Origin of the sequence: Paenibacillus sp. Y412MC10 (assembly GCF_000024685.1) — a bacterium.
Classification (GTDB): Bacteria; Bacillota; Bacilli; order Paenibacillales; family Paenibacillaceae; genus Paenibacillus_AQ; species Paenibacillus_AQ lautus_A.
This window is the reverse complement of the sequence record NC_013406.1, coordinates 1,190,343-1,305,685: the sequence shown is the minus strand read 5'-3', so window position 1 is coordinate 1,305,685 and position 115,343 is coordinate 1,190,343. Positions and strand designations below refer to the sequence as shown.

Sequence of the window (115,343 nt, the reverse complement as noted above, 5' to 3'; positions counted from 1 at the left end):
TTCACATGCAGATAAATGTAACTCGTGTGCGGCTTGATCTCATCCAATCTTCTCGCAAAGTCCTCCACTTTAATGAAGTTGGCCTTGCGCTCCGTCGGCGGACAGAACGTGCAGGCCAAATTACAAATGCTCGTGATTTCTATGTAAACTTTCTTAAACTGCTTCAAGATGTTATCCCCAATCCCATGTCTATGATCGTATGACGATTTGCCAGCTTGCTCGCTTGCCAATCCTTCACATCGTACCATAGGCTGGCATTTACAGCTACAGCTATAAATGCGATCTGAGGCCATTCCATATAAAGCGAAAGAAGAGGGAGAACCCTCTTCTTTCGTTTTTGCTCTAATTAACGTTCATCGTTTATGTTTGAATGCATCACTTATCAGCATCAATCACACTCAGCAAGTTCTTCAAGCGTCGTGATCTTATCGTAATGGAAGTAGTCGGGGGGTCTCCTTTGGATGAGACTTATAACCCTGATCGACAGGACGAGCTTCTGCTAGAGGAGCTACAACTGGGTTTCCTTCACTCTCAACGACCATCTCCGAAGGGGCAGCTTCCGTTGGAGGAGCTATAACATTGCTTCCTTCATTCTTAACTTCAGCCACAGGACGAGCTTCTGTTGGATAATCCACAACATCGCTTCCTTCTTTCTCAACTACAGCTGCAGGACGAGCCTCTGTTGGATAATCCACGACATTGCTTCCTTCAGCGACAGCAACAAGACGAGCTTCTTCTGGATAAGCTACAACCTCGTTTTCTTCATTCTCAGCGGCAGCTTCAGGTTGAGCTTCTTTGGGATAATCTACAACATGGTTTCCTTTATTCTCAACTACGACTTTAGAAGGTACCGCTCTAGGGGCCGCTTCTGTTGGTTGAGCTTCTGCATGACCAGCCTCTTTTTCAATGACTTTAGGCGTATTGCTAGAAGCCCATGCCGCTGCTGATGTGCTAATTACAGCAACCAAAAACACCGCTGTTAACGTGAGATACATTGTTTTCTTTTTTTGTTTCTTTACATTCAGCATCATCATTAATCTCCTTTTCAATTGTTTGCCGTCACCGGATAAGGAGGCAATAAATTGCACGGGTAAATTCCTTGACCCTGCCATGACGCTTAAAATCGTCTCCCCATAGCGTTTCCGCTCGGCATAGGACATCTCTTTTACGACTTCTTCATCGCAAGACAACTCGCTCCATACATGAAGGTCCTTGCGAAGAATATGCACCAAAGGGTTAAACCAATGCAGGGCGCTTGCTCCGAGCGTGAACGCTTTGACCCATAAATCTTTCCGTTTCAGATGGATCAACTCATGACGGATTACCATGTCCATGTTAACGGTATTCTCTATAGGGAAATAAATGGTTGGTTTCCACAGGCCGACAAGTACAGGGCTCCGAATGATGGAGCTGTGGGCAAGCCCGACGCTGCTTTTCACACCAAGAGCTTCCTTGATGAAGGAAAGCTGTTTCGCTGCTTCGCTGCTTATCGGAACGGTGACACGCGAATGTTCTAGTTTCTTTAAAAATCTGCGATAACAATACATCTGCCATGCAGCAAAAGCTATAGCGCCGATTGCCCATAAGACAATAAGGGGCAGGGCTACGTTTACTGAAATGGTCTTTGCCGGAATAAGCGGCTCCAAACCAGTCCCTGAATATGGACCGGGCATCGCATGTTGCACAGTCGAAGGCAACTCGTTCACAATGGGAACGGTTGCTGTTGCACTAAATGTAAAAAGCGGTGAGATCCACCGAATACCAAGGACGACGGGTAAAAGATAAAAGACTACTGCCATTTTGCCAATTCCATAGCGCCACTTTGTGGGAAAGGTATTGACGAATACGATCCTCAGTACAAGAATGCAGGCTACAACAGCACTTCCAGCAACGGTAAGGGTTAACAGCAATTCAAGAATAGTATTCATAAGCACCCCCTACTTTTGCGAGAACCATTGCTTCAGCTCTGCAATATCTTCATCTGAAAGCTTTTCGCCGTCATACAAAGCCGAAATTAGGTTTTTAACCGAGCCTTGATATAATCCGTCCAAGACGTGCTGCGCTTCCATCAGCTTATAATCTTCAGGCGAAATGCGCGGCGTATATTTATTGGTCCGTCCATCCCTCGCAGCCGTAAGTGCCCCTTTGTCCACCAAACGCGACAGGAAGGTGGACATGGTCTGTGCCTTCCATTCTCTTCCTCTCTGGGCGAACAGTGCGAGCAATTCGGTGGATGTGACAGGCGGCGTACACTCCCAAATCACCTCCATAAGCTCCATTTCAGTATCCGATAATTTTTGAACCTGGTTCACGGTGAACACCTCTTTACGTCGTTATGCGTCCATAACGAACTAATTACTACACGATGTAGTAACTATAACCTACTACATCACGTAGTGGTATGTCAAGCGAAGGGAAATGAAGTTTACTGCTGCATAGAACTTATATGTAAAATGAAAGAACCGCGCAGGAGCGCGGTTCTTTGCCCAACCATACAGCTACAAATAATTAAGGGCACACCGGATTCACCAGGCCCCCTTATTTTTACTCGTGCAGATGGTAGTTTAACGCCGTTTATTTTGAATCGTTGTCGTCATTTTCTGCAGCCTCGCCAGCTTTGTTACCCAATGCTGCGCCTGCGATACCACCGGCAATCGTGCCGATCGGACCCAGTATGGAACCTACAGCAGCACCTACGACGCCGCCGCCCGCGGTTCCGATAGCTTCTCCAGCGTCAACGCCCATGTTGGTCGTGTCGCGGTCAGCATCAGCCTTATGATTACGATCGTTTTTATTAGCCATCCATCTCACTCCTTCGAAATTTGTGACAGGAACATCTCCATCTTGCCGGACGTTGTTCCAAACCATATCTTGCCCTAACGGATCTAAAAGAATTCTTTAGAATATGCCGGTTCGGATTCCTTTCTAATCGAAAATAGGTTGCGAATTTTAGACGATGTTTGCGGATTATGGGATTATGTAAACGGTACCAAGCTTGCTACAATGAACATGCAATTACGAAACGAACATTTGCTCAAGGGGGATTATTCATGAAAAAGCTGTCGATTTTACTGTTAACCTGCGTGCTCATTATAGGGGCGCTGAGCGGTTGTGCAAGCAGCGAGTCCGATTCGGGTTCGTCGAATAAGCTCGTGATCTACAGTCCAAACAGCGAGGAGATCATCAAAACCATCATTCCGATGTTCGAGAAGCAGACCGGGATCACGGTTGAGCTTGTAACGGCTGGCACCGGAGAAATTATTAAGCGCTTACAGTCCGAGAAGCAGAACCCATACGCTGACGTGATGTTCGGCGGTTCCATGGCCGGCTTCCGCGAAAACGAAGCTTTATACGAGCCTTACGTATCGCCTGAAGACAAGAATTTAATGGAAGGACACCGCAATACGTCGGGCTTCGCTACCCCTTATATCTCGGATGGCAGCGTGCTGCTCGTGAACAAAAACCTGATCGGCGATATCAAAATCGAAGGTTATGCGGATTTGCTGAACCCGCAGCTTAAAGGGAAAATTGCTTCCGCCGACCCGGCAAGCTCCAGCTCCGCTTTCGCACAGTTAACGAACATGCTGAAAGCCATGGGCGGCGATTATGAGAGTGAGCAGGGCTGGAATTACGTCGGTCAACTGATCGAGAACCTGGACGGCAAAATCGCCAGCGGTTCCGGCGCCGTTCACAAAAGCGTGGCGGACGGAGAATACGTAGTCGGCCTTACTTACGAAGACCCTTCCAGCACCTATGTAAAGAACGGCGCACCGGTAGAAATCGTGTATCCGAAAGAAGGCGCCGTATTCCTGGATGCGGGATCCGCCATCATCAAAGATGCGCCGCATATGGACAACGCCAAGAAATTCATCGACTTCATCCTGTCCCAAGAAGCGCAGGATGCGTTCGGCACGCAATTAACGAACCGCCCGCTTCGCCAGGATACCAAGCTTGGCGACCACATGAAGCCTTATGAAGAGATCCACATGATCGATGAAGACACGGACTATGTCAGCGCGCATAAATCCGAGATCGTTGAGCGTTATGTCGATTTGTTCACTAGCGTTAAATAAACTATAGAATCAGGTGACAACCATGAGCGTAACCATAACCATTCAAGACTTAATCAAAAAATACGGCGACACAACCGTCATTCCCGAGCTGTCCCTGGAGATCAAGAAGGGTGAATTTTTCACCCTTCTCGGGCCCTCCGGGTGCGGCAAGACGACACTGCTGCGCATGATTGCCGGCTTCAACAGCATTGAAGGCGGAACCATACATTTTAACGAGCGCGTCATTAACCAGGTGGAACCGGGCAAGCGGAATATCGGGATGGTTTTTCAGAGCTATGCGATCTTCCCTCACCTAACCGTCAAAGGAAACATCGCGTTCGGGCTGGAGAATCGGAAATTATCGAAGGCAGAGATTAACGCCAAGGTCGATGACATCCTTAAGGTCGTTCAGATCGAGCCCTATAAAGACCGCATGCCGAAGAACCTGTCCGGCGGCCAGCAGCAGCGCGTTGCGCTAGCCAGAGCCATCGTCATCCGGCCGGACGTCCTGCTGATGGATGAGCCTCTGTCCAATCTCGATGCCAAGCTTCGGGTCGACATGCGTAACGCGATTAAAGACATTCAGCGGGAAGTCGGAATTACCACCGTCTACGTCACGCATGATCAGGAGGAAGCCATGGCGGTTTCCGACCGCATCGCGGTCATGAAATCCGGGGTGATTCAGCATCTGGGAACGCCGCAGGAGATTTACCAGCGTCCTGCAAACGTATTCGTTGCAACCTTTATCGGTCGGACCAACATTCTTGATGGCAATATAACGAAATCCGGAGGCAGCTATGCCCTGCAATTCGGCTCCGGCTATTCGGAAGAGATGACGAACATCGAGGTGCCGAAGTTAGATGCCAAGGCTGATACGCTAAACGTTCAAATCTCGGTTCGGCCGGAAGAGTTCATACTGACCGAGGACCAGACCGGCATGAAAGCAACGATCGTACACAGCGTATTTTTGGGGCAGAACACCCATTATTTTGTGGATTTGGCATCCGGTCAACGCGTGGAGATCACGCAGGAATCGAAAACGTCACAGATCCTCGAGCCGGGTCAAGACATCTATCTCAAGGTGAAAAAAGATAAAATTAATGTCTATGATGCATCCGGCGAACTGAACTATACAAGGGGCGCCCGGCTATGAGAGAGACTCGCAAACGATTTGATGTCTGGACCAACATTTCGTTACTGATCTTTGTGTTCTATATTCTGTTTCTGGCCCTGCCATTGTTTACGATGCTGTTCAAGAGTGTGTACAATGGCACGACAGGCGATTTTTCCCTTGCCTATTTCACGAAGTTTTTCAGTAAGCCCTACTATTTGAATGCCCTGTTCAACAGCGTTAAGGTGACCGTCAGCGTAACCTTGCTTGCGGCCATTATTGCAACGCCACTAGCCTACATCATGGCGACGGTGAAGATAAAGGGCAGCTCGGCCATTCGCGTACTGATTCTGATCTCGTCGATGTCGGCTCCGTTCATTGGCGCTTACTCCTGGATCCTGCTGCTCGGAAGAAGCGGCGTCATTACGAAATTCGTCAGCAGCACATTCGGCATCACGATGCCGGATATCTATGGATTTACGGGGATCTTAGTCGTCTTGACCTTGCAGATGGTCCCTCTGATTTTCATGTATGTATCAGGCGCACTTAAGAATATGGACCAATCGCTGATGGAAGCTGCCGAGAGCATGGGCTATACAGGCTTAGCCAAAATGCGCAAAGTGCTCCTTCCGCTCATTACGCCTACCTTGCTGGCAGGCGGACTGCTCGTCTTCATGCGCGCGCTTGCCGATTTTGGTACGCCGATGCTGATCGGCGAGGGATATAAGACCGTGCCCGTGCTGATCTTTAACGAGTTCATCAGTGAGGTCGGCGGCGATGACGGCTTTGCGGCGGCGATTAGCGTCATTGTCGTTCTGTTCGCCACCACGATATTCCTGCTGCAAAAATTCGTAGCCAATCGCAAATCCTTTACGATGAGCGCACTGCATCCGATCGAAGCCAAGAAGAAGAAGGGCATCGGCAATATCGCGGCTCATGCGGTTATCTATCTGTATACGTTAATCGCGCTGCTGCCGCAGCTCTATGTCATCTATACTTCGTTCCTGAAATCCAACGGCAGAATTTTCGTGGAAGGGTTCTCGCTCCAAAGCTACCGTGATGCCTTCAGTAATATTGGCGGCGTCATTCTGAACACGTTCTTCCTGGCTATCGTGTCGCTGGTCGTCATCATTCTGTTAGCGATACTGATTGCTTACGTAACCGTTCGAAGAAAGAATGCATTGACGAATACGCTGGATATCTTCACCATGTTCCCGTATATCGTTCCCGGCTCCATACTGGGGATCGCCCTATTGATCACGTTCAACAATAAACCGCTGGCGTTAAGCGGGACGGCCGTCATTATGATCATTTCGTTTGTCATCCGGCGCCTGCCCTATACGATACGATCCAGCGCAGCCATCCTGCATCAGATTAACGACGGGATCGAAGAAGCGGCGATCAGCCTGGGCGCTTCCCAGATGAAGACGTTCTTCAGGATTACGCTTCCGATGATGCTGGCAGGCGTCGTCTCCGGCGCGATCCTGAGCTGGATTACCATCATTACCGAATTAAGCACTTCGATCATTCTGTATACAGGCAAAACCAAGACCGTCACGGTCGCCATCTATACCGAGGTCATTCGCGGAAACTACGGCGTGGCGGCAGCACTCTCCACGATTCTTACCGTCATTACGGTCGTGTCGCTGCTCGTCTTCCTGAAGCTATCCGGACAAAAGGAAGTTTCCATGTAAATGTAATGTCATCATATCGTAGACCTACATCCAAGCCGGCGCCTGCAGCATGAAGGGCCGCTTGGTTGTATTTGGATTATCTGCGGTTAACCGCGAGTCGGTATAATAGGATCGAGGTTCTTATCGCAGATGGAGGGCAGCATGAAACCAACACCTTATCGTAATTTCAAGGAATCCACCCGTCATTTGTTTCGCGTCTATGCGATGATCCCCTTCTCCATCTTAATCGTATTGTTCTTGGCGTTCACGATTATGAACGGCCGTTTGAACTTAACCCAAAAAACGACCGAAGCCGCCCAGTCCATCAGCCAGTCCATATCCGGCGTATATCGGCAGTATGAGGAGGAGATTCAGCGGATGGCCGAATCTCCCACCGTGATCAACTATGTAAGCTCCCATCTGGGCAGCGAACAAGTATATTCCGAGTTCTATGATTTCAACAACCGGCAGAAGATCAAGAGTATTTTTCACATCGTCAATACGGATGGCGTCTTTCTGGCCAGTTCCGCCCCTGCGGATGCGCTGTATTCCAATTTTGCCTTCGGCAACCTCATTCACCGGATTGAACAGCGGCCCGGCGACACGCTAACCGAAATGAACAGCTTCCGCTATTCGCATGACCGCGATACGAGCTACACGTTCGGCAAAGCCATCGTGAAGGACCAGCAGACGATAGGCTATATCATCTATCAGCTGTACGAATCGGACATCCAGAAGGTGATTTTCGAGCAAAATAATGAAATCGCCCTGATCACCGATGAACACAACACCATTATTGCCACGACAAGCAATGTGACCAAAGGCGTGCTCAACAAATTCAACCCCAAGGTCGATAACAAGGGACATGTTCTGCTGAACGGGGGCAAGTACTACAAATATTCCAAACGAATTCCTGGCACGCCGATTCAAGTCATTACGCTGAATTCCTACAAATCGGAGCAGTACACCTATTATACGGTTTCTTTCTTTGTCCTTGCGGCCAGCCTGCTGCTCTGGGTCTTGATCCAGTTCCTGGCGAACAAAATGTCGGCGCGCAATTCCGAATCGATCGATAAACTCATACACGCTTTGGCCCAGCTGCGCGAAGGGAACTTCAACGGCTATGTCGACATTCAGACGAATGACGAGTTTCAAATACTCGGCAATGAGTACAACGTGATGCTGGATCGGCTGAAGGAATTGATCGAGAAAAATAAAGAGCTGTCGGAGCTCCGCACGATTATCGAGGTGAAGCAGCTGCAATCGCAGTTCCATCCGCATTTTATTTTTAATGTGCTCGAAACGCTGCGCTATGCCATTAAGATTGACGCGAATCAAGCCCAGGAGATCGTGCTGATTCTATCCCGTTTGCTTCGTTACAGCATCGGACATGACCGCAGCGTCCAGTTGAAGAATGACATGAATTATGTCCAGGATTACCTGAAGCTGCAGCAAATCCGGTTCAATGACCGGCTGGACTATCGGATTACCGTAGCCGAGGAAACGCTGGATGTATACGTCCCCAAGCTTCTGCTGCAGCCGATTATCGAAAACGCTATCAAATATGGGTATGAGAATCAAAGTGATGTGCTGATCGAGATTAACATCCACACCTCCGCCGGCAAGCTCATTCTCGAGGTTCGCGACAACGGGCAAGGCATGAGTAAAGAGAGACTGCAGGAAGTGAATCGGATCTTGCAAAGCCAGACAAACACGACGCAGCATATCGGGCTGTACAACGTTCATCGCCGTTTAGTGCTTCTATATGGCGAAGCGTCCGGCATCCATATTGACAGCAACCAAGGAAAAGGCACCTGTGTCGTCCTTACGATTCCTTACGAATGGAGTGAATATCATGTTTAAAGTACTGCTGGTCGAAGATGAGGATATGATCCGCCGCGGCATCCGGTTCAGCATCGATTGGGTTCAATACGATTGCATCGTCATTGAAGAAGGACTGAACGGACAGGACGGCTACGAGAAGATCTGCGAGCTGAAGCCGGATATCGTCATAACCGACATCACCATGCCGATCATGGACGGCATCTCGATGATTCGGGAAGGACTGCGCCAGCATACCTTCAGCAGCATCATTATCTCCGGTTATAATGAATTCCACCTGGCGCAGCAGGCACTTCAGCTAGGCGTCACCGAATTCCTGGTGAAGCCCTTAGAGGATGATCAGCTGGTAGCGGCACTCGAATCAGCCAAAGCCAAAGTGGATTTAATCCGCAAATATGAAGTAATTTCGAATCATCCGCAGGAAAAAGAAGAGATTTTGAACAGCAAATTTCTGGAGAAGGAAACCAAAACCTCGAAATACGTGTCCAAAATGATCGCCTATGTTCAGGAGAACTATGCCAAGAAGATCAGCATTCATGACCTCGTGGAAGAGCTCGGCTTAAGCGCCTATTACCTGAACCAGAAATTCAAGGCAGAGACAAGCTATACCTTCAATGAATTTCTTAACCGTTACCGTATCCAGAAATCGATCGAGTTACTGAAGTCAGGCGACAACAAGGTCTATACCATCGCGCAGGATATCGGATTCAGTGATTACAAGTATTTTATCAGCATCTTCAAGAAGTACGCCCACGTCACGCCGAGCCAGTATCAGGAATATTTCGAGGAGAAGAATGGATAGAACGGGGAATCTAGTTACTAGAGGTACTCTATCGTACTTATATTTGCACACACACCCCTGCTAGGCATGAGCAGGGGTGTAGAATCTTTATCTATGATTCCTGTCGTTCATACAGCCGGTACATGGATAGCTCACTACTCATCGCCACCGCTTGCGCAAAGGCTTCCCTCACGTCCCGTCCTTGCTGAACGATCTCATAGAACAGCCGGAGAACGAACATCAGCGCATCGTTGCCGTCCGGATAGTCATCCGGCCCGATATACATCCTGCAGCCCCGATCCAGGAAAGCGTCGGCCAGGGCTGGATCCCCCAGCGAGCAGCCGTTCGCGATGACCGTCTTCCCGTCCAGCCTCGCATATCGCATAATCTCGCTTGGCCCGAAGCCGTCCCTCGGCTCATCCTCATCGTATACCTCTTCGCCAAGCTCCGGCATGATCATGCTGCCCTCATCCCCGTGAAAGTTCAACAACATCATATCGGTGCCTTCATATAGATCATCGCCTGACAAGACGGAGATCAGATCATTCGGCCTCCCGATCCAGTATGTAAAGACGCGCACCCCGAAATACTCCAGAGCCGCCCTTACGGCTTGGCTCTCCATATCGCAATCCGGTCCGACGACCAGAGCGACCTGCATAACCGGCTTACTCACTACTAAATCCCTCCTGACAATGACTTCGATAAGGAGCTCATACTTTTCTCCATATCATCCACCATTGTTTATCATACGAATCGACTTCGATCTCTTCCAGACCTAGATTCGCTTCGCTGATCCAACTTCTAGCCAGTTGTATATAGTCGTTGTGAAATTCGGAGGAATAACCCATTTCATCATATCCGGCATAGGTAATGTTATCGAATATCATGTATCCTCCGCTTTTTAACTGCTTACAGCTTGTGTCCATGATTTGGATAAACGCCTGATACGCTGCATCTTTTAGCGTACCTTTGCGGTGATAATCCATCACAGCTTGCAGCATTAGAGGTTCGATCGTCCACCAATCTTGATTTACTGTATCCATGCCCTCACGTTCAGCAATAATGGTCTGGATGATATCGTTAATAGCGTGATGATAAGCGACAACGTCAAAAGAGGACTCCGGATAATATAAACCGATATTGGCGGCATCGTCCTCAACCACCCGTATGCTGACGTCCATTCCTTTTGTTTTCTCCCGAAAATGTTGTGTCAGCTCCCTGTTGAGATTGGCCGTCACGTAGGACCCCGCTTCATGGGAATAGGCGTCTACAGCCTTGGGAATGTAAATGACATCGCCTGCACCGACTTCCAAAAGACTTAAAGCACGGGGCACATTCAGCTCCGTGAAGAGATTCTGCCAGGATGCTGAATAATACAGTTGAAGATATTCGAATACTCTCTCCTTGGATATATCTATTGGTACTGCTAATATGTCTTTCAATTTGTTTTCCAATTGGACTGCGTTCATCTGTTCCAATTCCGAAATCATGTCCTGCGAAAAGTCACGTTGTAGGATATCGTTAAACACGCCGGCACTCGTTTTCTCTGCTAGCGTCTGCATATTCATCAGCGTATCCCTCTCTTCTTATGGTTTCTAGAGTATATTCGAATATATGATGTTTTTTCCTCTTTTTATCGGCACAAACGCAGTTCTTAATTGGCATCGACAGCAAGCATAAAACTTCTCATGTTTTGCATCGGTTACTCTTCGAGGACCAGGCACAGCTCTATCAGCTGCCTAATAAAGGATAGTCCACGCAAAAAGACGTGATGGGAAGGATCGCCGTGCGGTCATTTCCATGTCACGTCTTTTTTGGGGGAGACCTGTTCATTCTCAAATAAGCGCTCAACTATTTCCTTTACCCCTGATAACTCGAGGCAACTTCCGAGATAAAATAGAACCAAATATGTATCTTGTCTCCTTTTTTCAGGGCTTCAATCTAGTTACCTTACAATCTTTTTCAACTTCAAGAAAGTCTACCAAAACAAAAAAATGAACGATACAGGGAGCAGTCTTGGATTTTCACTTGGTAAAAATGTTGCCTGTGTTGTCATCCATTTCGGGATTATCACGACGATTACCAAATTGATCAGATTAAAATAAAGAATGTGTTATCATTTTTACTAACTTACAAAAAAAAAGCTTATTCCTAACTCATCGTCAAGTTGGAATAAGCTTTTTGAACTTTCACGTATTTCTCAAGTTTTATTACAGATTAATCTTATTCAAAAAATTGGTTAACAACTCATTGAACTCTATCTGATCCTCTTCACTACTCCAATCTAAATTAGAAAGATTGTTATTAATCTTCTGTAGAAGAAGTTTAAGCTGGGACAAATCTTTAAAGTCATCTAAATCGACAGCACTAAGTAACTCCAGCAATTGACCATCATAAAATACGCCAGCAATCGGATCCTCCGATAAGATTTCCATCGCTTTTTTTATGCCAAGGTCAATAAATACATTCTGAGTTAACATCCTCGATACATCTTCCAAATCAATCTCGTCCGCTGTTTTATTAATTAGTCTAGCATACCATGTATCCAATGCATACTCAGGTTCAGCATTCTGATTGTTTTGATTCAATGAATAAATCTCTTTAATGGTTTGACTCATTTATTTCAATCCTCCAAACGGTTCAAATAAATCCTCAATTTTTCTCAGATTTAAGTTTGCTTTGTTTAAAGCATCTTGCAGTGTTTTTCTAGTGGAGTCTGATAAATTCGGGTTTTGTAAAGACCCTTCAAGCCCGCGTTTTATTTTACTAAGACCCTTATAAGAATCTTGCATTTCCTGAAGATGGTTCCAATACCCTCCGTCTCTTTTGGGAACAGGATTCCCTTGCAAATCTCTTAAGGTTCCCGAAAAGTCCATTTCAGTAAGATGCTTATCAACTATGTTATCTAAAGTTTCAAGGTTTCTATTTTGAGCCCTTGATAGCTCTTCCACAATAGGAGCCTTCGGTGTCCCCTCAACCTTCCCCCCATCCCCACCCGAATCATGCTTCAGGTGCGGGTGGGTCTTCACGCCGATCCGGCGGGTGGCCAAGCCAGCCAGGATCATGGCAGCCTGCTGCCCCATATAATTGGACGCGCCGCCCGAATCCTCGATGTCTGAGGCAAATTTCTCCCGGGTATCGGCATCAAAAATCATTTTGCCTCCCCAAACCGCCGTGTCGATGATCTCTTCCGCCGTCCCGATAGTTGCATTATAGGCCATGTCCTTGGCAGTGCCAAGCGGGTCTTCCACCAAGGATGTAGCCGTATCCTTTACCGAATTTGCCACGGATTTCGCCCCGGTCTGCAGCCCCTGCCAGAAGTCCCCCGCATGGTCCCAGAACGTTTTGGGCTCGTTCGCAGCGCCCGCTGCCGATGCCGCAATCATGATATCTTCACGCATATCCGCTGAGATGAACCGGAAAGCAATGGCCTTCAATTCCTGGCCGATGATCCGTAAATGCTCAATCGTTTTATTCATTTCGCCATGAGCACGCTGAAAATCTTCGAAAAACCTCGAACGTGTCGTTCCTTCCCACGAAGACATCATATACGTAATCTGCTGGTCCAGCCGATTCTTGGTCGTTTCCAGTTCTTCCGCTGCCCTGGCTGCTTCCTCCGATACCCGAATCAGTACCTCGGGCGGGACAAGTATTCTAGGCATTTGCATCCTCTCCAACGTTTCATTGGACCTTATTGTATCTATCTTCTAGGATATGGAAAAGGTTCCAGAGTCCTTCATATTGAAGGCATGGGAGTATGCCAGTTGGATGGAGCCAAGCCTTCATGCTCTCATATGGTACAGAAGCCCCAGTATATGCGTGCTCAGAATCCGGACCTCATCAAATCGCTTAGCACAAAAGCCAGATGTTTTTCGGCCAAACGCATATGGCGGTAAAAGGTGGCTCTGCTCATATGGAAGGATGCTGCGAGCTGGCTTTTGTTCCGGTCCTTGCGCAGATAACTTGCGATGAGAATTTCCTTCTCCAACAGCGTCAAAGGTTCCATCGGACGTCCGTCGGCCAGAATCCCTTGAATGATGTCCCTCACCTGCATCCCGTCTAAACCCAAACGCCGAATTACAGGGAGTTCCTCCAGCTTGTCCGGGTCGAACAGCCGTTCCAGCATTTGCTTCATTACGCTTCTATCAATAGCCAGGGGATACTCATCCTCCCGCTGATATGCCGGTTGTCCTGCTGCTGTCTCCGTTTGCCGGATGATCCGCTGAATCCACTGATCAAAGCTCGTTTGCCTAAAATCTAGCTCCCATGTCGTCAATTCGATGCCCGCATATCCCGTCGCTTTCCCGCACGCTTTGAATCCCAGGATCGACAATAAGGAATTCAACTGCGGATCCCCCGCCGCCAAAATCCCCCGCAGACCACCGGTCATGCGAACCAGCCATTGCTGCATCAGCAAAGCTCCCAGCTCTTCGGGACGATACAGGGACTGTTCGGCATTTACCGCAGATAACAGCACAAATATCGTATCGGCCGCCTCCGGAGGAAGCCGATGCAGCGAGGAAGCCTCCTCTCCCAGCATCCCCCTGCACCCAGGCGCATATCGTTCCAACAAGGGCATACTTAAGGCATGCAGCCATACGCCTGCGCAAAACGCCAGCGGCATCCCTTTTTCGTCCCGCACGATAAAGATTCCCTCAGGAAAATGAGCTGCAATCTCCTCCAGCAAAATCGGGTAATCGGCAGAGTCGACCAGTTCAGACTGCCAGTCGGAACCCCGAATAGACGCCTTCAAAAAACGCTGCAAATACGGCATATCCTCCTGCCGGAACGGCTTCTGTTCGCCTGGTTTCAGGCTTGACGAGAAATTGGCATATGCATGGGCCGAGGGCAAAAATTCGCGGTACAGCTCCAAGATGTGGGCGCTCAGACGCATCTGCATCCGTTGATCGACCGAATGGAATCGTTCCGCCAGCAGAACGAACGCCTGATGGCGAACCGCTTCGAATTGTGCGGGGTTTCTGCGCGCAAAGTCATCCCGTAACATCCGAGCAACGACCTGGTGCAGCGTTATCCCATCCGCCGTATTCCGTACGAACGAAAGTGCCCTCAGATGGTAATAGTCCGTCCCTTCCAAGGGTGTATCCAACATCCGGTTCAGCATGTTCTCGTCGGCTGCAGGCAGAAGCGATAAAACCGTCAGCCCGCGGTACACGCCAGGAGAAGCCGCTTCCCGTAAAAATTCGGCGCTCAATACAGCCGGAACCTCTCGCCATACATCCCACTGCGCCACAGACTCGGAAAGCAGCATATCCACGGTCAAGGCAAGCGACAACGGATGGCCTTCCGTCTTCTCGGCAATAGCCCTTTGCCATTCCGCAGACAAGCCGCTGCCTTCTAAATAATCGTAGACCTCTTCTCGCGTAAACAGCCGCAAAGGGAACCTTTGGATTTGGGACTTCCATTCCGGATTCGTCTGCCACTTGAGCGGCAGTCCATTGCGCGAGGCACATACGATCAACACGCGGGCGGACTTCAACTCAGGAAGAAAGCTGGAGAACAGCCACCCTTCCAGCTTTTCGATCTCCTCGCCATTGTCTATGAACAACACGGTACGCTGCAGCTGAAGCTCGTTAACGATGTATGGCAGCAGCGCGGATTCCGGAGCCCTGGTTCTGCCGTATTCCGTTGCAAGACTCATCTCCAGACTCGCCAAAAAAGCGCCCGACGTCGTTAAGCCTCCTTGCCCGTCCAGCCAAAGGGAACGCACGGAGGACTGCCTTGCCATTCGGGCCATTTGCAGCAGCAGCGTTGTTTTGCCAATGCCGCCAATTCCAGATATTGAAAAAATGGATGTCTGCGCCCGGGGATCCGCCAGCCAATCCGTGAAACTCATCATTTCCCGATCCAAACCGATGATGCGATGTTTTGCAATCTTCTCCATTCGTTACATCCTCACTCCATCCGCTTTTCGCCCGTTGAATCTTACAACTAGTAAACCTGCTATTTTTTTATACTATACTATGTTACGAGTCTACGAATAGGCTCCCTTACGGAATAAACGCAAAAAAACGCGCACATTCTCGGTTGGAATGTGCGCGCCAGCTATTCGGCTGCAATCAGTTCATGAAATTCAAGTAGAGCAGCATTCGGTTTAAGAGAACGGTGCTTTGGGCGCGCGTGGCAAACGCCTGCGGAGCGAACGCAGCCTTCCCGACCCCTTCGATCATGCCCGCGGCCAACAGGTCGGCAGCCGATCTCTTGGCCCACTCGGATACCTGGGCATGGTCCGAGAAGCGTTCCAACGCAGAGGCATCCTGCGACGGAAGCTCACCGGCATATCGGATGGCTCTGCCCAGCATCACCGCCACCTGCTCTCTCGTGACCACAGCGTCCGGTCGGAACGAACCGTCGGCGTAGCCTTCAATCAAACCAGCCGCGGATGCGGCCCCTATCGCACCGGCATACCAAACTTCGTTCGGCCCCACGTCCGAATAGGAAGCTAGCTGCGGTTTCTCGGCCAGTCCGAGCGCACGCACGAGCATCGCGACGAACTCGGCGCGGGTCACCGTACGGTTAGGATCAAACGTGCCGTCAGCCGATCCGTTCACGATCAGCTTGTTCGCCATCCGCTCGATGTCGCTTTGCGCCCAATGTCCCTGGATATCCCCGAAGGTTCGGTTGGAGCGAACCGCGGTGAACACGCCGTTATAAACGTCATAAAAAGTCGCTGTCTCTCCTTCAAAAACGGAAGGGACGAAGCGCGGCTTCCCTGCGCCATCCACCCGCACGACGGTGGAATGGTCGGGTTCTGTCGCACCGTCCATTAAGAATGTGCGCTCCAAATACGTACCTTCCGCTTCGATTTTTACATTGCCGTCGCTGTATAGCTCAAAAATCGTCGGCCTAGCCAGCATGTCATAACCTTGACGGGTCAATTCCTCTTCCAGCTCACGGCTTGCAGAATCCGTCATTCTCGCAATGACAACCGTTACGGTCGCTCGGTTCGGGAGGTCGCTTAGCACGTGCAGCGGAACGCTGTAGCTTGCCCCGTTCACCCCAATCCGAATGGCTGCATTCGGCTTCGCCGCAAGGAGAACCTGCAGCGCTTCAGCCGGAAGATCGACCTTCACCACCGGATCCTCATTGTCGATGTCGATGACGATATCCTCCCCGCCAGCGGCCCATGACCGAACCAGATCGGAGTCCGGTATCAGTCTCAGAACGGTGCGCCCGTCATGCTCCTGCTCTTTTTTGGCGGTTACCCGAACTTGTTTGCCGTTGATCGTTACGATCTTTCTTGGGTCCGGCGCAGGGGAAGGGGCAGGAACCGGAACCCAGCTATAGGATGGGGATTCCGGTTCTGGGGTATAGGCAGCTCTCAGATCGATGCGCCCTACGTCGACCGTCTCCCCAGCTAAGACATTTACGGTTGTCGCATAATCGTTATACGTCGCTGCTGTCACTGTGAGTTCATGGCGGCCTGCCGCTACGTTATTCAGCGCAAATCTCCCCTCGGCGTCGGTCATATCCTTCATTCCGCCCACCGATACCGCTGCACCGGCCAGCGGTGTATTCCCTGTACCGTAGACTGCGCCGGTCACCGTCCCCGTATCCGTTGGAGCCGGATGTACCGTCACTGCTGCGGTGGCCGTGAACCCGCCGTCGATTGTCGTCACCGTAACGACCGCCGTACCTTCAGCGACCGGCGTCACCTCACCGCTCTGATCCACCTGGGCGACGCTTGAATCGCTGGAACTCCAGGATACCGCCTGATTCGTCGCATTCGCCGGCAAAAGGACGGATGTCAGCTTCTGTGAAGCACCTCCTGCCGTAAGGGTCAGAGTCGTCTGATCCAGACTCACCCCCGTAACGGGGATTGTGTTACGAATATGGCTCGCTTCCACTTGGATAACGCTCCACGCTTGGATGCGCTGCTGTGCATCCAGTTCAAATACCTGGAGATATTGACCCGGGATTGGATCCACAATGTCCGTACCTAACGAATACAAGGCTGCTTCGCCAGGCAGAGCATCTCCCAATAGGGGACGCTCACCGGCATCTGGCCCGAGCAAATAAGCAAACGTATGCCCCGAATTACCCGGAACCGCCGTCACGCTCGTCGAACCGTTCGCGCTGCCTGGACGAATAGCAAGCCCGTCGATGTCCGGTGCCGGTTCATCCACATACAGAGTTAAGACTGCGCTAACGGTGTTCTGGCCCGCATCGGTCACAGAAACTGTAACCGGGAACGTACCGCTCACCGTAGGTCTGCCTTTGAGCATGCCGTGATCCGTCAACGCTAGGCCGTCAGGAAGTCCGGAGGCGTTCCAAGTCAAGCCCCCCCTTGCGCCGTCGAAAGCTTCAAGGACCAAGGAATAAGGGGTGTCCTTGTCCGCCCGCGGTAAATCGGTTGACAAAATGTCCGGACGAAAATAAGGATATCCGCCATTAATACCGGCATCGACGGTCCAGATATCGGTGAAATCCCAGCCTTGGTAATTGGATGCTTCCCTCATTTCGTTGGTCGTAAGGCCCGTGAGATGAGGTGAGACTATGATATCCCCAACCCCCACGCCAATGGTTTGGCCCGATGCTGTGTTATTGTAATATGAGGCGTCGATGGATGAATACGTCACGATTCCGATAAAACCGCCCACCGTGTAATAGGTGACGCTTCCGGATTGCATGATTGCAGTTGAAGAATAACTATTGGTGATCGTTCCGTATATCATTTGTCCGGCCAATCCGCCCCCAAAGAAAAAGTGATCGCCACCCGAATTGGTCACCGTTCCTGTGGCATAAGAGTCACTAATGGAGCCTGCACCTTGGGAACCGACAAGCCCTCCGGCATACTGATTAGAAGCATCGCCGCTCTTTACGGCAGTAGATGAAGATGAGCGAAGAATGGTCGAATCGCCATTGGCCGCCCCGGCCAAGCCGCCTGCTACGCTCACGCCTCCGTAACCAGTAATATTGCCGCTCGCAACAGAGCCCTGCGAATGTGAGTTGATGATGTTACCGCCCAACAGATGGCCCACCAATCCGCCGGCATAGCTGCCGCCATTGACTTGTGCGGAAATGCTTAGATTACGAACGGTCCCCGATACGCGGCCGAAAAAGCCGACATATTGCAGAGCTCCTCCATCGATGGTGAGACCTTCGATCCTGTGTCCCCTTCCGTCAAAAATACCGCTGAAGACGGTCGCTTCATCGGCTATGGGCACCCAATCGTATCCGGACATATCGATGTCGCCGGTCAATCGGATATTCCGATCCAGGTAAGACGCTTGATTCCGATTGATATAAGCCAGTTCTTCAGTGGTCCCGACCCACACCCAACCGTCCGCTTCAACCGGAACCGAGTTGTTACCAGCCCGGACCACCGGCTGAGCGGAAGCCAAGGGAGCAAGCACCATCGAAAAAATGAGCGTTACTGCCAGCATAATGGACATTTTTTTCATAAACAGGTTTCTCCTTTGCATCAGTACAATCATCGATGAGTCATAGAAACACGACGTGATCTGATAAATTTCAACATCTTTAATTAAGTGTAATATAACAATGGAACAGAGACTGTCTCAATTTTGTTTCAAGTTCATAGGAAGGGGCTGTCATAACGAAAAACCGAGCGAATACAGGGAACGGCCCTGCGTTTTCGCTCGGTTAAGATATATGTGTGAGGGACCATCACTTTTGTGAAGAATTCCGCTAATCGATCAACTTAAAATAAAGGAATATGTAATCATTCCTACTACTAGTGATCCCTTACTATCTAAAACGGGTGATGCCATAGTTTGGACTTTGTTTCATTCTTTCATGAATCACTCTTAAAGTAAGTCCTTGTAAAAATGAACTATATCATATTTACCCAACTTAAACTCTCCAAAAGTCTTCTATCAATGCATGACTCTTCTATCACTGAAAAATCGTCTGAATTGTTGTGAAGTCCATGCGATAGTATAATTTTCTTCCCATTATCCATAATCATCTCAACACCAACCTCATTAGGTAATTCAGCTAGAATTGCATTTTGTGGATCACGCTTAATAATATTAACCTGCATTAATTTCTGTCCTACGATTTGGCTCCAATAAGAAGTGCTATATTGTTTATCCAAGGCATTAATAGGATAGAGTTCGGCATCACTTTCAATAGAGTCAACAGTTATGTAGCCTGTATCATCTTTTTCAACCCATATAATAACGGAGTTTTGAGATGGGTCACTTGCTACTCCTATTACCAACCCTGATTGAAAATACATAAGCAATGGTCCTGCGGTTAATGAGAATACATCTTCTTGTTCAATCTCACATTGCTCCATTGCAGCACTACTCTCCCACCAGCTAAATCTAAAAAAACGATCCTGTTACGGATCGTTTTTTATCATGTACTTGGCTAAGAATGCAGTCAGGCTAAACGCCAAATCTCTGTGGAAATTGCGTTTTCTGCATAACTCCTCTTCAGCTTCCCGGCGTGAGAATCCATCCACGAGGTTGTTCGCCCGCTCATCGTCAACGATATCCGAGAACGACTTCGGATATTGCCCGAATTAATGACTCCTTCCCCATCCAGACAACACGGCAGGACCGTTCCCTCCACCAATACTATTTCATGTACAATCAGAATGTAACGGAACCAGCCGCTCAATAAAGGGGGATCTATGTCAAAAAAGATGTGATTGGAGGGGCCGCTGGTTAGCGGTTAATTGCCGACTCACATCTTTTTTGGTGGTAGTTGTATTAAAGAGTTTCTTCTTTCGGAGGGCCATTGATGCGTTATACTGTTGCCTCGTATATGCATAGAATCGTAAATTATTTCTATTTAATTTTTATCCAATTTCAAGAAAATCATGTATTTATTACTGCCCAGCCATTGCTCCGGCTAAAATTATTATTTTATTGATTTTCTTAAATTTAGTAATTTAACAACCAGAGCAATAAGATAAAGGAATATAATGATACTAATAAATGAACTTAATGTATTAATTACAGTATATTTTTCAAATAATAATAATAATAATTTTTCTCCAATATCACCACGTGTTGTTATAGAGATACCATAACTAATCTCCTTTATCTTGAAATTACTCCAAAAGGAAACTCCAATTGACAAAATATTCAACAAAAATACAAATCCCACCATATAACAAACATTTCTAGAAACCGAAATAAAATCTGATATTCTATTTTTATTTACCCAAAAAAGAATCAATAATGATATTAGTATCAAGAACTTTATAAAAGGAAAAATGTTCAATAGAGAGAGAAAATAAATTAAAGAAAATGAGGAAAGCAATATTAAAAATCCATTTTGTTTCATTGATAATCCTCTCCTTCATTAATAATTCTAATAGAACTTGCTGCAATTGCCAGTTTAATTAAATTTTCATTTGATTCTTCATTAAGAAAAGAAATTAAAAAGTTGTATGTTTTTTCTGGATAATTCATCTTGAGGAACTTGGAAAGCTTTATAAAGTAATAAGTATCTGCAATAGGTTCTCCATTCGTGTTTATTATAGCACCTTTGCTGTCTAGAAAAGAATTAATTAACTTATTTAACTGTTCCTGATCTATAGGTTCCCAATTTCCGGATATTTTTTTTAGTGAATAAAGATAATATATATCAAGAAATGTCTTGTTTTTTTGCTGAGACAGTTCATTAATAATTCTCTCGGATTCATTTTTAATTTTGTTAGGGAGATTAATATATTCTAATTCAGTAGCTATAGTTATTGTTATTATAGCATCGATTACCATGGGGTTAATTTCGTGTTGTTCAAAATTATTAATTTTATTAATGATAATACCTTTTATAGTATTGAGAGCTTCTTTATTTCCTATCACTTTGTAGCTCAATGCTAAGGTCCTTAAATTATTTATATCAGGAAGATGTAATTTATCCTTTTCTAGTAACATTGTTAATTTCCGGTTTAGAAATTCATTTATACTTTCCAGATCTAATTCATCTAACTGATCATAATACGCCAATATTTCAAGCGAAAAATAAGTATTATCTAAGCTTAGTACATTTGATATTTCACCCCAAGCCTTATTCTGTATCAATAAAGAATTGAATCTCTTTGAGAATTTATTTTTTTGTTCATCGCTTATTGCATCAACATCTAAAGTAATTAAATAATACATTATTTGGGGGTCTATTGTTGAATCTAAGTTTATTAGTTGGTTGAAACTTTCTGATACAAATCCTCTATTTATGCTTACTTCTCCCCAGATCTCTCCCATATTATTAATATAGTATGCGTCAACTATACTTTTATAATCTAAATTATTTATTGTTAAGGTGTAATTATTTTTATTAAAAATTTCTTTATCTATATCCACATAGGAATATAAATAGTATTTATTAAATAATGATAATTTATCAACATTCTCTACTAAATACGAAAAATATGATTTAAACCACTTTTCGTCAGTAGGCTGATCCATTAATTGGTATATGCCAAACAACTTGCTGTATATAGTAATATTCTTATCATTTATTGCACCATTTTCCCTCTCCAGATCATCTAATGCTGATAATATTTTTGTTTTATAAGTTCCTTCAAGTGGGTATTTTAAAACTCTTAAAGCGTCTAAGTACATAATTATGCTTTCCTCAAGAGGCAAACCCGTTAGACCTATCCTATCTCGTTCAGATTCATTTGTAATATCTATATTTGAAATCCATCTTCCTATATGATCTTGGTGCTTTATTGGTAATGAAAGTTTGTCATAAATTTTTATTATCCAATAAGTATGATAGAAACTAATATTATTGTCATTTTTAAATGCGGAAATACCATCCAGTTCTACATATTGTTCCTCTAATAAATTATATATATACTTTGGAAAGTTCTCTGATTTTGAACAGCCAACGAAAATAAATGAAAATAATATAACTAATATAAGGCATTTTTTCATGGTTCACCTCGGTAATTGCTTATGTAATATGACATACTAGTTTAAGTACAGCTATACATTTGGTTTACACTACCCAGTGGAAACTTTAGACTTTCTTTTCCTAGCTATTGTAGTTTAGTCGTGTTTCAGTTGCTTACATATAAATTTATGGTCAATAACTCATAATCTACATCGCATAAATGGTCTGACCACAAACATAATATTTTACGGAATTTCAATACCCCCACCAAATATTACTATAAAAGCTACACAACTTTTTTTCTAAATGATGGCCTATTACCATCTTACATTCTACCGAATAAGATTGCGCTAATCGATTGTTTGATGATCTCTAATACAAAAAGAGGGCAAACAGGTTTAGTAACACATGTCGGTGTTATATGATCAGGTAAAAAATATAAGATGATCAAAGATCCTATTATTTACTTTTATGGCTTAAATGATTCATAGGATTCATACTGGCTCCAAAAAATGTAACCTGGTCTCATATTGATTAGTACTTTAGGATTTTTGGAGTCTTCTTCGATTTTCTTTCTTAGTCTACTAATATAAACATATAAATTTTGATCACTATAGCATATGTATTTATCTTGCATATAATCAATAATCTCTTCGACGAAAATACGTCTATTGTAATTATTAATAAAAAATAATAATAACTTATTTTCTGTTAAGGTTAGGCTAATCATCTTGTTATTCCTAACTATGTAATGGCCATTCAAATTGTAACTTAAATCCTTATTAATTCTGATAACAGCATTAGTGAAAGAAATACTTGATGTGTAGTTCAACACTACATCAGCCCCTTTATCTTGTTTTAGATTTCTTTCTGGAAATTACGACAATTACCTATTAAATTTTCCTTAGTTTAACATTTATAAATAAAAATTGAAACCTTACTATTTTGATATATTACAGATATTTACTTAAATCCCTATATTTTTTATAGTTAATTCGAATAAACTTAAGGAGGAGAAATAATGTTAAAAAAAATCAAGGTTTCTATTGTATTATTGTCATTAGTTTCAGCATTTACCTTTGTCTCTAGTTCATTTGCATCTAGTTCCCTTGACTACAGTTCCTCAGAGCCCAGTCCACTAATTTTAGATTCGGACTTGCCTGTTTCCACTCCGACAGAACCTAACTCGGAGGATCCCACTTTAACGGAGCCTAGCTCAGATCAGATCGATGAGAACAAGGCGGCACTTGCAGCCAATGGAAGTTGGAATTTGTATGGTACCCCTACACCTTCCTGCAACTGTATGTATGTAACTTCCCAAGGTGATATAACTCTTGAACCAACACGTCAAACAGTTAGATTTAGTGGATATGCTTCAACTGTGTGGTCAGGTGGGTACTCAGGTGATGTTACTATGAAGATTTGGGCGAAAACTTTAGTCACTTACGTAAATAGTAGCTCGACCAGCAGCACTCCTCATGAGTCTACGCAAACTAAAAATGGATCGAACCAAACCCTTGTCTCAGTAAATATTAGTGATACTTATAGCTCCTATTATTTATGGACAGCATCCGTACAAACCTCTGGTTGGGTTGATTTTGACGGGAAATATTTCCAAGCGACTGGTGTAGGAAACAGCGGAATCTAGTAATAGACTTAATAAAAAGATATACGAGAAAGTCAACTCGTATATCTTTTTTCATAACAGAAGCAGATTAATAAGTAAGTATTTCTATAATTTTCCAATAAATTAAATAATAAACATGAGACTCCTTATCTACGAATGGAGGAAAAACCTATGAAAAATAAATTTAGATACTGGGCCGTTATCTTGCTAAGTTGCATTGCAACGTTTACTTTTACCGTTATCGTGAGTGCTGAAACACATTCCTGGAAATGGGCCAATCTCAATTCCGACGGGGAAGCATATCTCTTAACCAACGGGGATAATTTGAACAGTAGCTACAGTGGTACTGCCTATACTAATGGTGTAAACTTGTGGAATAATAGCTCTGGAAATATTAGTATAGCATTGTCGAGTTTTAGTTACTCCAACGTGGATATATACTCTGTTACTGAAAGCACATGGAAACAAAACGGATGGGGAAGTGGCCTATTTGGCTGGGCACAAGTATATAATGAGGGATCTCCTTGTTTTACAGATCCCAATGCTACCGGGAATAAATGCTTTGGTAAGGTGAATTATGCCGGTATCTTCTTAAATGATGGAACAATGCCTGGGACTGCAGCGAGACGAAGCGCAATTATTGCTCATGAAATTGGCCATGTTGTTGGGCTAGCCCATACTCTTGCTAGTCCGGTGGTTACTCCATCCATTATGAATGCAGGTGTAACAAGCAACACGCCAACGAGTTATGATATTACTAACTTAAATGCGATTTATCGTTAAAGGGGGTTGAACGAATGTTCCGAAAACTTTCGATTACAATTTTAGCGTTAGGATTGAGTGTTTTTTTGGGCAACTGGGTGGGTTCAAACATTTTTACCGATTCCCAAATGGACGAGCATGCTACCGCACGAGTCATGACAAAGAGTCTGGAAGAAGAAATGTATTTCGTTGATTTGATTGTTAAAGGTACTATTATAGAGCAAAAAGAACCGTTCAGCAGAAACGCTGGATTACCTGAGAAAACAAATTTCAACTACGACGTCACACCTTCTATCGTTAAAGTTAAAGAAGTGATCTATGGCGAGTTAGATGAAGATATAATCACTTTTTTGCAGCACGGAACACAAAAAGAGAATAAAGAAACAAGATATCTATTACCGGATGAAGAAGTTATATTATTGCTAGTGAAGACTGATGATAATTATTATTGGTCTTATCAATTTGAAGATGGAATTTGGAGAGTCGAAAACGGTACGGTGGTATCTCAACAAAATAATGTGAATAGCTTCCTTAATGCTGATTCTACCATCAAACAACAACAAAATTACGACGTTGAGACTTTTATTGATAATATTAGACAAGCTGCTTTAAATAAAAAGCGTCCCGCAGATTTTTAACCTTTGTTTAATAACAATTAATACAAAACCATTGTCCTCTACTCTATGGATTGTGGTCAAGCCCCAATTTAGTAGACATTGAAAAAGCCCCTAGACTGCAAGCTGACGTCTGTATCTACCGGAGTCAGCTTGTTTAGCTTTCTCTGTGCCTCCACTTCGTTATAGTAGTGAATATATTACCGCAATACACCATGTACTGAGAAAAGATCAACATTCATGATCTCGTGGAAGAGCTTGGCTTAAGCGCATACTAGCTGAACCAGAAGTTCAAGGCTGAGACAAGCTATATCTTCAATGAATTTCTCAATCGCTACCCGATCCAGAAATCGATAGATTTACTGAAGTCAGGCGATAACAAAGTCTACACCATCGCGAAGGATATCGGATTTAGTGACTACAAGTATTTTATTAGCATCTTCAAAAAGTACGCCCACGTCACGCCAAGTCAGTATTAGGAGTATTTCGAGGACCATTGACTGCACACACCCTGCTGGGAATGAGAAGGGGTGTAAAATTTTTATCTATGATTGCTATCATTTATACAGCCGGTACATGAATAGCTCACCACTCATCGCCACCGCTTGCGCAAAGGCTTCCTTCACGTCTCGTCCCTGCTGAACGATCTCATAGAACAGCCGGAGAACGAACATCAGCGCATCGTTGCCGTCCGGATAGTCATCCGGCCCGATATACATCTTGCAGCCCCGCTCCAGGAAAGCGTTAGCCAGTGCTGGATCCCCCAGCGAGCAGCCGTTCCGATCACCGTCTTCCGTTCAGCTTCGCGTAACGCTGAATCTCGCTTGGCCCGAAGCCGCCCTGACGGCTTGGCTCTCCATATCGCAATCAGGTCCGACGACCTGAGCGACCTGCATAACTGGCTTACTCACTACCAAATCAACTCCTGACGACCATACTTGGATTTGGATTTAAAGCCTTATTATTGCTGGTGACATTTTCTTTTTCAAACAAGAGCATTTAAAACAACGACGACCTCTCCCCGATCGACCAAGAACTCAAACTATAATTACACTTTCTCCATATCATCCGCCATTGTTTATCATCCGACTCGACTTCAATCTCTTCCAGGTCCAGATTTGCTTCGCTAACCCAGCTTCTACCCAGTTGTATATAGTTGCTGTGAAGTTCAGAGGAATAACCCATTTCATCATATCCAGCATAAGTAATGGTATCGAATATCATGTATCCTCCTCTTTTTAACTGCTTTTGGCTTGTGTCCATGATTTGGATAAACTCATAATACGCTGCATTTTTCAACATGTCTTTTCTGTGATAATCCATAACAGCTTGCAACATTAGAGGTTCGATTGACTACCAATCATTATTTACTGTATCTATGCCATCACGGTCGGCGGTAATGGTCTGGATGATATCGTTAATAGCATAATGAAAAGCGACAATATCAAAAGAAGACTCAGGATAATATAAACCAATATTGGCGGCATCGTCCTCCACAACCTGTATGTTTATGTCCATTTCATTCGTTTTCTCCTGAAAATTTTGTGTCAGCTCCTTGTTGAGATTGGCCGTCACACCGGGGCAAGTTTAGCTCCATGAAGAGGTTCTGCCAAGATGCTGAATAATACAATTGAAGATATTCGAATACTTTCTCCTTGGATATGCTTATCGGCACTGCTAGTGTAAACGTGAATATAGCGCCTCTTTAACCAACGCTTGCGTCATTAGCTCACAAGGCCTTCGCGAATGAGCTGGTCGAGCTATTGACCCGAGAAATGAATTAAATGCAGTTTCTTATCAGCATCGGCAGCCAATATAAAACATTCTCTTCCCTGCATCCAAGCTTCTTCGAAGCCTAGGAAGCCATGCGATTAATGCAGCGATTCAAAGACATACGGATCATCGTGATTGGAACGATCGCCGGGCGGACATTTCCATGTCACGTCATTTTTTTGGGGGTGTTTTGGTGAGCAGAGGGTTTCGCTGCAGCTCTGCGAACAGTGAAAAGATGGAAGTACATCTCGAAAGGCATTCAAAATCTTCGTCTATACCTTCTCAACTGAAATTGATTTACAGACAATTTCAGCATTAAGAGGAGGCATTGTAATTTTACAATTTAGTAATTGATAACCTTCACTTTGAACATCTGTAACTTCGATATCTTGTAGAAAATAAGGAATTTGTGGTCTAGTCAACTCTCTTAAAGGTTTTGTCCTATCATCTACATTTGTAATAAAGGAAAATTTAGAACATCCCGTAAAGGACAATTTGACGTCACACTCTGTGTCCTCAAAAATAAGTATTAATTCGTCGCCAAAAAAACTCGAATCAAATTTTAGTACTCTAGCATCCCAGTAATGCATTGCTTCAATCTTACCCAGGATTTCTTCAGCTTTCACTGTATCACCTCATTTTTTATATGGAATATGAGCATCAGGACTTTTTCTGTCAACCACATTCAGACTAACATCGATTGAGTTACCACTTTCATCAAACAAATGAACATGGTCATATTTGGTGACTTTATCAGGTGGGTCGATTCTCATGCGTATATTTCCGTTTACATCTCGAATATGAACAAAACCGTTATTATCAGTATACTCCCAGTCCTTTGGTAAGCTATCCAAGATTTCCTTCTTGGACATATTAGGAATGCTTTCAGCATTAATGTTTCCTGCGAAGTTGCGGATAGAGTTACCCTTACCCTCAATCTTCCCCCCATCCCCACCCGAATCATGCTTCAAATGCGGGTGAGTCTTCACGCCGATCCGGCGTGTGGCTAAACCGGCCAGGATCATGGCAGCCTGCTGCCCCATATAATTGGACGCGCCGCCCGAATCCTCGATGTCTGCGGCAAATTTTTCCCGGGTATCGGCATCAAAAATCATTTTGCCTCCCCAGGCCGCCGTGTCGATGATCTCTTCCGCCGTCCCGATAGTTGCATTATAGGCCATGTCCTTGGCAGTGCCAAGCGGGTCTTCTACCAAGGACGTAGCCGTATCCTTTACCGAATTTGCTACGGATTTCGCCCCGGTCTGCAGCCCCTGCCAGAAGTCCCCTGCATGGTCCCAGAACGTTTTGGGCTCGTTCGCAGCGCTCGCTGCCGATGCTGCCATCATGAGGTCTTCATGCATATCAGCTGAGATGAACCGGAAAGCAATGGCCTTCAATTCCTGGCCGATGATTCGTAGATGCTCAATCGTTTTATTCATTTCGCCATGGGCACGCTGAAAATCTTCGAAAAACCGCGAACGTGTCGTTCCTTCCCACGAAGACATCATATATGTAATCTGCTGGTCCAGCCGATTCTTGGTCGTTTCCAGTTCTTCCGCAGCCCTGGCGGCTTCCTCTGACACTCGAATCAATACCTCGGGCGGGACAAGTATTCTAGGCATTCGCATCCTCTCCAACGTTTCATTGGACCTTATTGTATCCATCTTCCAGGATATGGAAAAGGTTCCAGAGTCCTTCATATTGAAAGTATTGGAGTATGCCAGTTGGATGAAGCGAAGCCTTCATGCTTCCATATGGTACAGAAGCCCCAATATGCCTCTATTCTCTCTAGTATAGTGACAGGCTTGGTTGGCATCATGGTGTATCCCTAATAAAACAGCCATAAAAGGGTTACCTTCTATGACTGTTTATACTTGCTCTTATTCATTTTTCCGTTAGCGCTCGACTACTTCTTAATAAACACAATTTTCACGCCAACCACCTGATCCTGCTCATTCACGGCCTTATACACACCGTATGCACCATCACCGATGCCGGTACGAGATACGACGCCCCCATCCAGGACACCTGCTTCTTCCCCGCTCTCGGTGATGTCGCAGCAGGCATAATACCAGTCCGTATCCGTGTCCGAGCTATCCGATGAATTCGCATCCGGAATTCGGTACTTTTGAATATCAAAAATCCCCGCCTGTCCGCTATCCACTCCAGCCACAAAAGGACACTTGATCCACTCCAGGAATGCCCCCTGTTCTGCTACCGAGTGATGGTAAGCCGTTAGCTTGGCGTTGGCTTCGCCCCAATCCGGGATCTCCACCTTCTCCACTTCCCCTACCCACGTTCCATTCAATACGGCTTCCAACACGCCCATGATAATTATGTTCGTATCCAATTCATAACAAGGATCGGCCACAACCAATCGTCCGGAACTCACTTCAAAATGGCCCAGTTGAATGTTCAATGAAGATACCTCCAATAACAGCGTATGATGGTTCTATTTTAGCACGTATCAAGAATCAGACTCTATTTTCAACCTAGCCCCTCATGATTTCACAACGACATCTCCTCAATCCTAGCAGTCACCTTATTTGTTCCATGCTCTATCTATTCGCCTTTAAACTATGGACATCTCTTTTTTAACGGACTATAATGACAAAAGCGTTCCAAAAAACGAACATTAAGGCGGTAAACATGAGTAAATATATGTTATTATTTCAAGGGACTTCTTTTTCAAGCAAATCTCCCAAAGAAATTCAAGTATTGAGAGACTATCTTTACTGCGTCAACACGGACGGCATGATTGAGCGAGTCGTGGCACCGGAAGACGCCGACTATCAATCCTTGCTGGATACGTATCAAGGCACGGACAGCTTTCACCGACTAGAGGAAGGGCAGTATTTCCTGCCTGGCTTTGTCGATTTGCATGTTCACGCCCCGCAATGGGCTCAATCCGGAACCGCATTGGACATTCCGCTCTACGATTGGCTGAATACCTATACGTTCCCGCTGGAATCCAAATTCTCCGATCTGGAGTTTGCGCAAAAGGTTTACGACGATGTGGTAAGCACCCTGTTGGCCAACGGAACAACGACAGCCCTTTATTTTGCCACGGTGCATAAAGAAGCCAGCTTGTTGTTAGCCCAAATCTGTGCGAGCAAGGGCCAGCGCGGACTTGTCGGAAAGGTTGTCATGGACGACCCCGAGCAGAATCCGGATTACTACCGCGATGCGGACACATCCACGGCACTGGCGGATACGGAGGAATTTATTATCGCTGTACAGGAACTCGCCAAAACCACAAAACAAGGCGTGTATCCCGTCGTCACCCCACGCTTCATTCCAAGCTGTACGGATGAGGGGCTGAAGGGGCTAGGCGAGTTGGCAGCCAAATACGACACGTATGTGCAGTCCCATTGCAGCGAAAGCGATTGGGCGCATGGGTATGTGAAAGATCGATTCCAGAAAAACGATGCGTTTGCCTTGCATGATTTTGGCCTGCTGCGCGATAAATCGGTCATGGCTCATTGTAATTTCCTTGATGATCAGGATGCCGAATTGTTCGCTGACACCGGCACCGCGATCGCGCACTGCCCGATATCCAACGCGTATTTCGCCAATAGCGTCATCCCGGTTGCCCGCTTCCATGCCAAACATGTCGAAATCGGTTTAGGCTCGGATTTATCCGGCGGCTTCTCGCCCAGCCTCTTCGATAATATAAGGCAAGCCGTGATGTCTTCGCGGATGCTGGAAGATGGCGTGAACACCTCTCTTCCTGCGGAAGCTCGCGGGGTACCCGACTCGCGGATTACGGTCCATGAGGCATTCTATCTGGCTACGGCCGGGGGCGGTGAAAGTCTGAGCCTGCCAATCGGTCGCATTCAAGAAAACTACGCGTGGGATGTGCAGGTGATCGATACGAGACTTCCATCTGCGAAGCTGCCGATTTTTGACGAGTTTGAAGACATACAAGATATTTTTCAGAAGATCATGTATCTGGCACGGCCTGAGCATATCCGCGAGGTGTGGGTGCAAGGGGAAAAGGTTCATACGCGTTAAGAAAATAGAGGTTGTTCAACAAGCAATTCATCCTAACATTCGAGGTGTCCAGCGGAGTGAAAACACAAGCAGAAGAGCTAAATGACACGCAAACAAAATCACAGCATTTAACGGTTCCGCCCGACGGCAAAATATCTTTCGGAAAATCCGCCATTCTCGGTTTACAGCATGTCGTCGCGATGGACGTCTATGTTGTCCCTTTCCTGATTGCCATGCTTATCGGCTTAGCGCCCAATCAATCTAGCGCATTGATTCAATCCACGTTTATTGCGGCCGGGCTTGCCACGATCGTGCAAACGTATTTCTGTATGAAGCTGCCGATGGCGCAAGGCCCTTCCTATGTTCCGCTCGGCGCGATTGTCGCGATATATGCCGCCAGCGGCGGCGGAGAGATGGGTTGGAGTTCGGTGCTGGGCGCGAGCTTAATTGGCGCGATCCTCGTGATTATTTTGGGGTATACAGGAATCTTCAATAAAATCGTTACTTCCTTCATCCCGCCTATTGTCGGGGGCACGATCATCTTCATCGTCGGTCTGTCGTTATTGCCGGTTGCCATCCGAGACAATATCTATGGCGCCACGGACGCTACCATCAATCAGAACGTGCTGCTGGCCCTGATCTCAGCGGCTGCGCTTATTCTGTTCGTGATCCTGGGTTCTTTGTTCCGCACGAGAGGCGCGATATTCCGCGTTACGTCTGTAATGGTCGCACTGATTATCGGGTGTATCTCGGCCAACTTTATGGGAGTGCTGGATTTCAGCGCTGTCGCAAACGCCAAGTGGTTCAGCATGCCGCAGATTCCGTTTAAGGATTTTGGCTTCTCGTTCGACTTCTCGGCGATCATCACCATGATCATTATTTATCTCGTCCTGCTGGCAGAAACGACGGGGACATGGTTTGCCATCAGCAATGTCATTGATAAACCATTAACGGATAAGAACATTAACCGTGGGGTGATTGGTGAAGGGATTAGCTGCCTGATTGCTTCGGGACTTGGCTCCACGCCGGTTACCGGCTATTCCACGAATGCAGGCATTATCTCCATCACGGGTGTGGCCAGTCGTCGGGTCTTCCTTGCTGTAGGCGGATGGTTTGTCCTCTTCGGCTGTTCCGGCAAATTGGCTGCGCTGATCTCCTCGATTCCAACCGCGGTCATCGGCGGCGTATTCGCCATCGTCTGCGGCATCATCTCGATTAACGGGATCCAGGTCATGAAGAACGTAAAAATCGGGGAAAAAGAAATGTACATTATCGCCATCCCGATGATTTTGACGTTGGCGTTAGTGCTCATTCCTAAAGATTTCTTGTACACGTTGCCTACGTTTGTGCAATATTTACTCGGATCACCGATTCTGGCTGCTTCGCTTGCAGCGATCTTGTTAAATAAATTGCTGCCAAGTGCGAAGTAGGTTGTAGAGCGAGGCAATTGGACTTGTAAGTAAGGTTAAATGGGGCTGCCCTCAAAGTGACTGCATTTGTCGTAGGCTTTGGGGGTGGTTTTTTTGTATGGGGGACACTGATCAAATCAAACATGTGTTACTGAACCTGTGGTCGCACTCACCTCCTCTTGTTTCTCATCGCGGCTAGCAGCTTCACATTCCCATAGGCTCCTTCCACGAAGCGCCGATAATCAGGGGATTCCACCGGAACGATCGCGATTTGCCCCTTTGCATTGAAATGAATACCCCACCCGTATTTCTTCGGCAGCATCGATGCTCTCAAGCATGGTTGCGGCTTCATAAAAAATTCGTCTCGAATCTGGTTCCCTCTCTCGGCTAACTCTGCCTCCGGAATGTTTTTGTGCCGGATATGCACTTCGTACAAAAGCTCCTCCTGGGTATAGCCATACGGATGATTCGTGATTAACTCAAACTCGATGCCCGGCTTGGTTTTTCCGTTTTTCTTGTCCGGCGGCTGCGTTCCAGTCTCAACGGGGCAATCTGCGGCAATGGTAATAAACGTATCATAGTAATTCCAATTCATTTTCGTTCCTCCTAATCCAATATATAGCACCACCCATAACACATCGACTTATTTATAACCAATTATATCCCTCTATCCCTGACAGAATCGGTCAGTCATTCTGAAGAAAAGCAGGTAATTCTATACAAATAATGAAAAGTGTCTGTTTAATAATTCGCGGGTGGCAAATTGCCTTCTAGCGGTATAACGCGTGTGGTATACTTAGCACAAAAATTAGAGCGGGTGACGAAGGGAGTTAGTATGAACCATCATAGGATAATAGAGCAAGCATTGATTCATATTGAGGAGAATTTAGAACAGCCTTTATCCGTGTCATCCGTTGCTCTTACTTTCAATATGTCTAAATATTATTTTCATAGGCTTTTCTCTGCCATGATGGGCTGTTCGTTAAATCAGTACATCCTATCTAGAAGATTGAATGCCGCTTTATCACTCATTCATAACAACAACTTGTCGCTAACCGATATTGCTTATCAGTTAGCCTTTGGTACGCAAGCCTCATTCACCCGGGCATTCAAACAACATTACGGAGTAGCTCCGAGTTCGCTAAGAGCAGGGTTCAATAAAATCTCTCCGACTCCAATACCTACTGTGGTTAAAAGACCATTTAAAAATATGAATGGTGATGTCGTCACGGATTTCACACTGACAGAGTTCAAAGAGACCCGAATAAGCGGGATTGCCTTTGAAGTAGACCTAGCCACTGATGATTACAAGAAGAAGATTCACTCTCATTCCAAAATGCTGTTGAATCATATTGATGACAACATAAATGGTTCTTGTTTTGTCATTTATTCAAACTGTCAACCCAATTCAACCCGGTTCAAAGTTCTGTTCGGAATCCCAAGTGACATTCAAATTCATAAACCCTTTTATTTCACGGTTGACGTACCGACTATTTTTTGTGCGAGGTTCAACTATTTTGGTGACCTGCTTGATATTGGAGAAGTGCTCAAAACAGACTATGCAAGATTCTTAAAGATTTCCAAGCAAGAGTCTGATCAATCGGATATTGAGCTTATCCAGGTTTTTAATGACGTCCACAATCTGGATTCAACCTACCATATCTATGCACCAATCAAGAAACTCCCTGACGATCTGGAAATTTAAGGTTGCACCGAGGAGCCAAACCGTCAGAGGAACTATTTATTTCATTCAAATAGGGAAGATCGAAGACATCTCTAATTCGATGCTTACTTACGTTCCGACCAAACAGCATATCCCATCCATATAAGAGCTAATCCCATAGGTATCGCCAATGCCCGATCAAACGGATGGGGGATGATTGCAGCAGCAATGGTCACTACAGAAGCGAAGGCCAGCAGATTTGCTGCTGGGCGAGGGAAGACTCTGGCACGTAATGTGGCGATGCCTAGCAGCAGACCTCCTAGCATATACAATACTCCCGCGAGCGGTGCTAATATTGGGAAGATCCCCAGATCAACCTCGCTAACCGTTCCTCCAAAGAGTCCAGCCATTCCTTCCACAAACTTCTCAGCATCACTTGTCAACAACGGCAAAACAAATGCTTCGATGAAACTAAAAATGATTGACATTAACCAGAACAGATTGAACAAAAGGAAACCGACCAAGCCAAGCCACCCCGCTTCTTTCGCTTGGCTTATATAGAATCCCGTAATTCCGATCAGGTTAAAGAGCGACATAGCCATAGTCAGGCATGCAACCACTACCCAAGAGTTTGTGTGCACAGAAGAGATATCATCTGTCGGGTGGATAAACTGAATGACGATATATAGAATACCTGCTATTACTGCCATAAATCCTGACCACCGTTTGAGAACATGTGGTGTTATTATTGATTTACTTTCCTCTTTATTGTGCTCTATATTCATTATGATTCCTCCACTTCTAGGTACTAATAACATGATCGCCAAGTCTTTTCTCGACATGACAGGTTTTCGACTCCAACCATCCATTGAGGTTATTTTGATTTTTTTGCTACGGCCCCTTCCTTATTATGTTTGTCGAATATAACTTAACAAATATAGCCAGCCCTTACTTTTCAAATCTTGCTGTAATTGGTGAAGGGATCGTAAGGAATCTTTAAACGAAAAAAAAGCACCTCTCTCGAGATGCAAACGAATTTATAATATATTTCCCCAAAGGTCCGGGAAGCGCTTATGATAGGCATTCTTGAAGAAGAGCCATAAGGCCTCAAAATCTTTTTCAGAAGTCAGCGTTCGAGGCTGTGCAAACGAGAATCTTACTTCAATAATATGCAAATGGTTTACGCCATCCCTCCACTTCCTACCGTCCACCTGAACCCTCACTGAGCTGACAGATTCGTTCGAAACGCAGGCAAATTGTTTGCCTGCCCCATCTCGCTCAATAGTTTTTCCATGGTCGCTCTCTGAAAAGACGCCAGGTAAACAGCCAACAGTTCATCCGTCTCCTCTTCGGATACGTCAAGTTCAAACACGATCAGCACATCGTCCTTCAGATAGATTTTCCATGCATTCAGTTCTGATCCTTCCTCCATCTCATGCTCCGGTTCCTTCAGACGCATATATCTGCGATAGTCGGACAAGCTCCACATGCTTTCATCGAAAATAGCCCAATACGGCAGCCGATCCTCAACGCCCAACTGAACGAGTCCCTTGCCAGCGAGAAAACGTTGAAGTGATCGATTTTCCAGCTGCCAGTCGGGAGAGTTCCACGCGCACAAATAGACCGGTGGATCTTCCTGCTCCAAATCCTGAAGTCGGATCCCGCAATATATTACGGACTCCTCTACTTGATAGAAGATCAGAAATGCCTTATCTGTCGTAAAAAATGTATCATCAGGAATAAATACATCCTGCAGAGGGAGCGGTTCATATTGGTTATTGCACCCTTGAGTGATATATGGGGATTGCCCTAAAATCTTATAATATTCCCGCAGTGACGTCGGCAACGGAAAACCCAAGCTCTGTTCCTTTGCTTGAATGTCCGCCTCCGGAATGCCGTGGGCCTCCTTGTGATGCTCTCCTAATACGCGGAGAAGTCCTTCGATTGTCGCTTTCATTTAGTTGGGTCAACCTCCTCGATGTATATCGTTCAACAAGCTTCTACTAGTCCTTCTAGTGAACATTGACACGCTTCAATCTAACAATCATGAATTGAATAAGTCTGATTCTGGAACCCTTTTCCAACCTTCAAGTCCTATTAAATTTAGTATCCGTTCTTTTTCTGAAGCATCAAATTTGTCCGTATCTTTTTTAAGACTCCCTTCAAATTCCTTCATGTACTGCTCATTACTCGTGTCGGTAACATACATATAATAGACATCTTGGATCGTATCTCCGTTGCGAAATTGAAACTGAAAGACATACATTTGTTTAATTTCTTGAATATTGGGCAGTTGTTCGGGTTCTCCACTCTGTGGCCATTGTGCGGCATTACTTAGCAAATCAGGGTCACTTTGAACATTGATCAGTTCGGGCTGAACACGATGGGAATCGTTACGGTACAAATAAATATTTACCATCTCCAACGAGCCGGATTCTTCTATTCGATCCGGGTTTCTTGGCGAACAGGAGGTTATAAGCGACGCAACAAGAACAACATACAACAAAACTATTTTTGGGTTAATAGGAAACACCCCTATATATCAAACTTCAATCAAGTACGTTATTTTCCCTATGAATTTTCATCACACCATATTTTAACATAACCTCTTCCATAGACTATAGACTCGCACATTTCCGGTTGACGAAACCAAAATCGGGAAGTATAATCAAATCCATATTAAACTTATAGGAATTATTAAACATTAAATGATACCGACCATTCAAATGGAGGTCACAACCTCAGCAGATATTGTGCTGGCGTTGTGGCCTTTTTCTTTTGATCCTATTTTTGAAGGCTAGGTGAGTTGAAGTGATGAGAAAGCTCATGTCCAATCCCATCATCGGAAAATGTTTGCCTTGGGTTCTCCCCATCTTACTAATCGTTGTGTGGGCTATATTATCCAATCTTAACGTGATTTCGAGGAAAATCCTCCCCCTGCCTCAGGACGTTTTATTTTCTTTCCGGGATTTGCTGTTGTCAGGAGAGTTAATCGAACATATCGCCATCAGTTTCCAAAGAGCGTTCATTGGTTTCTTAATCGGCGGAGGGATCGGTCTTGTACTGGGCTTTATCAACGGCTTATCGTCCATCGCCGAAAAATTGTTGGATACCACGATTCAAATGGTACGCAATGTTCCTCATCTGGCGATGATTCCCCTAGTCGTTCTATGGTTTGGTATTGGCGAAGAGTCGAAAATATTCTTGGTCGCGGTTGGCGTGTTATTTCCGGTCTACATCAATACCTTGCACGGCATCCGCTCCGTGGACAACGGATTGATCGAAATGGGCAGCGTATACGGACTGCGCACCGCTTCGCTCTTCTGGAAAGTTGTTCTGCCTGGTGCGCTTCCTTCCATTCTGGTCGGACTTCGCTACGCTTTAGGCATCATGTGGTTGACCCTGATCGTATCCGAAACGATTGCTACGAATTCGGGCATCGGCTTTCTGGCCATGAATGCAAGAGAATACATGCAAACCGATATCATTCTGCTGACCATTGTGCTGTATGCCTTATTTGGAAAGCTGGCCGATTCCATCGCGAAGCTCTTAGAGAGGCGGTTCTTACGATGGAACCCGAATTATCACAACTAAGCCCTGAAAGGATGTGTCGACCCTGAAATCCTCTACCCACGGTGTACATCTTCGTATAACCCAATTACAGAAAAGCTTTGGCGAACAGCCTGTACTTCGAGGCATTGAGCTGGACGTGAAGCCGGGAGAGTTCATAGCCATCATCGGGCGAAGCGGCTGTGGGAAAAGCACGCTATTGCGCGTGATCGCCGGATTGGAGCCCGCCACGTCGGGAGGCATATGGATCAATGACCATCCGGTCCACCATGTGCAAACCGAGACCCGGATGATGTTTCAAGACGCCAGGCTGCTGCCCTGGAATAAGGTCATCGATAACGTAGCGATCGGACTTCGAAAAGAAGACCGTCATAAAGCGGAAGCCGCTTTAGATCAGGTTGGGCTCGGTGCCCGGGCCAATGAATGGCCGTCCGTGCTCTCCGGCGGTCAGAAACAACGAGTCGCCTTAGCAAGAGCATTAGCCAGCCATCCCAAATTATTGCTGCTCGATGAACCTTTAGGAGCATTGGACGCATTGACCCGTATTGAAATGCAGCAATTAATCGAATCGCTGTGGCAGCAGCAGCCATTTACGACCGTCTTGATTACGCACGATGTCGAAGAGGCTGTCGTCTTGGCTGATCGCGTGGTGCTCATTGAGGAAGGCCGGATTGCGATGGATCGAACCGTTCCTTTCTCACGCCCCCGTCAACGGGGAAATGCCGAAGTGGCAGCATTCATCGATCACATCCTGAAACGGGTCATGGGCATAACCGAAGTGGCAAGCCCGCATGAAGCAGAAGACCTCCCCTATCCATTAAAGAAAGGTTCATAGGTTTCGAATACCCTCCCGCTTGGGAGGAGAATTCCATAACTATTTCTTGAAGGAGGTGGATCACAAGCGAGCGTTTCACTGGACGTGAAAAAATCGTAAGAAAAACGTTTATCGACGTACTTTCAAAGAAGACAGACCGCGTTTAGCGGTAGTTTTTCTTACGATATCAGGCAGCAGATTCTCCGAAGTTTATACTTTCTGATATCTAGAAAAAGAAAGGAGCCCAGAAGCATGCCTAACGTGGATAACCCGCAAGAAACCGTTAAGGAAATTATCATTACCCGCTGCCCGGTTCCGACAGCAGCCAGCTTGGCCCTTGATCTCGGGCTTCTTCATCAGGAGCTTGAAAAGTCCGGATGTACGGCAGCGGAACTAACGAGAGACACCCGTCAAGCTTTGCCTGATGCGCATTTTAACCACACCTTGCCTTTCCTGGTGCGGGAAGGAGGAAACATTCCGGCTTTATGGGCGCGTTCAACCGGGAGCGATACGCGGCTTATCGGACTAAGCTGGGTCGATGAATATCAAGCCATCCTCACCCTTCTCGACTCGGATATTCAGGGGCCTGGCGATTTGCGTGGAAAACGAATCGGGATTCCTCGTCATCGATATTTAGAGATTGATTTTCGGGCGGCCCAAGCGCTTCGCGGTTTTCATAATGCGCTCTCGCTGGCGAATCTTACGCTGGATGACGTCAACATCACCCATCTTGAAGCGGCTCGTGAAGGTAGAAGGGATTCGTGGAATACCGAAATCGAGGCGCTGCAGCGGCGTGAGATTGATGCCGTTTTTGTCAAAGGAGCTACCGGGCTGGAGGCCGCCCGTACGGTTGGCCTAAAGGAAGTGATCGAGCTCGGGTTCCATCCTGACCCGCTGGTGCGAGTCAACAATGGCGTGCCCCGAACCGTGACCGTCGATACGGCCTTGACGGAACAGGAGCATATCGTGGAACAGATTCTCACTTCTCTGCTTCGTGCCGCCGATTGGTCCAAAGATCATCCCGAGGATTTCATTCGGGTCGTTACAAAGGAAACCGGCGCTTCCTCCGAATATGTAGCCTCCGCTTATCGTAATATTTCCCTTCGACCGGCACTGCGCGAAGACTATTTAACGGCGCTTGATGCCCAGAGCAGGTTCCTGTTCGAGCATGGTTTCCTCCCGCATCCCGTGAACGTATGGGACTGGATTCTTCCAGAACCGTTAGCCGCAGCTGAACAAAACATTGCCAAAGGAGTGTCTCTCACATGACTCAAACGAAAGCAGACGTAACCATCGGCGTTCATCCCAATAATCATTCGTTATTCGTATTGCGCCGCTTAGGCTTTTTGGAAGGGATTCTTAATGACCACAACGCATCCGTTGCCTGGGTTGATTACACCGACGGAGCGAGGACGCCTCTGCGTATCGCTTCCGGCGAAATCGACTTCGGAGGTACAGGGTCTACCCCGCCGTTAACCGCGCAGGCTTCGGATATCGATATTGTATACGTTGCGGTATCGAATCCTCGTACAGCTAGCGGCGCCTTAGTCGTGCGCAAGGAATCGCCGGTGCAATCCGTTGCCGATTTGAAAGGCTTGCGCATTGCGCTGTCCGAAGGGTCCTGGCATACGAGTTTTCTGGCAACCGCGCTCGATAAGGCAGGCCTTCTATATGATGATGTCGCCCGTGCGGATATAGGTAATGCGGGGGCAAAGGCACTGCTGGCCGGCGAAGTGGAGGCTTGGGTCGGTAACGATCCGCAGCTGACGGAGCTGCACAACAAAGGTCTCATTCGCACGCTCGTGCCACTTGAGTCCCATATCTCTCACCGTTCCGTATGGTTTGCCAGCCGGGATTTCGCGACGAATCAGCCGCAGCTGCTCCAGGCCGTAGTTGAAGCGCTGCAGCAAGCAGATCAATGGATTCAAGACAACACGCGCGAAGCGGCAGAGCTGTTTGCACGGGACTTGCCCGATTGGCCTTCCGTGGATTCATGGGAAGCCGCGCTTCAGCGGAGACCTTGGGGGCTGCAGCCGATTACCGAGGAATTCATAACCGAACAGCAGCGGGTTGCCGATCTGTTAGCAAGGCAGCACATTTTGCCTAAAGCCATTATCGTTTCAGATGCCGTGTTACCTGCACCCGTAGAAATTGGAGGAGAATAGATGGCTGCACATAAAGAGAACATTGAAGTGTATTGGTATTTAACCGCGCCGGATGGCCGCAGTCCATGGTCAACGGAGGGTGCGCGCAAAATCGATTTGCCTTACCTGGGGCAGATTGCCTCGGCTGTCGACCAATTGGGATTTACCGGCGCATTGCTGGCAACGGGCCCACATGATACGTGGGTGCTGGGCTCCTCCCTCATTTCCAGCACGAACAATATGCGTTTTCTCATCGCTGTGCATCCGCCGCTGATTTCCCCCGTGCTCGCCGCGAAAATGACACAAACCTTCGATGATTTTTCCGGTGGACGCGTATTATTAAATATCGTGAACGGGAACACGGCACAAATGCGTGCCTATGGTTCAACGCTTGGGCATGATGAACGTTATGCCTACACGGATGAATGGATTCAGGTGTGGAAACAAGCGGTGGCCGGAGAAAGCCTGGATTTCCATGGCAAGTATATTACCGCCGAAGGCAAAGCCCTGCAGCTCTCTTCCACGCAGAAGCCAACGCCGCCCCTGTGGTTCGGCGGATCGTCGCAAGCGGCCCACCTCGCGGCAGCCAAGCATATCGATACGTACCTGAGCTGGGGCGAAACGCCTCCGCAGGTCGCCGAGAAGATCAAAGATCTTCAAGCTTTAGCTGCTGAACAAGGGCGTACTATGCGGTATGGCATCCGGCTGTATCTAATCGTGCGCGATACGGACGAAGAAGCATGGCAAGAAGCGGATCGGCTGCTTAAGACGATGGATCCGCAAACCGTGGAACATATGCAAAACGTTCTGCGAAACAGCGATTCGGTGGGGCAGCAGCGCATGCTACGCAATCACAACGGCCAAATTCCTAAAGACGCGAGGGAGCTCGAAATTTATCCGGATTTATGGGCCGGGATGAGTCTGGTACGACCAGGTCCGGGCACAACGATCGTTGGCAGTCCGGCAACCGTTCTGGCGCGCATAAGAGAGTATCAGGATGCGGGCATTTCAACGTTTATTTTCTCCGGCGTTCCGCTGCTTGAAGAAGCTTACCGTGTAGGAGAATACATCCTGCCCCACCTGCGTGTTGACCGTCAGGCCGTGACCACACCTAAGCAAGAAGAACAGGAGAAGGTCTTCACGTGGGCTCATAACATCCACTAAATGATCCGGCAAAAAGGGAAGTGTCCTATGCGAAAAATAAGCTTACATTTACTATTAGTAATTCTGTTAGTTACGTTATCGGCTTGCGGTAACGCCGGCCAAGCGAAACAAGCTAGTGCCAAGGATGACGCCGTACCCGTTCGTCTTGGCATACTGCGCAGTGCCCAGCCATTAAGTTTATCCGAGGAAGGCGGGCCCCTGTATAAGAGACTGGAAGCAGCCGGAGCGAGCATTGAAAAAACCGGCGGTTTCGCAGCCATGTCGCCAGCGATCGAGGCGTTAAACGCCGGTTCGATCGATATTACGATCGGCTCCATTACGGCAGCCATCAGCGCCCTTGTCGGGGGCTCCTCGGAATTTACGATTTTTACGAAGCAGCCTGGCGATCAAGATAATCAAGGCATTGTAGCCAAGCCGGAAGCCGACATCAAGGGGCCATCCGATCTCCGAGGCAAGAAGATCGCCGTCAACCGCGGCGGCACGGGCGAATACTTACTATACAAAGCACTGGAGAAAGGCGGACTCGATGCAAGCGAAGTCGAGATTGTCTATCTTCCGCCAACGGAAGCGGGACCTGCTTTTGAAAGCGGGCAAGTCGATGCTTGGGCGACATGGGGTTCGTTCACGGCCGTGGCGCTCGTCGACTTCGGTGCAGAGCTGGTCATTTCCGCAGGCGACATCGAATCCGAGAATGATACGGTGTATATTGTGCGAAACGGATTCCTGAAGGAGCATCCTGAGCTCGTCCATGAAGTGTTCGAAGGCTTGAATGAAGAGTCCGCCCTTCTATCCGACGACGTCGATCACACCGTCCAATTAATTCAGGACATCCAAGGCGTCTCCGAACCCGTCGCGCGTCAGCAGCTGGAAGGCTCTTTATACCCGTTTGACCCGATTGATGACACCGTCCGCCAACGTTGGCAAGCGGTCGCCGATTATATGTTTGAGAAAGGGATTATTCCGAATGAAGTGGATGTCCTATCCAATACGGTGGATGTGAGGACGTTGAAGTGAAGCTGCTTGAGGAAGCTTAGAGGAGCGATGAGCATCAGGCATTGTTCGGTAAAAATTCCAGTATGCAACTCTTCGAGGGCACGAGGTCTGCTTAGGACTTGGTGTCCTTTTTTTGCTTAAACGATTGACCTAGCATTGAACCACAAAAGAAGTAGGTCGCCCGTAATCGGATAACGACCCCTATCTACACGCTACGTTGTTCCATCTTAGTTGTCATTTAAATTATTTAAATTCCGTTAACTCTTCATAGTTCGTAATTTTAAGTTTAATTTTTCCTTCTTGATGAATGTTATTTTGATAATAAATTTCTGTAATCAGCTCAGAAATCTTTCTTGAATCTTGGACCATTTGATTGAATACTTCCTGATCAGCTTCAGTTATTTCCTCTGTTTCATTATAGTTAGAAGATATTGCGCTAATTTTTGTATTCATTTTATTGGCAATAGGAACTAATAACTCTGTCGATACTCCCGAATCTATAACTTTAGAATAGCCCTCTACACGATATAGCTGATTATTTATCTCCTGAATGCTTTTACCATCCAAATCTTGAAAGTTGCCAAGATTATGATAAAAATTCCAGACTTCAAATACGGAATTACCTATTATAGATTCCAGTTTCATTTTTAAATCTCTATCGTTTTTGATGTTTTGATTAATCAAAAGTATAGAAAAGATAATCAATGTTATTACAGAGAAAGAAATCAGAATATTCTTAGTTCTTTTTCTCAATCCGCTTGCCCCCTTTCGCCTTCCCGAATACTAATTATAAATTTCCCCTTTCCCATACTTTCTTTCCGTCGATTAAATTTACTGAACTTGGTGGATCTTCATAGAGAGAAATCTCAACCAATGAACTTTTTCCTTCTTTCAACCAATTATATACACTGCCTTCGTTAATAGAAGGATAGGATAAAATTTGATTTACTTGAAATGCAGTTGCATAATATTCTGCGTACTCGGGATCATCATCATCTAATCCATTGTCTGTCTCAAAAAATGTGTCTGTTTTGCCTACAATTCTTAATCCACTGTCCCACTCTAATACGATTTCTACACCTTCATACTCTCTTAATGTTTTAAATAAAGAATCTGCTTCCATAGACATCCTCTTTCTTATTTTTTATTCTGATGGTTTAGCTGGTACTATATGAGCACCATCTTTTCCATAGTGTATCATCCCTCTATGAGTCTCTATACTTCCGTGACTCATTCGCCTCTATAAACGTTATGATGCAGCCTTATTTAAAGTTGATAAAGAATTAATTAAACAAACCCCCACCATTTTCAAATAACAATGATAGGGGTCTGTTCATTAAAATGTACAACCTAATTGCTTACTAGTCCGCTATATTGATGACGTTATCTTTAACCTGATAAATGATATATTTATGATTCCATTGTTGCACGGTAACAATCGTTTCTTCATTTCCCTTTTCAAAAAAATAATTAGAGCCTTCTTGCTGGACATAGCTCCATCCTTCACTGCTCATTCGCTCTTTTAGAAGCTCAACGGAACGATCCTCTCTTGCATGAAAGATGAATTTGCTTGGCTTCGTTATCTCCCGGCCGATTAACGGGCGATGCGTGGTGCACGGCGGGCAGAATATTTCCGAAATAGGCACGGCTGTTTAATAGCCACTAATCAACCCCTGGTAGGTTAGCCAAACATAGGTATAATGTTTTATTCGGCACTGGGTAGCCCCACCAGTACTTATTGAAACCTAGCCAATAAACACTACTGCCCCTTCTCTTCGAAAAGCGATAGGAAGTTCAGCTTCAAGTAATTCAATTCTTTCAATTATCTTATCTTGTTTTTCGCTGGGTAAATTTGTTTTTGCCCACTCCTTTATCTGGGATAGCTCCTTCATCACAAAAGGCAAGTCTTCCTTCTCCATATCTAATCCAACGGAAAAAACATTAATCCATTCTAAGTTCAGTTCTTCAATAGCAGGTATCCAACATTCTTCGAAAAAAGCTTCTGATGCTACAGGAATATAAAATTTTTCCTCGAACTCGTTTTCTGAGTTTAATATCATAGCTGCAATAGACATTAATCTTTCCCTCCAAATATTGCTTCAAATGTGTGGTCAGGAAATTCTTTTCTTAGTTGATTTAGGCTGTTCTCGACTGCCTGCCTTAGTTCAGGTGTATCTCCGTCTAATCTAAAGACGAACTTACGGATATTTTGGATTTGGTCTAGTGAAGGTACATCCGGTGTACCATTTTTTGTCGGTCTAGTTGCAATAGCTTCTTCCAGGTTAACTATCCTTTTTCTAGTCTTATCTAGTATTTGCTTATCAGCAAACTGCTGAGGAGTTTGGGCAGGTAACCCTGTCTTAGGATTTACTATATTTAATCCTTTAGCTGTTTTATCTTCATAAAAAACACCGTTCTTCAAATCGATTTCGTCTAACTCACCGATTGGTCTTCCATTCTTATCAACAATTTCTACTTCTTTTACCGGTTTAACATTACCGGCACCCTCATCCCCCGACTTCCTACCGTCACCACTAGCGCCACTATCACCGCCACCAAGATCATCATGCTTATTATTCAGCGGGCCTCTACCCCTAATTCCAGCACGGTTGAGAATAGCGCCTCCAAGGATCATAGCCGACTGTTGACCCAAGTAATTGGACCAGCCGCCTGCTGAATCGACTTCTTTCATGGTGTCTGCCACGATTTTTTCACGATATTCGTTACTAAAAACCATTCGGCCAGCCCATACCGCTGTGTCCCAAATATCCTCGACCGTCCCGATGGTTGCATTATAGAGCATCTCTTGCCCGGTTCCAAGCGGATCTTCGTACAAGGACATCGCCGTATCCTTTAACGAGTTCCCGAACTGGGCGGCTCCGATCTTTACGCCCTCCCATAGTTCCCCTGCTTCTTGCTTCACTGTGTCCCATACGTTTCCGGCTTCCTGCTGCACCGAATTCCAGGCTTCCTCCGCTTTTCTCCCGGCATCCTCTACGGCACTATCGCCTGCGCGGCCCCTCATCATAGGGAATGCTCCCAGCACATGCCCGGCAACTTGGATCGGTTGTCCCCGCTCATCTGCTGACTTAAATCGTTGGGCAATCCCTCTCAGCTCCAGGCTTATCCGCTGGATATGCTCCGTGGTCTGCGTCATCTCCCGATGCGCCTGCTGAAAATCCGCATAAAAAAGGGATCTCGTCGTACCTTCCCAGGCAGACTCCAGCGTATGGATGTTCTGATTCAGCATGTGTATCATCGCTTCCAGCTGTTCATGCGCCCTGGAGCATTGCTCTGCAACGCGCAGCAACATCTCCGGTGTGACCAAAATTCTACTCATAACAACCTCTCCATCTTGCTTTCGGGATTGAACCTGATCTCCGATCATAGTTAACTTAAATATTTTACTCTACTTGAATTATATGGAAAAGGTTCTCGAGGCCTTGCTATGTCACTTAAAACTAGGATCTTTTTCTCAGTAGATACAGGACTTTATTACGAGCGAGGTTTTCAGTAATATGACCGTTATTATAGGTGGGGATGAAGAGAGTCACGGACATGACATTCCTTAAAAAAGGGGGCGAATAGATGGGTTAATTTATCCTTTATTATTCTCGCCCTGCTTGCTTGCACTGAATATCTGTTTAGAAAAAAATAATTTGTACTTGTCCTTAGGTATCAATGGAACACCGGAAAAACTGCTGTATTCCTACCGACGATGATCGGTGAATCCCTTTCAACCAATTCCTTAAAGTTTACACCCTTATAACCATACTCATGTAATAATGACTTGGTAACCTTTTCCCCCAATGTTACAACAACTTTAGGTTGAATAATCCCCTCAATGAGAGGTTTAAGAAATAAGGACACGCAATTACGAAACCACGATCCTCTCACTTTACCAGCTAGCCCACCTTCTGTTTTCACACACAAGATAGCGTTGAAAAAAATAAATCGTCATGTTTGTTTTTAGCGTTACTTTCATTAATATCCACACCAGCAATATTTAACTATCATGGACAATCCATCTGTAAAATCCATTCCCTAACGTTTTACTAAACAAATATAAACAAGCAAATAGTAAATTAAAAACAGTAAAAGCCCAGTGTATCCCCATTCATCTCGTCCCATGTCTCGAAAGCTGAAATCCAGATTTCATCCACCTGTTCGTCTAGAAACTGCATCGTTTCCCAATTAGGCTACTTATCACCGCCTGTTAATAGATTAGAGTCATATAGGGCAGCAAGATCGTAAAAAAGTGCTGCATTAAACCTTCTTTCCTATCCTTCAAAGTTAAGTGTAACAACGCTAACAGAAACATTCCTAAATCAAATCCCAATAAAGTTATTGACCAATGGTGTATTTATGCATTAAATTACTTATATACGTCATTTTCCTGAATATGGAATATAAATCTGGAGGGGGATATCTTTGTTACCTACAGACACAACGATAAGTACGGAACTATTACGATACCTGAAGAAGGAAAACCTCAGCATTTCCTCGTTTGCAAATAAATCAAGGATTAATTCAGGAACACTGAGCCGATTCATCAAAGGGCAACAGCCCCTTTCCGTCTCCAACCTTGATTTAGTAACTGAAGCTATGAATTTGGAAGAGGGATATTTTTATTCCTTTTATGCGTATGAATGCATGATTCAGTCATCCCCTAATTGGAGACGACTTGGCCCATTTATCATGCGCTGTGCCGAACTAAATAAACTCAAATGCTTAGATCAGCTTGTTGGAATGATGATGGATAATTTAACGTATTCATCTTTGCTCTTTGATACCGCAGAAGCACTATACCATAAGGGAAATCGAGAAGCGGCCCTGATCATTTACAAAAAAGTTGCCGAAAGTGAAAAATACCAACATGCCGAGCGATTGGGTATGTGTCAATACAGAATATTTACTTGCTCCTTAAACTCGGATCAGGAACATAACCTGGACTGCACAATACAGTTTGAAAACTATGTCAAACGGCTCCCTGATGCAGTACAATTAGATGCACTAAAAGATTTAGCTAACACGTTATTATCTTTACGTAAATGGAATAAGGCGAAATACTATATTCAGGAGATGGGACGTATCTCCAGAGTACTATATTCTCAAAAACATAAACAAGCCAGACCTAGCAGTAGACTTAAACGACCAGCCAAGCCTTTGTTCGGCTATATTTTGTACTCTGATTTGCTGTTAGGTTCGATAGCAGCTGAAAACGATGACTATGATCAAGCACTTTATTATGTATCCTGTTACGAGGATCAAAGCTGGGTTAAAGAATCAGATGAAGCTGCCGAAATAACCAAAGAACAATTTCGGGAATGGGCAAAAGGCAACCGTTATTTATATGAACTAATGAAAGGTAATACAGATGTGCTAGAACCGTATATCGATTATCTCTCCTCCCGTGAAAACGAAATACTAAAAGCTTTGTTTAAAATCATTCAGGCTGCTAATATGTATCATTTTGAAATCGATCAATATCTCGATAAATTCGAAAAATTGATCTTAAACCATCTCAAACGCGGGGGAGGAGTCGGAAGTTATACAGAATATATAATAGATGACCGTTTTGCCAATTTTCTTACCGATCTCGGAAAGTATTACATATGGAAGGATAACATTCAAAAAGGATCGAAATATATATTGGAGAGTTTGGAAATCTCATATAAAATTAATAGTACAGCTAACATCGTGAGATGCTGCACGACGATTGAGCATATCCGACATAAGTTAAGTTATTCAGATCTCCAAAAATACGCCGCCATAATGAAGGAGGTTTATTATCAAAATGAAAAAAAAGTTAGTGGTGTTTTCACTCATCCTTAGCTTCACTGGAACTTTGGTATTACCGGGTAGCCTAACTATAACCGATCCATCAAAGCCGATTCCTACCATCCCGATGTCTACCACAAACAGCCACGGTGAGGGTGGCTGGTGATTAGTTAAAAGTGTTCGCTTACCGCCTTCGGCAAAGCGACTCGCACGGAATAGCTCATACAAGATGACCTAAGCAATCAATTCCCGTGATCGACCGATTGAAATATAAGTGATGATGAAGAGCCGAGGCTAATGATTTTTGTCTAGCCTTGGCTCTCTATGTTAAGTCGTCGATTTAGATGGAGGTATCAATATACCTCACGAACTCCTAGATGAATATACCCTACTATTCTTCATCTATTTGAAAATGGTGCGTGAGACGTTCAATAGTAAACTGGTTTCTCAATTTACATGCTGAGTTCTGATTTGCGAACATCCCTTTTTCCCAGATTGCTTCATGCTTCGGAAGCGTCTTAATCCAATCCACGCGCACCACGTACTCGCAGAGATCAGGATCATCGACATCCTTATCCATGTTGACATGCAAGCCCGCTTCGAGAAGCGGTATATTCTTCCCATCAACCACCACCTGAAAATCCTTGATTGACACCACTTCATCTTCAACAACACCCACACCGACATACCCTACTTTAGGAATACACGCAAAGATCCGAGCACCAGGCTTAAGGAGATTCAGCGTATTGCTGTACCACCTTCCTTGCCCAGCCGAAATGAAGCCGTATCGTCTGCAATCCTCCCAGTTCCGATGAATCCCGTCTCCCAAGGAAACGTAATAGTCTTTTCCGTTCCAAGGAGCCTTTCCCGTCTTTTTTGGATGTCACGCTTAAGGCTTTAGCTTCCACTTGATTGGGGTCAATGAGCCAGTTCCTTGCTAAATACTCGTTATCTCCATCTTTGAAATAATGGAAGAAGAGGGCATTCACAGGTACACCGAAGGTCGTCAAATAATTGATAATCCGTTCAGTGGACGGATCCAGCTCGGCCGACACGATAATTAATTCGTGCAGCTCATTTAAGGCATCAGGAAAATCAGTCTTGAAATGATCTACAAACTCTTGCTCCAGCTGCTTTCCTGGATTTTTATCACTATAAATACGTATGATATCCGTGTAATCTAGCTGTTGGACCCAGGAGGCATAATCCAGTGTCTGCGCAACAACTTCACGAGGAGTCTTGTTGCGTTTAAGCTCAATCACAACCAAATTACCTTCGGCATTCATTGCTAAGATATCAATGAATTTACCGAACGCCGTACTGATCTGCCTGCCGATAAGCATCAAGGAAGGGTCAATAATGCTAATATCATCGGCAATAACATCCTCAAGCTTGCGCTCGGTTTCTATATTTGAAAAATGGATTTTCTCCACCTTTTCATTGATTTTCCACACTCCTAATTCGATGGGCATATGAGCTGGCTCCTTTCCCTATCAGTATTAAATGATTACATCACTAAAGACCATTTGCGGTACAAGATAAATAAAATACTTTCCAAATATTATCGATTAAATATAATAGATAATATTGCCAATCTCAGTTGGATAATAATACCTACATGTTATCAGAAAGGACTAAATCAAGAAATGAAAAAACTAGCAATACGAATCGCATTTATTTTTATCCTTGCAGTGACATCTGCCTGTGGGAAAACAAGTGACAAATTAAATACGTCCCAAGCAGTACAGAGCAACGAAGAACATCCTCAGGGACAAAAGAACAAGGGGGATGATAGCTTAAACATTCCATCTGACAACGAGGAAACTACAACTACTTCAAATAATAGTCAGCAAGAAGCTACACCGAATCATGTTGAGACACAGCCAGAACATGCAGCCTTAGATATTCCGACGTCCGACTCATTAATTCGTTCTCCTGAAGAAAAGAATTTATCTCAAGTAGAGTGGAAGCCTGGTGAGCCTGATGTAACTTTGCCTTTAAGATTTGGCACAACAGAGGCGGAATTAGTTTTAGGACTAGATCACCCTAACGGGACTAAGGCTGTGATGATCTTCCCTTCTACTTCCGTGGGTTGGCAGCTTGACTTGTCTGGTGATACGGGAGTATTCGACGAATACGGGGAATTACAGGAGGGTTATAAAATACAAGCCGCTCTCCATGATTTTGATCAAGATGGCATTAGCGAATTAATCGTCACAGCTGGCAATTCAATAATTGACTTAAGCATTTGGGTTTATTCCTTTACAACCGTTGGGGACTTGCAGAAAATCAATCCAATCAAGCAGGAATTATCAATTACTGGCCAGAGGTACATAGAGATTGATGGTGATGAAATCATTGCCCCTTATGGATCTCAAGGATTATTCGATTATTATAAATATGTGGATAAGGTGTTTATGCAACCCGTTTACTAAGTTCACTGTCTATTTTAAGTTTACCCCTTTATTAAAATTGCCGCTCTCCACTTCCATAAGTGGTCAGCGGCAATTATTTATTGGCTATTTTTTCACCTTCCTCACACTCTCCGCCTTATCCACATGCTCAGCCCGAATCTTCGGATCAGTGATGTTGGCTTCTTTCAGAGATTGATAGATCTTCTGAATATCCGATTCCGTTAGAGCGGGCTCCGACTTTTCGGCCTGAATCCGGTTCATTTTGCGCTGGATATATTCGGACAGTTCTACATCGTACACGATCAACTCATCCGACTGGATTTTTCTCAACTCAGGGTCAACGCTAAATCGGCAACGCATCGTGAATGAAACGAGTGATATATATCGGCTCTCTTGGTAGTCGGGTAGTAAGCTTTTAATCGCTTGTATATGGCCGTAATTCTGCATAAACGGGTTATACATCTTAAACCGGTTGCTCACCGTCCAAGACTTATTGTCTCTTGTCCCTTTTATCTCTCCGTTGTAGTTCTTCGTCTCGATGACAAACAAGCCATGCGGAGTGATCACAACGTGATCGATCTGCGAATACCCGGTACGTGACTTCGGATTTGCCACCATTAAATCACTCACATACTTACACCCTTTAGGGAGTTGATCCAGTTGAATATTAATCTTATGCTCTCCCAGCTCTCCAATTCGAGTCGGCTGAACTTTAGGTTTAGGTTTGCTGCTGTATGTTTTGGTCCTACTAGGTTGGGTAGACTTCTTATCTGGAGTATTGGACTTGAATAACGACATTAACTTTTTTAACATAAGAGGGCTCCGTTCTATAGGTTTAGATGGTTCAGCCGATCCGCTTTTTCTTTCTCCAGTCATTCAACTTGTTCTCAAGCGAGATCCCGTTTATCAATTGAATGTTTAATCTTTTCGGTGCCTCTTCTGGCGTCCTTGGTAGTATTACTGGTCGTCATAATCCAGGCATCATAACCGTGATTTTGTATTTCTTGATGTTGTGCTGGATGTAGCGCTAGTTGCATTACGTGTCCCTGCCTTCTTTTTCGCCCTTCTTTTTCGAGTCCAGAAAGCCCCAGCCACTTCTGCAATAATTAGACCAACGAAAAACACGCCTACAAATATACCCCAATGTAACTTAGGGTTAATGAAATACAAGGAGAGAGCCAGGATTGTAAACAACCCTCTCAGCACATATGCGATTTGTCGCCCTTCGGCTTTATATGTTCTCGCCATAACGGTTTAACCTTCCCTTTGATTAAAATTGTCCGAACCGTGAACCCCCAACACCCGCTTCGCTAAATCCACCTGATCATGATCCAGCTCCACCTTGACCGTACCTATACGTCTCTGTTCACGCCACTTTATCAGATCCTCTTCCGTCTCAAGTTTCAGTTCCGCAATTTCCAAAGCCCGGTCAAACATGTACTTCGATGTATACAAAGCCGTATAGATACCTCTCCCGCCGGAAACAATCGGTTTATCCCGTTTGATCCACAGATCGATTATAAATTTGACATATAACTTCTCTTCCGAGCCGCGTCTTGCCGGACGTTCGGTAATTTCTTTGCGACGTAGAACCTTCCAATCCACAACACGTCCGTACCAATGGATCCCCGTCTCTCCCGTAGACGCGAACTTCCCCTTCGACTGATACAAAGCAATGTATTCAATCTGCGTGAGAATCTTGTGATCTGTCACGTTCTCTAGTGGCATATGATAAAAGTTCAGTTTGAGCGACAATTCTAGCTGGGAAGGCTCCCTTAACGATCCGACAAACATATTTTTGCCAGTCAATTTATCCTGGTAGTAGTTCTTCGTGCCTCGAGGTCTTATCGAACGTTCGTAAGCTTTTTCCGGGCTGTCCCTAATGATCTCATCTAAGAAGGCCTCCATCAGTTCGGTCGAGTTCGGAAGAAATGGAAAAGCGCCCACATTAACAAGCTCGATACTCTTATAAAAGCGGTGCTCCCGGAACTTCTCCTCATCATGATACGGAAACAGCACATAAGCGCCAAACATGCTACGTTCATACTCTTGTCCATGCCCATCCGCATACACAATCGCGTCCCGGTACCGGTGCATCGTATTAATATCCTCTTCCTCAGGACCTGGCTGCTTATATCTCTCATAATAAGGGGTTCCCTCATATGCCGAATTCAGCCGATACTTGGCATCGAAAATATACTTATACTCCACTGCAGCCTCGTTCTTCTTCAGTGTAAGCACATTATCCGGCTTCTGGCCGAGTGTAGCGCTCCGATCGCCTTTCGGAAGTGCGTTGTAATAGAGCGTAAACACTTCCCCGTTACTCGGGTTGCGGTACACCATTCTGGCCTTGGCCGACTTATCCAATGTCACAAAAATCCCCGTACGCTGCACCTTAATAATATCTTGCTTAAGAAGCTCGTATTTCCGGCTGAGAAGATCATGGATTTTCAAGAAACACCAATACTCATACAGCTGCGCCAAGTCTTTCATCGAAAGCCGGAACAAGTCGCTTTGAATGGATAGCCCTTTCATAAGCATCAGATAATTCCGATACACTTCCCGGTATCCAGGTGCCATTTGCAATACTAGGGACACTGATAGCTGCTTCATCCCACCAACATTCAGAAAGTCGAGACTTAGCAATCGCTGTAACTGGTTCTGCATGGAACCTATTCGCTTTATGAGGAGTGGATCTTGCAAACGAGATTTTCCTGATAGTCTGAGCTTCAATTCTTTTAATTTGCTTGATATGCGTTCAATCACCCACCGCACAAACCGGTTCTCCATCGTGTCATATTGGATTTGCCTCTTCGTCTCCAAGGCATGACTAGGATATAAAGAATGCCCGTTAATCGGTACAAACCCGATCCGGTCATCCTGCCGAAGTAAATGCGGGTGTTTCGTCAGGTAAGCTATGTTTTCTTTACCACTCTTCTTGACCCTATCTGCCTCCACCTTTCGCATCTCTTTCACCAACTTATAGTTAGGCGAAGTTTGGATTCGTTCTACGGCCTGGACAAGCTGTTCAAACACATGCTGTAAAATCGTAAAAAACTCCGTCAGACTCTGGTTCTTCGTTTCCTTTAAACCGGTGAGATGGTACGTTTTACGAAGGAAATCGAATGACAAATTATAAATCTGCCGGTTCACGTCGCTAAGGATCGCTTGATAATCCTCTTTGTAATCCATTTTCGACGGAAAAATCTCTAGTTGAAGTTGAAAAATAGCCTGACCACCCAGACGAAGCTCCAAATCCGTTAGACCAACCTCATTCTGAAAGTTCAGGATCCCCGACAGGATCGACTGGCCTAGTGGCTTAATTGCCTGCCTGACGCTGACATTCTCATGGTGGAAGGAAAAAGCCAGCGGTTGCTTCTTCTCCACGACAAGCTCATACGACTGGGTTTCGAAAAATATTGGCCAGCTCTTCTTCCCCATCTGCCATGAAATAAGCTTCCCTGTCTCCGGCGAGAACATTGAAATCTGTTCGATCTTTAATTCACTCGAAAGAGAATGGACCTGGAGGCTTGTATCGATCCATTCCCCATCGTGGTGTCGATGAAGCTGCATAGACTCCACCGTTGGATGATACGGCTTGCCTTGAATGTAGAGGTTGAACAGATTGGTCTCAACTCGCAGTAGTTCCACGCTCTGATTAAGAGAGCCAGTAAGAGGTGAATCCATCTTCTTCTAACCTCCGTAGCATAAAGGCGATTTTCCGAGCGCTTAGCGGATGCTTCGCCTTGTTCTCCTCTTGGTTGTCGTTCCACTTCAGATATATCTCCGATGCATCATCCATTAGATCCGACACGGGTAAGGTTCTTCCTAATGCCCCTTGCAGGAGTTTGAGGAGCACCCGCTTCACCGATAAACTACTGCCTTGGACGCGTGGTAAGATTTTCTGCAGAAGCTGCAAATCAAAAGCCTCATCATCCGATAGCAGTTCAAAGCGCTGATTGTAAACCATATAAAAGCAAATCGAATCCCGAATCCGGAACCCAACATGGGAATGGATCTCTTCTAAGATTTGATTGATCTTCACCAGCTTCTCCGTTGTGGCATGTACTAGTTCTGTATGTTCGGAATACACATCGATCAATTGCAAATACTCGCTTCGTAAAAATGAGTTATGGACCGGTAGATCTGTTGCTTCCCTCTCATGAAGCGCTAAGCTCGGGTATTGCTGCAAATTAATATAGTTAAACTCAATAGTGTTCGCGCGATCGAGCACCTTTTTGCTGAAAGGATGTGTCGTCTCATCCATGTTCACCGTGCCAATCAAATAAACATTATCCGGCATGGATACGTCCCCATACAGCAATTGATCCTCCGGCAATAAGGACTCCCGGTTGATGAGCTTGGAAGTAACAATCCGGTCTCGTCTCCATTCCTGCGTCTCAATGATACTGAGCACATCGCTAAAGTAATACTCCACCCGTGCCAAGTTCATCTCATCCAGGCAGATAAAATAAGGCTTATGTTGATTCTCTGGTTGAGACGCCTCTACAAGCACCTCTGCCAAGCGACCAGGACGGAACACCCCCGACAAGTCTTTGTACCCCAGCAAATCCGAAGGATCGCTCCAGTCTGGCCGTACCGGAATCAACGTAAACTGCCCATTGTCCGCGGTGGCCCCTAGCGCTTCGGCAAATAGCTTCACGAGCTTGGTTTTGCCAGTACCAGATACCCCTGCCAGGATGACAAAAGGTTTCGTTTTTAGGGAGAGGTATAGGTTCTCGATGAGGCCTTGGGGATAGTGGAAACCCCGGTTGGAAATGAATGATTTGACCTGCTCTAACTGTTCTGAAACGGTTAATGAACTCAAGATTGGGCTCTCCTTAACTTCGGGCGCTGGCACTTCTTCGTCTGCGTTCTTGTTCTGCAAAACATGCTCAACATACATTTTATAGTTAGAAACCACATTCTCTAGATCGGACTGCAACTGATCATCCTCTGGAATAGCCTCACGATCATAGCGGCTATACGCAATCGTAGAGACTTGGTAATCGCGACCGAGGCCGCTTTTTGACGTTAGATTAATCCCATCGTCTTTATGCATCCCCTCCAGAGGGATAATCTCTCGTATCTCAGTAGCTTTGTTCTCAAGGTACTGGTACCCTTCTTTTTTACCAAGTTCATCTTTCGGTACAGTAACCCCTTGGGCTAAAGTAAGATAGACAGACTCCATATCCTCCGAAAACAGATAAACGATATATTCGCCATGCTGCGTCGTATCCGTTATGCGCTTATCCATCACCGCGATCCAAGGAATGTTGGCCCAATTCCCTTTACCAACGGAACCATCAATTTTATAATTTGGATTCATAAAAGAAAGTGACCTTAAATACTCTGGTATCTCCTGTCTGAAACGAGCACCTAACGGATGACCCGCAAATGCCTGGCTTTTAGCCGATATATAACTATTCATGATTTCAAACAGAGCATTTTGAAGAGAAAATGCTGGCGTCCCTAGCTTATCGTTATAATTCTGTAACTCTTTCATAGCGTACTCTTTTAACTCTTGAATAACGTTGTCATCTAATTTGTCGGCTATAGCATGACGAAACGTTACAGTTTGCTGATCTTGATCAACTTCTAGGATTGTCGATAGCGCCTCCAGTGGTGTCTTAAGCAAAGATATAGTTTGGGACAAGGTGAACTCGTCCCAGTGGTTTGCCCTTCCAGGGGGAGGTGAATCCACTCTGTTGCCTATCCTGCTATTTTCTTGGAAGTATGCCAAAAACCGCTCAGCGATTGTGCTGAGCGGAAAAGATAAAGATTTGGATTGTTCATAATACTCGATGAGTGATAGGATCAAAACCATTTTATAGGATTTTTGTTTAGCACGAAATATGGATGAGAGTTGTTCTGGTAGCATTGAGACCTCCGATAAATTTGCTCAGTTATTACTTTTATACTTAATTACGGGAATTGCTTTTAAGCAGTTAAATATTTACATTTACGATAGGCTAATATCGGTTAACGAAAATTGGTTTGGTAACTCATAGACTATTTTTAGGGAATCGATGTAAAATCTAATGCTAAAGTGATTACGAATAAAATATCCTACTATCTTTCCATCATCTCCTGACTTAATCGTCTAACTGGTCCAATTTGCTTTTCAAACATTAAATCCCAGATATCAAGACATTCATTTGCTATTTTTCTTAGTTCATATCGCGTGGACCCAGAGACCTCATCATATAGTCCAATTACTAATTTAGATATTTCATCTTGTATTCCCCAGGCCCCTTCATATTTCCCAATTTCAGTTTTGGTTAAATGATAACCTATTGACAGTATAATATCTTTGTAATCAATTACTGACTTTGATTCCTCTTCGAGGTAATGTACAAAAGCGTGCAACGTTCTACGACTTATGTCTGAGCTCATAATTTCAATTAAAAAGTCTTTATCCCTCTCCAAGTCAATATGATTGTCATAAAATAATCTTGAAATTGGAATCTCTAAATCTAATGTACTAGTTTTAAATTGTAGTATAATGTTTTTTACTAACTCGTTATATTCCGGTTTATTAAAATATAAAATAGCCATTTGGAGAACTGCTTCTGCTTGCCTTTGACTCATAGAATTCACATTTTTCATTTCTTCAATGAATTCACTTTTAAGGATAAACATTTCTGATAAACAGTAAGCCCCCATTTTTATTAAATCCTCATCTTCGGACTCATAGCATTTTTTAATAATTTCTAATATACGTTGACGATACAGAGGATACAATATAAAAAATATATTTTTAGAACCATGGAAGCCCGCTAGTCTATAATCTTGTTCATAAAGATAAATAATCCTCTCAGATGTCCAATCTTTATCAATATTATATGAAGGCCATAATGCAAATAAACTTGCCAATCTGACTGCCGGATTTTCATCCAGTACCAGTTTTTCAATCGTATCTTTAAACTGTTCATAGAAACCAGTGTCTTTACTTAGCAAATGAGCAATTGCTTGTGCAGCTTTTCCTCTAACACAATTTATCGAATTACTTTGTAGTAGATCAAAGCTACGCATTTCTTTGTCCTCACTACTAGTCACATTTGGCTTGCCAATTTCCGGATTTTTATGATTAATCGCAATATCGTTAATAATATCTAGTACCTCTTGAGACCATCCCTTCTCTTCTCTTTTCTCAATTAGACTACAAATATAACCTGCCCTGTGAGAGTTATAGTTGTATAAGTATCTTAAAATCATTGCTTCCAATAATTCCATTGGTACATAACTCAAATTTTCACTATATACCACTCCACTAAATAACGAGTCAATGTATACATTCAATATGTTATTATGCGAAAGCACCAACTTTATCATTCTTGCTGGCTCTTTAGAAGCGGCATCTCTAAAACTACTTGAAAATTCTTCAATAGAACTTTCAACAAACCCACCGGGGACCTCTTTCCAACGGGACCGAGTTTTGTTTCTGATATTATTATTCGTTAATATATCTAACCAGTTTTTATTACTTAAATTTTTCCCTGCTATGGGGGAACTTACCCATCCACTATGTCCATTTGAGTACTTGTATAAAGTAGGCTCTTCAGAAAATTTTCTTCTCAAAATACATAGCAGTTCTTTAGCCTCATCACTCAATCTATTATATGGAAGTTCTTCTAGAATTTCCTTTTGCAGGTCCCCCCAAAAACTCCAATACACTGTGTAACCCTTTTTTTCTTTGTTTATATCAATTCTTCGCCGATATAAATCTTTAGCTTGCGGCGATACGTAGTTAATAACCGTTTTCTCTAATAAATCAAATGCATATTGGCTGCAATATTCAGAATGCTTTGCTAGAACTTGTTTGGCAAGTAACAATTCATCGCCATTACCACTTGTTTTTTCAAATAGGTTACTATTAAAGTTCGCACATAAATACTCAACTACTGCATCGCTGTATAAAGTCGGCAACTTATGCATAGAGTCCAATATGATCTCGTTAAATAATTCACTTCCTGTTCCCATATACTTCTTATATCGTTCCCAAAATATATTTGGATCGGATACGATCAACGCTGCATTCGCTTTTTTGATAATTTGGATGCATGTTCTTTCAAGACCTCTTTTGTGAAAGTACCTTCCAGACCACTCACTAAAGGACAACATCTCATCATTTTCAGTTGGAATATATGGTAATAACAGATTGACGACTTCCATACCTTTCTTAATAAATATTTCTGAATCTTCTTGCAAGAATTCCTCTTCATATCTGTAGATACTGTTAGAATTTCTTTTTAGTTTATTTTCTAATAGGAACGCAAAGACTCGTATGGTTCTTATTTCACAATTTTTAAGCATTGCCCTAAAGTCAAGATATGTATCAGTCATCTGTGGATACTTATGGTAAAATTTCATCCGTAATTCGAACATCGCATCAGTATCTTGATTTATATCATGTAAAAAGCATCGAGCAAATTTATTATCATCCTCTTGTGATTTAAATGCATGCTTTTCAATAAATGCCTCATCTATACTATCAAATTTTGGAGCTATGCTTATCATCAGATTAAATACGATATCTTTCTTCTCTGGTATCTTGAACCATTTGTCTAAAACACCACAATCTCTGAGTAGTCTAATATATTGCGGTCTGGAGTACACAACATTATTAATGATATGAGTTCCATATGGTTCCTTCTCACAATTTTCAACCACATAGTTCTGTATATGCTCGTCTAAAACTTCCAACTGATTTAATATTTCAAAAAAGACAAATTTTATACTATATCTGATTTTGTCTGAGTCAAGTATTTTTTGACCTGCATTTATAAAATCTTCGCTATCAAACTCAACTAAATTTTGCAGAAGCATTTGCACCTGATATCTTTTTCCTGGGGTTTGCCGTTCTTTATTTCCTATAACCTCAATTATTGCTCCTCTTTCAAAGTATTTTTTTAGCATCTTTTCAGCTAAAAAACAATCTAATATAGATTGATGAGCAAAAGATACCCTATTGTTCTGAATTACTAAAAAACCATTGGACGATAAAAAATCAAGGCATGACCTATTGACGCTCAATATATTCAAAGGGACACATATTCGACCTAATTCATCAAAACAACTAATTATTTTTTCTTTTGTTTCAATTATATCTCCCTCATTCAATCCAAACTCAAAACTCTTTCTTGCCAATTGCCCCCACCATTCAGATACCAAATGATTGGCAGTCGAGCATTCATTATATTCTTTATTATTTTCTAATCGATCCCAAATATAAAGATTACTTGGAATTCGGAGTATTTCCTTCAATTTACCTGTTAAGTTTTCATAACGAGTTCCAACAAGAACTCTCACTGTTTTATCATTCAATTCCCTTATATGGACCTTTTCCCACTGAATATCACTTCTATTATTATCACTTTTAAACAACGATTTAATATTATTATCATTTTCTAAGTCATACGTTCTACTTACAAAAACCACAGAAATTTTAAATTCTCTTTCAGAATTTAATCTTTCAACTTGGTTAATAATCTGAGCGCATACCAATAATGCATCTCTAGAATGTGCTTGGGTCCACCGTAACGCATCTAATTGATCTAAAATAATTACTGCTTTTTCAAATTTGGATATGCTGTGAATGCAATGAACTATAGATGCCGGTAGTCCTAAATCTCTACCCCATTTATCAGCAGTTCCACTCGGAATGCGCTTATCTAATTTGATAGCTAAGTATGGTATCGTTTTTTCTTTACAATAATTAACAATATCCTCAGTACAGCCGCTCTTTCCCCTTCCAGCTTTTCCATGAATTATTAAAGATGCCCCTGTATCAATTGCTTTTCTACAAATAGAAAATTCTTCTCTGTTAATCAACCCATTGTTTAATGGAATAAATACTGAACTGTATTCTAAATTCAATTCCTCCAACCTTGGAAGAATACGGTTATCAGAAGCAAGATTCTTTAATCTAATACCTCTTTCGCTAAGCAATTTATACAATACTGATTGGTTAATTGGTTTCCCTAAAATATCCCCATCCACTATCCAAGCAACCAATGTTTCATAAATATCTTCCTCTTTACCAATTAATAGATAACTTATTTTTGCTAAAATTATTTCTTTAAGTTCACTATCAGGAAACTGACGATAGAAAATTCTTCTTAAATAGGAAATACACTTTGATAACTCGGTATCTACCTCTGGATTAATATCCATCGATTTACAAAAGTTTCTGAAAAAAACTATGAATTCTTTGCTAGCATTAAGTATTTGATTATGATAAAACTCATTAGCATTGTCACTACTAGTCTTTGCTCTATTAATCAAATCTTCTAATAATGTAAAAGCTAGAGGAGATACAAGCGACACTGTAGTCGATTCATCTCTATCTAAATGAAATTTCCAATTCGAAAAGATTCCTCTTGCATTTGCTGTACCAAAATCCCAATACTCCTTACTCGAATTTCTCCCTTTACATTGCTGTCCCTCTCTACTACTGTCTTTGCCAATCCAGATGTCCACACCCCGCTCATCATCACCAAGAGCTTCTAAAGTAATATAGTCTAGTTTCTCATCCAATATTTCAAGGATTTTATATATGGCCCATCTAATTTCAAATCTATTGCCACTTTTATCAGCTCTTCCTCCTAATTCATATGGCATAATTAAAAACCTCCTGAGTTCATTCTATCCATCTTTTTGCTTTATTTTTAATACCAGATATAATAAGAACCTTAAATTCTAATTGCTTTACAAATGAATAAAGGGAGTCCTGCGTTTCTAAAGAGAAACGCAGGACGTATCTAAATTTTTTAGATTGTTGTGGAATTAGATGACTCAGGATTCGGCATTAGGCGAAACCTCGAATTCTTTCTAAATCACATAAAATAGCGTATTCTTGGGCAAGCACATTTAGAAAAGGAACAAGTTCTAGTACTAGCCTCTCTTCATTTACGATAGTACCTTCACGAAGCATCACACATAGTGGTCTTAGTGTGTACTCATGTTACTTCCATTAATACTACTTATATTTCTTCTGTCACTCAGTTTTTGCTCAACACTTTTAATTATGGATTCTAAGGAACCATTTCCATCAAGCTTTATATTTATATATTCCAGCGTCCCTTGATTTAATTTAATGCAATTTAAACAAAACAGTATAGCTTTATATACACCATCAATACTTTCAACACTCAAATAATGACGTGAATGAGTAGCAAAAAAATTTTGGGCTCCATCTATCCAATTTCTCATAATTTCGAAATTTTTAATGTCTGTCAAAATAATGTCGGAGATCTCTGACAAAGTAAAATCTGAAGTTTCAAACGCAGGCATTAAAGGCTTTTTTCTTTTGAATAAATTTTGAAAAAATGATTTTTGTTTTAATTTCTTATGTTCAAGTACCACAGGTATTAACCTGTTTTTAATCCATTGATATGAATATTCAGCATTCCATACAATGTTGTTTTTAAACTTTATACTATCTTCTTTATTATCAATTAAAAAAATGCTATATTTTCATCATATTTTTCTTCTAAATCCAGCTTTTCTTTAATCTCTAAAATCTTTGGAATCTGATTTTCTGTGATTAATAGTGTTCCAGCAATATTAATTGGTTTGGGTACGAGTTTTCCTTTCCTTCCAGTGTTACATGAAGAATGGGATGGTACCAAGTTTTTTAGACTGTTAAATTCGAAATCAACATCAAGCTTCAAGTCAGAAAGAATTTCTTTCTTTAAATCACTATCTAAATGACGCGGTATAAAATGATCAATGTGAAGCTCTCTCCAAGATACATCCTCATCACAGTAAAAGCATTTCTTTTGATACGCCTTCCAAATCCTTAAATTTGCTTCTATTATCATCGATCTCCTTTCTTTCCTTTTAGAGTAAAAATGTTTTGATCCAAGTTTAGAAGACGCCTACGCATTTTATAACACTAGATTTCTATTCTCATTACTATAAATTGTCTGTTAAGTTTTCTGTACATCAGTTTGACATTAAGCGTTGTCGTCGACATCGATTAAATACACCCGCTCCTGAAATCCGCCTCGAGCTTCCGCTTTCTTCTCTCTCAAGACCTCGAGCTCTTCCCATGTCGCCCCATGTACGACCGCCAACGCCCGGATAACCTCAAGCATATCTGCAAGTTCTTCCAACGACTCCTTTGAACTTTGAGCGGTAAAGTATTCCTCCGACTCTTCTTTGAGCTTTATGATCAATTCTTTCTTATACTCTTCCTCATCCAAGATCCGTGTGCGAAACGCTTTGCCTGTAGCTTCAATGACTTGGGGAATCAGATCCCGAACTAGCTTATTGTAAACCGGCATAGCTTCACATCCTTTACATGGTTAATGATGTATTCCTATTGTATCTTTCATCATAATTAAGAACTATCCCAATATCTATAGAAAAGAAAAAGGATGCCTCCAATAAATATGAGCCCTGCGAGCCCACGGGAAGCATCCTCAAATACTATAGCCATTGTATCACTCTAAGATCCATTAGGCCCCAGTTATTCGAACTGCATTCTCTTTGATCGAATTCACCGTATCCACCAGCTTCTTCTGTTTGGCTCCATCAAAAAGCTTGATGAAGCTTTGCGGCTTATCAAACGGCGGCTTCAGCAGCTCACTGACATGATCGATATATCCGTTTTGAGCGATGTAATCAATCACCTTCTTCACAAAGACGATCTGCATCTGATTCAGCGACTGATCATTGATAAAGTCCGAGAAAGCGTTCATCGCCGCTTCATGATCCAACTTGGCAACCTTTCGGACGAGGAGGCCGAAAGGCGTGTCTTGAAATTCACGCTTATAATCCTCGGCTGTTCCGAGTTCTCCTGTAAATATTTTTTCCAGACTCTCATAGTCAAGTGAAGTCAGCGGTATGTTGTTTCTCAGCTTGTGAATTGCTATGCTGTCTCTATTTTGCTCTATGTACCGGTTTACCTTCAGCTTATAGTTATCGAAATTATACGCCTGGTACATCTCCTTGCCTTCGCTGATCTCCACTACTTCATCTTTTAGATTCGTATATATGATCCCCTGTCCTGTGCTTTCATCCACCAGGAACTTCATCAAGGATCGTAATTCAACCCTCAGCTGTTCATAGGTGATCAGGTCTGCAGTTTCCCAAAATTCTTCAGCCGCGATTCGTTGAATGAAGGCAAGCTTGTCCTTGATCTGTGGAATGGTGGCACGCTTGGAAAGTCGAAAGCTAATATCCGTTAGCTGGTTTTTAAGCTTCTTCAACTGAGCGGTTTGTTCAATATGAGCAATCATCAGACCGTACATCAGGTTATCAAAGCGTTTTTCATGCTCATCCGTCTCGTTCATGTACACGAGTGGCGCCAAATGCTGGTTTAGCTCCTGCTTATTCGCATCCGAGAGGTACACAAACGCTTCTGCCTGCTTGTACTTCTCGACGTATTGCAGCTTCAGCTTGACGGACACCAGCTCGGTATTCAGCATTTGAATTTGCTCGGCCACCGTGTCAACCATCTCTGTACGAATAGCTTGAATTTCCTCTTCAGCAAATGAAGCATCCTGCATATGGTGAATGAGACTTATTCTTTTGGTGAAAATCGACTCACTCAAGCTCTTAGCCTCGTTACCAGCAAGGCCTTCCTGATGCTGACGGAAAAATTCGAAGTTCCCCAGATAATCAAAAATAACAAACCCGGTCTTATCTAGTCCCTCTCCAAATAGGTTCTTACGTAGTCTTGTTCCCCGGCCAATCATTTGCCAGAACTTCGTTTTAGACCGAATCCTCTTGAAAAATACAAGATTGAGGATTTCCGGAACGTCGATACCGGTATCCAGCATATCCACGGAAACGGCAATATATGGTTCTTTCTCCGGCGCTTTGAACTCGTCAATGATGGACTGGGCATAGGCATCCTCGGACACGATTCGTTTGGCAAAGCTGCCTCTGTACTGCGGGTACAGGGCGTTAAAGCGGTCCACAATATATTGCGCATGACGTTTGTTTTGGGCAAAGATAATCGTCTTGCCGAGACGGTCCCCACCTGCAACCTTCAGCCCCTTGGTCATCAGATCCTCAAGCACCATGTCGACGGTGAACTGGTTAAAAATGAACTCGTTCACCGCAGGTGAAGGAACATGTTCGGGCATTTCCCCATCTTCATCCGTGAAGTCTTCCTCATAGCGCTGTTTATCCTGATCCGAAAGCTCGTCGTAGGCAATGCCTTCCTCCAGAAACTTCGTTGTCACCTCAATATTTTGATACGGAACAAGCACATGATCGACTTCCACGGCCGTTTCGTAAGGATAGGCATAGGTTGGAACTCCGCTTTCCAGCTCAAAGAAATCATACGTATTCCGGTCCACATCCATTTTCGGCGTGGCGGTAAGTCCGACAACCATTGCGTCAAAGTATTCAAAGATCACCCGATATTTTTTGAAAATACTCCGGTGCGCTTCATCCACGATAATGAGATCAAAATGAGCGGGTGTAAACAACCGTTTGCCATCCTCGTTTTTCACGTCGTCGATGGCATTCAGCATCGTAGGATATGTGGAAAACACAATCCGTGCCGACTTGTTGTCTTTGTTACTAAGCAGATTGCAGAGCGACAGATCCGGCAAGTAATTTTTGAAGTCATTCTTGGCCTGCGTCACAAGCGCCGTCCGATCCGCTAGAAACAGTACATTGGTCACATACCCACCCCGGGACAGCACATCCGTCAAGCTGGAAGCCGTTCGGGTTTTACCTGTTCCGGTTGCCATCACAAGTAATGCTTTGCGGTGTCCCGTCTGAATACTATCGCAGATCGCCCGGATCGCTTCCTTCTGGTAATAACGATCGGTAATGCGATCATCAATCAGAACCTGGTCAAGCGGCTTGCGCTCCGTCCTCCGGTTCATCAGTTTCTCCAGATCGGCCTTGGAGAATATTCCGCTAACTTTACGCTGTGGCGCTGATAAGTCATCCCACAAATGCGTCTCGAACCCATTTGTCGTAAACATCATCGGCCGACGTCCGGTAGAACGCTCCAGACAATCCGCATACAGCTTCGCCTGCTGAGCACCAATTTTGGGGTCCCTGGATGTGCGTTTGGCCTCAATAATAGCTAGCGGCAGTCCGTCTTTTCCGTACAAGACATAGTCGGCGTAACCCTTTTGCTCCGGGTTCGGCATGCCTTGCAGTTCAACTTCCTCCTTCACATCTTCACCAAAGACCCATCCGAGAAGTTTTAGATCGACGTCGATATACTTCTTCCGGGTCTTGAACTCGCTAATATCCTCAGGTGTAAACTGCCGTTCTTCTTTATGAACCGACTTTTCTGCGGTTAGACGGTCGCTCATAGCAGCAATTTGAGCCCGCAGCGCTTCGATTTCGGAATCTTTCTGCTCGATCAGACTGTCTTTCTCTTTAATCCTTGCTTCATCCAGTATGACCTTCTTATCCGGAATCCGTTCCTCATGGAAAGTCCGCTCCTCATAGTTCGTGCCATAACAGTAATCAAGCCACTGGATGAATTCAAATAGAGAAGCTAAAGACAAAATGGCATCGCTTCGCTGAATCGCACGATCTGTATGTACTGCCAGATTACCAAGCTTGATGATATACGGTAGTTTCCCCCACGTCTGCGGCTCCATTGCGAATCGGAAGGAGGGTTCGTGAATAAGCGATTGTAGATTATCCTTATATGGCATAACAATGGTGTTATCCGCAGAATAAACCCATTTCACCGCAAGTTCAAAAGCCTTGCGGCTGCCCACCGCCGCCATAGCGGGAGAGGTGGACAGCACGCGTTCAGCTTCGATACAAGCACTCGCAAACAGTTTATATTCCGGTTGATCTTGCAGAAACTCAAAATTAGCAGGCATGTTGCTCACCTCTCATCTATGAGAAAATGTTTTAGTCATCGAAATACTGACTCATCAAGCTATCAAACAGCTGTTGTGTTTCGTCGATAGCTTGCTTGACCAGGGTTTTCTGCTCCTCGATTTTAGTAACGATGTCGGCGAACTGAATTTGGAGATCGAGGGGTGGGAGAGGAATTTCCAAATTTTTAATCATTCCAAGATTTAGATTTTTTTGACGAACCCCCCGTCTATTACTAAGAAAATGTGGCCGCATAATCCTAGCACAATCGTAGAGCCACTCAATATTAACAAGTTGCTCATTAATTTGAATATTTGCACATGCTTGGTTCGAGGCTGCATCATATGCTAATATTCCAAGTTTAAACGCTGCTGTATCATACATTCCTATAAGCAAACTTCCGGCCTTAAAGATTTTCGCTGAGCTCTGTTCTATTGCTAGTTGTGTTATTTTTTCATTCGAGTTTAATAGATATCGTTGATTTAACTCTCCCGCAGAAAACCAATTAATACTTCCTTTAAAGTACGAATTGTTACTCCGAGAGGGAGTTCCTCCACTATTTAACACTCCAATATTTCCAAATGTTGATAAGATCCATCCCTTCTCATTCGTTACCGGATCCCCAAACATTTCATAAAAAACAGACTTAATCAATTCATCTAGCTCGGATAACTGCTGTTTACGCATAGTTAGCAGCTCAGAGGCAGCATCCAAGGTTGCAGCAATTTGTTTTTGTACTTCTAATGGGGGAAGGGGGAACACAATATTCTCTACAATACTTTTCGAAATTTCTTTAAAAGTTGCTCCTCTACCAAGGCTATTAAGAAATTCTCCTTTCCCCTTTAAAAACCAAAAAAGATATTTGTTAAATACACTTTCTGAGCAAACTAAATTTTTAAAACCTTGGTTGCAATACATTTCTTTTCCAGTGATTGCAACCTTACCGATAGGAGCTCTTGAAGAAAGTAACACTGTACCAACAGGTAGTTTTTTCAAGCTCAATTCACTTATAGCCTTGTCAGTAATCTTTCTTTGGGTATCTCTAATAATTATTGTCGTGTCATTAAGTTCAGCGGGGGTTATCCATAGAATTTCTCCATCCCAGTATTCTTTAACTGAGGTTTTTGGTGTAGAGCCACCGATCACTTCACATACATCCCCCAACCTAACCTTCTCCCACTTATTCACCGATAAGCCCCCTTAACTCCTCCATTTTAGAGGCGATGCTAAGGTTCAACTCATCGAGACGATTCATAATAACGTCAGGCGCGTCATACTCCACCTTTTCATACACAACTTCTTTATAGCGATTAATTGATAGATCATAATCTTTCGCTACAATCACCGACTTCTCCACCAAGAAACTTTGCTCCGTTGGTTTGCGATCGGCTTCAGCATCAATGTTATGGAATCGGTTCAGGATGTCCGGAATGTCGTTCGCTTCGATTGGCGAACGCTTATCATCCAGGGAATATCCGTCCGCCTGCATGTCGTAGAACCATACTTTGTCTGTACCGCCTGCGTCGGTTTTCGTAAAAATAAGAATAGCAGTACTAACACCCGCATAAGGCTTGAACACGCCGCTCGGCATCGAAATGACCGCTTGAAGCTGATGGTTCTCAACGAGCTCTTTACGGAGAGATTTATGTGCTTTAGTCGTTCCGAACAAGACACCATCCGGTACGATACAAGCACAGCGGCCACCTTTCTGCAGAATTCTCAAGAACAGGGCAACAAATAAAAGCTCCGTCTTTTTCGTGTTGCAGATCGTCTTTAAGTTATCGTGAATACTCTCCGCATCTACGGTACCTGTAAACGGAGGATTCGCTAGAACAATATCGTATTCGGAAGCCGTTTCGTTCTGTTTCGATACACTGTCCACATAATCGATATTCGGCTGATTGATCGAATGCAACATGAGGTTCATAGCAGACAAGCGGAGCATCGTACGGTCGGTATCAAAACCTGAAAACATCTCTCCGGCAAAATGTTCCCACTGCTCACTGGTCATCTCGGCTTCATATTTCTCGCGAATGTATTCCGCTGAGGAGATGAGGAAACCTGCTGTTCCACAGGCAGGGTCGCATATTTTATCATCTGGGGTTGGGGCTAGAAGCCGAACCATCATATCCCGAATATGCTTTGGTGTTCTGAACTGACCGTTTTGACCCGACGTGGCCAGTTTGCCAAGCATATACTCGTACAGGTCACCCTGCATGTCCAAATCCTTGATATCATGCTCATAGAGTTCATCCAGACCTGTGATGATCTTTTGCAGCACTTGGGGTGTCGGAATAAGGAACATCGCGTCCTGCATATATCGTGAAAACGCGGTTTCATTAGTTCCGTTCAGATTTTTGATGTAAGGAAACACTTTGGTGCCCACGATATTAAAAATTTCGCGCGGATCCTTATTCTTAAACTTGCTCCAACGCATGCTCTGTCCTTCTTCATCTAATGGAAACACTTTAGGCATGGTTTCTCCGGTAAGTGCTTCCGTCATTTCACTCTCCAAATCCTTTTCATCCAGAGAGCGGATAAACATCAGGTAAGTAAGCTGCTCTATTACAGTGAGCGGGTTGCTGATTCCCCCTGCCCACATATCGGACCATATTTTATCGATTTTATTGCGTATTTCTCCTGTTAGCATAAGTTAGCTCCTCTTATATGTGTAGTTCATTGATACTAGTATCTCTAATTTACATTATAACTTAAATTTCACCGCATACAGACAACGAAACTATGCTTTTTTAGTCTTCATAGTTTCAAGTACCTTGTTACTACTCATGAGGCGATAGTATGCTTCCGGTAACGCTCTGTTGATCAATCGATCGGAGAGAGCAACTGCATCCTCAGGTATTTCTTTATAGTTATTGGGCCACATGGCAGGATAAACATACACCCGTTTTGAAATATCTCCGCTTTTTATTACGATGGTATTTTGTAATATTTCCGCTTTTGAACCATTCAGCTCTATCAATTCTTTTAGTGGTTTAAAAATATCAATCTGTTTCATTATCGAGTATCCGTTTTCTACTTTACCAAACTCACCATAACGAAGTAGCTGCAATGCAACCTGTCGATCAAGTCTGTTCTGTATTCGTTGATTCCAGAAATGATTTAAGCATTGATGACATGAAGAATTACATGAACATTCAAGAATTCCTTCCGCATAATTTAGTAGATCATTTACATTGTTCGCAAGTTCAGAACTGTAACCTGCTCCACTTGACAAGCTGTCAAACAAATAGATATCAACGTAAGTAGTTTCAGGCGAATAGCGTAGGCGGTAACCACTTTTAATTTCATTAAACTCTACATCTAATAACCTTCCTGCTGCAAGTACCAAGGCTTCAGCCAGTGTCATTGCAGCTGTCTTAATCCAAAGGTCATCAATGTTTGTATTAATCTTTCTGTTATCTAATGTAAACTCAAAAACAACCATATCTGTGTTGAAATTGTGACCTAGGACTACTTGTTCTATGTCATTGTGGTAGCATCTTTTTCTGGATCTTGGATGCTGATACGGCCTTGAAATTTGTTTCATATCCTCTTCACCTGAAACAGCCGCGCCACAATCCTTACATACCCTAAAGCCTTTTCCCTTTGGCCCTTTGTTCAAGACAATAAGTGTCTGATCTGCACGTCTGGCGACTTTTATATACCGATTATCGGTTGTATGCATATCATCTTGAGTAGGGGTTGCCGAATAACATGGAGCTTCTGCATAGGACACTTCATTTTCAGCTTCTGACTCCGGTATGCTTCTGGCATTAACAGGAGCAAACCCCCATGGCTTCAACATATGTTGGACGTCTATCTCATGCTGTCTGCAAAATGGACATTCGTTTCCTTCTGGTCTATTTATTCCGAACCACCCGCATGATTCATTCTTGCAATAGTACAAATGTTTGAAGTACTCTGCATTTTCGAAATAAGACCTGGCAGGTTTATCGTACTTACCCACTTGAAACTTAGAGTGAAAATTATATATGCCTCCAGACTTATACGTTTTTTTATTCACTACAAGCGTGCGTCCTGGAGCATATTCGCTGATTGCCATATCTAAGGCTCTCTCAGGCTTCTGATCAATATTCTTTCCTTCTTTATCCTCAATGTAAAACCCAACAACGTTTTTGGGAAAGGAATAAGTTGGAAGAACACTTTCTTCATACATTACATCTAATAAAGATTTCTGATCGCCCTTTTCATTAACATAATCTACTACTTTATGCTGTACTTTTATATAAATCGCATCCATATGTTGTTTTAAGGAACTCTTAATATCAACTAAATTTATTAATTTGCGATCAGGTAAGATAACATTCACTTCATTTTCTTTCTTATTATATCCCTCTAAAAACATGCAGAAATCTGAGTAGTATTGATTATAAAACGTCTCAATTCCGACCTTATCCATGCTTTCATGAATTTGTGAAGTATACTCAGTCAATATAATCATGTTGATATGTCTAAATATAAGCTTTGGATTCTTGACATCAATCCATGGTTTCCTTACTTCACCAGCTATGATTTCCTCTGGATGATTAAAATAAAAAGTATCGTGTGGCCCATTATCGGTATAAGTCACTATTGTGGATATCGCTGAACTTCTTCTCCCGGCTCGCCCTGCGCGTTGTTGATAATTTTCTCTCATAGGGGGAATATTTCTGAGTCCAACCGCTGTTAAAGATCCAATATCGATACCAACCTCCATGGTCGTTGTACAACTGAGTATATCAACCGGTGTATCATCATTGACTTGAACATCTTGAAATCTCATTTCGTAATCTTCTGTAGTAGACCACATTTTTTGACGTTGATCCTTGTGCGATAACTGAGCCGTATGTTCCTCAGTATTAATACTTGTTATCGGTTGAGGAGTTGATGATTCTATTATTTCAATTACGGGTTTTCTCCAAAAATCAAAGCGCCGGAAGTCTTCTTTTGTCATTTGAGCGACTTGCGAATCACCACAATGTGCACATTTCCCCCACAATGTACGAGCAAAAACCCCTGCACACTTTTTACAGTGGTACCATTCATGGCTATTGTTATAAGTGAGTGTTAGCATATTCATATTTAAATAACTGTTTTCGCTACCTTGTGGAGTAGCTGTATATTTAAGCAAACATTTATAAATAGTGTTTATTTCTTCAGGAGAATAGCCCTGTTCGATTAATACCCTAAGAATTCCTCCTGAAAGCTTCCCGTTCGCGGGAATTCCAAATCTTCCATAGCTAGTTGGCCTAGCATTTTCCCTGACTTCATCACTGATGGTATCACCTAATGCATAACTATCCTTCATAACAAAATTAGCCCAGGAAGCAAATATACTTTCGAATTCATCTACTGACAGATTAATATTATTATCGTCCAGTTCATCTAGAACCTCATCGATTTTATCTTCACTACAAGGTTTAATGTAACATAATCCAATATCACTTAATGAACGATAGCTACTACACATCAACTTTAATAATTGTTCATCATACAAACCTGGTGTAGTATTGAAATCAGCCTTTAAGGTTTCATAGTTCATTGCCTTATTTCTTCGTTCATTCCTACGCAGCTGTTCTCTTACTTTGTTCATATCGTTCACAAGACTCTTCTTCTGATCACCATAAAATAGATGTAAATTATGAGTAACAGCAACTTCCAAAAAAGCTACATACAATATGTTCATTGTAGGTTGCCGATTTTGAGCAGCGGCCCATTTTTCAAGATTCTGAACTGCGATTACCATTGCTTTTCTTGCCGCAACATCATCTGCAGCTCTAGTTAAATCTTTCGCCAGTCCCGCCGCTCTTTGCCTACTATCTGAAAACAATAAAACTTTTCGTCCAGCATTAGGCAGTTTCCTTATTAGATCATTGTCAAAAATGGTAGGTGGTTGAATACTTAGTTGTTCAGAGACCAAATTATAAAAAGATTCGTTCCCCTTCGTTACAAAATCCGAAGGGTTCAATTTTGCCTTACTGCACTTTGGACATGAATCGAAAGTGAGTTTCCCTGGTTTTCCCTTTAATTCCTTCGGATTATAGGCCACATGCAGAAACCCTTGTTTATTCGCATAAGAATCATCAATAAAGAGTCTTCCTGTAGGTGCGTGTAACCAACCCACTTTTGTTTCCTTTGTGGTTTTCTTATAATTTTCCTCCGAAATAATATAGAAATGAACCTCTTTGCAATTTTCATCATAAAGTTCTCCAATTGAGTTCCACACAAACTCTCTTGCATTAAAAGGTTCTTGATACATATAACCTTTAAGAAACAATGCTCCGCATCTTCGATCATTCAATAACTCATATACCTTACTTCCGCAGCTATCACACGTATCTCTTACACTACCGAAATATAGTTTTCCAATTCTAAATTCATCATTAGGATGAGCTCCAGAACAATCAGGATTACTACATGCATAGATTCCTTGTAGTCCTCTAAACATCATGTGTAATCGAGCCGGAAATAAGACTTGCCCCTCTTTGTTCTTAGCCAAAGGAGCAACTGCGAGCAATGTTTCAGTACACTTCCTAGCCGTTTCTTCGTTGATTCCTGGATAAGTAATTTTAGATAATTCCTCATAAGATATTGCTTTACCTCTGGAAGCATCTAAAATCGAAATCATTGGTCTGCATCTTCCTAGAAAAGTGTATAACCATTGCTGTGCGTCTTCATAACTGTTTATTTTTACTCGCCCGGTTTTAGCAAATGCTTCGGCAAATTGATTGACGGCCAGTTGCTTACTGTCCTGATCCCCAAGGAATGGAGCTGTATCGATTTGGGCAAGTTTTTCAGGATCCAAGTCTATGGTGCCAAATCTATCCACTTCCTGTTGCTCTCCATAAATAATATCAAATGTGGAGTTTGCAGTATCCTGAGCAGTCAAGCTATTTGAGAATTCTAATATAAACTTTTCTCCTTCAGAAGGAACGCTTGCACTTGTAAGAATAAATCGAACTTTATTTCTTGTAACCCCCAGCTTATGTAATAATCTTCGAATTAGTAATGCGACCTCTCCACCAGATGCTCCTCTGTACATATGTGCTTCATCGATTACAATAAGTAATTGATTATCATCCGCTTCGTTAAGCCAATTGCTCGTCTGAGTCCAAATAGACTGTTCAATGGGTCTAATAAGCATATACTCCAACATAGAATAGTTTGTGATGAGGATATCCGGACATAATTGTTGCATCTCTTGTCTGGTTATTAATTCAGCATCGTAATCATGTGTTATATGTTTTCCTTGTCTAAGACCATTGATATATTCTTCAAGGTTGTATTTCGCAGGATATTTTCCGATTTTACTTAGTTTTTGTTTAGTCTCTTCATCCTTATTCAACAAACTCTGAAATAATGTACTAGCTAATTCTTTATCTTCATCTTCGTTTATATTTCCGGGGTAGGGGGTTCGACCTGTATACATGCCAAATTGAGGAATACGTAGCCCCCTATTTCCCGTCTCCTGATAGAATACTTCACGAAAGCAACCTCGCTCATCACCAATCATCCTACGCAGACGCCCAACCTGATCTGATACTAGCGCATTCATAGGATACAACATAAGAGCCCTTACCCCTCTGTGCTGCCATGTTTCAGGGGATGTAGCAGCTTCGTTTACAATCTTGCTAATCATAGGCCACATAAAACATTCGGTTTTACCTGAACCTGTTCCTGTTGTTATAAATAGGTCTCGTCCATTATAAAAACTTTCGAGTGCTTTGACTTGATGAAGAAATGGATGGGGGAATACACCCAGCTTTTTTTTAGACATTTCATCCAAAAAGTGCTTAACCTTATCCGGGATGACTTTACTATTTTTGATTCCATTCTCAACCACTTTATAGGCAGGATTCGCCTCAATATATGGCTTTTGAAATAACACCCCTTCCTTTTCTATAATTTCATTGCATGCTTGCAGCAAGAATTTGTTTTCCCCTAAGTATTGAGCCCGAATATAATCAATAAATTTCTTTTTCAACGCATTATGGGTTTCATATACGCTATATTTATCCATGAATCTTTTCCTCCAGTTTGATATTCAGATTTCTCAATACCTGAGCAATAAATCCCCAAACTGAACCATGAAATAACAGTCTGTATTTATCATGTATATGACGAACCGGCCATCCTAACAACATCAACAAGTTTTCTTCCTGAGAAGGTAATGCATTATACAAATGAAGCTCCACAAAGTTTTCTTGCCTATATCGAATAAATGCGGCCTTAACTGGATTACTAGCTTCATATCTTAATGCGTACATATATCTCCTAACTTCAAACCCATCTACCAGATATTCGCTAACTTGGCTTATATACATTTCTCCATCTACGCATTTGATAAACCCAAAATTCTTATTACCTTTCGAATACATTGGGTGTCGGTATAAAGAAAGCTCTAATCCATTTCCTATGAATTTATAATCCCAGCTATTCGAAAAACTCATAGAGCTATGTTTATTATAGATTTGAAAGGGGGACTCATCATTCCACTTTGTCCATTTCAATGCACTTATTATTTCATTCATAATGACACTCGCTGTGCTGCTTTGTAATCCATAGAATTGAAATAAATCTTGATTTGACAAAGCTCCTCTACTGTAAGAAGTTTTCATTTGGGCAAGCCCTATAGCTGTCAGCAGTTCTTGATTTTGAATCCCTCTAATGAGGCTATTATTCTTATTAATTGGACAAATTTCGAAATGAGGAAGTGATAGATCCGTATTATATCCAACTTCCACCAGCTCACCACTCATACATAATCTGTCCCGAACTGTTTCAACAGGATGAGATTCTGTGTCCGAAGGATAGAACCAAGTGCGGGCAGCTGGATAAATTCCCAACATTTCATCAAGAAAAGGTCGACATCTGTTCAGTATATGAATTTTACTAACACCAATTTTACTTTTGTCGGGATTTAAGATGTTTTCATCTACTGTCGAATACCTAACCCATATTCCTAAACCCGAGTAGATAATCCGTGATATAAACTGATAATCCGGTTCATTGTTAAACCTAATTATCTTGAGATCCCTGGCTATATGGTTTATGATCGGATAACTACTCACTATAATTCTCCTCAATATGGGAGCATAAGATTTTATAAGTCTCAGCGCTGAACCCTTGTTGTTCTACATACTGATTTAATTCAGTAGTTCTACCAGTCCTACTACACAACATAGATAATGAAAATACCAGCATATTGTACAGAGCTTGAGGTGACTCAAGAGAGTCAATCACACTCATTATCTCTGCCCATTTTATTCTGGTTGATAGCGGCAAACTATACACAGAATTGAATTTTTTTAATGTTTTTAAGTTAGCTTCTACCGAGCTTTCTTCGAAAGATTTCTTGAAAACGGCTTCAACTACATTTGTTCTAATGAGTTCCCCAGGTTTTTTTACATATTGGATAATTGAATCCACATCAATTGGGACCAAATAATTCAAAATACTACTAGGTAATAATGTGATAGGCTCCGATGATTCCATAGAGAATAAGATCAGCCGATCGTTATTTTGTTTTAATAATGGTAAATAGACTAACTCTGATACGTTATCTATTACATTCTCAATTAAAATCACTCTATTGCTTGAACTCTTAACTAGATGAATTAACTCATTACTATCAACATATCCAGGAGGGAGGGATATAATATCTGGAGTTGCCCCTGCTAAAAGCTGAGATAAAGCATTCGCTATTTTTCTACCATTAAATCCAATAAATAATGGACTCATACCGCAAACAACAATTGCATATAAATATCTTGAAAAATCTTTAGCATATAAATTTTGGACACCAGAAATGCTTAAATTATCAGATAAATCCTCGATAAAATCGAGACGCTCCACTGTTTCTTCGTCTGCATCCATTTGATTTCCAAATAAATAGTAAACACTTTGATTAGATGGAACTGCTTCTACCGATTGAACTCCAATTTTATATAACAGATCCTTAAAATCGGAAAACAATGTGCCACCCTTCATCTGTAAAGACTCTATAATTTTCTCCAAGTCATTTTTTTGAAGTATAAATTTTTCAATTTCTAATCTCAAAATCTCCCTATCCCGGATTAAACTATCAATTGAGTGTTGAATTGCTACCTTTTTTTCGAAAAGAGCCGCATTTGAAGCATTCCATTTCGACTCTATTAATGGTAAAAATTCTTCTTCCTTCTGATTTACTAAAAGTGTCAATTCAGAAACTTTTCTTTTATCTGATTTATTTTGCACTTCCATTTGTGTGATTTTGGATTCCAGTTCGCTTATGAAGTTGGTAAGATTCTTTTTTTCCTTTATCATATCCTCCATATGTCTCTTGTATTTAAACTCCATTGCATCAACCTGAACGGAGTTAACATATAGAATTTCATCATATTCCTTTTTGTTATGCTCTATCTGTTCTACAAGTTCCTTTATTTTCATCTCTTTCTCTTTTAACTCACCTTTAAAACTACTTTTCAATTCCTTTATTTCTTGTTCATATCTTTCAACCGATTCATTTTCAATTTCAATTCTCAATTCTTTGCGCTGTACTAGGAATTGTAATTCATTATCCACATATTGGAGCTGCTCCCTTGTCAAGGTTATATTAAAAAACTTAAAATACACTATAATATGTTCAACTTTTTCGTAATTATTATTAACTAAAATATCAACTAGATTTATAAAACCATCTATATCATTATTTTGTATTTTCTCTCTAAGCGATTTAGCAGGCTCTATTCTCCTTGAAATTATTCTATCCATTTTGAGCATATAATTTTTCAATAAGCTATTAAGATGAAGAGCCAAGGCCAGATTATTCTCAATAAATATACTTTTATAATAGATCTCCTGAAATCGTTTTAGCGGTAGTTTATCAGGACGAAACCCCTTCAAGTATTTTCTGAATTTTTTCTCATTGCTTCTTATTTCTTCCGATAGCTTACTAGTAGGGAATAATGAAACAATAAAATCAAACTCTTCCTTTGAATATTTACTTTTTAATTCATTTACTACCTCGAGTTGATCATTAGCTGATAAACTCATCATCAATCCCATCTTTCATTTGATTTGACATTACTTTTAATACCCTTAGCCCTTCAACTGGAATTCGATTTAACATTAAATAATATTTCAGCAAACCTCTTAGCTTGGAGTTTGGTTGAAGTTGAATTGTTAATTTTTTAATCCAATATGGCGGACTTACATAAGGCCCATTGAGTCTTGTCAACATATTGTGGATAATTCTCTCATCAACTAAAGTCTTATTACTATCCGAAGTTTTATTGAATCTAAGTAATTTGTGATGCCGGCCCCCACTTATCTCAATAATTTCATCATTCTGTGCCAGATTATTAATAACAAGCGGGGTGGAGTCATTTAATTTATACTGTGTAAATATGCCACCGTGGCTATGTAAAATACTACATCTACTCTCTGAGAAGATTCTAATTGTTTTTTCTACAGGAAGAATTCTGTTTTTTTGAACATCTAAATCCTTATTATTATGGTCATGAACCCTAATGGAATTACGGTAAGATTTGATATTTCCCGAATTCTTCTGCAACATTGTGTAATTTTCATGAATAGCTAATGCTAACCCAGATGAAGGAACATGTATTTCTAATAATTGTGTATTTTCATAGATTACCTTGCTTGATAACCTCGTAGAAGTAGCACCAAAGTAAGAAGACACAACAGTATCATTTTTAGAATCTTTTAGTAAGAAAAAATTGTTGTAATTTCGTAAACAGCCAATATGATTATCATTTAGTACTGTTGGTGGCCATATTGGCACTATAGAAGCGGATTTAGAAACCAAACTAACTTTAAAACGAACTCGACATAATTTAATTAATCTCCAAAATTGTTGATCATTCTGGGGGGTGAAGTTTATTTTATAAATATTGAGTTCTTCTAGCTTTGCACCGTTAAATATTATAATCGTCCCGCAAAAAAAGTGGCTAATTGATTCATTACCAAGAAGTAGATGCTCATTCTTACATAAATATAAATACTCTGTTCCTGTTGTAATTTCGTCATTGACCCTAATTTTTCTTCCACCGTATTCGTTATAAGTAAATAGAGCTCCATCGCTTAAAATACCTTCTACGAAACCGCCCCATTGTTCTTTCAATTGGGATTCATATTTTAAATTAGAACACTGAATTGTATATTTAGTAGCAATAAAATCCACTTTTAATAGTGTAGTAGATTCAGGAAGGAAATTAGATTGATCAATTAAGTAATTATTTTCTCTTTTTATGCCATGCACCATTTCAAATTGCCTTATATTTATTTTCGCATGCTCCTTCTCAATATTATGTAGTAATGTATAACCCAGCTTATAAAAACCAATACAAAGCTCATACTGATTCTCACTATAGGTCCGGAGATACATAGGAAGGCCCAGCTTCTCGTGAATAGAAGTATAAGATGATTGTGAATTAACTCTTCTTTCACAATCTTTTGTTGTTTCGTTTTGCTTAGCATGCTTAAAGTGAGGCTTTACATTGTTACCTCTTACAAATGCTACGTACTCTCCACATTCTGGACAAACGAATCTTTCAGTCCCTGTACCTATAGATGTGTGGAATAAAATCTTTGCATAACTCGCAGTAATTGTACGGACTTTGCCTATTTCATAATAATCTATTGCAGTTTCCATTAACTCACCTCCTAAGACGAAGATTGATATCAGAACGAATGAAACTTATGCTCCGGTAATTCGTATATTTTTTTCTTAAATCACCAACCAACTATTCCGTCCCCGCCAATATCCATGCCCTTTTTAAAGGAACCACAGCCTTAATTCAAGAGCATCATAAATTTTCTAGCAACTCATGAATAATTGCTTTCTGATCCCACAGCCCTACATTAAAAAACTGTGATGCGATTTCCTTGTCCACTGAGGTTTTAAAACCGCTCCAAGAAACCAAAAGCCCATGACTGGCCTTAAAGTTGTGCACGTCCCAATTAGCTGTAGTGTCGGTAACGACAGAGAATCCGATGTCTTACCTGATCGCAAATTTTAGGTTCATTGAACCCCAAATGTTCAGGTGGGGCCCTAATACCCAATTTATCGGAGGGCGCATCGAGCAAAAGGCCTCGCTTGTATGGCATAAATAATTTTAAACCCATCTGAACAATTTATCGGCCATAGTTCAATTCTCCTGTATATATAATCACTATGCTATTTACACACTTCGACAATATTTACCTATATCCTTCCATAGAACTAAAAAACTTTCATAAAAAGGCATCGACCTATCATGTCTATGCTATTACTCCTCCCTCTTGATTCTATATGCCCTATTTCGTCTGGCAAATTCTCCTCACTTAAGAGGAAATGATTGATTTTCTTGCAGAAACATATCGAATACCGCTATCCCTTCTATAAGTTCAACAATGATCAAGTCCTTTACAATAAATCGAATCACTCCGTAGATTTGCTCATCAAATGAACAGAGATCCAACCCGCGCTCTGACATCCTTTGGGCAAGTATGTGTGCTGTTCGCAACGTAACCGATCTTTCCAATCGGAGCAATAACCGCTTGGTTCGCCTCCTCGTCATGCGGATTGTCAGGATCTTTAACGAGCCGTACGACCATTCCCGGCTTCAAGAAACTTGAGCCGAAATAATGCGAGGTACCGGTAATCTGTTCCATGCACACCATCTCTCCACCTCTAACTGAAATTCATATTTTGTGAACTCCGAAATTCTTGCCACATATCGTTTATAATCTTATTCTATATCTCTGAATGAACAGATGTTGTCGGCGAATGCATGTTCTAATATAAATAACCTTCACACGTCAGTCGTGTGAAGGTCTGATTTAGGGTTCGCGCTCTATCAGGAGCATATTTTAGTCATCGAAATACTGACTCATCAAGCCGCCAAATAGCTGCTGCGTTTCGTCAATAGCTTGTTTGACAAGGGCTTTCTGCTCCTCTATTTTCGTGACGATGTCGGCAATTGGTTTTGCGTTTCTAATAAGGGATTCAATATATCGAAATTTTTAATATGATTCATATTCAGAAAAGCTTGAACGCCTGTTGATGCTATTTCCAGCATCTTTGGCTTGTAGAAATGCAAATAGTATAGGAGAAATTTAGTGTTTATAATTTCATTATCTACCCTTATTGCTCCGGCATCATTCCCTCCCTTGTATAGTAAATGACTACATTTATTTATTTTCACAAAATCTGCTCCCCCCCTCTCCTACACGCAACAAAAAAGACCACGAATTCCAACCAAGGTTGAAATTCAAGGCCCTTCCCCCTACGAATAGATCATGCGATTATGCTCATCTTTTATCCCCGATTTTCGATAAAAATACGTATTGATGACATCGCGCCATTCCTTTGCGCTCTCCAGTTGTTCCAGCAAGCGCTGTTTAACATGCAGGAAGCGTTGCTGATCAAGCTTATGCTCCAAGGCATTCCAGCGTGCGAGCCACTGCTCCACCTGCTCGACCCCTGCAAAATGAGTGTCATAAATATGCTGAATGACGGTCTTGCCGGACTTTAACACATGGGTATATGGAACATGGTGGAAAAACAGCAGCAATTCATCCGGGCAAGTCTCCAATCGTTCATACATCGACGCATTGGCGCCAATATATTGGCCGGCGTACCCCGTTCCCGTCGCCTGCGTCCTGTCAACGCCGATCCCGTCGCGGTCCGCGAAATGATATGTTCCCCATTTGGAGTATTCATAGCCGTCCACGTCAGGGCCGTAGTGAACATGCGGCACGACCATCCAGCCCACGCCAAGCGGGGAAGTATAATTCTCGTAGGCGGGCCACGATTCCATCAGCATGTCCATCACGGTCCTCGTCACATCCGGATCGGTTCCAAAGGTCATCCGGGTCCATTCCTCGCCGATTTTCTCCGCCGTCAGCTCCGGATTCCACAGCAAGCGGCCATAGCCGTAAAGATTGGACTGGGCAAGGTAGTGACCGGTCCAGTTGAAGTCATCTCCAATATTGGACACGGCTGTTATGCCGTTGTACTGATAAGGATACACTTGTCCGGCTACAATATCTTTTACCTTGCTGCCCTCTCCTTGGCACAGCGTATCGAATTCCAGCACCTCTTTCCATTGCGGAATCAAATAACATATGTGTCTCTGCTGACCCGTGTACTCCTGCGTAATCTGGAATTCCAGCAGCTGATTCGTCCGCTCCATCGCTCCAAACAATGGTGATACCGGCTCTCTGACCTGAAAATCCATCGGACCGTTCTTGATCTGCAGGATCACATTATCCTTGAATTTGCCGTCCAGCGGCTTGAAATGGTCATATGCTGCGCGGGCCCGGTCCGTCTGGCGATCCCGCCAATCCTGATGGCAATCGTACACGAAGCATCTCCATAAGACGAGTCCGCCGTAAGGCTCCAGCGCTTCTGCCAGCATATTGGCTCCATCCGCATGATGGCGTCCATAGGTAAACGGGCCGGGACGGTTCTCCGAGTCTGCCTTGACCAGAAATCCGCCAAAGTCAGGAATGGTTCGGTAAATATCGGTCGCTGTCTGCTTCCACCAATTCTGAACGGCCGGTTCTAACGGGTCAGCCGTGGACATATCCCCCAGTTCGATCGGTGCAGCAAAGTTCACGCTGAGATAGAGGACGATGCCGTAATCGCGGAACACATCCGCTACGCGTGCCACATCCGGTAGCAATTGCGGCGTGATCAGCTTCGTCTCGGTCTGATGCACATTCACATTATTAATGGTGATTCCGTTAATCCCAACAGAGGCGAGCATTCTGGCGTACGCCCGGACACGAGTCAGATCGGAGACGATGGTATGGTCCTTATAAAATATCGATCGGCCCGCATATCCGCGCTCAATGGTTCCGTCCATATTGTCCCACTGATTCACCATGCGAAGCCGGTACTTCGGATGTTCGATCAGATCAAGCGCTTCGTTCGCTTGGCCCGTCTGCAGGAGACGCATAAAATGAAAGACCCCGTACAGAAGTCCCCTGTCCGATCCTCCTGCAATGAATATGTAATCCTGGTCTCCTCTTACGACGCGGCGTATGATGTAGCCATCATCTCCCACACGTCCGGCTTCCTCGGCTTCCGGCGAGCCGTCAAGCAAAGTCCTTTCAATGCTCCCCAGCGTCCCTGCGACCAAGCAGCGGCCGGCATCCATCTCTTCACGAAGTAAGGGCTGCTCACCTGTCAGCAGAGCAATGCCCGTGGTCAATTCTTCAATCGCTGTACGAAATACTTGCGAAGAAACCGCCTGCGCGGTCACGATCTTGCCCAAATAGCTTTCCAGCGGCTTTATTGCCGCAGCTTGCTTCAGCGAGCTCCCATTAACCTGCAACCACGCTTGATCATAACTGCTGTTCATAATGCCTCCTCATGATCATTTCACGAGCTCCGTTGGGTTCATGCCCGTGAATTTCTTAAATACCGTGCTGAAATATGGAACGTTTTTATATCCGACCTGTTCTGCCACTTGGTAAACCAATGCATTTTTCTCCATCAGCAGCTCCCGGGCCTTCTCGACCCGTACTCTGGTCAAGTAATTGTTGAACGTTTCTCCCGTCATATTCTTAAAAATCATCGACAAGTAGTTTCTCGAAATATACACCTTATCCGCCAGTCCCCCAAGCGTGAGATCCTCGGCATAGTGCTCGTGAATGTACTCGATCATAAAGTCGACAGCCTGGCGATGCTTTCCGTTCCCGCCCCACTCGCGGCTGCCGAACACGAGCCCGATCTTGGTGATCAGCCATTCCGCAAGCTCGTATGGACGCTGCAGCTTTGCCATTTCGTGCGTAATGCTGTCATTCGGGAAGAAATCGTCAACGACGGTCCCCGTCTCATAGAAAGCGAAGGCGATAATTCCCCACAGCTCGCCTGCCAGCATACTGACGTATGGTTTGGTGATGCCCTCTTGCTGTTCCAATCGCTTCATATAATCCCTGATGATTGTTTGTGCCTGATGTTCTTGCGAGGTTCGAATCGAACCGGCCAGCTCCAGGTAAAGCTTAACAGGACGCACGGGAGACTTGGCCTCCGCATTGCCCGGCTCCTGTGCACAGTAAAAATACAGCTCATACTCCGGAACCGCCGGCTGCGTATTCACATCGATCGCACGAAAGGCTTCTTCTGTCGAGATACCGATTTCCCTTATACTGCTCTTGCGATCACCGATGCCGATTCGGAGCTTCAGCTTCAAGTAGTTCTGCACACAGTCGATTAATCGGACACCCAGCTGCTCCAGCTGCTGCCGCACTCGCTCGGCAGACTCCGTTCGATCATGATGAATAATGACCACGGAGCGGTTGGTGTGGAGATCCGTATGGTCGAAGCGGGGGAATGCCGCCTGCGTAATTTCGCACACCATATTGCTGATTGCAAATCGAAGGAGGCTCCAGTCCGGCAAGCTTAGATTAGCTGCCCGTTGATCGTAGATGAGCTCGATGCCAACGACCGTATGATCGAAATCGGACCAATACCGGTAAGGCTCCGGGATTTCTGTTTGGAGACCTGAGTGCAGCAGTGCGCCGGCTGCGGCCGATTTGACCCACTCCTTCTCCACGAAAGGTTCGTAAAGCTGCAGCTTTTGGAGCAGCTCATCCTGCTTCATGCGCTGCTCTTCCTGCTCCTCCAAATCGGATATGGCTTCATTTAAAACAGACTTCAGCGTCGGAAGGCTGATCGGCTTGGATAAGTAATCGCTCACGTTCAGACGCAAGGCTTGACGGGCATACTCGAAGTCCGAGTAACCGCTCAGAATGATCACTTTTCCCGAATAGCCAGTGTTCTTCCGAAGCTGCTCGATCATATCCAGACCATTCATGACAGGCATATATAAATCGGTAATCACGATGTCGGGGTTGGCCGATTCAATCATTTCAAGCCCTTCTTCCCCGTTCAAGGCTTCTCCCGCCCACTCTGCATTCAGTTCATCCCAAGGGATGGCTTTTCGGATTCCCTGCAGCACGGCGCGGTCGTCATCAACGATTCCTATCTTCCACATCTGAAGATCCTCCTTCTTATTTGCAAAAAGGCAATGCCTCACATTAACGGTAATACGTCATGCCCAATCGGCGATAAAACCGCTTAGGCATGACGTAAACCGAGAGTTGACCGGAATATATAAGCTGAATTATTAATTTGGATGCGGGGGGCAAGTACGTATAATGTTCCTACGATCGCTGTTGCTCCCGGATTTTTGGATTTTATATTAAGCGGTAAAGATCCGGTCACAAAGGCGACCACTTCCGTTTCTTCGGAATCATTTTACTCCCTTGCTTGCATCCATCTAGTTCTCATCTCATTTTATATGATCTATTCATATTCCTGCGCGGCCTTCTTCAACGATTCATAGGCCTTTTCCGGTGTTGTTCTGCCGAAGCTCAGCTCATCCCGGACAAGCGGGAAGTCTTTATCGATGAAGTTCACCCATCCTTCCGGCCCTGTCGTAAATATCTGTCCGTCCGGCGTCGTTGCGTCGATCAGCTTCATCCCAACCTTTTCGCCCTCCGGAAGATTCGGAATGAGCGACTCGGCGATCTTGGCATTGGCAGGCACACCACGAGCGGTTCCAAGAATAGCCCCTGCCTCCGGATCATTGATGAACCAGTCGATGAACTTTGCCGCTTCTTCCTTGTGCTTGGAATTAGGCGAAAGACTGAAGTACATGGACGGCTTCAGCCAGCCCCCTGCTTCCTCGGCCCGCGGCATCGTAACCAGATCGTACGCCCCTTCCTTCATGCTGTCCCATGTGGTGTAGTTATTGGAGAAGGAGTAGCGGAATAAGATTTTGCCGTTGACCAGCAGGTCTGCCGTCGGATCCATTTCCTTGTCGGATGCGTTCAAATCGGCTGGAGGTATAAGTCCGTCCTTGCGCAGCTGTTCAAACTTCTTAGTCCATTCCAGGAAAGTCGCTTCATCAATATTGAATTTGCCGTCTTCCGTAATCAAGGTACCTTTACCCTTGGCATAGTGATAAGCGCTGAACATAAAGTAGTTGCCGGCATAATCCAGCGTGAAATATTGGCCTTCCGCCAGTTTAGGCTTTACCTCTTCCGCCAATGCGAAGAAATCATCCCATGTCCAGCCGTCTGTCGGCATTGTTGCGCCCAGCTTCTCAAGAGCCGCCTTGTCGTAGATCATCCCAAAAGCAACCGATCCCAACGGCACGCCGTATTGCTTGCCGTCTCTCTGCCCAATTGGCAGCAGGCTCGGCGTCAATTCATCCAGTCTAACCTTGGTGTCGAGCTCTTCGAGCTGGTTGCGGGATGTCCAGTCCGAAACCCAGCCCGGGTCCATTTGGAAAATATCCGGCTCGTTATGCGCCGCTGCCTGAGTGGAGAGTTTATCCAGGTAACCGTCCATCCCGGAATATTCGGGCTCGAAGGTAACGTGCGGATTTTTCTGCGTATAGGTCTCCAATGCCTTCAGTGTAGCTTCGTGACGCGGCTGCGAACCCCACCACATAATCCGCAGCTTGACATTTTCCGCCGCCGAACCGCTTTCGGCCTGTGTATTGTTCTTGGTTGAGGTTGTGCTTCCCGTGCTTGAGTTGGTGCTTCCGTTACCGCCGCATGCCGCTACCAGCAAGGAGAACACCATCCATAACGCGACGATCTGCAATCGCTTCCATTTGTTCATGCCGACTTCCCCCTAATAACAAAAGATTATGGTCAATATGTATCCTATCAATTCAGAGATGACTGGAGTATAAGAGAGATGCACAATTTATTATAAAATCGTCTGATTATGCTTTACCGCTGTGCTTCCTCAAGCCTTGGGAAGGAGATCGATACAACCACCCCTCCTTTCTCGCCATCCTTAACGATGATCTCATAATCATCGTTGAAGAACGCCGAGAACCGCTCTCTCACATTCCGGATCCCGTAACCTCCTTTGCGGCGATGGTTCCCTTTGCTCAGAGGAGCAAGCCCGCTCCCGTCATCGATAATCGTCAATCGGATCCGGCCGCCCTCTTCCTCTGCCTTAATATGAATTCGGCCGTTTTGCCTTGAATTAAATCCGTGTATGATTGAATTTTCGACGAAAGGCTGGAGCGTCATTTTGGGAATGAATAAGTTGCGGATTTCCTGGGAGGCATGCACCTCGTATTCCAGACCGTCTTCCCACCTGATCTGCTGGATTTCCAAATAGCATGCGACGTGAGTCAGCTCTTCTTCAATCGTAATAAAGCTTTCTCCATGCGATAATCCGATGCGGAACATGCGGCCCATCAGCTCCAAAATGCGACTCATCTTCTCCTGTCCCTCCGCAATCGCCATCCAGTTCAGCTGGTCCAAGGTGTTATATAGAAAATGTGGGTTAATATTGGCTTGTAGCGCTTCGATTTCGGCCTTGCGCTGCTGCTCGTAACGCTGCGCAAGGGATGCGTACAATGCCTGGATTCTCTCATTCAGTCTGCGAAACCCTGCAAACAGAATGCCGAATTCATTCGTGTAATCGCCGGCCAGCTCCGCTTGCTTCCCTCCAACATCGTAATTCTTCATCGCTCTCACTAACTGGGCGATCGGCTTCAACAATTGCCTGCTTAACCAGAGCGTTAACAAGAAAGCCAGCAATAAAGCTCCGATGCCGATGGTAATAATGGCTCCAGCCAGCTTGACGCTGCCTGACGTAATTCTCTCCCAAGGGGTAATCTCAACCAGCATCCAGTTGGAGTCGGCGACTTTGGAATAGACGATCAGAGACTCGACGCCATGCGGCTGTGTATGCAGCCGTGACACACCGGATTGGTCCGCGAACCGCAAATCCTGCTCCTGTAATCCGGCATCCCTCATTGATTTCCCGACGCTCAGCAGCTCCCTGCCGTTCAGATCCAGCAGCATCCGGTTCGAATCTTTAGAGTATCCTTCGAGAATCCCGCGGATCCAATCCGCTTTCACATGCACGACAAGAATACCCAAGTACCGGGAGTTGTTGTACACCTTGCGGGAAAAGCTGAGCACAGGCACGTTCCCATTATAGGTCGTTAAATCATGCTCCTCTGACCAGGAGAAGTCATTGTTCTGCAGCAAAGGATACCATGGCTTTGTCTCAGCCTCCGTTAATCCATGGAACTGAATATAGCTCTGCCGATCCCCCCACTCCGGCTGTTCCATATATAAATCGATGGCCTGAATTTGCGGAATCGAATAGGTTAGATGAGCCAGCGCTTCCTGTATGCCCTTGGACCTCCTGTAGTGGTTGAACTCATCTTCTTTTCCCGACAGAAACGTAAGTAAATCATTGTCCCTGGACGTGGTCAGCGATATCTGCTCGATCGACGTCAGGCGGCCCGTAATTTCGTTGTTCAGCTCCTCAAGCAGTCTTTTTTGATAATAAGACGTGTTTTCAGCCAATTCCCGCGAAGTCATGACATAACTGGTCCATACCGTGATCGCCAGCACAATCGTGATCAGCCCTGCAAAGCAAATAATAAACAGGGAATCGATCCGGTATTTTTTGAAGGGATTGATCATAATTCTCATCCTCCATGCTTTACATTCCTATCAGAAAAAAACATTGAAGCTGTGCGGCGTACCGCTGCCTCAATGTTTCCTAATTTTATAATATAACGGTAGGGCTAGCTACTACCCTTTTAGTCCTGTGGTAGCCACACCCTCTACAAAATATTTCTGGGCAAATATAAACAGCAATGTAGCCGGCAGAATGGATACGAGCGACATCGCCAGCAATTGTCCCCATTCCGCGCCTCCTTGTGAATCGTTAATCATCCGCAAAGCCAAGCCTACCGTGTATTTGTCGACGGAATTAATGTACAGGAGATGGCCAAGGAAATCATCCCAGTTCCATAAGAAGCAGAAGATGATTACCGTTACGATGGAAGGCTTCATCAAGGGCATCACAATTCTCCAGTAAATCCCGAACCAGCTGCATCCGTCGATCTTGGCCGATTCATCCAATTCCCGCGGGATTCCGCGTATGAATTGAACGAGCAGGAAGACGAAGAAGGTTCCTCCCGCTCCTCCCGCTAATGCATGGGGCACGATAAACGGCAGGTAGGTGTTGACCCAACCGAACTGATGGAACATCGCATACTGCGGTATGATGAGCACTTGGCCCGGCAGCATCAGGGTGAGCATGAGCAGCGAAAACCAGAAGCCTCGAAGCGGAAAGTCCAGTCTTGCAAATCCGAAGGCAACCAGCGTACAGGAAATCACCGTTACAATGATCACCGCAGTAATTAAATAAAAAGTATTCAAATAGAAATCGGTAAAGGTGAATCCCGGAACAGAGTTCCATCCGTTGGTGTAATTGGACCACTGAGGCACAGACGGGAAGATGGACGGAGAACTGAGCTCCTGGTTCGTTTTCAGCGAAGCGCCAATCCACCAAATGACCGGATAAACCATAATCAAGCTGAACATAATGAGGACCGAATGGCGGATCACGGGGTTCCATTTGCGTCTGGTCATTTTCCTTTCCCTCCTTGACTCTCGGATTCGTAGAATACCCAGTATTTCGAAGTCAGGTTAATGATCACGGCCGCAGCCACAATCAAGATCAGCATGATCCAGGCCAAGGAAGAAGAATAACCCAACTGATAGCGGCTGAATGCCCGTTCATACAGGTATAACGCATAGACATAGGTAGAGTTCATCGGCCCGCCGCCGGTGATAACGTAAGCAGGCGTAAACATCTGGAAGGAGTTAATGACCCCCATGATGAGATTGAAAAATAACGTGGGTGACAGCATCGGAAGCGTGATTTTGAAAAATTGCTTTAGCTTGCCCGCGCCATCCACCGCGGAAGCTTCATACAGATCATTCGGTATCTGCTTCAGGCCCGCGAGGAAAATCACCATCGATGAACCGAATTGCCATACCGACAAGCCAATGAGAGACCATAATGCGGTATCCGGGTTCGTGACCCAGCCCGTTCCGGGAATTCCGAAGAATCCAAGCACTTGGTTGAAGAAGCCGTCCACGCCGAAAATATTTTTCCATAACAGGGAAACCGCGATGCTTGCCCCGATTAAGGAAGGGAAATAAATGGCCGTTCGATAGACGGATATCCCGCGCACAGCCTTTTTTAGCAGGAGAGCAACCATCAGCGCGGCAATTAGCTTCAGTGGCACCGAGGCGAGTACATAATAAAATGTGAGCTTGAGTGATTGGGCAAATTTGTCGTCCGCCGTAATGATGCGCTCGTAATTGTCTAAGCCGACCCACTCGATCGGCTTCATTAGCGTGTAGTTTGTGAAGGAATAGTACAGGGACAACAGCATCGGATAGGCTGTCAACGCCAGAAATCCGATCAGCCAAGGGGAAATAAACAGATAACCTGCAAGGGGAGAGTCCCAGCGCTTGCGAAATGGCTTTTTGCGAACAGGTATTTCGGATGCTAAAGATGTTGCTCGTTCCATGAATTCACTCTCCTTTTCCGTACCTTAAGTATAGAAGGAGAGCCGCCGGGAACTACATGAGACAATTGCTCAAAATCATTCAATATTTTCAGAATGTGTCGTCAGAAACGAATACGACCAAGAACCCCACCGCGTCGAAGCAAGTAATTCAATTTTATCTTGCGGCGTTAATTCTCCAGGTGCACTTGAACTAGCATAACTTAACAAAAATACGCACCTCCCCGCGGAGATGCGTTTTTCACTGAATTTCATATGCTGCAAACGGATGCACTATCAACTTGCCAGATTACTCCGGTATATTTCCGCCCGCAACGCGGTCGCCGGAATTGCCCGCCGGGTCGGTAACATTGTCATCCTCGCCGGCATGAATGATCAGCGAGCGCCCCAGCACCGAGTTCGGCTGGTTCTTTTCCAGCGTGCCATGCTGAATGATCGTCTCCGCTTCCACGGTGCCGTCTGCGCCCACGATCAGGTTCGGCATGTCGCCGACATGGCTTCCTTGCGGATTCTCCAGGCCATGATGCTTGTGGGTCGGATTAAAATGCCCTCCGGCAGATTTAAAATCCGTTCCCTGAATCGCATTCTCATGCACATGGAACCCATGCTTGCCTGGAGTGAGGCCGGATGCGGAAATCTTCACCTTAACCCCGTCATGGATCTGCTCCAAGGTAGCGGAACCAACCGGCTTGCCCGCCGCATTGTACAGCTTGACTACAGGCTGCCCCAGGGATTCTTTTCTGGAAGCCTCGCCCCAGTACACGGGTTGGTTAACCGGATCTGAAACCATGCGAGCTGGCGCATCGCTGCTGTCGGCAGGCATCTTAGGATCCGCGGTCGCCGTCTCTTGTTTCGCAATTGGACCGTCAGCAGTGGCATTGTCCTTGCCGTTAACGAAGTGGCTTATTTTAGTCATCGTGTGTTGAATCGTATCTAAGGTGCCTTCTGGATTCGCAGCAGCGAACATAATCCCTATGATCAGCAGGGCTCCGGCAAGAAACGCTCCGGCCATATATTTTAACTTGTTGGTCAACTTTTTCACTTCATCGCCTCCTGAATGATGATATCATTCATCTCCCAATCGACTGATTTTATACATCCAAGTCGTTATTTTATGGGATATGAGGCATTCGGCGTTTGGTCAGTGAGAGGGGCTCGATAACGGCTTTAACGCCCCTCTGGCAAAATGAGTTCTCTCATCCGATCCGTATGTTTGTCGGAAACCACATATACTTCTTCTCCCCAATCCTTGAACCCATAGCTGAACACACTTTCCTGACCCTCTTCTCCCAACCACAGCTTGATGGCATGTATCGGAGATGGCTGGGCATAGACGACCATCACATCGTAATCCGGGTCAGTTCGTTTGGCATCATCCGGCTGCTTGCGGGCGGTACGGATCGCTTCCTCAAATACGCTTACAGCCTTCGAATCCTTGAAAGACAGCAGTGTGTCCCCATTCATCTCGTCCCATGTCTCGAACGCTGAAATCCGGATTTCCGCAACCTGTTCGTCCAGAAGCTGCATCGTCTCCCAACCGGTTTCCTTATCACAGCCTACCAATAGAGCCGTCATGTAAAGCATCATGATCATGAATAAACGCTTCATTAAACCGTCCTTCCTTATCTATGAAAAAATTATGGGATGATCCCATGCTGCTTCAGCTTGTCCATTAGCATGGTTCTGTACGTCTCTTGGTCATAAAGGGAGTTATTGATTAACTCCTTGTTCAGTTCGAGCTTGTCCAAGATCCTGTGCTCCAACTCGCGCCGGGCTTCCAATACTTGCAGAGTCCCTTCGACGCCTTCCAGACCGTGATGTTTGCCGTACCCCTGTCCAGTGTAGTAATGGGCGAACCCTGTGGACCATGCCTCCGGGCGTTCCCGGATGGCCTTGCGGAATGCGTATTCCAGGTCGTTCTGCTCAATGTAGAACAGGAGGGGATTTAGCGGAAGGACCGCTTTTTCCAGCCCCAGCACGTAGTCCGTCACTTGATCTTCCGGCGCATCATGCTTCACCATGCCGACGGTCACCGGATTCTGAATGAAACAGCACTCAAAAATCGTGACGGTAGGCTCATGCAGCGCCTGCTCGGCAAATGCCCCCCACCGATCGGTGATGAGCCACCGGTTGAGGTCCAGCGGGAGCTCGTAAATATCCTTCTTAGCCAACGAATGATAAAGGTCATCCGGAAAAGAAGCGCCGTATTCGTTCTTCAGCTTCTGGTAGGGCAAGAGGTTCCAGCTGCCTTTTTGGACAGCCCGTTCGATCCATATTTCTTTAAAAGGGCCTGCGACTTCCAGCAACTGCCCGAATTCCTCTTCCGTCAGACACGCGGTTCCCTCATAATCTGCCGGATGGTCGTTATCCCCCTCCATCACCAGCCGGGACTCGATGTTGTGCTCGGAAAGAATATCATGCAGCATACGGGACGTCGTCGATTTGCCGAACCCCGGCAGGCCCTCAACCATGATTAATTTCGTCTTCATTTCAAATCCCCTTCAAATCTCAATAAATGTTTGCAGCTTCATGTTATTCTGTGGGAGCCTGTGAATATCCTTTTCTCTATCTATTGATTAGGACCCAAATTAAGTTATGATAATGTTAATACTTATAGAGAGGTGTTCATACATAAATGAAGAAGACTTTAGCCCTTTTGTTGATGCTCGCTATCTTAATTCTCCCGTCACAGGCGTATGCCGCCCCACCCTCCATCAAAATGTCGATCTCCGAGGTTAATAAGATCTACTTTGAGGAATACAACAAGAGGTTAAAGGAAGTTAAGTCTGCTATACGGACATATAAAGCTCCTGTGTGCTCCGATGTAACCACCCTCACGAATCAATCCAAGCAGCTGACATCCAAGTACAACAACCTTAAGAAGTCCAAAGCCAGCAAAACGGAACTGGGTCAGATGAAGGCAACACTTGATAAGGCTAAGAAAAGTCTTAGTGAAGCAAAGAAAGTCTGCAATAAGGAAACAGCTGAAACGAAAAAAAAACTCAATGGACAAGTTAAAGAAATTTCTTTAGCCAAAACTTCCGGAGTCAAGCTGAACGTCGACTCTTATAATAAAGGAACCATCACCAGCTCGACATTCGATAAAGAAATACGCAGTATCGTGAAGCTTGTAGACGATGTTTTCACATACATTCTAGAGGATCTTGAGTAGAGCAAGCGGCAGGGTATACCCTGCCGTTTATTTATTGAACATAGTTGAGCAAAACAAAAGACCGTAGACTTTACCATCTACGGCCTTTCCCACATTCAACCAACACTTTACTCCAAACTACTAAACTCATTCATACGTGCAAGTTTTACAAGATCAGACTTAGGCCATCCGATTTCTCTCGATTTCACCCTGCAATATTTGCAAGAGCAATGAATCTTCCCCTTAGCAAACTCACCTGTAAACTTGGCATGCCAACCAAGCTGTTTAGCAAGCCTGCTCTTACGCTGGATCACTCTCCGTCGATGATGACGGTAATACGAACGAGTACGATTGTTGCCTTTGCTTTTCATTCCATCACGCCCCTTGGGATAAGGCCCAGCCTGCAAAGGAGCCAAGAGGGTTATGTCATCCTCTACAGGCCGAGCGTGATGAAACCGCTAAGTTGCACGAACACCATGGATCACCTCAACGCGATGTGATTTCAACCTGTATTACTTTCTTACCAACTCGCCATAATTTCCACATGCACCCTATGCGGAAACCTCGTCATGAACCTGCTTCAAGATAGCGAAACCCACAAGCTCTCTAGCCGCATTAAACAGCCTCACCAGAGGTGCCTTCTAAGCTAGCGTCCTTGTTGTGACAGAACATTCACCCATCAGATCGTTACAATAAACCCTTCCGTTTTATCCCCCATCAATTGAGGCCTTACATCCGTAAAGCCCTCCCCCGGCTTGCGCAGAGCTTCCAAAACAACCTGCGCGTTGTACCCGTCATGGAAATCATAGATCAGACCGGACTCTCCGTTCAAAATCTGAATGATTTGCTTCAAGATCGGCAGCGGACTGACGACATCATCTACAGATACAGGCTGCAGATCGGCATGCTTGCTGCTTCGGTACAGATTGCACCAGTTCTCCAATGCCAAGGTGCCTTCTTCACCGTGGACCACCAGGGAGACACGCTCCTCCCCTTCCCGTTGGTCGGTTCCTGACAGGCGAATCTCGATATCATGATGTAATCTGAGAACGGCCTGGACACGGCTTTCGGACTGATTCGAATCCGGCGGAAACTCGATCTCGCTCTTCACATGCGTAATCGGACCGAACACCTGCTGGATCATCTGGATCCAGTGAATGCCGACCTCCAGCAGATATCCGCCCTGCTGCCTTGACGTAATCCATGGATTCTGCTGCCAGGCCCTCGGCCACTGGGGAAACTCCAGGTACAGATCCATGCTTTGGATCCGGCCGATCGCCTGATCCTCAAGCAATCCCTGCAGCTTCAGAACGGCCGGATCGAGCGGAAGCGAGAAATGAACCGCATGGAGCACATCGGCCTTCTCGGCCAGCTCCACCAGACTCCGGGCTTCGGTCAAGCTATTGGCCAGCGGCTTCTCGCAGAAGACGTGGACGCCTTTTTCAAATGCGATCCGGGCCACGTCATAATGCAGGGACGGCGGAACCGCGATATACACCAGGTCAAGCGTCATCTCATCCAGCAGCTGGCGATAGTCGGTGTACAGCCTTGGGCGAATCCCAGCTTCCGCAGCTTCACGATGCAAACTGGATTCATCACTGTCGCAAATGGCGACCAACTCGATCTTCTCCGTATATTGGGGCAGTAAGCGGTGAATCATATGCCGGCCCATATGCCCTAAGCCGATGACGGCCATTTTTTGTTTGTTCATCCTGTTCTCCTATTCCATTCGCGATTGAATTTTGCCATTGCATGCATGTCCCCTATTATAGATCAAGGGGTTGCAGCCCGTACACTTGGATGTACAAAAACGGTACTGTTCCGTTAATCCCTTGGATTCAAAGCACTGGGCACTTTCTTTCTATGCTGGTAGTAAAATGCCCTTAAAATTAAAAGAGTAGAATCAATAATAAAAAAATCAGTTATTTTTTATCAGCCTTAAAGTTCCCTCTTTCAAGGCAATCGTATCAGAACTTGCATTTATTATGTAAAAGTAATATTGCCCTGATTCCTCAATAGTTAAATTGTAATTCCCCTTTAATTGATCGAATTTTTGCGATGGATATAGAACGCCGTCTTTAACGTAACCAATTAATATATTTTGATTTTCGACCACCTCCGATTTATACTTTTCAAATTCATATTCTACATAGTCACCCGCTTTTAGTTCCCACCCCGATCCATTAGTATCTGTTAAGACGTTTAATGAACCATTTACAGTAATTATCTCAGGGGAAATATATACTCCGTTTTTTTCTTTTGTTTCTAATTCAAAAATAGAGGGAGGCATAAAATTTTCTTCCATTATCTTTGTGATAATCCGGTTCTCAGGAAGACCATTTCGTGTTCTATTCTTTAATTCCTCTGGTGAGTACTCGACTCCATTAGAATCAATATAAACCCCGTTTCGATATATCATATAATCGCCACTTGTTTCTTTTCCAATCAAATGCCGATTATAATCAGTTATTAACTCTGTTTCTTTTATTTCTTTAGGACTACAAGCAATGATTGTTGATAAACCAACAACGATTATACCGATAAACAAACCCTTTTGGTTTTTTTTAGAGTTATTACTGCTAAACACCATAAATATGAATCACCTCTCGTTTAGACGTAATTACCAGACATGTTATATGTTAATTCTTCTGGATAAGATACGCGGTTCCTTTGCTATTGACGAGTAGTCCATTATGTATCTCCTATATTCTTCAATATTATCCATTCATTATTGATAACACCAATTACAAGAGGTACGTTTGGTGTCTCTATTTATTATTTTATTGAAATAGCCGGCTATGAATGAAGCTCACCAATCTGCATTGAATCAAATCGGATAGGAGGCTAGGCTACCAGGATCCGAAAGTCTTTTTTATAATCGAAATTTTTGCTTGGCCACTAAAATGTCCCCCTTCTCTAAACCATAGTACAAACCCCATTACAAATAGAAGGAAAAATATTCAACGAGCTCATTTTAATGTCCAAAGGCTAACCGCAGCTGGTGTGCAAATGAGTGTAGTTGATGGTTAATCCCCCATAAGTTCTCTTTGCGGGTAGACATGCGACTACACCCAAAGTAGTTATTTCTACTAAAACGATGATTATTAGGGATGTCAACGTATCGCCCCTAGATTTATAAAAGCGCCACGTCTCATGAAAAAGGCGTGGCGCTTTCTTATGTCATGGTGTCACTCACATTCCCCTCATTTTATATCTTACAACCGATATTTTAGCGGCCTGGAGTACTCGGTGCTTGCGGGCAGACAATTCACTCCACTCCCTTCAACGACTCAATCATATGAATCCGCGTCACTTTCTTCCGCAGCATAAGGTTGGAGAGAAGGGTCAGGAAGAACGCCAGCACAACCGATGCCAGCATAATCACAAGGTTTAATTGATCCGGAATTTGCTGATGCGTACTCGAAAGCGCCTGGATGATAATGGAATAGACATAACCGCTGATCGGCAGGGCGACAATGACCGCAAAAGCGGTTAACAGCATGTTCTCAGAGAAGATCAGCCGGTTGATTTTACGTTTGGGATAGCCTAAGACCTTCAGGGTGGCAAGCTCACGGTTCCTTTCATAAATGTTGATGGAAGAGATCGTGTAGATGGCGCCGAAGGACAAAATGACGGCACAGACGATAAACATGATGAAGATAAAGCTGTTTTGCTTCAGCATATACTGCGCAGATTTCTTGAGATCATCCTTGTCCGCAATGGCCTCCACCTGCGGTTCCTGTTCGAAGAAGCTGCGAACGCCTACCAGATCGGCAGCGCTATGGACGCTCACTAACAGCGAGGATGGATCGTAGTCGATACCCAAGCTCTTCATATAGCCCGGTGTGCTGTAGAACGACGGATTCGAATACTGTGTGGAGATATCCAGAACCTTCATATCGACGATGGTTTGGTTAAGCTCCGGTGCGGTGATTTGAAGCTGGATCGTATCTCCTTCAGCAATATGATACTGATCCGCGTACGATTTCGGTACCAGCACGCCATGATCTTCTAACGATAGCCGATTGCCTTGTTCATCATAAAAGCGAATCAGCTCATTATCCTGCTCCGTTACCACGAGCGTAGCATTTTCTTTGTTTTCCCCTTGGATGAGTTCCACAGGGTAGGTGGACAACCCATAATGGTCTACAATGCCGGAGGGCAGTGCTGCCCTATCCGGGAACGATCCGATCGCATAATCGACTCGTAAATCATACGTATTTACCTCTTCGATCTGGCCAGCTACCTTGAGCAGGGCCGTCTGCGTGCCGAAAGCCGTGATCAACAAAACCGTACTGACCACAACGCCAACGGAGCTCGCGAATGCTTTTTGTTTATTTAAGAAGATATTTCTTAGAATAATCTTGTTGCTGTAGGACAGCCGACTCCACATCCCTGGAATGTTCTCGATGAGCAGTCTTTTCATCTTCTTGGGCGGTTTCGGACGCATCGCCTGCGCAGCACGTTCTTGCAAGATCGCTCTGCCGCTGAAATAGCAGGACAGCATGCCAAACGCACTGGAGCAAATCATTGGAGGTAGGAGCGTAAAGAACGAAAGGGAGAACGTTAGGTCAGGTAGAGAGTAGGATCTTCCAATCGACGTTGTTATGAGTGGAATGAACAGGGCGGCGGCGATGGCATAGCCCAGAATGGAGCCGATGACGCCAGCCAGCACGGGGTAACCCATGTAATGCAGCATGATGCTTCTTTTTTTCACCCCTAATGCCTTCATAATGCCCACTTGATTTCGCTGGGAATCGATAATCCTTGACATGATCAGAAACAGGATCACCGCTTCAATCAAAAAAAGTACGATCGGGATCACCCTGCTCATCAGCTTATTATTATGAATCGTTTGCTGGGTCTGGGAATAGTTGAAGGTCCGTTCTTTGCTAACCTGGCTTATATAAGGGAGTGACTGGGAATGTGCTTCAATGGCCTGGCCTAACTGATCAATGTCGTAACCGTCCTTGGCATCAATCAGGATCTCATTGTAGAACATGCCGCCAGCGATTTCAGGAATGGTCTCTTCGGGGATATAAGCGATTCCATAAGCTTGATGGTCCTGGGTTTCGTTCTTCTTGGCATGCTCCACATTCTCAATCAAGCCGCTGATCGTGAACGTCATATCCTTGTCATTCACACGAATGCGGATGGAATCACCGATACGGTAATGATGTGCCTCGGCATAGTGGGAGTCCAACAGGATCTCATTCGGCCCGGCTGGCATCCTGCCCTCCATCATCCTGGACGTGTTGATTTCATTCGGTACGGGGATCGAATGCACCGTTAAAGTAGCTTTATCATCTTCAAAAGCCTGTTCGGCCTGGACGGTATAACGCCCTTCAATATTTTGAATGCCATCAATGCTCCGTAAATCCGCCACATCCTCTGCGGAAATTTGACTGTAATAGACGTTCAAGTCGCTTAGATTATGTTCTTGAAAATACCCCTTCGTATAGCCGCTAAGATTGTCGCTCAAGGTGACCAGCCCCGTGTAGAAAAAAGCTCCCACCGCGATTACCAAAACAATGGCTATGAATTGTCCTACCGACTGTTTCATGTCCCTTAACAATTTTAACGCTAAAATCTTCATCACCACTCGATCCCTTCAACGCTTTGTTTGTGCTCATTGATCGTGATGCTCTCGATCTTCCCGCTCTTGACGCGGATCACTTTATCCGCCATCGGCGCGATGGCCGAGTTATGGGTGACCAGCACTACGCATGTCTTCGTTTCCTGGTTTAAATCTTGAAGCAGCTTTAAGACCGATTTCCCTGTCACATAATCCAAAGCTCCGGTGGGTTCGTCGCAGAGGAGCAGCGCGGGATTCTTGGCAACCGCTCTTGCGATCGCAACTCTTTGCTGTTCGCCGCCAGAGAGCTGGGAAGGGAAGTTCTTCAAACGATCCGTTAGTCCAACCTTATGTAAAATATCACGGGCATCCAAATGGTGCTTACATACCTCTGTCGCAAATTCCACGTTCTCCAGCGCATTCAAATTCGGAATCAGGTTATAGAATTGAAATACGAAGCCAACCTGCTCGCCGCGGTATTCGGTTAATCTCTTCTCGCTCCATCCCGTAATCTCTTGATCTCCAACAAACACTTGTCCCGAGGTAGCCGTATCCATCCCGCCGAGAATGTTCAAAATCGTGCTTTTCCCTGCCCCGCTGGCCCCTAGGATCACGACGAATTCCCCCTCTAAAATGGAGAAATCAACGCCCGCAAGGGCTTGAATCGTCACTTCGCCGATTGGATAGGCCTTGGTTACGTTTTTAAATTCGATTAACGTTGTCACTTCGTACATCTCCCCGTATTGGATTTTTCAGTTGGCCTTGATGCGTTTTAATCTCATCATTACACCTTACGGTACAAGAGACACCCGACACGCGATGTATTCCATCATCAGCCTCAGGAAGGATTTCGCTTTAGCGACGGGCAAAGGGAATGCGATTACTGACTCCGGACGCAATTTTCCAAAGTGGGCAAGAAAAACAAAAAGACCGCCATCCAACTGTGGATAGCGGTCTGTTCCTGCGTACGATACCTGATCTTGTCTGAAATGGAACTGATTTAACTTAAAAGCGTCTCTGAAGCCAGCGTAAACCCTTCAATCGCGACATCTTCGTCGACTTCAATCATGATGCAGCGTTTACCTTGGAAATTCACCTGTTTAACATACCTTAAATCCTGCGGGCTCACCGAGATCGTAGCTACCTTGGTTTCGATCTTAATGGATTTGGTAGTATACTTCGGCATGACGCTGGTTGCTTTCATCTCATAGTTCTTGTTGTCTACGATGGTTTCGAATGCCCGCTCCACCTTCTCGGTTGTCACGTCCTCTACGCCGCTTGCGTTCAGTACGCGCTCCAGATCTTTATAATCCAGCTTCGGAGGTTCTTCCTCCTTCGTCTCTTCGTTCATTTCGATCACCCGGTTGATTTCCTCGTACACCTGGGCAATGGTGGCTGAATCGAGCTGTTCGCCGGCCACTTCCTTGACGATATCCTCGAAGATCGCTCGCTCTTCAAGTGCCGTCACGGATCTTTCTCCGTTCAAGACCTGCTCGACAAAATGCGGATCCGGAAAATTCGATTTTCCCGTACAATACAAAATACGATTCACATCGGAATAATTGTCCGTCACGCTAGGGTACAGGAATCCTTGCTCTGGCGCACTTAACTTGATAATCGGATCTACAATGACATTGTACTTGAACTCCCGCTCCACATAATCGAACAAGAGCGTCTTCCGTTGTTTCTCCGTAGAATTCATGCTGCATAAAATAAACGGATGGGCGAACACCTCGTTCTTCTCGCTCTCTTCCGCTTCATCGTTTCTCGCCTTGGTCGGCAAATAATACTGTCCCCGAACGAACGTGACCACCATATCCCGCTCATATTGGGCATCCTTCAGCATTCGATCCACCAGCATCAGCATCAAGTCCTGCCATTCTTCCGGATCACCCGACACGAGCGCTTGGTGAAGCATGACCTGCGCCGGTTCCTCCGCTGCTTCCTGAAACCTCAATTCGAACAATTTTTGATCCAGCTCGCCGGTCAGCAGTTTTTTGAAATTCCCCATGTATAACTCTTGCTTCTCCCGATCCACCAGCTCGAACGGCAGGCGCTCCCAATGATAGATTTCATTCGTTTCCTTCGTAATATAGACATTGAGAATATCGTAAATATTCATTAAATCGTGATCCAGCTTAAATTGCTTGCGTATATTGGCGACTTCTTTTTTGTTCATATCCGATTCGGCAGCTCCTTCAATATAATCTGGCTTAATTAGTATAAATTATTGGAACGTAAATTGGTAAGTGATCTTGGCTTGCATTGTCGTGCCTAGGTCCATTTCCCTGTGGCCCTGATCTTTTATTGTGGCATATTTAAATAACTGAGTCGAGGATATTCCTTGAAAAAACATCTGACTTCACCGTGTGTATTTTCCTTATCTCGGACCCACATCATCATGGAAAATATCAAAAAGAAGTCGGTTGATTCATCAGGGAAGTCATACTCTCGGAATAAAAAAAATGGTGATACGGGTTCGTTCCGTATCACCATTTCATGTTACGCTGTTCGCACGCCGTTGCCGCCTAGCACCGATATACGAATGCTCACTGGCTATGAACACACTTCTCAATTGGCCGCAAAGCTGCCGAGCGAGGCTAATGCCTTGAGCGCGTTATAGCTTACCCGCAGCTTTCACTTTCACGAGCAGCGCATTGCCCGGCAAATACGCAATCGGAATGTCCTCGACGGACACGATTTGTATGGTCTCCGGATTCGCGCCAGCTGCCGTTGCCTCGTTCATGGCGCTTTCCTTCGCATCGCGGATGACGTCGTCATAGCTCCAGTCGTCCAGCGAATAGATCCGCTCCGACTCGCCGCTAACCTCTCCCAGCGCCGCGCCGATTGCATTCGCCGCATCATAATTGTCCGGCCGGATGATTCGGCTTGCCCCTGCCAGCGTATCCGGCACCAACAGACTGCCGCCGCCGACCAGAATGACATCGACCGGGTCGGCACTCGTTTTCATCCGGTCAATGGCATCCTCCAGAATCTGCTGCATGACGGCATCCACTTTGCCGCATACAGCTTCGTCCACGGCATCCGCGTTTGTGCCCGGCCATGCGGCCCGGCCCATCTTCACGGCTACGTCCGTTGTCGTCAGCGTATCTCCGCCAAAGATGCGGGCCCGTGTCGTCAGCTTGTAGCCCACGCTGTCCGGGCCAACCGTCACGCCGCCTGCATCGTCCAGCCGGACGATCGTCCCGCCGCCGAGGCCAATGGACAAAATGTCCGGCATCCGAAAATTCGTGCGAATGCCGCCGATATCCACCGCTGCCGACGACTGGCGCGGGAAGCCTTGCGCGAGCACGCCGATATCCGTCGTCGTGCCGCCGATGTCGACGACCAGCGCGTCGCTCAGCCCGGACAAGTGCGCCGCGCCCCGAATCGAATTCGTCGGTCCGCACGCAATCGTCAGAATCGGATAGCGGAGCGCATATTCGCTCTTCATCAACGTGCCGTCATTCTGGCAAATGTACAGCTGCGCATGGATGCCGAAGCCGTTCAGCGCTTCCTCAAATCCGCGCACTACGCCCGCAATGACTTGCAGCAGCGCCGCGTTCAGCACGGAAGCATTCTCCCGCTCCAGCAATCCGATGCTGCCGATCTCGCTGGAGTAGGTAACCGGCATGTCCGAACCCAACACCTCGCGCACGATCTCTCCAACGCGCTTCTCCTGCTCACGATTCACAGGAGCAAATACGCCGCACACCGCCACCGCGTCGACTTCTCCACTCATCCGGCGGCACAGTTCGCCGATCTCCTCTTCGTCCAGATTGGCAATCTTGCGGCCGTCATACTCATAACCGCCTAAGGCGACATAGCTATGCGACCCAACTGCCGCACGCAGCGATTCGTCCCAGCCAGCAAGCGGCGGAACGGCTGTTGTTGCCGGAGCGCCGATGCGAATCAGGCCGACCCGGCCAAGATGCTTGCGCTCCACGATGGCATTGGTGCAATGCGTGGTGCCGAGCATCGCGTAGCGAATGTCTGCTCCATTCACGCCGCTTTCGTGCAGCAGCCGGCGAACGGCCTCCACAATGCCTTCGTTCACGTCGGCAGTCGTGTGGACCTTCACCTTGTGCACGCAGTGCAAGTCGGAATCCAGCAGGGCGGCGTCCGTATTCGTCCCCCCCACATCAATGCCGATGCGGTAAATCTGGTTTGCATTAGCCGTTGTAACCTCGGTCATTTCGCCGCACCTCCTTTCGAAGCCAGCGTCTCGATCGGCACATAATCAAAGTCATAACCGAAGTATCTCGGCCCGGCCGTCTCGATGCCTTTTGGCGTGCGCCATTTGTCATCGCATGGCAAACCTGCTGCCGTCACCCGGGCACCATACTTCAAGTTCTCTGTCGTCACCGGCATGCCCGTATCCTGATCCAACAGTGTAATCAGGTCAGGCGTAATGGCGAGCGGTTGATCGTCAACGGTGGCGAGCAGGAACTCATTCTGGAAAAACAGCCGCATCGTTGTTCCCTTGTTTTCGCCGGTACCTTCGAATACGGCTTCGCCGCGCGTAAAGCCGCCGTCCATGCGACGACGGATATCCACGGCCTTGCCATGGAACAAGGCATGGCCATTCAGCTTCGCGAGCAATTCGCGCACAGGATTCAGCTTGTGCTGCTTCGCTTCGAACAGCGTCCGCCCGATCTCATAGGCGAGCGTCAGCGTCCCGCCGATCGCGCTCTGCTTCGCCTGCGCGCCGGATACCGGATAATCGCAGATGGAGGCAGAACCCCCCATCTCCACCGTCAGCGCACGCGCCATCCGTTCTTCCCACACGCCGTCAATCGTATGCATCAGCGCACTGTTGCCGCGCTCGTCCGCCATCGCCACCGGGCTGCACGGGATGCCTTCCAGATGGAACGTCACCATCTGCGATTCGGGAAACGCCCGCCCCATCGCATCGGCATCGACGAGCGGAATTCCGCGCTGCGCCGCTGCAATGACCGGAACGAGCGAGTTGCCGCCGCCGACCTCGATCGGCATAACGGCATCCACCTTGCGGCCAAGTTCTCTTTCCATCAGATCAAGCGGTTTGGTCAGCTGTTCAGCCGAAGGAATTTTCTCCAGCATCACCGTCGGTGCTCCGATCATCGATACCGGCACGATAAGTCCTTCATCGTCCAACTCTTCGAGTTGGGCGATTCGGACCGGGCCAAACTTGCGGATCGCTTCCATGGCCATCAATTTTCCGACATGGGGATCTCCACCGCCGCCCGTGCCAAGCACCGCAGCTCCTATCGCGATATATTCAATGGCCTGTTCATCCAATGTGGTTAATCTGGTTGCCTTGTTCATGCTTTCATCCCTTCTTTACTACCCATTTGCCTATGATTGCTTGTACGATAAATGCCATCAAGAAGCTGTCCAGCGCCGGAACCTGCGTCACCTGGAACCATCCGAGCCCATCCGGGGCCATCGTTGTCATGAACCCGAAGAACGTGGCGATGACCCATACGACGATGGAGCGGGGAATCCAGCCCCGATTGCTGTCCAGTCCGTCAAACGAGAATCTATTTTTGTTCACCAACAAATACTCAGCCGTATAAATGCCGCCCAGCGGTGCGACAAGCATCGTAATGTACGTCAGGAACGTCATGAAACGGTCATAAATGCCAAAGCAAGCAAGTGCCGTGGCAATTAATCCTGCAATAATCGTGATCACGGATTTAGGCACCCGTTTGAAAACAACGGAGAAACCCAGCCCCGCGGAATATAAATTGTTCGTATTGGTCGTCCATTGTGCTAGCGTCAGCACGATGATCGCCGGAATACCAAGTCCGAGCGTAAGAAGAATGCCCGTCAGATCGTCGGAATCCATCGTACGCGACAGGAAAATCGCAATGATGGTCATGAAGCTGTTGCCGACAAAGAAACCGATAAACGCTGCGGTAACGGCATGCTTTGGCGTTTTGGCCCAGCGCGCGATGTCAGGGGACAGCGCCGTTCCAAGGATAAAGATACCGATAACCAGCGAAATCGCCGTCCCCATCGGCACAGCCTCGCCCTCGAACGGTGCCCAGACGGTGCTTCCGCCTTCCCCGTTAAGCGCCATCACCAGCGCGATAATGATAAACACGACGAGCAGCGGTACCGACCAGACGCTTAATTTTTCAATCGCCCTGTAGCCCCAGATCGCCGTGGACATCATGAGAAGTCCGCCAATGATCGACAGTACCCAGAGCGACCAATGCCAGCCCCATAGCTCGCTTAACGCCGTCTGGAAGTTGGAAGCGAAGAAGCCGACCTGAACGCCGAACCAGCCCAGCGATGAAATGCCGAGAATGACCGAGACGATGAGCGCCCCTTGGTTCCCAAACAGAAACCGGCTGATCATGGCCGTCGACAGGCCCGTTTTAGCTCCCACATATGCGCAGACAGCCCCGATCATGCCCAATATGGCTGAACCGACGATGACCGCCGTCAGCGAGTCGCCGATGCTCATGCCCGCGCCGAGCTGCGCACCCAGAAACATCGCGGACAGGTCAATGCCGATCGCAATCCAGACGAATGCCATCGAGAGCCATGATTTCCGCAAATGCTGGGGTACGGGCTCCCGTTCGTAATCTTCTATTTTCGTATCGTTGCTCATGTTCCACCCTCTGCTTTCTGTACGATCTTGTTGATTGCCTAAGCTCCGACGGATCTCCAGAACATCTCAAAGGCATGTTTCAGTTTCCGTTCGAACAGCTCCGGCGATTTATAGTAGTAGTATTGCATGCCCAGCCCGTCCATCAAGGTGAGATACGAATCCACCAGCGTCTCCATCGGGACGATGGCCAATTCGCCGCGATCCAGACCTTCCTGCATGATCTCGCCGATAATGCTGCTCAAAAGCGTATCGAAACGCCCAAACGCCTCCTGCATCCGATCCATTAGGAAATCCGGCGGGAAAACCAAGTACCGGAAGGCAAATACGGCAAGCTCCTGCTTGTCCCGGTGGAAATCGTATTGGCGAAGCAGCAGCGCGTGCAGTTTTTTCTCCGTACTCATTCCTTTGCTGGTTTCTGCCATCGCTTGGATATATTCGTTATAGGCGCTCATCGATTCTTCGAAGACCGTCATGAACAGATCTTCCTTGCTTTCGAAAAAGGCGTAGATTGCCGGTGTTTTGACGCCAACCTCCTTCGCGATTTCCGATAATGCCGTTCCGTCGTAGCCCTTCTGTCCGAATAACCTCAGCGCAGCCTCTTTCAGCTTCGATCTGGTCATGTTCATCCCCTTTTCGCAATTTAATTAACGTTAATTAAGTAGATTATACAACTTTTTGCATAAAAATCAATCAGTTATACTCAGTCTGGCCATTTGCCTTCGCATCCTTATACGTTCAACATTCAAGCAGGACAATGTACTAAAGTGGATAAAATCCCCATACCAAAAAAGAGATATCCTTACTCGAAGGATACCTCTTCCGGAAACTCAACCCTATTCATTCAAACAACCTCTGGTGTTTATGGAAAAATCGATAAAAGAATTGGACATTGTCCAGCTCAAACCATTCTGCCGTTTGCAAAATCTTGGCATCGAGATTGTAGATCTTTGCATGAAGCGTACCCAGGACAAAAGGGGAATGCGTAGCAATAATAAACTGACTGTCGAAATAACGCGCCAAATCGTTCATTTGCTCGGCCAGCTTAATTTGATTTGCCGGAGAAAGCGACGTTTCCGGTTCATCCAATAAATACAGTTTCCCGGGAAGCAAATATTCCTCAAAAAACTGCATCGAGCTTTCCCCGTTCGAATACTTCTCCTGAGCGAATTGAATAATGTCCATCTTCTTCTTGAACTCATACGACTGCTCCAGCTCTTCTACCTCGGCCTTGCTCTTTCCCTGAACGAGCTGCTCATGCAGCAGCCCTTCGCGAAGCACGCTTTCCTGCTGTATTTTCTTGATTTCATACAACAGATCCTCTGACTTGATGTACCGGCTCCCGTCGGGAAGCTTATATAGGGGACGCTCCTGATCATCATGCCCGAGTTGATAGCTGCTTTCCTCGATAAATCGCTGAACGTAGATGCTGCGTCCATAAGTGGCCATTCGCTCAGCGCCCGCCATTCCCAATTTGTTGGCGATCAGATTCAGCAGGGTGGATTTGCCGGAGCCATTACTGCCGTATAATACCGTGATTCGATCAAACAGCAGAACTTCCCCTGCCATGTGCCTGAACACATGATCGGGATAGATATTCGGGTTGCTGGAAATGGTAGAAGAGAGTTTGAAGTTACTTAAATATAGCATCGCCCTTGCTCCCCTCTCGGAAAATGAAATGATTCAAGTTTGATATTCATACCTGGCCATTCTATGGATGCAACCATCCGACCCAAACAGCCTTTCTATTCAAGAACGGTCCAAATATCCAGTGCCGTCAGACGAATCGCCTCAAACTCATGATTCCGGTACGCTCTTAAACGGTCGGTACAAGCCTCGCTCCTGAATAAGGATTCGCAAATTGTCCGCATTGCATCTTGTTTCTTCCGCAGGATAGAGCAATAGCGACAGGACCTATCCCAGCAATTCTTTAGCTCCGTTCATCACTAAGGGCATAGTCTGTTTAACGAATGATTCCGCACTTATTAGACGCCCCTCATTATTCCAAGCGTAAGCCGCCCCATACATCCCCCAACTTAACATGTTAGTAGCTGTATTTATTAAGAATTGCGCGTTTGGACTCGACAGCATCTTGTCTTTGTCTATAAAGGAAAGAAGTATCGTTTGAATTTTTTCCTTTATTTGAATTTCGAATACAGCTCCAAGCGATGTATACCTTCTTTTGCACATAGTGCTTAGATCTTTGTGAAAATCGCATACACCCAGAAAAATACTCTGGATGGTTTCTTCATTTAATACTTCGTGACCGCTTATTCTACGATTTATGATTGTCATAAAGGATTCCATTAGTCTGGCCTCTAGAATTTCGAATTTATCTACAAAGTGCGCATAAAAAGTCGCTCTGTTAACAGTAGCCCGCTCTGCAATATCCTTAACGGTTATCGATTCAAAGTCCTTATCTTGAATTAATGAAGCAAAAGCGTCTTGAAGCAGTCGCCGTGTACGTATCACTCGAGGATCAGCTTCATTCTTTTTAATTGCCATGGTTAAGATCTCCCCTAATAAAACGACATTATAGAAATGGTGTTGTCTATACAACGGTTTATGGTTTTTGATGATTGCGCACCATTCTGTTGTTATCATAACATATAAATACAACAGATGTTGTTCAAACAACTAATGTTGTATTGAAACAAAATGCAGAATACCGCTTTTCCAAAAGGAGGAGAGAACCATGTCGGTTTCACAACCGTCACTAACGATGGAGCACCAACTTTTTTTTGATGTTATTCGAGAACGTCGGTCGGTTCGTAGCTATGATCCCTAGATCAAGATTTCGCGGGAGGAATTGACCGGAATATTGCGGCAAGCCACGCTGGCCCCTTCAGCCGCTAACCTGCAGCCGTGGCGGTTTCTCGTTATCGACTCGCCGGAGCTGAAGCAGAAGCTGCTTCCGATCGCATCCAATCAACAGCAAGTGGTCGAGGCTTCGGCTGTCATTGCGGTACTCGGAGATTTGGAGTGATATAAATTGGCGGGCTTCTTTGATTTGATGATCACAATTAACCTATATATGAGTATATGCTGATATAAGCATAAATTTTGATTTATATTTTTATTTCGATATTTTTAAAAACATCGTTATTTAAACACATCAGGAGAGTGAATTATGAAGAGCACATGGAAAGTTTACGTTCTAGCCTTGGTCAGCTTTTTAGTTGGAACATCCAATTACATCATTTCCGGGATATTGGACCGGATCGCAGAGACGATGGGAACAAGCGTTGCGGCAGCAGGCCAGCTCATTACGGTTTATTCCCTTGCCTATGCGGTCGGCACGCCTATTTTAATGGCGCTGACGGCCAAAATGGACCGGCGTAAGCTTCTACTTTATTCGCTGGGCCTCTTTATTATCGCAAATCTGCTGACATTTATATTGTCCGGCTTCGGTCTCTTCATTGCCGCTAGAATCATTACGGCGTTAGGCGCCGGGGTAGTCACCGTTAACGCGCTCAGTATCGCTGCCAAAATCGCTCCGCCAGGCAAGCAAGCCAGCGCCATCGCCAACGTCACCATGGGCATTACCGCATCGCTCATCATCGGCGTCCCACTCGGCAGAATGGTAGCCTCGGCTTTTGGCTGGAAAGCGGTATTTCTGGCCATCGCAATTGTCGGGGTCATCGCCATGCTTGTCATTGCTGCGGTTTTTCCACGTATGCAGGGCGACAAGCCTGTCCCTTTGATCAAACAATTTGCTTTGTTAAAAAAACCTCAGGTTTTGGTTGCTTTAGCGATTACTTTTTTCTGGTTGGGCGGATATTCCCTTGCCTATACTTACATCTCCCCTTTTCTGCTAGAGGTGACTCATTTAAATGAATCATTGATTAGCGCAGCTCTGTTCGTGTTCGGTATTGCCAGTTTGATTGGCTCGAAAGTCGGCGGCTACAGCGCGGATAAACGTGGCATCAAATACACACTCGTTTCAGGGATGGTGCTTCACGTCATTTCGTTGATTTTGCTATCCTTAGTCGGACAGTCGGTCATTGCCGTATTCGCCATTTTGATCCTCTGGTCTTTTGCCGCCTGGTCATCCGCTCCGGCGCAGCAATTTAACCTGGTCAAGCTTGTTCCTGAATCCTCGGGCGTCATGCTGAGCTTGAACAGTTCCATGATGCAGTTTGCCATGGCTGTCGGCGCAGGAATCGGCGGGCTGATCGTTAACCGTGTTTCTTTGGCATCCATTACCTGGTTCGGGGTATTCGGCGTTCTCATCGCCATCATTGCCGTGTTTGTATTATCCAGCATGGCATCACGGCATTCGGCGGTGCAGACAGCGGATTAACGGTATGCTAAACATGGAATATTTGATAAAGGACTCTGCTCACTAAGTTGATCTTGGAGGTATGACTCATGCAAAGACCAGAAATGATCGTTTGATCACATTGAACAACTAGGGACCATCCAAAAAAACACGGCGACCTCTCCCCTGATTGAATTCCGGGAAAAGGTCGCCGTTCATATTTAAATCTCGTTTTATTGTCTAGCTACCCCAGTATTGCTTGGCAATCTGTTGACCCTGATCGATTTTTGCCCATTGCTCGGCTTCGCTTAGCTCGTTCCCGCCATCGCAGGATGCAAAGCCGCATTGGTGCGAGAGCAGCAGACGATCCTTATCAATGATTTTGGATGCTTCGTCAAGCAGACGGATGACGCGTGCTTCATCATCCAGCGTATTGGTTTTGGAAGACAGCAAGCCCAGAACAATCTCCGTTTCCGGTCTGTCCTTGAAAACCTCCAGTGCTTCAATCGAACCCGCACGATCATCATCCCACTCCAGGAAGAAGCGATCATATTTCAACTGCTTCAGGAACAGGTTGGCGATTTTCGCATAAGATCCACCGCCCATGTTACGGGAATCATAGTTCCCGCGGCAGTTGTGTGTCCACATTTTCAGGCCGAGGCTATGGCCGAAGTCAATCACCGTATTGTTAATCTCAATAAATTCGGTGGCGAGACCCTGAACTTCCGCTTGATTAATATGCTCCCCTGTAAACGGAGAGTTCGGGTTATCGTCTGCAAACAGCTCCCATAAGCAATCATCGAACTGCAGGATTTTGCCGCCTGCCGCAGCGAATTCCTCCACGAATTCCTTATACGCCTTCACCAGGCCCGCTTTGAGCTCCTGTTTGTTCTGATAAACCGCATCCGTGCCGCCAATGTTATCCGACCAGGAAAGTTCACCGAAGATATGGGAAGGCGATGGTACGCAAAGTTTCGTTTGCTGGTCGCCAGCCGTTTCTTGCAGCTGTTTGAACAACTTAATGAAGTGATGATTCTTTCCGCTCAGTTTGCCAACAATGCGCAGGCCGATATCTTTGCGTGTTTCATATTTCGAGGTTCCGTCCACATCCCGGAAAAAGTAGCCATGGTCCGCGATATAACGCTGGGCTCCGTCAAAGCCCCATACAAAATCCAGATGCCACATCGATTTAGAGAATTCGCCGTCCGTAACAACCGACAGGTTATGCTCGATTTCCTTTTTCACGACCTGTTTGATCGCCTCGGTCTCGCACTCGGCATACCCTTCGAAGTTTTCATAGAACGGATACTGGATATCATCACGATGTTCAATTTGCGTTTTATATTTCAGCAGCTCTTCGGGCCGCAACAAACTTCCTACGATCTGGAACTTATCAGTCATGTACATAACCCCCTCGTTGTATAGCGATATCATATCACGACGAGCAGGGTTATAAGGCATACCAAAATCTCATAACTAGTTATAGCTAAAAGCTATAACAAGCATGACGGGCTGAGATTGTCCAAAAGAAAAAACACAGCCAAGTCGGCCATGTTTTCCAAAAGTGTTAATTGTTCTCCTGAATCGCTGGTGTTCTCCAGCCTGTCCATTTAATTTCCTCGTTCATCTGCCTCATCAGAATGCTTGCTTCCAAACTCATCCAGCAGCGCACGTACTTCACTTGTTGACTTTGCGTTCATTAAGTTATTTCGGAGTTCACTTGCCCCTCGGAATCCACGGACATAAATTTTGAAGAAGCGGACAAGGGCGCTGAAGGAACGCCGCATCTGTGCCGAATATTGATCATGGAGATCCAGATGCAGCCGCAGCAGATCAAGCAATTCTTCACTGCTATGATCCCTCGGCTCCTTCTCAAAAGCAAATGGATTATGAAAAATACCGCGCCCAATCATAATCCCATCCACACCGTATTGTTCAGCGAGCTTCAGACCGGTCTGACGGTCAGGAATATCCCCGTTAATGGTCAGCAGTGTATCGGGTGCCACCTCATCACGAAGCTTCTTAATCTCCGGAATCAGTTCCCAATGCGCGTCGACTTTACTCATTTCCTCTCTTGTCCGCAGATGAATGGACAGGTTCACAATGTCTTGCTTCAAAATATGGGTTAACCAGTCGCGCCATTCGTCTACGGCACTAAAACCGAGCCTTGTTTTTACACTGACGGGCAATCCCCCGGCTTTGGCCGCCTGGATAAGTTCCGCTGCAATGTCGGGACGGCAGATCAGGCCGCTTCCCTTCCCATTCTCCGCTACATTCGCTACAGGACAACCCATATTAATATCGATGCCTTTAAACCCTTCTTTCGCCATGCCGATACTCATCTGACGAAAGTATTCCGGCTTATCTCCCCAGATATGGGCTACCATCGGCTGTTCATCCTCTGTAAAAGTCAAACGTCCGCGCACACTGTGGTTCCCATCCGGGTGACAATAGCTCTCTGTATTCGCAAACTCCGTAAAAAACACATCCGGTCTGGCGGCTTCACTTACGACATGGCGAAACACAACATCCGTCACATCTTCCATGGGCGCCAGTATAAAGAAAGGCCGCGGTAAATCACGCCAAAAATTATCTGTCATATCCAATACTCCTCTATACATACCAGGACAAATCTTTATCCCGAAATAGTAAATACAACCTGTTCATGTCCTTGCTTTTTCTTCACTTATAGCATTTTAAGCAGCTTAAATCAAACGGCAGTATATGTTATATCGCAGACACTTCAATGACTATATCATAATCCAGAGAGGAGCATACTTCCCATAGATTCGAAAAAAGGAGGGGCGATCGCTAGAAGAAGGGGCTTTAATTTAGTCCGGTTCCGTTGGCAACGAACTAAAAAGTCGTCCCGCACTGATTATTAGGGTTCGATTGCCATGCCCGCTCCCCCTCCATGATGCTTTAGAACAGCCAGTTGCAACTTTGGTAGAATGATGATCGTCTATTCTATGTGCTTCCTCTAAGGGGCATGAACTTGAATCGGTTTTTGGATTCGATAACCACTTAAAAATAAATATATTCATAAAATTCCCATACGTTTCAACTGATGGATACTGTAATATGGATAAGTGCTTTAAGAGATAAGTATTTTTGGCAACTCGGATGGTGGATACGGAAAATTATGATGTATACGGATTGGTTTTATTGGCTGTTCGTGTTCGTGGCTGTTGTCACGTATCACCTCATGCCGCATCGTCTCAGACCCTGGGTGCTCTTTGCCTCAGGCGTCGCATTTTACTACAATTATGCAGGTGCTTACCTGTTCCTGTTGCTTGCGGAAGTTGTCATTGCCATTGTTGTCGCGAAAGCCGCGGCGAAATGGAGAAAGCGATGGATTTATCCCGCTGGTATCCTTACCGCCATTCTCGTGCTTGGTTATTTCAAGTACACCAACATGATGCTGGATACGTTAAATGAGTTATTTGCTTTTGTTCATCAGCCCTTCTTGCCAAAGGCAGAGCAGATTGTGCTCCCGCTCGGCATTTCCTACTTTACGTTCGAGCTGATTCATTACTTGGTTGAACGCAAACGCGGAACGCTGCCGGAGCATCGGCCGGAAGGTCTGTTGTCGTTCATTTTCTTCTTCCCGTCGATGGTGGCGGGCCCAATTAAGCAATTTCAGATGTTTCATCCGCAGCTAACATCGAAATTTCACTTGGACCACATGCTGATCGGAGTCGCCCGAATCGGGTGCGGCCTTTTCAAAAAGCTCGTCCTCGCCGGATCCATTGATATGCTGGCGCAGCCCGTCTACTCGGCGTCCGGCATAGCTGAGGCAGATACCGCCAGACTCTGGATTTCGCTTGTCGCCTATACGTTCGTCATCTATTTTGATTTTTCTGGCTATTCAGACATTGCCATCGGGACAGCTCGCTTGTTCGGCATTGTCATCCCGGAGAACTTCCGCTTCCCTTATTTGGCCCGCAGCATAGCCGAGTTCTGGAACCGTTGGCACATTTCGCTCGGTTCATGGCTGACCCGCTATGTGTATTTTCCCCTCGGGGGAAGTCGTGTTCCTGCTCCCCGGGTCTATTTCAATCTGATGGCGACGATGACTGTCTCCGGCCTCTGGCACGGAGCCGCCTGGAATTTCGTCATTTGGGGCATGTTCCATGGCGTGATGCTGTGCATTCATCGCTATTATGTGAAGCAGCTAAAGCCTGCATTAAAGCCTGTTCCGAAATGGCTGAAGCCGGTAACGGTCACTGTCGCGATGTTGATCACGTTCTTCGGTGTAACGATCAGCCGCGTGTTTTTCATATTGCCGATCGCAGACGGATGGGATTTAATGCTCCGGCTGCTTGGTATGCGATAATTACCGATTCTCGAATATGGATGGAAATGGAAGTGTAAGATATATTGCGTAAATTAGTTTTGAATAAAACCGTGTCCGTCATGCTGATCTCTTTTGCCTTGGTCGGATTGCTTGGCTTGAGCATTGAAGCCGATCAAGTGGTCGATCAAATGAGACAAGAAGTCGTGACGCATGCGGAAAAAGAGCTTCGCGTTCCGACATACGATGCCATTGTCTTTACGCCGTTATGGGTCGAATACTTGAAGGAGCATCCGAATGACGGCACAAAGGTGATCGGCATGTTCGGGCCCTCCACGGTCTTCGGCACGACCGTAAAAAAGGGGGAGAACACCTCGGCCGGTGTCCTTCAGGCTCATTTGAAAGACAGTCGCGTGATCAACCTGGGGATTTCCGGCGGAAGATTTACGGAGACTTACGCCCTGCTCGCCTCGATGATTGACGAGATTGATTTTGTCGTCTATGAGATCAATTATGGGATCGTCGTTGTCTCGGATAATGAGCCGGACGTTGTCGTCTATCCGTCGCTGGTGGAGAAGCTGGGTCAACCCATCCCGCGCAGCTGGCTGGTTGATTTCCCGGACAGAAACCGCGAATCGCTCCCAAGCAACGCCCACAATTGGGTAACGTCCCATTTTCTGAATAAGTGGGCCCTGTATCATGATCGCGACGCGATCAGCTACCGTCTGTTCATGACTCGTACGCCGATAGAGAAAATCCGCCAGGAAGTCCACAAGAACGAAAATGAAAGAAAAGGGATAGAAGAAAGCTATACGCCGATGTATACCGCTTATGACAAAATGAATGACGCTCAACAGGAAGGCATCGACAAGCACTATGCAGAGCTTTATCGGTGGAGTAAGCCTTTTGATCAAGATCACAGCTTCGGGTTGTTCATGATTGAAAAAACGCTTGAACTGCTGCAGGAGCATCATAAGAAAGCCGTGTTCTATTCGGCTCCGCTGGATAAAGAGCATATTGCCAACAAGAAGCTTTTCAATTGGAGCGAATATACCGAAGCGATGGGCGCTTATCAGAAGTTGGTAGAGTCGAGAGGATACCCCTATATCGAATTTAATCAAGAGGAGAACAATACAATCCCGCATGAATATTATCGCGACTCGGCCCATCTTATCGACAAAGGGAATAACATGTTTGGCGAAATCTTGTATATGAGGATGAAAGATTATGGAATTACAGCCCCATAGCACCACATCGGC

General features: G+C 45.0%; 92 protein-coding genes and 3 pseudogenes (2 of these 95 cut by a window edge). 26 read left to right on the top strand and 69 right to left on the bottom strand.

The genetic code is table 11. The annotated features are described in order from the left end of the window. From GYMC10_RS05500 to GYMC10_RS05485, 4 genes are all read right to left on the bottom strand, one after another. A protein-coding gene (locus GYMC10_RS05500; RefSeq protein WP_012819238.1) for a radical SAM/SPASM domain-containing protein crosses the window boundary here: on the bottom strand, positions 1–167 show its 5' end (the start). Its footprint begins 709 nt before the window's first position; the window shows 167 of its 876 coding nt (coding positions 1–167); its start codon is at positions 165–167; its stop codon lies off the left edge, out of view. A gap of 258 nt (positions 168–425) precedes the next feature. Next, complete coding sequence (locus tag GYMC10_RS05495) at positions 426–1,928, bottom strand: M56 family metallopeptidase (protein WP_012819237.1); 1,503 nt, start codon at positions 1,926–1,928, stop codon at positions 426–428. Between the two features lie 9 nt (positions 1,929–1,937). Continuing rightward, complete coding sequence (locus GYMC10_RS05490) at positions 1,938–2,312, bottom strand: BlaI/MecI/CopY family transcriptional regulator (protein WP_012819236.1); 375 nt, start codon at positions 2,310–2,312, stop codon at positions 1,938–1,940. A 262-nt stretch (positions 2,313–2,574) separates the two neighbouring features. Further along, positions 2,575–2,802 carry a glycine zipper domain-containing protein gene (locus GYMC10_RS05485; protein WP_012819235.1) on the bottom strand — a complete coding sequence of 76 codons (228 nt, stop codon included), beginning with the start codon at positions 2,800–2,802 and terminating at the stop codon, positions 2,575–2,577. 248 nt (positions 2,803–3,050) lie between these two features. Here GYMC10_RS05485 and GYMC10_RS05480 point away from each other — a divergent pair, with 248 nt between their 5' ends. The 5 genes from GYMC10_RS05480 (at position 3,051) to GYMC10_RS05460 (ending at position 9,480) form a co-directional block, all read left to right on the top strand. Continuing rightward, the gene (locus GYMC10_RS05480; protein ID WP_012819234.1) at positions 3,051–4,073 is read left to right on the top strand and encodes an ABC transporter substrate-binding protein; all 1,023 of its coding nucleotides are present in this window, start codon (positions 3,051–3,053) and stop codon (positions 4,071–4,073) included. A gap of 22 nt (positions 4,074–4,095) precedes the next feature. Further along, positions 4,096–5,205 (top strand): ABC transporter ATP-binding protein, encoded by a 1,110-nt coding sequence (locus tag GYMC10_RS05475; RefSeq protein WP_012819233.1) that lies wholly within the window; start codon positions 4,096–4,098, stop codon positions 5,203–5,205. Next, a complete protein-coding gene (locus GYMC10_RS05470) occupies positions 5,202–6,857 on the top strand; it encodes an ABC transporter permease (protein ID WP_009592251.1) in 1,656 nt (551 codons plus the stop codon). The genes GYMC10_RS05475 and GYMC10_RS05470 overlap by 4 nt, the downstream gene beginning before the upstream one ends. A gap of 141 nt (positions 6,858–6,998) precedes the next feature. Beyond that, on the top strand, positions 6,999–8,699 hold the full coding sequence (locus tag GYMC10_RS05465) for a sensor histidine kinase (protein WP_012819232.1): 1,701 nt from the start codon (positions 6,999–7,001) through the stop codon (positions 8,697–8,699). Beyond that, positions 8,692–9,480: a response regulator gene (locus GYMC10_RS05460; protein WP_012819231.1), complete on the top strand. Its 789-nt coding sequence runs from the start codon at positions 8,692–8,694 to the stop codon at positions 9,478–9,480. Before GYMC10_RS05465 ends, GYMC10_RS05460 begins: the two co-directional genes overlap by 8 nt. A 91-nt stretch (positions 9,481–9,571) precedes the next feature. Here the strand turns inward: GYMC10_RS05460 and GYMC10_RS05455 are convergent, their stop codons facing one another. The 11 genes and pseudogenes from GYMC10_RS05455 to GYMC10_RS33265 form a co-directional block, all read right to left on the bottom strand. Continuing rightward, positions 9,572–10,132, bottom strand: a complete 561-nt coding sequence (locus GYMC10_RS05455; protein ID WP_012819230.1) for a hypothetical protein — start codon at positions 10,130–10,132, stop codon at positions 9,572–9,574. A 37-nt stretch (positions 10,133–10,169) separates the two neighbouring features. Next, a complete protein-coding gene (locus GYMC10_RS05450; protein ID WP_012819229.1) occupies positions 10,170–11,027 on the bottom strand; it encodes a methyltransferase domain-containing protein in 858 nt (285 codons plus the stop codon). A gap of 642 nt (positions 11,028–11,669) precedes the next feature. Continuing rightward, on the bottom strand, positions 11,670–12,077 hold the full coding sequence (locus tag GYMC10_RS05445) for a contact-dependent growth inhibition system immunity protein (protein WP_012819228.1): 408 nt from the start codon (positions 12,075–12,077) through the stop codon (positions 11,670–11,672). After that, entirely contained in the window at positions 12,078–13,121 is a 1,044-nt protein-coding gene (locus GYMC10_RS31780) for a WXG100 family type VII secretion target (RefSeq protein WP_012819227.1), read from the bottom strand. It abuts the gene before it with no gap. Positions 13,122–13,282: 161 nt separating this feature from the next. Continuing rightward, positions 13,283–15,361, bottom strand: a complete 2,079-nt coding sequence (locus GYMC10_RS05430) for an ATP-binding protein (RefSeq protein WP_012819226.1) — start codon at positions 15,359–15,361, stop codon at positions 13,283–13,285. 175 nt (positions 15,362–15,536) lie between these two features. Next, the gene (locus GYMC10_RS05425; protein WP_012819225.1) at positions 15,537–18,881 is read right to left on the bottom strand and encodes an S-layer homology domain-containing protein; all 3,345 of its coding nucleotides are present in this window, start codon (positions 18,879–18,881) and stop codon (positions 15,537–15,539) included. Positions 18,882–19,273: 392 nt separating this feature from the next. Further along, positions 19,274–19,741: a hypothetical protein gene (locus GYMC10_RS05420; protein WP_012819224.1), complete on the bottom strand. Its 468-nt coding sequence runs from the start codon at positions 19,739–19,741 to the stop codon at positions 19,274–19,276. Positions 19,742–19,786: 45 nt separating this feature from the next. Then, a pseudogene (locus GYMC10_RS32720) lies at positions 19,787–20,022 on the bottom strand (SPASM domain-containing protein); the annotation flags it as partial. Positions 20,023–20,310: 288 nt separating this feature from the next. Next, positions 20,311–20,739, bottom strand: coding sequence for a hypothetical protein (locus GYMC10_RS05415; protein WP_041621933.1), 429 nt, complete (start codon positions 20,737–20,739; stop codon positions 20,311–20,313). Further along, positions 20,736–22,340, bottom strand: coding sequence for a hypothetical protein (locus GYMC10_RS05410; RefSeq protein WP_012819222.1), 1,605 nt, complete (start codon positions 22,338–22,340; stop codon positions 20,736–20,738). Before GYMC10_RS05410 ends, GYMC10_RS05415 begins: the two co-directional genes overlap by 4 nt. A gap of 428 nt (positions 22,341–22,768) precedes the next feature. Beyond that, positions 22,769–23,029: a helix-turn-helix domain-containing protein gene (locus GYMC10_RS33265; protein ID WP_397359872.1), complete on the bottom strand. Its 261-nt coding sequence runs from the start codon at positions 23,027–23,029 to the stop codon at positions 22,769–22,771. Positions 23,030–23,320: 291 nt separating this feature from the next. Between GYMC10_RS33265 and GYMC10_RS32175 the strand changes: the two genes are divergently transcribed. The 4 genes and pseudogenes from GYMC10_RS32175 to GYMC10_RS31770 all read left to right on the top strand — a co-directional run. Then, on the top strand, positions 23,321–23,947 hold the full coding sequence (locus GYMC10_RS32175; RefSeq protein ID WP_012819221.1) for a hypothetical protein: 627 nt from the start codon (positions 23,321–23,323) through the stop codon (positions 23,945–23,947). Positions 23,948–24,097: 150 nt separating this feature from the next. Continuing rightward, the gene (locus tag GYMC10_RS05400) at positions 24,098–24,709 is read left to right on the top strand and encodes a hypothetical protein (protein WP_012819220.1); all 612 of its coding nucleotides are present in this window, start codon (positions 24,098–24,100) and stop codon (positions 24,707–24,709) included. Between the two features lie 14 nt (positions 24,710–24,723). Then, complete coding sequence (locus tag GYMC10_RS05395) at positions 24,724–25,326, top strand: hypothetical protein (RefSeq protein ID WP_012819219.1); 603 nt, start codon at positions 24,724–24,726, stop codon at positions 25,324–25,326. A 200-nt stretch (positions 25,327–25,526) separates the two neighbouring features. Continuing rightward, positions 25,527–25,781: pseudogene (locus GYMC10_RS31770) on the top strand (helix-turn-helix transcriptional regulator); the annotation flags it as partial. 78 nt (positions 25,782–25,859) lie between these two features. Here GYMC10_RS31770 and GYMC10_RS32460 read toward each other — a convergent pair. The 5 genes from GYMC10_RS32460 to GYMC10_RS05365 all read right to left on the bottom strand — a co-directional run bounded on the left by GYMC10_RS32460 (position 25,860) and on the right by GYMC10_RS05365 (position 29,494). Beyond that, positions 25,860–26,021 (bottom strand): hypothetical protein, encoded by a 162-nt coding sequence (locus tag GYMC10_RS32460; protein WP_186326494.1) that lies wholly within the window; start codon positions 26,019–26,021, stop codon positions 25,860–25,862. Positions 26,022–26,655: 634 nt separating this feature from the next. Continuing rightward, complete coding sequence (locus tag GYMC10_RS32870; protein WP_012819217.1) at positions 26,656–26,820, bottom strand: hypothetical protein; 165 nt, start codon at positions 26,818–26,820, stop codon at positions 26,656–26,658. 527 nt (positions 26,821–27,347) lie between these two features. Further along, entirely contained in the window at positions 27,348–27,701 is a 354-nt protein-coding gene (locus GYMC10_RS05380; protein ID WP_012819216.1) for a hypothetical protein, read from the bottom strand. Between the two features lie 9 nt (positions 27,702–27,710). Continuing rightward, positions 27,711–28,697 carry a WXG100 family type VII secretion target gene (locus GYMC10_RS31765; protein ID WP_012819215.1) on the bottom strand — a complete coding sequence of 329 codons (987 nt, stop codon included), beginning with the start codon at positions 28,695–28,697 and terminating at the stop codon, positions 27,711–27,713. Between the two features lie 284 nt (positions 28,698–28,981). Next, a complete protein-coding gene (locus GYMC10_RS05365; RefSeq protein ID WP_012819214.1) occupies positions 28,982–29,494 on the bottom strand; it encodes a DUF4241 domain-containing protein in 513 nt (170 codons plus the stop codon). A gap of 230 nt (positions 29,495–29,724) precedes the next feature. Here GYMC10_RS05365 and guaD point away from each other — a divergent pair, with 230 nt between their 5' ends. Next, the gene (gene guaD / locus GYMC10_RS05360; RefSeq protein WP_012819213.1) at positions 29,725–31,089 is read left to right on the top strand and encodes a guanine deaminase; all 1,365 of its coding nucleotides are present in this window, start codon (positions 29,725–29,727) and stop codon (positions 31,087–31,089) included. Positions 31,090–31,145: 56 nt separating this feature from the next. Next, positions 31,146–32,498, top strand: coding sequence for a uracil-xanthine permease family protein (locus tag GYMC10_RS05355; protein WP_012819212.1), 1,353 nt, complete (start codon positions 31,146–31,148; stop codon positions 32,496–32,498). A 148-nt stretch (positions 32,499–32,646) separates the two neighbouring features. Here GYMC10_RS05355 and GYMC10_RS05350 read toward each other — a convergent pair whose 3' ends face one another. Next, on the bottom strand, positions 32,647–33,072 hold the full coding sequence (locus GYMC10_RS05350; RefSeq protein ID WP_012819211.1) for a DUF6157 family protein: 426 nt from the start codon (positions 33,070–33,072) through the stop codon (positions 32,647–32,649). Between the two features lie 240 nt (positions 33,073–33,312). On the opposite strand from GYMC10_RS05350, the gene GYMC10_RS05345 reads away from it, so the two are divergent. Then, positions 33,313–34,182, top strand: coding sequence for a helix-turn-helix transcriptional regulator (locus tag GYMC10_RS05345; RefSeq protein WP_012819210.1), 870 nt, complete (start codon positions 33,313–33,315; stop codon positions 34,180–34,182). 83 nt (positions 34,183–34,265) lie between these two features. Here GYMC10_RS05345 and GYMC10_RS05340 read toward each other — a convergent pair whose 3' ends face one another. From GYMC10_RS05340 to GYMC10_RS05330, 3 genes are all read right to left on the bottom strand, one after another. Beyond that, a complete protein-coding gene (locus GYMC10_RS05340) occupies positions 34,266–34,925 on the bottom strand; it encodes a hypothetical protein (RefSeq protein WP_012819209.1) in 660 nt (219 codons plus the stop codon). A 434-nt stretch (positions 34,926–35,359) separates the two neighbouring features. Continuing rightward, positions 35,360–36,097 (bottom strand): SMI1/KNR4 family protein, encoded by a 738-nt coding sequence (locus tag GYMC10_RS05335; protein ID WP_012819207.1) that lies wholly within the window; start codon positions 36,095–36,097, stop codon positions 35,360–35,362. Between the two features lie 87 nt (positions 36,098–36,184). After that, positions 36,185–36,559 carry a hypothetical protein gene (locus GYMC10_RS05330; protein WP_261979736.1) on the bottom strand — a complete coding sequence of 125 codons (375 nt, stop codon included), beginning with the start codon at positions 36,557–36,559 and terminating at the stop codon, positions 36,185–36,187. 395 nt (positions 36,560–36,954) lie between these two features. Between GYMC10_RS05330 and ssuC the strand changes: the two genes are divergently transcribed. The 6 genes from ssuC to GYMC10_RS05300 all read left to right on the top strand — a co-directional run bounded on the left by ssuC (position 36,955) and on the right by GYMC10_RS05300 (position 42,846). Next, the gene (gene ssuC, locus GYMC10_RS05325; RefSeq protein ID WP_012819206.1) at positions 36,955–37,734 is read left to right on the top strand and encodes an aliphatic sulfonate ABC transporter permease SsuC; all 780 of its coding nucleotides are present in this window, start codon (positions 36,955–36,957) and stop codon (positions 37,732–37,734) included. A gap of 13 nt (positions 37,735–37,747) precedes the next feature. Then, positions 37,748–38,545, top strand: coding sequence for an ATP-binding cassette domain-containing protein (locus GYMC10_RS05320; protein ID WP_012819205.1), 798 nt, complete (start codon positions 37,748–37,750; stop codon positions 38,543–38,545). A 231-nt stretch (positions 38,546–38,776) separates the two neighbouring features. Then, positions 38,777–39,793: an ABC transporter substrate-binding protein gene (locus GYMC10_RS05315; protein WP_012819204.1), complete on the top strand. Its 1,017-nt coding sequence runs from the start codon at positions 38,777–38,779 to the stop codon at positions 39,791–39,793. Next, entirely contained in the window at positions 39,790–40,689 is a 900-nt protein-coding gene (locus GYMC10_RS05310; protein WP_012819203.1) for an aliphatic sulfonate ABC transporter substrate-binding protein, read from the top strand. Before GYMC10_RS05315 ends, GYMC10_RS05310 begins: the two co-directional genes overlap by 4 nt. Next, a complete protein-coding gene (locus GYMC10_RS05305; RefSeq protein ID WP_012819202.1) occupies positions 40,690–41,832 on the top strand; it encodes an LLM class flavin-dependent oxidoreductase in 1,143 nt (380 codons plus the stop codon). It begins immediately after the preceding gene. Between the two features lie 27 nt (positions 41,833–41,859). Then, positions 41,860–42,846 (top strand): ABC transporter substrate-binding protein, encoded by a 987-nt coding sequence (locus GYMC10_RS05300; RefSeq protein ID WP_012819201.1) that lies wholly within the window; start codon positions 41,860–41,862, stop codon positions 42,844–42,846. A 222-nt stretch (positions 42,847–43,068) separates the two neighbouring features. On the opposite strand, the gene GYMC10_RS05295 is transcribed toward GYMC10_RS05300, so the two are convergent. The 5 genes from GYMC10_RS05295 to GYMC10_RS05275 form a co-directional block, all read right to left on the bottom strand. Beyond that, a complete protein-coding gene (locus tag GYMC10_RS05295; RefSeq protein ID WP_012819200.1) occupies positions 43,069–43,578 on the bottom strand; it encodes a hypothetical protein in 510 nt (169 codons plus the stop codon). A gap of 34 nt (positions 43,579–43,612) precedes the next feature. Next, entirely contained in the window at positions 43,613–43,948 is a 336-nt protein-coding gene (locus tag GYMC10_RS05290) for a hypothetical protein (RefSeq protein ID WP_012819199.1), read from the bottom strand. A gap of 21 nt (positions 43,949–43,969) precedes the next feature. Then, positions 43,970–44,059, bottom strand: a complete 90-nt coding sequence (locus GYMC10_RS31760; protein ID WP_261979580.1) for a polymorphic toxin type 50 domain-containing protein — start codon at positions 44,057–44,059, stop codon at positions 43,970–43,972. A 511-nt stretch (positions 44,060–44,570) separates the two neighbouring features. Beyond that, positions 44,571–44,900, bottom strand: a complete 330-nt coding sequence (locus GYMC10_RS05280) for a hypothetical protein (protein ID WP_012819198.1) — start codon at positions 44,898–44,900, stop codon at positions 44,571–44,573. After that, positions 44,900–46,165, bottom strand: coding sequence for a WXG100 family type VII secretion target (locus tag GYMC10_RS05275; protein ID WP_012819197.1), 1,266 nt, complete (start codon positions 46,163–46,165; stop codon positions 44,900–44,902). Before GYMC10_RS05275 ends, GYMC10_RS05280 begins: the two co-directional genes overlap by 1 nt. A gap of 1,091 nt (positions 46,166–47,256) precedes the next feature. On the opposite strand from GYMC10_RS05275, the gene GYMC10_RS05270 reads away from it, so the two are divergent. Continuing rightward, complete coding sequence (locus GYMC10_RS05270; protein WP_012819196.1) at positions 47,257–48,660, top strand: helix-turn-helix domain-containing protein; 1,404 nt, start codon at positions 47,257–47,259, stop codon at positions 48,658–48,660. A 337-nt stretch (positions 48,661–48,997) separates the two neighbouring features. Here GYMC10_RS05270 and GYMC10_RS32715 read toward each other — a convergent pair whose 3' ends face one another. After that, entirely contained in the window at positions 48,998–49,285 is a 288-nt protein-coding gene (locus GYMC10_RS32715) for a hypothetical protein (protein ID WP_049788672.1), read from the bottom strand. Between the two features lie 49 nt (positions 49,286–49,334). Continuing rightward, positions 49,335–50,078 carry an endonuclease NucS domain-containing protein gene (locus GYMC10_RS05265; protein ID WP_049788671.1) on the bottom strand — a complete coding sequence of 248 codons (744 nt, stop codon included), beginning with the start codon at positions 50,076–50,078 and terminating at the stop codon, positions 49,335–49,337. A gap of 174 nt (positions 50,079–50,252) precedes the next feature. On the opposite strand from GYMC10_RS05265, the gene GYMC10_RS05260 reads away from it, so the two are divergent. Continuing rightward, the gene (locus GYMC10_RS05260) at positions 50,253–51,041 is read left to right on the top strand and encodes a hypothetical protein (RefSeq protein WP_012819195.1); all 789 of its coding nucleotides are present in this window, start codon (positions 50,253–50,255) and stop codon (positions 51,039–51,041) included. Positions 51,042–51,125: 84 nt separating this feature from the next. On the opposite strand, the gene GYMC10_RS05255 is transcribed toward GYMC10_RS05260, so the two are convergent. From GYMC10_RS05255 to GYMC10_RS05135, 25 genes are all read right to left on the bottom strand, one after another. Next, positions 51,126–51,818 carry a nuclease-related domain-containing protein gene (locus tag GYMC10_RS05255; protein ID WP_261979735.1) on the bottom strand — a complete coding sequence of 231 codons (693 nt, stop codon included), beginning with the start codon at positions 51,816–51,818 and terminating at the stop codon, positions 51,126–51,128. A gap of 456 nt (positions 51,819–52,274) precedes the next feature. Beyond that, a complete protein-coding gene (locus GYMC10_RS05250; protein ID WP_012819193.1) occupies positions 52,275–54,707 on the bottom strand; it encodes a restriction endonuclease-like protein in 2,433 nt (810 codons plus the stop codon). Then, on the bottom strand, positions 54,679–56,901 hold the full coding sequence (locus GYMC10_RS05245; protein WP_012819192.1) for an MrcB family domain-containing protein: 2,223 nt from the start codon (positions 56,899–56,901) through the stop codon (positions 54,679–54,681). Before GYMC10_RS05245 ends, GYMC10_RS05250 begins: the two co-directional genes overlap by 29 nt. A gap of 191 nt (positions 56,902–57,092) precedes the next feature. Beyond that, entirely contained in the window at positions 57,093–61,643 is a 4,551-nt protein-coding gene (locus GYMC10_RS05240) for a hypothetical protein (protein ID WP_012819191.1), read from the bottom strand. A 327-nt stretch (positions 61,644–61,970) separates the two neighbouring features. After that, complete coding sequence (locus tag GYMC10_RS05235) at positions 61,971–62,387, bottom strand: hypothetical protein (RefSeq protein WP_041621930.1); 417 nt, start codon at positions 62,385–62,387, stop codon at positions 61,971–61,973. A gap of 92 nt (positions 62,388–62,479) precedes the next feature. Next, a complete protein-coding gene (locus GYMC10_RS05230) occupies positions 62,480–62,845 on the bottom strand; it encodes an HNH endonuclease (RefSeq protein ID WP_012819190.1) in 366 nt (121 codons plus the stop codon). Between the two features lie 135 nt (positions 62,846–62,980). Continuing rightward, positions 62,981–63,310, bottom strand: a complete 330-nt coding sequence (locus GYMC10_RS05225) for a nucleoside triphosphate pyrophosphohydrolase (RefSeq protein ID WP_012819189.1) — start codon at positions 63,308–63,310, stop codon at positions 62,981–62,983. 174 nt (positions 63,311–63,484) lie between these two features. After that, a complete protein-coding gene (locus tag GYMC10_RS05220; RefSeq protein ID WP_012819188.1) occupies positions 63,485–66,838 on the bottom strand; it encodes a DEAD/DEAH box helicase family protein in 3,354 nt (1,117 codons plus the stop codon). Between the two features lie 31 nt (positions 66,839–66,869). Further along, positions 66,870–68,024, bottom strand: a complete 1,155-nt coding sequence (locus GYMC10_RS31530) for a restriction endonuclease subunit S (RefSeq protein WP_012819187.1) — start codon at positions 68,022–68,024, stop codon at positions 66,870–66,872. Continuing rightward, entirely contained in the window at positions 68,017–69,486 is a 1,470-nt protein-coding gene (locus GYMC10_RS05210) for a class I SAM-dependent DNA methyltransferase (protein WP_012819186.1), read from the bottom strand. The genes GYMC10_RS31530 and GYMC10_RS05210 overlap by 8 nt, the downstream gene beginning before the upstream one ends. A gap of 90 nt (positions 69,487–69,576) precedes the next feature. After that, positions 69,577–74,856: a DEAD/DEAH box helicase gene (locus GYMC10_RS05205; protein WP_012819185.1), complete on the bottom strand. Its 5,280-nt coding sequence runs from the start codon at positions 74,854–74,856 to the stop codon at positions 69,577–69,579. Next, positions 74,849–75,907, bottom strand: coding sequence for a hypothetical protein (locus GYMC10_RS05200; protein ID WP_012819184.1), 1,059 nt, complete (start codon positions 75,905–75,907; stop codon positions 74,849–74,851). The genes GYMC10_RS05205 and GYMC10_RS05200 overlap by 8 nt, the downstream gene beginning before the upstream one ends. Then, positions 75,900–77,873 carry a hypothetical protein gene (locus GYMC10_RS05195; protein WP_144374202.1) on the bottom strand — a complete coding sequence of 658 codons (1,974 nt, stop codon included), beginning with the start codon at positions 77,871–77,873 and terminating at the stop codon, positions 75,900–75,902. The genes GYMC10_RS05200 and GYMC10_RS05195 overlap by 8 nt, the downstream gene beginning before the upstream one ends. Then, on the bottom strand, positions 77,854–79,491 hold the full coding sequence (locus GYMC10_RS05190) for a hypothetical protein (RefSeq protein ID WP_012819182.1): 1,638 nt from the start codon (positions 79,489–79,491) through the stop codon (positions 77,854–77,856). Before GYMC10_RS05190 ends, GYMC10_RS05195 begins: the two co-directional genes overlap by 20 nt. 788 nt (positions 79,492–80,279) lie before the next feature. Beyond that, complete coding sequence (locus tag GYMC10_RS31755; protein WP_083775402.1) at positions 80,280–80,492, bottom strand: HIRAN domain-containing protein; 213 nt, start codon at positions 80,490–80,492, stop codon at positions 80,280–80,282. A 284-nt stretch (positions 80,493–80,776) separates the two neighbouring features. Next, a complete protein-coding gene (locus GYMC10_RS33260) occupies positions 80,777–81,025 on the bottom strand; it encodes a restriction endonuclease subunit S (protein WP_041621929.1) in 249 nt (82 codons plus the stop codon). Between the two features lie 81 nt (positions 81,026–81,106). Next, complete coding sequence (locus GYMC10_RS05175; protein ID WP_012819179.1) at positions 81,107–83,188, bottom strand: alpha-glucuronidase family glycosyl hydrolase; 2,082 nt, start codon at positions 83,186–83,188, stop codon at positions 81,107–81,109. 15 nt (positions 83,189–83,203) lie between these two features. Next, positions 83,204–84,826 (bottom strand): response regulator transcription factor, encoded by a 1,623-nt coding sequence (locus GYMC10_RS05170; RefSeq protein ID WP_012819178.1) that lies wholly within the window; start codon positions 84,824–84,826, stop codon positions 83,204–83,206. Between the two features lie 311 nt (positions 84,827–85,137). After that, entirely contained in the window at positions 85,138–86,463 is a 1,326-nt protein-coding gene (locus GYMC10_RS05165; protein ID WP_012819177.1) for an ABC transporter substrate-binding protein, read from the bottom strand. Between the two features lie 113 nt (positions 86,464–86,576). Further along, the gene (locus tag GYMC10_RS05160; protein ID WP_012819176.1) at positions 86,577–88,301 is read right to left on the bottom strand and encodes a sensor histidine kinase; all 1,725 of its coding nucleotides are present in this window, start codon (positions 88,299–88,301) and stop codon (positions 86,577–86,579) included. Positions 88,302–88,412: 111 nt separating this feature from the next. Beyond that, entirely contained in the window at positions 88,413–89,258 is an 846-nt protein-coding gene (locus tag GYMC10_RS05155) for a carbohydrate ABC transporter permease (protein WP_012819175.1), read from the bottom strand. After that, complete coding sequence (locus tag GYMC10_RS05150) at positions 89,255–90,208, bottom strand: carbohydrate ABC transporter permease (protein WP_012819174.1); 954 nt, start codon at positions 90,206–90,208, stop codon at positions 89,255–89,257. The genes GYMC10_RS05155 and GYMC10_RS05150 overlap by 4 nt, the downstream gene beginning before the upstream one ends. 286 nt (positions 90,209–90,494) lie before the next feature. After that, a complete protein-coding gene (locus tag GYMC10_RS05145) occupies positions 90,495–91,247 on the bottom strand; it encodes a superoxide dismutase family protein (RefSeq protein ID WP_012819172.1) in 753 nt (250 codons plus the stop codon). Between the two features lie 125 nt (positions 91,248–91,372). Next, a complete protein-coding gene (locus GYMC10_RS05140) occupies positions 91,373–91,813 on the bottom strand; it encodes a hypothetical protein (RefSeq protein WP_012819171.1) in 441 nt (146 codons plus the stop codon). A 29-nt stretch (positions 91,814–91,842) separates the two neighbouring features. Continuing rightward, entirely contained in the window at positions 91,843–92,694 is an 852-nt protein-coding gene (locus GYMC10_RS05135; RefSeq protein ID WP_012819170.1) for a hypothetical protein, read from the bottom strand. 146 nt (positions 92,695–92,840) lie between these two features. On the opposite strand from GYMC10_RS05135, the gene GYMC10_RS05130 reads away from it, so the two are divergent. After that, a complete protein-coding gene (locus GYMC10_RS05130; RefSeq protein ID WP_012819169.1) occupies positions 92,841–93,377 on the top strand; it encodes a hypothetical protein in 537 nt (178 codons plus the stop codon). A gap of 658 nt (positions 93,378–94,035) precedes the next feature. Here GYMC10_RS05130 and GYMC10_RS05125 read toward each other — a convergent pair. From GYMC10_RS05125 to GYMC10_RS05075, 11 genes are all read right to left on the bottom strand, one after another. Then, on the bottom strand, positions 94,036–95,067 hold the full coding sequence (locus tag GYMC10_RS05125; protein ID WP_012819168.1) for a Gfo/Idh/MocA family protein: 1,032 nt from the start codon (positions 95,065–95,067) through the stop codon (positions 94,036–94,038). A gap of 207 nt (positions 95,068–95,274) precedes the next feature. Then, positions 95,275–95,946 carry a hypothetical protein gene (locus GYMC10_RS05120; protein ID WP_012819167.1) on the bottom strand — a complete coding sequence of 224 codons (672 nt, stop codon included), beginning with the start codon at positions 95,944–95,946 and terminating at the stop codon, positions 95,275–95,277. Positions 95,947–96,624: 678 nt separating this feature from the next. Continuing rightward, the gene (locus tag GYMC10_RS05115) at positions 96,625–98,952 is read right to left on the bottom strand and encodes an ABC transporter permease (protein WP_012819166.1); all 2,328 of its coding nucleotides are present in this window, start codon (positions 98,950–98,952) and stop codon (positions 96,625–96,627) included. Further along, positions 98,952–99,656, bottom strand: a complete 705-nt coding sequence (locus GYMC10_RS05110; RefSeq protein ID WP_012819165.1) for an ABC transporter ATP-binding protein — start codon at positions 99,654–99,656, stop codon at positions 98,952–98,954. Before GYMC10_RS05110 ends, GYMC10_RS05115 begins: the two co-directional genes overlap by 1 nt. Positions 99,657–99,931: 275 nt before the next feature. Further along, a complete protein-coding gene (locus GYMC10_RS05105) occupies positions 99,932–101,110 on the bottom strand; it encodes a DUF4317 domain-containing protein (RefSeq protein WP_012819164.1) in 1,179 nt (392 codons plus the stop codon). Between the two features lie 438 nt (positions 101,111–101,548). After that, on the bottom strand, positions 101,549–103,126 hold the full coding sequence (locus tag GYMC10_RS05100) for an ROK family protein (RefSeq protein WP_012819163.1): 1,578 nt from the start codon (positions 103,124–103,126) through the stop codon (positions 101,549–101,551). Continuing rightward, a complete protein-coding gene (locus GYMC10_RS05095) occupies positions 103,123–104,238 on the bottom strand; it encodes a DUF917 domain-containing protein (RefSeq protein WP_012819162.1) in 1,116 nt (371 codons plus the stop codon). The genes GYMC10_RS05100 and GYMC10_RS05095 overlap by 4 nt, the downstream gene beginning before the upstream one ends. A gap of 4 nt (positions 104,239–104,242) precedes the next feature. Then, entirely contained in the window at positions 104,243–105,532 is a 1,290-nt protein-coding gene (locus GYMC10_RS05090; protein WP_012819161.1) for a cytosine permease, read from the bottom strand. 38 nt (positions 105,533–105,570) lie between these two features. Next, on the bottom strand, positions 105,571–106,152 hold the full coding sequence (locus GYMC10_RS05085; protein WP_012819160.1) for a TetR/AcrR family transcriptional regulator: 582 nt from the start codon (positions 106,150–106,152) through the stop codon (positions 105,571–105,573). 217 nt (positions 106,153–106,369) lie between these two features. After that, complete coding sequence (locus tag GYMC10_RS05080) at positions 106,370–107,179, bottom strand: AAA family ATPase (protein ID WP_012819159.1); 810 nt, start codon at positions 107,177–107,179, stop codon at positions 106,370–106,372. Positions 107,180–107,443: 264 nt separating this feature from the next. Beyond that, positions 107,444–108,034, bottom strand: coding sequence for a TetR/AcrR family transcriptional regulator (locus GYMC10_RS05075; protein WP_012819158.1), 591 nt, complete (start codon positions 108,032–108,034; stop codon positions 107,444–107,446). Positions 108,035–108,224: 190 nt separating this feature from the next. Here GYMC10_RS05075 and GYMC10_RS05070 point away from each other — a divergent pair. Together GYMC10_RS05070 and GYMC10_RS05065 are read left to right on the top strand one after the other, a co-directional pair. Then, positions 108,225–108,512, top strand: a pseudogene (locus GYMC10_RS05070) (nitroreductase family protein); the annotation flags it as partial. Between the two features lie 147 nt (positions 108,513–108,659). Beyond that, positions 108,660–109,832: an MFS transporter gene (locus GYMC10_RS05065; RefSeq protein ID WP_012819157.1), complete on the top strand. Its 1,173-nt coding sequence runs from the start codon at positions 108,660–108,662 to the stop codon at positions 109,830–109,832. A gap of 198 nt (positions 109,833–110,030) precedes the next feature. Here GYMC10_RS05065 and GYMC10_RS05060 read toward each other — a convergent pair whose 3' ends face one another. Both GYMC10_RS05060 and GYMC10_RS05055 read right to left on the bottom strand, forming a co-directional pair. Then, positions 110,031–111,191 carry a cobalamin-independent methionine synthase II family protein gene (locus GYMC10_RS05060; RefSeq protein WP_012819156.1) on the bottom strand — a complete coding sequence of 387 codons (1,161 nt, stop codon included), beginning with the start codon at positions 111,189–111,191 and terminating at the stop codon, positions 110,031–110,033. A 209-nt stretch (positions 111,192–111,400) separates the two neighbouring features. Then, positions 111,401–112,390, bottom strand: coding sequence for a tRNA dihydrouridine synthase (locus tag GYMC10_RS05055; RefSeq protein WP_012819154.1), 990 nt, complete (start codon positions 112,388–112,390; stop codon positions 111,401–111,403). Between the two features lie 542 nt (positions 112,391–112,932). Between GYMC10_RS05055 and GYMC10_RS05050 the strand changes: the two genes are divergently transcribed. The 3 genes in view from GYMC10_RS05050 to GYMC10_RS05040 are tightly spaced (at most 44 nt apart) and all read left to right on the top strand, a layout consistent with a single transcriptional unit that may run on beyond the window. Beyond that, entirely contained in the window at positions 112,933–114,126 is a 1,194-nt protein-coding gene (locus tag GYMC10_RS05050; RefSeq protein WP_012819153.1) for an MBOAT family O-acyltransferase, read from the top strand. A 44-nt stretch (positions 114,127–114,170) separates the two neighbouring features. Then, the gene (locus GYMC10_RS05045) at positions 114,171–115,331 is read left to right on the top strand and encodes a hypothetical protein (RefSeq protein ID WP_012819152.1); all 1,161 of its coding nucleotides are present in this window, start codon (positions 114,171–114,173) and stop codon (positions 115,329–115,331) included. Beyond that, positions 115,312–115,343, top strand: the beginning of a protein-coding gene (locus tag GYMC10_RS05040; protein ID WP_012819151.1) for a hypothetical protein. It continues 154 nt past the right edge of the window; the window shows 32 of its 186 coding nt (coding positions 1–32); it begins with the start codon at positions 115,312–115,314; its stop codon lies off the right edge, out of view. Before GYMC10_RS05045 ends, GYMC10_RS05040 begins: the two co-directional genes overlap by 20 nt.

Bases quoted from the DNA above. Each gene is read 5' to 3' on its own strand.
- GYMC10_RS05135 (WP_012819170.1), bottom strand. From the start codon at position 92,694: ATGAAGACGAAATTAATCATGGTTGAGGGCCTGCCGGGGTTCGGCAAA.
- GYMC10_RS05195 (WP_144374202.1), bottom strand. From the start codon at position 77,873: ATGATGAGTTTATCAGCTAATGATCAACTCGAGGTAGTAAATGAATTA.
- GYMC10_RS05465 (WP_012819232.1), top strand. From the start codon at position 6,999: ATGAAACCAACACCTTATCGTAATTTCAAGGAATCCACCCGTCATTTG.
- GYMC10_RS05125 (WP_012819168.1), bottom strand. From the start codon at position 95,067: ATGAACAAACAAAAAATGGCCGTCATCGGCTTAGGGCATATGGGCCGG.
- GYMC10_RS31760 (WP_261979580.1), bottom strand. From the start codon at position 44,059: ATGAGTCACGGAAGTATAGAGACTCATAGAGGGATGATACACTATGGA.
- GYMC10_RS05170 (WP_012819178.1), bottom strand. From the start codon at position 84,826: ATGTGGAAGATAGGAATCGTTGATGACGACCGCGCCGTGCTGCAGGGA.
- GYMC10_RS05155 (WP_012819175.1), bottom strand. From the start codon at position 89,258: ATGACCAGACGCAAATGGAACCCCGTGATCCGCCATTCGGTCCTCATT.
- GYMC10_RS05310 (WP_012819203.1), top strand. From the start codon at position 39,790: ATGACTCAAACGAAAGCAGACGTAACCATCGGCGTTCATCCCAATAAT.
- GYMC10_RS05350 (WP_012819211.1), bottom strand. From the start codon at position 33,072: ATGAATTGGAATTACTATGATACGTTTATTACCATTGCCGCAGATTGC.
- GYMC10_RS05280 (WP_012819198.1), bottom strand. From the start codon at position 44,900: ATGTCTATTGCAGCTATGATATTAAACTCAGAAAACGAGTTCGAGGAA.
- GYMC10_RS05445 (WP_012819228.1), bottom strand. From the start codon at position 12,077: ATGAGTCAAACCATTAAAGAGATTTATTCATTGAATCAAAACAATCAG.
- GYMC10_RS33265 (WP_397359872.1), bottom strand. From the start codon at position 23,029: ATGATTAGCCTAACCTTAACAGAAAATAAGTTATTATTATTTTTTATT.
- GYMC10_RS05495 (WP_012819237.1), bottom strand. From the start codon at position 1,928: ATGAATACTATTCTTGAATTGCTGTTAACCCTTACCGTTGCTGGAAGT.
- GYMC10_RS05140 (WP_012819171.1), bottom strand. From the start codon at position 91,813: ATGAAGCGTTTATTCATGATCATGATGCTTTACATGACGGCTCTATTG.
- GYMC10_RS05420 (WP_012819224.1), bottom strand. From the start codon at position 19,741: ATGGAGCAATGTGAGATTGAACAAGAAGATGTATTCTCATTAACCGCA.
- GYMC10_RS32460 (WP_186326494.1), bottom strand. From the start codon at position 26,021: ATGTATATCGGGCCGGATGACTATCCGGACGGCAACGATGCGCTGATG.
- GYMC10_RS05400 (WP_012819220.1), top strand. From the start codon at position 24,098: ATGAAAAATAAATTTAGATACTGGGCCGTTATCTTGCTAAGTTGCATT.
- GYMC10_RS05240 (WP_012819191.1), bottom strand. From the start codon at position 61,643: ATGCCATATGAATTAGGAGGAAGAGCTGATAAAAGTGGCAATAGATTT.
- GYMC10_RS05330 (WP_261979736.1), bottom strand. From the start codon at position 36,559: ATGGTAAATATTTATTTGTACCGTAACGATTCCCATCGTGTTCAGCCC.
- GYMC10_RS31780 (WP_012819227.1), bottom strand. From the start codon at position 13,121: ATGCCTAGAATACTTGTCCCGCCCGAGGTACTGATTCGGGTATCGGAG.
- GYMC10_RS05115 (WP_012819166.1), bottom strand. From the start codon at position 98,952: ATGAAGATTTTAGCGTTAAAATTGTTAAGGGACATGAAACAGTCGGTA.
- GYMC10_RS05345 (WP_012819210.1), top strand. From the start codon at position 33,313: ATGAACCATCATAGGATAATAGAGCAAGCATTGATTCATATTGAGGAG.
- GYMC10_RS05480 (WP_012819234.1), top strand. From the start codon at position 3,051: ATGAAAAAGCTGTCGATTTTACTGTTAACCTGCGTGCTCATTATAGGG.
- GYMC10_RS05460 (WP_012819231.1), top strand. From the start codon at position 8,692: ATGTTTAAAGTACTGCTGGTCGAAGATGAGGATATGATCCGCCGCGGC.
- guaD (WP_012819213.1), top strand. From the start codon at position 29,725: ATGAGTAAATATATGTTATTATTTCAAGGGACTTCTTTTTCAAGCAAA.
- GYMC10_RS05210 (WP_012819186.1), bottom strand. From the start codon at position 69,486: ATGCTAACAGGAGAAATACGCAATAAAATCGATAAAATATGGTCCGAT.
- GYMC10_RS05085 (WP_012819160.1), bottom strand. From the start codon at position 106,152: ATGACCAGATCGAAGCTGAAAGAGGCTGCGCTGAGGTTATTCGGACAG.
- GYMC10_RS05220 (WP_012819188.1), bottom strand. From the start codon at position 66,838: ATGCCTGCTAATTTTGAGTTTCTGCAAGATCAACCGGAATATAAACTG.
- GYMC10_RS05050 (WP_012819153.1), top strand. From the start codon at position 112,933: ATGATGTATACGGATTGGTTTTATTGGCTGTTCGTGTTCGTGGCTGTT.
- GYMC10_RS05095 (WP_012819162.1), bottom strand. From the start codon at position 104,238: ATGAACAAGGCAACCAGATTAACCACATTGGATGAACAGGCCATTGAA.
- GYMC10_RS05265 (WP_049788671.1), bottom strand. From the start codon at position 50,078: ATGCCCATCGAATTAGGAGTGTGGAAAATCAATGAAAAGGTGGAGAAA.
- GYMC10_RS05190 (WP_012819182.1), bottom strand. From the start codon at position 79,491: ATGGAAACTGCAATAGATTATTATGAAATAGGCAAAGTCCGTACAATT.
- GYMC10_RS05485 (WP_012819235.1), bottom strand. From the start codon at position 2,802: ATGGCTAATAAAAACGATCGTAATCATAAGGCTGATGCTGACCGCGAC.
- GYMC10_RS05105 (WP_012819164.1), bottom strand. From the start codon at position 101,110: ATGAACAAAAAAGAAGTCGCCAATATACGCAAGCAATTTAAGCTGGAT.
- GYMC10_RS05425 (WP_012819225.1), bottom strand. From the start codon at position 18,881: ATGAAAAAAATGTCCATTATGCTGGCAGTAACGCTCATTTTTTCGATG.
- GYMC10_RS05260 (WP_012819195.1), top strand. From the start codon at position 50,253: ATGAAAAAACTAGCAATACGAATCGCATTTATTTTTATCCTTGCAGTG.
- GYMC10_RS05475 (WP_012819233.1), top strand. From the start codon at position 4,096: ATGAGCGTAACCATAACCATTCAAGACTTAATCAAAAAATACGGCGAC.
- GYMC10_RS05090 (WP_012819161.1), bottom strand. From the start codon at position 105,532: ATGAGCAACGATACGAAAATAGAAGATTACGAACGGGAGCCCGTACCC.
- GYMC10_RS05055 (WP_012819154.1), bottom strand. From the start codon at position 112,390: ATGACAGATAATTTTTGGCGTGATTTACCGCGGCCTTTCTTTATACTG.
- GYMC10_RS05340 (WP_012819209.1), bottom strand. From the start codon at position 34,925: ATGAATATAGAGCACAATAAAGAGGAAAGTAAATCAATAATAACACCA.
- GYMC10_RS05410 (WP_012819222.1), bottom strand. From the start codon at position 22,340: ATGAAAAAATGCCTTATATTAGTTATATTATTTTCATTTATTTTCGTT.
- GYMC10_RS05175 (WP_012819179.1), bottom strand. From the start codon at position 83,188: ATGAACAGCAGTTATGATCAAGCGTGGTTGCAGGTTAATGGGAGCTCG.
- GYMC10_RS05150 (WP_012819174.1), bottom strand. From the start codon at position 90,208: ATGGAACGAGCAACATCTTTAGCATCCGAAATACCTGTTCGCAAAAAG.
- GYMC10_RS05300 (WP_012819201.1), top strand. From the start codon at position 41,860: ATGCGAAAAATAAGCTTACATTTACTATTAGTAATTCTGTTAGTTACG.
- GYMC10_RS05470 (WP_009592251.1), top strand. From the start codon at position 5,202: ATGAGAGAGACTCGCAAACGATTTGATGTCTGGACCAACATTTCGTTA.
- GYMC10_RS05305 (WP_012819202.1), top strand. From the start codon at position 40,690: ATGGCTGCACATAAAGAGAACATTGAAGTGTATTGGTATTTAACCGCG.
- GYMC10_RS05230 (WP_012819190.1), bottom strand. From the start codon at position 62,845: ATGATAATAGAAGCAAATTTAAGGATTTGGAAGGCGTATCAAAAGAAA.
- GYMC10_RS05205 (WP_012819185.1), bottom strand. From the start codon at position 74,856: ATGGATAAATATAGCGTATATGAAACCCATAATGCGTTGAAAAAGAAA.
- GYMC10_RS31755 (WP_083775402.1), bottom strand. From the start codon at position 80,492: ATGGAACAGATTACCGGTACCTCGCATTATTTCGGCTCAAGTTTCTTG.
- ssuC (WP_012819206.1), top strand. From the start codon at position 36,955: ATGAGAAAGCTCATGTCCAATCCCATCATCGGAAAATGTTTGCCTTGG.
- GYMC10_RS05250 (WP_012819193.1), bottom strand. From the start codon at position 54,707: ATGGATTCACCTCTTACTGGCTCTCTTAATCAGAGCGTGGAACTACTG.
- GYMC10_RS31765 (WP_012819215.1), bottom strand. From the start codon at position 28,697: ATGCCTAGAATACTTGTCCCGCCCGAGGTATTGATTCGAGTGTCAGAG.
- GYMC10_RS05225 (WP_012819189.1), bottom strand. From the start codon at position 63,310: ATGCCGGTTTACAATAAGCTAGTTCGGGATCTGATTCCCCAAGTCATT.
- GYMC10_RS05100 (WP_012819163.1), bottom strand. From the start codon at position 103,126: ATGACCGAGGTTACAACGGCTAATGCAAACCAGATTTACCGCATCGGC.
- GYMC10_RS05065 (WP_012819157.1), top strand. From the start codon at position 108,660: ATGAAGAGCACATGGAAAGTTTACGTTCTAGCCTTGGTCAGCTTTTTA.
- GYMC10_RS05335 (WP_012819207.1), bottom strand. From the start codon at position 36,097: ATGAAAGCGACAATCGAAGGACTTCTCCGCGTATTAGGAGAGCATCAC.
- GYMC10_RS05075 (WP_012819158.1), bottom strand. From the start codon at position 108,034: ATGGCAATTAAAAAGAATGAAGCTGATCCTCGAGTGATACGTACACGG.
- GYMC10_RS05415 (WP_041621933.1), bottom strand. From the start codon at position 20,739: ATGAAACAAAATGGATTTTTAATATTGCTTTCCTCATTTTCTTTAATT.
- GYMC10_RS05245 (WP_012819192.1), bottom strand. From the start codon at position 56,901: ATGCTACCAGAACAACTCTCATCCATATTTCGTGCTAAACAAAAATCC.
- GYMC10_RS05160 (WP_012819176.1), bottom strand. From the start codon at position 88,301: ATGATCAATCCCTTCAAAAAATACCGGATCGATTCCCTGTTTATTATT.
- GYMC10_RS05430 (WP_012819226.1), bottom strand. From the start codon at position 15,361: ATGGAGAAGATTGCAAAACATCGCATCATCGGTTTGGATCGGGAAATG.
- GYMC10_RS05315 (WP_012819204.1), top strand. From the start codon at position 38,777: ATGCCTAACGTGGATAACCCGCAAGAAACCGTTAAGGAAATTATCATT.
- GYMC10_RS05060 (WP_012819156.1), bottom strand. From the start codon at position 111,191: ATGACTGATAAGTTCCAGATCGTAGGAAGTTTGTTGCGGCCCGAAGAG.
- GYMC10_RS32175 (WP_012819221.1), top strand. From the start codon at position 23,321: ATGTTAAAAAAAATCAAGGTTTCTATTGTATTATTGTCATTAGTTTCA.
- GYMC10_RS05450 (WP_012819229.1), bottom strand. From the start codon at position 11,027: ATGAATATGCAGACGCTAGCAGAGAAAACGAGTGCCGGCGTGTTTAAC.
- GYMC10_RS05120 (WP_012819167.1), bottom strand. From the start codon at position 95,946: ATGGTGTTTAGCAGTAATAACTCTAAAAAAAACCAAAAGGGTTTGTTT.
- GYMC10_RS05275 (WP_012819197.1), bottom strand. From the start codon at position 46,165: ATGAGTAGAATTTTGGTCACACCGGAGATGTTGCTGCGCGTTGCAGAG.
- GYMC10_RS05395 (WP_012819219.1), top strand. From the start codon at position 24,724: ATGTTCCGAAAACTTTCGATTACAATTTTAGCGTTAGGATTGAGTGTT.
- GYMC10_RS05080 (WP_012819159.1), bottom strand. From the start codon at position 107,179: ATGCTATATTTAAGTAACTTCAAACTCTCTTCTACCATTTCCAGCAAC.
- GYMC10_RS05290 (WP_012819199.1), bottom strand. From the start codon at position 43,948: ATGGAAGCAGATTCTTTATTTAAAACATTAAGAGAGTATGAAGGTGTA.
- GYMC10_RS05130 (WP_012819169.1), top strand. From the start codon at position 92,841: ATGAAGAAGACTTTAGCCCTTTTGTTGATGCTCGCTATCTTAATTCTC.
- GYMC10_RS05165 (WP_012819177.1), bottom strand. From the start codon at position 86,463: ATGAACAAATGGAAGCGATTGCAGATCGTCGCGTTATGGATGGTGTTC.
- GYMC10_RS32870 (WP_012819217.1), bottom strand. From the start codon at position 26,820: ATGGACATAAACATACAGGTTGTGGAGGACGATGCCGCCAATATTGGT.
- GYMC10_RS05255 (WP_261979735.1), bottom strand. From the start codon at position 51,818: ATGTCGTTATTCAAGTCCAATACTCCAGATAAGAAGTCTACCCAACCT.